Annotated in this window: 87 protein-coding genes, 1 rRNA gene and 1 pseudogene; 31 read left to right on the forward strand and 58 right to left on the reverse strand. The window is 73.0% G+C overall.

Annotation, left to right across the window (positions count from 1 at the left end; genetic code table 11):
• The 12 genes from ACFPZN_RS23650 to ACFPZN_RS23705 form a co-directional block, all read right to left on the reverse strand.
• The coding region (locus ACFPZN_RS23650) for an NADH-quinone oxidoreductase subunit H (RefSeq protein ID WP_378284299.1) at nucleotides 1-372 on the reverse strand (372 nt) is incomplete at its 3' end.
• On the reverse strand, nucleotides 369-2,765 hold the full coding sequence (locus ACFPZN_RS23655) for an NADH-quinone oxidoreductase subunit G (RefSeq protein ID WP_378284384.1): 2,397 nt from the start codon (nucleotides 2,763-2,765) through the stop codon (nucleotides 369-371). The genes ACFPZN_RS23655 and ACFPZN_RS23650, both read right to left, overlap by 4 nt.
• A gap of 41 nt (nucleotides 2,766-2,806) precedes the next feature.
• Entirely contained in the window at nucleotides 2,807-4,108 is a 1,302-nt protein-coding gene (gene nuoF, locus ACFPZN_RS23660; RefSeq protein WP_378284300.1) for an NADH-quinone oxidoreductase subunit NuoF, read from the reverse strand.
• A gap of 103 nt (nucleotides 4,109-4,211) precedes the next feature.
• The gene (gene nuoE, locus ACFPZN_RS23665; protein ID WP_378284301.1) at nucleotides 4,212-5,039 is read right to left on the reverse strand and encodes an NADH-quinone oxidoreductase subunit NuoE; all 828 of its coding nucleotides are present in this window, start codon (nucleotides 5,037-5,039) and stop codon (nucleotides 4,212-4,214) included.
• A 91-nt stretch (nucleotides 5,040-5,130) separates the two neighbouring features.
• Nucleotides 5,131-6,480, reverse strand: a complete 1,350-nt coding sequence (locus ACFPZN_RS23670) for an NADH-quinone oxidoreductase subunit D (RefSeq protein ID WP_378284302.1) — start codon at nucleotides 6,478-6,480, stop codon at nucleotides 5,131-5,133.
• Nucleotides 6,477-7,223: an NADH-quinone oxidoreductase subunit C gene (locus tag ACFPZN_RS23675; RefSeq protein WP_378284303.1), complete on the reverse strand. Its 747-nt coding sequence runs from the start codon at nucleotides 7,221-7,223 to the stop codon at nucleotides 6,477-6,479. The genes ACFPZN_RS23670 and ACFPZN_RS23675 overlap by 4 nt, the downstream gene beginning before the upstream one ends.
• Entirely contained in the window at nucleotides 7,220-7,774 is a 555-nt protein-coding gene (locus ACFPZN_RS23680) for a NuoB/complex I 20 kDa subunit family protein (protein ID WP_378284304.1), read from the reverse strand. Before ACFPZN_RS23680 ends, ACFPZN_RS23675 begins: the two co-directional genes overlap by 4 nt.
• A gap of 99 nt (nucleotides 7,775-7,873) precedes the next feature.
• Nucleotides 7,874-8,233 (reverse strand): NADH-quinone oxidoreductase subunit A, encoded by a 360-nt coding sequence (locus ACFPZN_RS23685; RefSeq protein WP_378284305.1) that lies wholly within the window; start codon nucleotides 8,231-8,233, stop codon nucleotides 7,874-7,876.
• A 325-nt stretch (nucleotides 8,234-8,558) separates the two neighbouring features.
• The gene (locus ACFPZN_RS23690) at nucleotides 8,559-9,821 is read right to left on the reverse strand and encodes a geranylgeranyl reductase family protein (RefSeq protein WP_378284306.1); all 1,263 of its coding nucleotides are present in this window, start codon (nucleotides 9,819-9,821) and stop codon (nucleotides 8,559-8,561) included.
• Between the two features lie 147 nt (nucleotides 9,822-9,968).
• Nucleotides 9,969-10,670 (reverse strand): demethylmenaquinone methyltransferase, encoded by a 702-nt coding sequence (locus ACFPZN_RS23695; protein WP_378284307.1) that lies wholly within the window; start codon nucleotides 10,668-10,670, stop codon nucleotides 9,969-9,971.
• 82 nt (nucleotides 10,671-10,752) lie between these two features.
• Complete coding sequence (locus ACFPZN_RS23700) at nucleotides 10,753-10,992, reverse strand: DUF4229 domain-containing protein (protein WP_378284308.1); 240 nt, start codon at nucleotides 10,990-10,992, stop codon at nucleotides 10,753-10,755.
• A gap of 50 nt (nucleotides 10,993-11,042) precedes the next feature.
• The gene (locus tag ACFPZN_RS23705) at nucleotides 11,043-12,002 is read right to left on the reverse strand and encodes a threonine ammonia-lyase (RefSeq protein ID WP_378284309.1); all 960 of its coding nucleotides are present in this window, start codon (nucleotides 12,000-12,002) and stop codon (nucleotides 11,043-11,045) included.
• A gap of 223 nt (nucleotides 12,003-12,225) precedes the next feature.
• Here ACFPZN_RS23705 and ACFPZN_RS23710 point away from each other — a divergent pair, with 223 nt between their 5' ends.
• On the forward strand, nucleotides 12,226-12,417 hold the full coding sequence (locus tag ACFPZN_RS23710) for a BldC family transcriptional regulator (RefSeq protein ID WP_378284310.1): 192 nt from the start codon (nucleotides 12,226-12,228) through the stop codon (nucleotides 12,415-12,417).
• Nucleotides 12,418-12,844: 427 nt separating this feature from the next.
• Here the strand turns inward: ACFPZN_RS23710 and ACFPZN_RS23715 are convergent, their stop codons facing one another.
• Nucleotides 12,845-13,105: a hypothetical protein gene (locus ACFPZN_RS23715; protein ID WP_378284311.1), complete on the reverse strand. Its 261-nt coding sequence runs from the start codon at nucleotides 13,103-13,105 to the stop codon at nucleotides 12,845-12,847.
• Nucleotides 13,106-13,143: 38 nt separating this feature from the next.
• Nucleotides 13,144-14,307 carry a hypothetical protein gene (locus tag ACFPZN_RS23720; RefSeq protein WP_378284312.1) on the reverse strand — a complete coding sequence of 388 codons (1,164 nt, stop codon included), beginning with the start codon at nucleotides 14,305-14,307 and terminating at the stop codon, nucleotides 13,144-13,146.
• Between the two features lie 131 nt (nucleotides 14,308-14,438).
• On the opposite strand from ACFPZN_RS23720, the gene ACFPZN_RS23725 reads away from it, so the two are divergent.
• A complete protein-coding gene (locus ACFPZN_RS23725) occupies nucleotides 14,439-14,762 on the forward strand; it encodes a PLDc N-terminal domain-containing protein (protein ID WP_378284313.1) in 324 nt (107 codons plus the stop codon).
• 341 nt (nucleotides 14,763-15,103) lie between these two features.
• Here the strand turns inward: ACFPZN_RS23725 and ccsB are convergent, their stop codons facing one another.
• The 7 genes from ccsB to ACFPZN_RS23760 all read right to left on the reverse strand — a co-directional run bounded on the left by ccsB (nucleotide 15,104) and on the right by ACFPZN_RS23760 (nucleotide 21,528).
• Nucleotides 15,104-16,087: a c-type cytochrome biogenesis protein CcsB gene (ccsB, locus tag ACFPZN_RS23730; RefSeq protein WP_378284314.1), complete on the reverse strand. Its 984-nt coding sequence runs from the start codon at nucleotides 16,085-16,087 to the stop codon at nucleotides 15,104-15,106.
• A gap of 5 nt (nucleotides 16,088-16,092) precedes the next feature.
• On the reverse strand, nucleotides 16,093-17,772 hold the full coding sequence (resB, locus tag ACFPZN_RS23735) for a cytochrome c biogenesis protein ResB (protein WP_378284315.1): 1,680 nt from the start codon (nucleotides 17,770-17,772) through the stop codon (nucleotides 16,093-16,095).
• A 2-nt stretch (nucleotides 17,773-17,774) separates the two neighbouring features.
• Entirely contained in the window at nucleotides 17,775-18,515 is a 741-nt protein-coding gene (locus ACFPZN_RS23740; RefSeq protein WP_378284316.1) for a cytochrome c biogenesis CcdA family protein, read from the reverse strand.
• Between the two features lie 31 nt (nucleotides 18,516-18,546).
• Entirely contained in the window at nucleotides 18,547-19,137 is a 591-nt protein-coding gene (locus tag ACFPZN_RS23745) for a TlpA family protein disulfide reductase (RefSeq protein WP_378284317.1), read from the reverse strand.
• 45 nt (nucleotides 19,138-19,182) lie between these two features.
• Nucleotides 19,183-19,821 carry a histidine phosphatase family protein gene (locus tag ACFPZN_RS23750; RefSeq protein WP_378284318.1) on the reverse strand — a complete coding sequence of 213 codons (639 nt, stop codon included), beginning with the start codon at nucleotides 19,819-19,821 and terminating at the stop codon, nucleotides 19,183-19,185.
• Nucleotides 19,822-19,907: 86 nt separating this feature from the next.
• The gene (locus tag ACFPZN_RS23755) at nucleotides 19,908-20,540 is read right to left on the reverse strand and encodes a hypothetical protein (protein ID WP_378284319.1); all 633 of its coding nucleotides are present in this window, start codon (nucleotides 20,538-20,540) and stop codon (nucleotides 19,908-19,910) included.
• A 46-nt stretch (nucleotides 20,541-20,586) separates the two neighbouring features.
• On the reverse strand, nucleotides 20,587-21,528 hold the full coding sequence (locus ACFPZN_RS23760) for a LysR family transcriptional regulator (RefSeq protein WP_378284320.1): 942 nt from the start codon (nucleotides 21,526-21,528) through the stop codon (nucleotides 20,587-20,589).
• Between the two features lie 72 nt (nucleotides 21,529-21,600).
• Here ACFPZN_RS23760 and ACFPZN_RS23765 point away from each other — a divergent pair, with 72 nt between their 5' ends.
• Nucleotides 21,601-22,479 (forward strand): dihydrodipicolinate synthase family protein, encoded by an 879-nt coding sequence (locus ACFPZN_RS23765; protein ID WP_378284321.1) that lies wholly within the window; start codon nucleotides 21,601-21,603, stop codon nucleotides 22,477-22,479.
• Here ACFPZN_RS23765 and hemL read toward each other — a convergent pair.
• On the reverse strand, nucleotides 22,476-23,780 hold the full coding sequence (hemL, locus tag ACFPZN_RS23770; protein WP_378284322.1) for a glutamate-1-semialdehyde 2,1-aminomutase: 1,305 nt from the start codon (nucleotides 23,778-23,780) through the stop codon (nucleotides 22,476-22,478). The two genes, ACFPZN_RS23765 and hemL, sit on opposite strands and share 4 nt — an antisense overlap.
• A gap of 147 nt (nucleotides 23,781-23,927) precedes the next feature.
• On the opposite strand from hemL, the gene ACFPZN_RS23775 reads away from it, so the two are divergent.
• Nucleotides 23,928-25,829 carry a serine/threonine-protein kinase gene (locus tag ACFPZN_RS23775; RefSeq protein WP_378284323.1) on the forward strand — a complete coding sequence of 634 codons (1,902 nt, stop codon included), beginning with the start codon at nucleotides 23,928-23,930 and terminating at the stop codon, nucleotides 25,827-25,829.
• 42 nt (nucleotides 25,830-25,871) lie between these two features.
• On the opposite strand, the gene ACFPZN_RS23780 is transcribed toward ACFPZN_RS23775, so the two are convergent.
• From ACFPZN_RS23780 to ACFPZN_RS23815, 8 genes are all read right to left on the reverse strand, one after another.
• Nucleotides 25,872-26,513 (reverse strand): bifunctional DNA primase/polymerase, encoded by a 642-nt coding sequence (locus tag ACFPZN_RS23780; protein ID WP_378284324.1) that lies wholly within the window; start codon nucleotides 26,511-26,513, stop codon nucleotides 25,872-25,874.
• A gap of 208 nt (nucleotides 26,514-26,721) precedes the next feature.
• Nucleotides 26,722-27,708, reverse strand: coding sequence for a porphobilinogen synthase (hemB, locus tag ACFPZN_RS23785; protein ID WP_378284325.1), 987 nt, complete (start codon nucleotides 27,706-27,708; stop codon nucleotides 26,722-26,724).
• A 38-nt stretch (nucleotides 27,709-27,746) separates the two neighbouring features.
• Nucleotides 27,747-29,459: a bifunctional uroporphyrinogen-III C-methyltransferase/uroporphyrinogen-III synthase gene (locus ACFPZN_RS23790; protein ID WP_378284326.1), complete on the reverse strand. Its 1,713-nt coding sequence runs from the start codon at nucleotides 29,457-29,459 to the stop codon at nucleotides 27,747-27,749.
• The gene (hemC, locus tag ACFPZN_RS23795; protein ID WP_378284385.1) at nucleotides 29,456-30,325 is read right to left on the reverse strand and encodes a hydroxymethylbilane synthase; all 870 of its coding nucleotides are present in this window, start codon (nucleotides 30,323-30,325) and stop codon (nucleotides 29,456-29,458) included. The genes ACFPZN_RS23790 and hemC overlap by 4 nt, the downstream gene beginning before the upstream one ends.
• Nucleotides 30,326-30,357: 32 nt before the next feature.
• A complete protein-coding gene (locus ACFPZN_RS23800) occupies nucleotides 30,358-31,752 on the reverse strand; it encodes a glutamyl-tRNA reductase (protein WP_378284327.1) in 1,395 nt (464 codons plus the stop codon).
• A gap of 82 nt (nucleotides 31,753-31,834) precedes the next feature.
• Nucleotides 31,835-32,575, reverse strand: a complete 741-nt coding sequence (locus ACFPZN_RS23805) for a redox-sensing transcriptional repressor Rex (RefSeq protein WP_378284328.1) — start codon at nucleotides 32,573-32,575, stop codon at nucleotides 31,835-31,837.
• 292 nt (nucleotides 32,576-32,867) lie between these two features.
• Nucleotides 32,868-33,104: a glutaredoxin family protein gene (locus ACFPZN_RS23810; RefSeq protein ID WP_378284386.1), complete on the reverse strand. Its 237-nt coding sequence runs from the start codon at nucleotides 33,102-33,104 to the stop codon at nucleotides 32,868-32,870.
• A 29-nt stretch (nucleotides 33,105-33,133) separates the two neighbouring features.
• Complete coding sequence (locus ACFPZN_RS23815; protein ID WP_378284329.1) at nucleotides 33,134-34,534, reverse strand: putative quinol monooxygenase; 1,401 nt, start codon at nucleotides 34,532-34,534, stop codon at nucleotides 33,134-33,136.
• A gap of 195 nt (nucleotides 34,535-34,729) precedes the next feature.
• Between ACFPZN_RS23815 and ACFPZN_RS23820 the strand changes: the two genes are divergently transcribed.
• The 3 genes from ACFPZN_RS23820 (at nucleotide 34,730) to ACFPZN_RS23830 (ending at nucleotide 36,669) form a co-directional block, all read left to right on the forward strand.
• Nucleotides 34,730-35,389: a sigma-70 family RNA polymerase sigma factor gene (locus ACFPZN_RS23820; RefSeq protein WP_378284330.1), complete on the forward strand. Its 660-nt coding sequence runs from the start codon at nucleotides 34,730-34,732 to the stop codon at nucleotides 35,387-35,389.
• 133 nt (nucleotides 35,390-35,522) lie between these two features.
• Entirely contained in the window at nucleotides 35,523-35,711 is a 189-nt protein-coding gene (locus tag ACFPZN_RS23825; RefSeq protein ID WP_378284331.1) for a hypothetical protein, read from the forward strand.
• Between the two features lie 85 nt (nucleotides 35,712-35,796).
• Nucleotides 35,797-36,669 carry an HAD family hydrolase gene (locus ACFPZN_RS23830; RefSeq protein WP_378284332.1) on the forward strand — a complete coding sequence of 291 codons (873 nt, stop codon included), beginning with the start codon at nucleotides 35,797-35,799 and terminating at the stop codon, nucleotides 36,667-36,669.
• Between the two features lie 43 nt (nucleotides 36,670-36,712).
• Here ACFPZN_RS23830 and ACFPZN_RS23835 read toward each other — a convergent pair whose 3' ends face one another.
• A complete protein-coding gene (locus tag ACFPZN_RS23835) occupies nucleotides 36,713-37,111 on the reverse strand; it encodes a MerR family transcriptional regulator (protein ID WP_378284333.1) in 399 nt (132 codons plus the stop codon).
• A 50-nt stretch (nucleotides 37,112-37,161) separates the two neighbouring features.
• Nucleotides 37,162-37,983: an SDR family NAD(P)-dependent oxidoreductase gene (locus ACFPZN_RS23840; RefSeq protein WP_378284335.1), complete on the reverse strand. Its 822-nt coding sequence runs from the start codon at nucleotides 37,981-37,983 to the stop codon at nucleotides 37,162-37,164.
• 75 nt (nucleotides 37,984-38,058) lie between these two features.
• Between ACFPZN_RS23840 and ACFPZN_RS23845 the strand changes: the two genes are divergently transcribed.
• The gene (locus tag ACFPZN_RS23845; protein WP_378284336.1) at nucleotides 38,059-38,487 is read left to right on the forward strand and encodes a winged helix-turn-helix transcriptional regulator; all 429 of its coding nucleotides are present in this window, start codon (nucleotides 38,059-38,061) and stop codon (nucleotides 38,485-38,487) included.
• Here the strand turns inward: ACFPZN_RS23845 and ACFPZN_RS23850 are convergent.
• Complete coding sequence (locus ACFPZN_RS23850) at nucleotides 38,456-38,941, reverse strand: GNAT family N-acetyltransferase (RefSeq protein ID WP_378284337.1); 486 nt, start codon at nucleotides 38,939-38,941, stop codon at nucleotides 38,456-38,458. The two genes, ACFPZN_RS23845 and ACFPZN_RS23850, sit on opposite strands and share 32 nt — an antisense overlap.
• 50 nt (nucleotides 38,942-38,991) lie before the next feature.
• Between ACFPZN_RS23850 and ACFPZN_RS23855 the strand changes: the two genes are divergently transcribed.
• The 3 genes from ACFPZN_RS23855 (at nucleotide 38,992) to ACFPZN_RS23865 (ending at nucleotide 43,634) form a co-directional block, all read left to right on the forward strand.
• On the forward strand, nucleotides 38,992-39,561 hold the full coding sequence (locus ACFPZN_RS23855; protein ID WP_378284338.1) for a TetR family transcriptional regulator: 570 nt from the start codon (nucleotides 38,992-38,994) through the stop codon (nucleotides 39,559-39,561).
• 60 nt (nucleotides 39,562-39,621) lie between these two features.
• Entirely contained in the window at nucleotides 39,622-40,644 is a 1,023-nt protein-coding gene (locus ACFPZN_RS23860) for a CaiB/BaiF CoA transferase family protein (RefSeq protein ID WP_378284339.1), read from the forward strand.
• 86 nt (nucleotides 40,645-40,730) lie between these two features.
• A complete protein-coding gene (locus ACFPZN_RS23865) occupies nucleotides 40,731-43,634 on the forward strand; it encodes a helix-turn-helix transcriptional regulator (RefSeq protein WP_378284340.1) in 2,904 nt (967 codons plus the stop codon).
• A gap of 366 nt (nucleotides 43,635-44,000) precedes the next feature.
• Here the strand turns inward: ACFPZN_RS23865 and ACFPZN_RS23870 are convergent, their stop codons facing one another.
• The 3 genes from ACFPZN_RS23870 to ACFPZN_RS23880 all read right to left on the reverse strand — a co-directional run bounded on the left by ACFPZN_RS23870 (nucleotide 44,001) and on the right by ACFPZN_RS23880 (nucleotide 47,954).
• Nucleotides 44,001-44,771: a class I SAM-dependent methyltransferase gene (locus ACFPZN_RS23870; protein ID WP_378284342.1), complete on the reverse strand. Its 771-nt coding sequence runs from the start codon at nucleotides 44,769-44,771 to the stop codon at nucleotides 44,001-44,003.
• A 259-nt stretch (nucleotides 44,772-45,030) separates the two neighbouring features.
• The gene (locus ACFPZN_RS23875; protein ID WP_378284343.1) at nucleotides 45,031-45,831 is read right to left on the reverse strand and encodes a lipoate--protein ligase family protein; all 801 of its coding nucleotides are present in this window, start codon (nucleotides 45,829-45,831) and stop codon (nucleotides 45,031-45,033) included.
• Nucleotides 45,832-45,920: 89 nt separating this feature from the next.
• On the reverse strand, nucleotides 45,921-47,954 hold the full coding sequence (locus ACFPZN_RS23880) for an acyl-CoA dehydrogenase family protein (RefSeq protein ID WP_378284344.1): 2,034 nt from the start codon (nucleotides 47,952-47,954) through the stop codon (nucleotides 45,921-45,923).
• A gap of 343 nt (nucleotides 47,955-48,297) precedes the next feature.
• Here ACFPZN_RS23880 and ACFPZN_RS23885 point away from each other — a divergent pair, with 343 nt between their 5' ends.
• Nucleotides 48,298-49,023: an IclR family transcriptional regulator gene (locus tag ACFPZN_RS23885; RefSeq protein WP_378284345.1), complete on the forward strand. Its 726-nt coding sequence runs from the start codon at nucleotides 48,298-48,300 to the stop codon at nucleotides 49,021-49,023.
• Nucleotides 49,024-49,192: 169 nt separating this feature from the next.
• Here ACFPZN_RS23885 and ACFPZN_RS23890 read toward each other — a convergent pair whose 3' ends face one another.
• The 4 genes from ACFPZN_RS23890 to ACFPZN_RS23905 form a co-directional block, all read right to left on the reverse strand.
• Entirely contained in the window at nucleotides 49,193-49,996 is an 804-nt protein-coding gene (locus tag ACFPZN_RS23890) for an enoyl-CoA hydratase/isomerase family protein (protein ID WP_378284346.1), read from the reverse strand.
• A 74-nt stretch (nucleotides 49,997-50,070) separates the two neighbouring features.
• Nucleotides 50,071-51,216 carry an acetyl-CoA C-acetyltransferase gene (locus tag ACFPZN_RS23895; RefSeq protein WP_378284347.1) on the reverse strand — a complete coding sequence of 382 codons (1,146 nt, stop codon included), beginning with the start codon at nucleotides 51,214-51,216 and terminating at the stop codon, nucleotides 50,071-50,073.
• 136 nt (nucleotides 51,217-51,352) lie between these two features.
• The gene (locus tag ACFPZN_RS23900; RefSeq protein WP_378284348.1) at nucleotides 51,353-53,410 is read right to left on the reverse strand and encodes an MFS transporter; all 2,058 of its coding nucleotides are present in this window, start codon (nucleotides 53,408-53,410) and stop codon (nucleotides 51,353-51,355) included.
• A gap of 150 nt (nucleotides 53,411-53,560) precedes the next feature.
• Nucleotides 53,561-53,965 (reverse strand): hypothetical protein, encoded by a 405-nt coding sequence (locus ACFPZN_RS23905; RefSeq protein WP_378284349.1) that lies wholly within the window; start codon nucleotides 53,963-53,965, stop codon nucleotides 53,561-53,563.
• Between the two features lie 169 nt (nucleotides 53,966-54,134).
• On the opposite strand from ACFPZN_RS23905, the gene ACFPZN_RS23910 reads away from it, so the two are divergent.
• The 3 genes from ACFPZN_RS23910 to ACFPZN_RS23920 all read left to right on the forward strand — a co-directional run bounded on the left by ACFPZN_RS23910 (nucleotide 54,135) and on the right by ACFPZN_RS23920 (nucleotide 56,565).
• Complete coding sequence (locus ACFPZN_RS23910; RefSeq protein WP_378284350.1) at nucleotides 54,135-54,293, forward strand: hypothetical protein; 159 nt, start codon at nucleotides 54,135-54,137, stop codon at nucleotides 54,291-54,293.
• 216 nt (nucleotides 54,294-54,509) lie between these two features.
• Nucleotides 54,510-55,547: a class I SAM-dependent methyltransferase gene (locus ACFPZN_RS23915; protein ID WP_378284351.1), complete on the forward strand. Its 1,038-nt coding sequence runs from the start codon at nucleotides 54,510-54,512 to the stop codon at nucleotides 55,545-55,547.
• 22 nt (nucleotides 55,548-55,569) lie between these two features.
• The gene (locus ACFPZN_RS23920) at nucleotides 55,570-56,565 is read left to right on the forward strand and encodes a zinc-dependent alcohol dehydrogenase family protein (RefSeq protein WP_378284352.1); all 996 of its coding nucleotides are present in this window, start codon (nucleotides 55,570-55,572) and stop codon (nucleotides 56,563-56,565) included.
• Between the two features lie 17 nt (nucleotides 56,566-56,582).
• On the opposite strand, the gene ACFPZN_RS23925 is transcribed toward ACFPZN_RS23920, so the two are convergent.
• The gene (locus ACFPZN_RS23925; RefSeq protein ID WP_378284353.1) at nucleotides 56,583-58,859 is read right to left on the reverse strand and encodes an ATP-binding SpoIIE family protein phosphatase; all 2,277 of its coding nucleotides are present in this window, start codon (nucleotides 58,857-58,859) and stop codon (nucleotides 56,583-56,585) included.
• A 360-nt stretch (nucleotides 58,860-59,219) separates the two neighbouring features.
• The gene (locus tag ACFPZN_RS23930; RefSeq protein ID WP_378284354.1) at nucleotides 59,220-59,921 is read right to left on the reverse strand and encodes a metal-dependent transcriptional regulator; all 702 of its coding nucleotides are present in this window, start codon (nucleotides 59,919-59,921) and stop codon (nucleotides 59,220-59,222) included.
• A 100-nt stretch (nucleotides 59,922-60,021) separates the two neighbouring features.
• Here ACFPZN_RS23930 and ACFPZN_RS23935 point away from each other — a divergent pair, with 100 nt between their 5' ends.
• Nucleotides 60,022-60,750, forward strand: coding sequence for a UdgX family uracil-DNA binding protein (locus ACFPZN_RS23935; protein ID WP_378284355.1), 729 nt, complete (start codon nucleotides 60,022-60,024; stop codon nucleotides 60,748-60,750).
• Between the two features lie 12 nt (nucleotides 60,751-60,762).
• Here the strand turns inward: ACFPZN_RS23935 and ACFPZN_RS23940 are convergent, their stop codons facing one another.
• Together ACFPZN_RS23940 and pdxH are read right to left on the reverse strand one after the other, a co-directional pair.
• Complete coding sequence (locus ACFPZN_RS23940; RefSeq protein WP_378284356.1) at nucleotides 60,763-62,172, reverse strand: MFS transporter; 1,410 nt, start codon at nucleotides 62,170-62,172, stop codon at nucleotides 60,763-60,765.
• Nucleotides 62,169-62,906 carry a pyridoxamine 5'-phosphate oxidase gene (pdxH, locus tag ACFPZN_RS23945; protein ID WP_378284358.1) on the reverse strand — a complete coding sequence of 246 codons (738 nt, stop codon included), beginning with the start codon at nucleotides 62,904-62,906 and terminating at the stop codon, nucleotides 62,169-62,171. Before pdxH ends, ACFPZN_RS23940 begins: the two co-directional genes overlap by 4 nt.
• A gap of 123 nt (nucleotides 62,907-63,029) precedes the next feature.
• Between pdxH and ACFPZN_RS23950 the strand changes: the two genes are divergently transcribed.
• Nucleotides 63,030-64,142 (forward strand): citrate synthase 2, encoded by a 1,113-nt coding sequence (locus ACFPZN_RS23950; RefSeq protein WP_378284359.1) that lies wholly within the window; start codon nucleotides 63,030-63,032, stop codon nucleotides 64,140-64,142.
• Between the two features lie 115 nt (nucleotides 64,143-64,257).
• Here ACFPZN_RS23950 and ACFPZN_RS23955 read toward each other — a convergent pair whose 3' ends face one another.
• Together ACFPZN_RS23955 and ACFPZN_RS23960 are read right to left on the reverse strand one after the other, a co-directional pair.
• Entirely contained in the window at nucleotides 64,258-67,080 is a 2,823-nt protein-coding gene (locus tag ACFPZN_RS23955) for an ABC transporter substrate-binding protein (protein WP_378284360.1), read from the reverse strand.
• A gap of 158 nt (nucleotides 67,081-67,238) precedes the next feature.
• A complete protein-coding gene (locus ACFPZN_RS23960) occupies nucleotides 67,239-70,052 on the reverse strand; it encodes an ABC transporter substrate-binding protein (RefSeq protein ID WP_378284361.1) in 2,814 nt (937 codons plus the stop codon).
• 90 nt (nucleotides 70,053-70,142) lie between these two features.
• Here ACFPZN_RS23960 and ACFPZN_RS23965 point away from each other — a divergent pair, with 90 nt between their 5' ends.
• From ACFPZN_RS23965 to ACFPZN_RS23985, 5 genes are all read left to right on the forward strand, one after another.
• Nucleotides 70,143-70,469 carry a hypothetical protein gene (locus ACFPZN_RS23965; protein ID WP_378284362.1) on the forward strand — a complete coding sequence of 109 codons (327 nt, stop codon included), beginning with the start codon at nucleotides 70,143-70,145 and terminating at the stop codon, nucleotides 70,467-70,469.
• Between the two features lie 68 nt (nucleotides 70,470-70,537).
• On the forward strand, nucleotides 70,538-71,659 hold the full coding sequence (gene serC, locus ACFPZN_RS23970) for a phosphoserine transaminase (RefSeq protein ID WP_378284363.1): 1,122 nt from the start codon (nucleotides 70,538-70,540) through the stop codon (nucleotides 71,657-71,659).
• Between the two features lie 402 nt (nucleotides 71,660-72,061).
• Nucleotides 72,062-73,141 (forward strand): NAD(P)H-dependent amine dehydrogenase family protein, encoded by a 1,080-nt coding sequence (locus ACFPZN_RS23975; protein WP_378284364.1) that lies wholly within the window; start codon nucleotides 72,062-72,064, stop codon nucleotides 73,139-73,141.
• Between the two features lie 388 nt (nucleotides 73,142-73,529).
• Nucleotides 73,530-74,336: a hypothetical protein gene (locus tag ACFPZN_RS23980; RefSeq protein ID WP_378284365.1), complete on the forward strand. Its 807-nt coding sequence runs from the start codon at nucleotides 73,530-73,532 to the stop codon at nucleotides 74,334-74,336.
• 94 nt (nucleotides 74,337-74,430) lie between these two features.
• Nucleotides 74,431-74,997: a GNAT family N-acetyltransferase gene (locus ACFPZN_RS23985; RefSeq protein ID WP_378284366.1), complete on the forward strand. Its 567-nt coding sequence runs from the start codon at nucleotides 74,431-74,433 to the stop codon at nucleotides 74,995-74,997.
• A 57-nt stretch (nucleotides 74,998-75,054) separates the two neighbouring features.
• Here the strand turns inward: ACFPZN_RS23985 and ACFPZN_RS23990 are convergent, their stop codons facing one another.
• Nucleotides 75,055-75,948, reverse strand: a complete 894-nt coding sequence (locus tag ACFPZN_RS23990; protein WP_378284367.1) for a hypothetical protein — start codon at nucleotides 75,946-75,948, stop codon at nucleotides 75,055-75,057.
• Between the two features lie 64 nt (nucleotides 75,949-76,012).
• On the reverse strand, nucleotides 76,013-76,390 hold the full coding sequence (locus tag ACFPZN_RS23995) for a peptidase inhibitor family I36 protein (protein ID WP_378284368.1): 378 nt from the start codon (nucleotides 76,388-76,390) through the stop codon (nucleotides 76,013-76,015).
• A gap of 938 nt (nucleotides 76,391-77,328) precedes the next feature.
• Between ACFPZN_RS23995 and ACFPZN_RS24000 the strand changes: the two genes are divergently transcribed.
• Entirely contained in the window at nucleotides 77,329-78,327 is a 999-nt protein-coding gene (locus tag ACFPZN_RS24000) for a hypothetical protein (RefSeq protein WP_378284369.1), read from the forward strand.
• Nucleotides 78,328-78,411: 84 nt separating this feature from the next.
• Nucleotides 78,412-80,481 (forward strand): hypothetical protein, encoded by a 2,070-nt coding sequence (locus tag ACFPZN_RS24005; RefSeq protein WP_378284370.1) that lies wholly within the window; start codon nucleotides 78,412-78,414, stop codon nucleotides 80,479-80,481.
• 18 nt (nucleotides 80,482-80,499) lie between these two features.
• On the opposite strand, the gene thpR is transcribed toward ACFPZN_RS24005, so the two are convergent.
• The 4 genes from thpR to ACFPZN_RS24025 all read right to left on the reverse strand — a co-directional run bounded on the left by thpR (nucleotide 80,500) and on the right by ACFPZN_RS24025 (nucleotide 84,779).
• The gene (gene thpR / locus ACFPZN_RS24010) at nucleotides 80,500-81,075 is read right to left on the reverse strand and encodes an RNA 2',3'-cyclic phosphodiesterase (protein WP_378284371.1); all 576 of its coding nucleotides are present in this window, start codon (nucleotides 81,073-81,075) and stop codon (nucleotides 80,500-80,502) included.
• A 128-nt stretch (nucleotides 81,076-81,203) separates the two neighbouring features.
• A complete protein-coding gene (locus tag ACFPZN_RS24015; RefSeq protein ID WP_378284387.1) occupies nucleotides 81,204-82,451 on the reverse strand; it encodes an MFS transporter in 1,248 nt (415 codons plus the stop codon).
• A gap of 122 nt (nucleotides 82,452-82,573) precedes the next feature.
• Nucleotides 82,574-83,041 carry a MarR family transcriptional regulator gene (locus tag ACFPZN_RS24020; RefSeq protein ID WP_378284372.1) on the reverse strand — a complete coding sequence of 156 codons (468 nt, stop codon included), beginning with the start codon at nucleotides 83,039-83,041 and terminating at the stop codon, nucleotides 82,574-82,576.
• Between the two features lie 226 nt (nucleotides 83,042-83,267).
• Complete coding sequence (locus tag ACFPZN_RS24025; RefSeq protein WP_378284373.1) at nucleotides 83,268-84,779, reverse strand: NCS2 family permease; 1,512 nt, start codon at nucleotides 84,777-84,779, stop codon at nucleotides 83,268-83,270.
• A 144-nt stretch (nucleotides 84,780-84,923) separates the two neighbouring features.
• On the opposite strand from ACFPZN_RS24025, the gene ACFPZN_RS24030 reads away from it, so the two are divergent.
• On the forward strand, nucleotides 84,924-85,187 hold the full coding sequence (locus tag ACFPZN_RS24030; RefSeq protein ID WP_378284374.1) for a DUF2530 domain-containing protein: 264 nt from the start codon (nucleotides 84,924-84,926) through the stop codon (nucleotides 85,185-85,187).
• A 23-nt stretch (nucleotides 85,188-85,210) separates the two neighbouring features.
• Here the strand turns inward: ACFPZN_RS24030 and ACFPZN_RS24035 are convergent, their stop codons facing one another.
• Together ACFPZN_RS24035 and ACFPZN_RS24040 are read right to left on the reverse strand one after the other, a co-directional pair.
• Nucleotides 85,211-88,396 carry a sacsin N-terminal ATP-binding-like domain-containing protein gene (locus tag ACFPZN_RS24035; protein ID WP_378284375.1) on the reverse strand — a complete coding sequence of 1,062 codons (3,186 nt, stop codon included), beginning with the start codon at nucleotides 88,394-88,396 and terminating at the stop codon, nucleotides 85,211-85,213.
• 13 nt (nucleotides 88,397-88,409) lie between these two features.
• A complete protein-coding gene (locus tag ACFPZN_RS24040) occupies nucleotides 88,410-89,180 on the reverse strand; it encodes a DUF3027 domain-containing protein (RefSeq protein WP_378284388.1) in 771 nt (256 codons plus the stop codon).
• 311 nt (nucleotides 89,181-89,491) lie between these two features.
• Between ACFPZN_RS24040 and ACFPZN_RS24045 the strand changes: the two genes are divergently transcribed.
• On the forward strand, nucleotides 89,492-91,000 hold the full coding sequence (locus ACFPZN_RS24045; protein ID WP_378284376.1) for an MFS transporter: 1,509 nt from the start codon (nucleotides 89,492-89,494) through the stop codon (nucleotides 90,998-91,000).
• 67 nt (nucleotides 91,001-91,067) lie between these two features.
• Here ACFPZN_RS24045 and ACFPZN_RS24050 read toward each other — a convergent pair whose 3' ends face one another.
• On the reverse strand, nucleotides 91,068-91,463 hold the full coding sequence (locus ACFPZN_RS24050; protein WP_378284377.1) for a cold-shock protein: 396 nt from the start codon (nucleotides 91,461-91,463) through the stop codon (nucleotides 91,068-91,070).
• A gap of 203 nt (nucleotides 91,464-91,666) precedes the next feature.
• On the reverse strand, nucleotides 91,667-92,284 hold the full coding sequence (locus ACFPZN_RS24055) for an HAD family hydrolase (RefSeq protein ID WP_378284378.1): 618 nt from the start codon (nucleotides 92,282-92,284) through the stop codon (nucleotides 91,667-91,669).
• A 617-nt stretch (nucleotides 92,285-92,901) separates the two neighbouring features.
• On the opposite strand from ACFPZN_RS24055, the gene ACFPZN_RS24060 reads away from it, so the two are divergent.
• Nucleotides 92,902-93,366: a hypothetical protein gene (locus ACFPZN_RS24060; protein ID WP_378284379.1), complete on the forward strand. Its 465-nt coding sequence runs from the start codon at nucleotides 92,902-92,904 to the stop codon at nucleotides 93,364-93,366.
• Nucleotides 93,367-93,400: 34 nt separating this feature from the next.
• Here ACFPZN_RS24060 and ACFPZN_RS24065 read toward each other — a convergent pair whose 3' ends face one another.
• Nucleotides 93,401-93,892 (reverse strand): GNAT family N-acetyltransferase, encoded by a 492-nt coding sequence (locus tag ACFPZN_RS24065; RefSeq protein ID WP_378284380.1) that lies wholly within the window; start codon nucleotides 93,890-93,892, stop codon nucleotides 93,401-93,403.
• Nucleotides 93,893-94,062: 170 nt separating this feature from the next.
• Between ACFPZN_RS24065 and ACFPZN_RS24070 the strand changes: the two genes are divergently transcribed.
• The 4 genes and pseudogenes from ACFPZN_RS24070 (at nucleotide 94,063) to ACFPZN_RS24085 (ending at nucleotide 99,642) form a co-directional block, all read left to right on the forward strand.
• Nucleotides 94,063-94,680: a TetR/AcrR family transcriptional regulator gene (locus ACFPZN_RS24070; protein ID WP_378284381.1), complete on the forward strand. Its 618-nt coding sequence runs from the start codon at nucleotides 94,063-94,065 to the stop codon at nucleotides 94,678-94,680.
• Nucleotides 94,681-94,790: 110 nt separating this feature from the next.
• Entirely contained in the window at nucleotides 94,791-97,364 is a 2,574-nt protein-coding gene (locus ACFPZN_RS24075) for a helicase-associated domain-containing protein (protein ID WP_378284382.1), read from the forward strand.
• Between the two features lie 91 nt (nucleotides 97,365-97,455).
• A complete protein-coding gene (locus ACFPZN_RS24080) occupies nucleotides 97,456-97,863 on the forward strand; it encodes a hypothetical protein (RefSeq protein ID WP_378284383.1) in 408 nt (135 codons plus the stop codon).
• 157 nt (nucleotides 97,864-98,020) lie between these two features.
• Nucleotides 98,021-99,642: pseudogene (locus tag ACFPZN_RS24085) on the forward strand (DNA repair helicase XPB).
• 86 nt (nucleotides 99,643-99,728) lie between these two features.
• On the opposite strand, the gene rrf reads toward ACFPZN_RS24085, so the two are convergent.
• Nucleotides 99,729-99,799: ribosomal RNA gene (gene rrf / locus ACFPZN_RS56790) — 5S ribosomal RNA — on the reverse strand; the annotation flags it as partial.

The raw sequence follows: 99,799 nt of genomic DNA on the forward strand, positions 1-99,799 counted from the left end.
CACCGTCGGCCCGAACGGAATGATCGCGAAGGAGATGAACGCCGGAACCGCCGACATGATCGGCGCCAGCACGAACACCACCTTGTCGACCTGGCGCGGGACGATGTCCTCCTTCAACGCCAGCTTGACGCCGTCGGCGAGCGCCTGCAGCAGGCCGAAAGGCCCGGCCCGGTTGGGGCCGACCCGCAGCTGCATCCGGCCGATGACGCGCCGCTCGATCCACATCGTGATCAGCACCGTCAGGACCAGGAAGGCGAAGATCGCCAGCACCTTGCCGCCGATCAGCCACCACGGGTCGCGGCCGAAGCTCTCCAGCGTGGGGTCGGTCGGCGCGGGCCCTGCCGCGAGTACGGACGACACCCTCGTGCTCATGACGCGCCTCCGGCAGAGATCGTGACGACGCTTCCCGCGTCCGCGCCCAGATCGCGGTAGAGGGCGCAGCCGGCGGAGTTCACCGGCAGCCACACCACCCGGTCCGGAAGGTCGGGAGTGGTCTCCAGCGGCAGCGTCACCGTTCCGCGCCCGGACGCCACCGTGACCGTCCCGCCCTCGGCGGCGCCGATCTCGGCGGCGGTCGCGGGCGACAGCCGGGCCACCGCCGCCTTCGCGGTGCCCGCCAGGTACGGCTCGCCGTCCTGCAGCCGGCCCTTGTCCAGCAGCATCCGCCAGGCCGCCAGCAGCGCCTGCCCGGACTCCGGCTGCGGCTGCACGCCCGGCGACACGCTCGGCGCCGCGGGTCGCTCGCCCCGGTAGGCGCCCAGCGCGGTCAGCTCCCGCTTGGCGGCCTCCGGTTCGGGCAGCGCCAGGTGGACGTCCATCTCGCCGGCGAGCGCGTCCAGCACCCGCAGGTCCGACATCCGCCCGGCGGACCTCAGCACGGTGTCGAACGGGCGGCCGCGGCCCTCCCAGTCGACGAACGTCCCGGACTTCTCCGCGACCGCCGCGACCGGCAGCACCACGTCGGCGCGGTCGGTGACCGCGCTGACCCGCTGCTCCAGGCTCACCACGAACGGCGCGGCCTCCAGCGCGGCCAGCACCGCGCCCGGGTCGGGCAGGTCGTAGGGGTCGACGCCGCCGACCAGCAGCGCGCCCAGTTCCCCGGCGGCCGCGGCGGCGACGATGCCCGCCCCGTCCCGTCCGGGGGCGGCGGGCAGCTCGGCGACGTTCCAGGTGCGGGCGACCTCGGCGCGCGCCTCGGGGTCGGTGACCGGGCGGCCGATCGGCAGCAGCCCGGGCAGCGCCCCGGCCTCGATCGCGCCGCGCTCACCGGCCCGGCGCGGCACCCAGCCGACCCGGGCGCCGGTGACCTGCGCCAGCCGGTGCACGCTGGACAGCGCGCCCGGGCTGGACGCCAGCCGCTCCCCGACCAGGATCACCGCGCCGGGCTGCTCCAGCAGCCGCCTGGCCTCGGTGCTCTGCCCGTCGGCGACCAGCGAGCCGAGGACCTCGGCGTCCGCGCCCGGCAGCGCCGGCAGCAGCGTGCCGCCCACCTTCCGCAGACCGCGGGTGGCGAACGGAGCGACCGCGAAGACCCGCAGCCCGCTCTTGCGGAACGCCTTGCGCAGCCGCAGGAAGACGATCGGCGACTCCTCCTCCGGCTCGAATCCCGCCAGCAGCACCGCCGGGGCCTTCTCCAGGTCGGAGTAGGTCACCTCGATCGGCCGTCCCGCCACGGACGAGGCCAGGAACTCGGCCTCCTCGCGCGAGTGCGCGCGGGCCCGGAAGTCGATGTCGTTGGTGCCGAGCGCGACCCGGGCGAACTTGGCGTAGGCGTAGGCGTCCTCGAGGGTCACCCGGCCTCCGGTCAGCACGCCCGCCCGCCCCTTCGCGGCCGACAGGCCCCGGGCGGCGAGGGTGAGCGCCTCCGGCCAGGACGCGGTCTCCAGGACCCCGTCCTGGTTCCGCACCAGCGGGTGCGTGAGCCGGTCGGGCTGGGTGGCGTAGGTGAACGCCCACCGGCCCTTGTCGCAGTTCCACTCCTCGTTCACCTGCGGGTCGTCACCGGCCAGCCGCCGGGTGATCTTCCCGCGCCGGTGGTCGGTGCGCAGCGCGCAGCCGGACGCGCAGTGCTCGCACGTGCTCGGCGAGGACACCAGGTCGAACGGCCGCGACCGGAACCGGTACGCCGCCCCGGTCAGCGCTCCCACGGGGCAGATCTGCACCGTGTTGCCGGAGAAGTAGGACTGGAACGGCTTCCCGTCGGCCGCGCCCACCTGCTCCTTGGCGCCGCGCTCGAACAGGTCGATGAACGCGTCCCCGGCGATCTGGTCGGAGAACCGGGTGCAGCGGGCGCACTGGATGCAGCGCTCCCGGTCGAGCAGCACCTCGGTGGACAGCGCGATCGGCTTGGGGAAGGTCCGCTTGGCCTCGGTGAACCGCGTCTCGCCCCGCCCGTTCGACATCGCCTGGTTCTGCAGCGGGCACTCGCCGCCCTTGTCGCAGATCGGGCAGTCCAGCGGGTGGTTGATGAGCAGCAGCTCCATCACGCCGTGCTGGGCCTTGTCGGCCACCGGCGAGGTGAGCTGGGTCTTGATGACCATGCCCGGCATCACCGTGGTGGTGCAGGACGCCTGGGGCTTGGGCATCCCCCGGCCGTTGCCGGCGTCGGGGATCTCCACCAGGCACTGCCGGCACGCCCCGATCGGGTCCAGCAGCGGATGGTCGCAGAACCGCGGGATCTGGATGCCCAGCAGCTCGGCGGCCCGGATGATCAGCGTGCCCTTGGGCACCTCGATCTCGAAGCCGTCGATGGTGACGGCCACCATGTCCTCGCGCTTCTCGACCGGCGCCTCGGGCTTGGTCGCGGTCACTTGGTCCCACCTCCCCAGAGGGTGGAGGCGGCCTTGTCGAACGGACAGCCGCCCTGCTCGAAGTGCTGCAGGTACTCCTCGCGGAACAGCTTGATGGAGGACACCACCGGGCTGGTCGCGCCGTCGCCCAGGGCGCAGAACGACCGGCCCAGGATGTTGTCGGACAGGTCGAGGAGGGTCTCCAGGTCCTTCTCCTCGCCCTGCCCGGCCTCCAGCCGCTTGAGCATCTGCTTGTACCAGTACGTGCCTTCGCGGCACGGCGTGCACTTGCCGCACGACTCGTGCGCGTAGAACTCCGACCAGCGCAGCACCGCCCGCACCACGCAGGTGGTCTCGTCGAAGATCTGCAGCGCCCGGGTGCCGAGCATGGACCCGGCCGCCCCCACCGACTCGAAGTCCAGCGGAACGTCCAGGTGCTGGTCGGTGAAGATCGGGGTGGACGAGCCGCCCGGCGTCCAGAACTTCAGCCGGTGCCCGTCGCGGATCCCGCCCGCCATGTCGAGCAGCTCGCGCAGCGTGATGCCCAGCGGCGCCTCGTACTGCCCCGGCCTGGTGACATGCCCCGACAGCGAGAAGATCCCGTACCCCTGGGACTTCTCGGTGCCCATCGCGGCGAACCAATCCGCGCCGTTCTCGACGATCGAGGGAACCGAGGCGATCGACTCCACGTTGTTGATAACGGTGGGGCCGCCGTAGAGCCCCGCGACCGCAGGGAAGGGAGGCTTGAGCCTCGGTTGGCCGCGGTACCCCTCCAGGGAGTCCAGCAGCGCCGTCTCCTCGCCGCAGATGTAGGCGCCGGCGCCCGTGTGCACGACCAGTTCCAGGTCGTAGCCGGAGCCGAGGATGTCCCGGCCCAGGTAGCCGGCCTCGTACGCCTCCGCCACCGCCTGCTGCAGGCGGCGGATCACGTGCAGCACCTCACCGCGCACGTAGATGAACGCGTGGTTGGAGCGGATCGCGAACGAGCTGATGATGATGCCCTCGACCAGCACGTGCGGGTTGGCCATCATCAGCGGGATGTCCTTGCACGTGCCCGGCTCGGACTCGTCCGCGTTGACGACCAGGTAGCGCGGGTTCGGGCTGCTCGGCGGCAGGAAGCCCCACTTCATCCCGGTGGGGAAGCCCGCGCCGCCGCGGCCGCGCAGGCCCGAGTCCTTGACCGCCTGGACGATCGCGTCCGGCTCCATGGTCAGCGCCTTGCGCAGCGACGTGTAGCCCCCGGCGCGCTCGTAGCCCGCCCGGGTGAACGAGTCTTCCTGGTCCCAGTTCCTGGTGAGGATGGGGGTGAGGGTGGTCATGGCGCCGCCTGGTCTGGACTGAGGAGGGAGGGACGACCGACGAGGGAAGACCGGGCGTCAAAGCGCCATGGCCCGCCGCGCCGGAGGCGTGGCAATGAGTAGGTCATTGGTTGCGGCCCTCCTGCGAACCGGGCTTCACGTCCCCGCCGATCGGCTTGCCCGGCTCGTTCGGCGGCGGGTCGGTGATCTCGCCGGGCGTGACCGGCTCGTCCGGCCGCTCGCGGTCGGCGTCGGCGCTCGGCGCCGCCCAGCCGCGCTCCTTGGCCAGCTTCAGGCCGACCAGCGACTCGGGCCCCGCCTGGACGCCCTCGCCCGCGCGCCCGTCGGGGAACCCGGCCAGCACGCGCGAGGCGTCCTTCCACGAGCACAGCCCGGACGGGCCCCGCGAGGGACGCACGTCCCTGCCCTGGCGCAGGTCGTCGACCAGCGCCTTGGCCCGCTCGGGAGTCATGTTGTCGAAGAACTCCCAGTTGACCGTCATCACCGGGGCGAAGTCGCAGGCGGCGTTGCACTCGATCCGCTCCAGGCTGACCCGGCCGTCCGGGGTGGCCTCGTCGTGACCCACGCCCAGATGGTCGCTGAGCTCGTCCCAGATCTGGTCGCCGCCCATGATCGCGCACAGCGTGTTGATGCAGACGCCGACGTGGTACTCCCCGACCGGCGCGCGCTTGTACATGGTGTAGAAGGTCGACACCCCGGTCACCTGCGCGGGCGTGATGCCCAGCTGCTCGGCGCAGAACTCCGTGCCGCGCTGCGAGACGTACCCGTCCACCGACTGCACCAGGTGCAGCATCGGCAGCAGCGCCGAACGCGGCTTGGGATAGCGGGCGATGATCTCCTTGGCGTCCCGCTCCAGCCGCTCGCGCACCGCGGGCTCGTACTCCCGCTCGGCCTCGGCCGCCTCCACGGCCGCCTCCTGCTGTTCCGTCATCGGTCCACACCCCCCATCACCGGGTCGAGACTCGCCACCGCCGCGAATGTGCTCGGGGCCACCATGCTGCCGAACAGAGGCTGTGCACACCTCATCGGTCCACACCTCCCATGACCGGGTCGAGACTCGCGACCGCCGCGATCACGTCCGCCACCATGCTGCCCTCGCACATCGCGGGGACGGCCTGCAGGTTGGTGAAGGACGGGTCGCGGAAGTGCACCCGGTACGGCCGCGTGCCGCCGTCGCTGACCACGTGCGCGCCCAGCTCGCCGCGCGGCGACTCGATCGCCGCGTACGCCTGCCCGGCCGGCACCCGGAAGCCCTCGGTCACCAGCTTGAAGTGGTGGATCAGGGCCTCCATCGAGGTGCCCATGATGTGCGCGATGTGCCGGGGCGAGTTGCCCATCCCGTCCGCGCCGATCGCCAGCTGCGCCGGCCAGCCGATCTTCTTGTCCTCGACCATCACCGGGCCCTTGACCGACTGCAGCCGCTCCACGCACTGCTCGACGATCTTCAGGGACTCCTCCATCTCGGTCATCCGGACGAGGTAGCGGCCGTAGACGTCGCAGCTCTCCTCGGTGGCGACCTCGAAGTCGTAGGTCTCGTAACCGCAGTACGGCTGCGACTTGCGCAGGTCCCACGGCAGGCCCGTCGACCGCAGCACCGGGCCGGTGATGCCCAGCGCCATGCACCCGGTCAGGTCCAGGTACGCGATGTCCTTCGTGCGCGCCAGGTAGACCGGGTTGGCGTCCATCAGCTTGCGCATCGCCTGGATGCGCTTGGGCATCCGGTCGAGGTAGTCGCGGATCTTGCTGAGCGCGCCGCTCGGCAGGTCCTGCGCGACACCGCCCGGCCGCACGTAGGCCATGTTCATCCGCAGACCCGTGATCTCCTCGAAGAGGTCAAGGGTGTACTCGCGCTCGATGAACCCGTTGAGCATGACCGTGGTCGCGCCCAGCTCCAGGCCGAACGTGGCGATCGCCACCAGGTGCGAGGAGATCCGGTTGAGCTCCATCATCATCACCCGGATGATCTGGGCCCGCTCCGGCACCTGCTCGGTGATCCCCAGCAGCTTCTCCACGCCCAGGCAGTACGCCGTCTCGTTGAAGATCGGCGCCAGGTAGTCCATCCGGGTGCAGAACGTGGTGCCCTGCGTCCAGGTGCGGAACTCCATGTTCTTCTCGATGCCGGTGTGCAGGTAGCCGATGCCCACCCGCGCCTCGTTCACCGTCTCGCCGTCCAGCGTGAGGATGATCCGCAGCACGCCGTGCGTGGACGGGTGCTGCGGCCCCATGTTGATGACCAGCCGCTCGTCACCGAGGTCCTCGGCACCGGCCACGACCTGGTCCCAGTCCTGGCCGGAGACGTCGAAGACCTTGCCCTCGGCGGCCTGGTCGGCGGCGTAGGCGTCGTACTCGGTGTACTTGGTGGAGGGGCTCATACGTACGACCTCCGCTCATCAGGCGGCGGGATCTCCGCCCCCCGGTACTCGACGGGGATGCCGCCGAGCGGGTAGTCCTTGCGCTGCGGGTGGCCCACCCAGTCGTCGGGCATCTCGATGCGGGTCAGCGCCGGGTGCCCGTCGAACACGATCCCGAAGAAGTCGTAGGTCTCGCGCTCGTGCCAGTCGTTGGTCGGGTAGACCCCGACGATCGAGGGGATGTGCGGGTCGGCGTCGGGGCAGGTGACCTCCAGCCGCACCCGCCGGTTGTGGGTGATCGACAGCAGGTGGTAGACGGCGTGCAGCTCGGCGCCCGCGTCCTGCGGGTAGTGCACCCCGGACACGCCCGAGCACAGCTCGAACCGCAGGTCGGGCTGGTCCCGCATGGTCTGCGCGACCGCCTTGAGGTGCTCCCGCCGCACGAAGAAGGTCATCTCGCCGCGGTCGACCACGACCCGCTCGATCGCGTCGCCGAAGCCGGGCAGCGTCCGCTCCAGCTCGTCGGCGACCGCGTCGAACGGACCGGCCTCCGCCGCGCCCTCCGGGCCGCCGTACGGCCGGGGCGCCGACACCTTCGGGCTCTGCCGGACGACCAGCCCCCCGTACCCGGAGGTGTCGCCGGTGGTCTTGGCGCCGAACATGCCCATCCGCGCGACCGGCTGCTCCCGGCGCTCCTCGGGCGCCTGCGCGGGCAGCTGGTCGGCGGCCTGCTCGGCCTTCTGCTCCGGATGCTGAGAACTCACGAGACACCTCCGGGCTGGCCGAGCAGCGGGAGCCGGCGGCGCTTGGCCTCTTCCAGCTCGGCGATCTGCTCCTTGCGCTGCGCGCCGAGCTTGGTGTTCATCACCTTGTCGTGCAGCTTCAGGATGGCGTCCAGCAGCATCTCCGGCCGCGGCGGGCAGCCGGGCAGGTAGATGTCCACCGGGACGATGTGGTCCACGCCCTGCACGACCGCGTAGTTGTTGAACATGCCGCCGGACGAGGCGCACACGCCCATCGCGATGACCCACTTGGGCTCGGTCATCTGGTCGTAGATCTGCCGCAGCACCGGGGCCATCTTCTGGCTCACCCGGCCCGCGACGATCATCAGGTCGGCCTGCCGCGGCGTCGCCGAGGCACGCTCCATCCCCCACCGGGAGAAGTCGTGCCGCGGGTCGCCGGCCGCCATCATCTCGATCGCGCAGCAGGCCAGCCCGAACGTGGCAGGCCACATCGAGCTGGCGCGCGCCCATCCGGCGACCTGCTCGACCGTCGTCAGCAGGAACCCGCTGGGGAGTTTTTCCTCAAGACCCATGGCTGTTACCCCGCTCCGCACCGGCGCGCCTCATGGCGCGCGCTTCCCTCGTCGCAGGCTCCTCGGTCCAGCGCGCGCCGCGCGCCGTTGCGTCGCTCATCAATCCCACTCCAGACCACCGCGCCGCCAGATGTAGGCGTACGCCACCAGCACGGTGAGGATGAACAGGACCATCTCCACAAGACCGAAAAGCCCCAGCCGGTCGAAGGCGACCGCCCAGGGGTACAGGAAGATGATCTCAATGTCGAAGACGATGAACAGCATCGCCGTGAGGTAGTACTTGACCGGGAAACGCCCGCCGCCGACCGGCTGCGGGGTCGGCTCGATCCCGCACTCGTAGGCGTCCAGCCGCGCCCGGTTCCACCGCTTGGGGCCGGTGAGGGAGGCCATCAACACCGAGCCCGCCGCGAAGGCGAAGGCGAGCACTCCCAGCACAATGATCGGTATATAGAGATCCATGTCTCTACTGCCTCTCCTCGCTACGTACAGCGCTGTACGTGGCGCACGCCGAAGCGCGCCGCGCGGGGCGATGCGCGGCGCCGGTCGGGCGCGCCACGGCGGCGTGACCCTTTACACGTTCGTGACACCTGTCACGGACACGGGTCGCCACCCTAGCCAAGGTGATCAATAGCACTCCCCTCGGGGGGTCGGGACTGTGAGGTCCGGCCGCCTCCGCTCGCTTCAGGGCGCCCTGCGACGCCCTCTTCCCGCCGTGGTGTCCATGGGCCGTCCCACGGTCGCGTTCTGCCGCTCGCCGTTCATGGCGTGCTCCCGGTCGCCTCTCTCATGCCGCGGGCGCCACCTTCTGCATCGCGTTGATGACGCGGTCCATCGAGTCACCGCCGCGGCGGTCGGTGAGGTTGGCCAGCAGCTTGAGCGTGAAGCGCATCAGCGTCGGGTGCGGCAGCCCGTGCGCGGTCAGGAACTTCATGATCCGCGGGTCGCCGATGGCCTGCACGAAGACGCGGGCGAGGGTGAAGTAGCCGCCGTGCTCGTCCTTGAGGATGCGCGGGTACTCGTACAGGGTCCGCTCGCGCTGCGCCGGGGTGCGGCGGGCCAGCGCCTGCACCATGATCTCGGCGGCCAGCCGGCCGGACTCCAGCGCGTAGTCGATGCCCTCGCCGTTGAACGGGTTGATCATGCCGCCGGCGTCGCCGACGAGCAGCATCCCGCGGGTGTAGTGGGGCTGGCGGTTGAAGCCCATGGGCAGCGCGGCGCCGCGGATGGGGCCGGTGGCGTGGTCCTCGTCGAACCGCCACTCCTCGGGCATGTTCGCGCACCAGCCCTTGAGCATGCCGCGGTAGTCGACGTTCTGGAACGCCTTGCTGGTGTTGAGCAGGCCGAGCCCGACGTTGGAGGTGCCGTCGCCGACCGGGAACACCCAGCCGTAGCCGGGGAGGAGGCGCTGCCCGTCCCACAGCTCCAGCCACGCCTCCATGTAGTCGTCGTCGTGGCGGGGGGTCTCGAAGTAGCGGCGGACCGCGACGCCCAGGGGACGGTCGTCGCGCCGGCGCAGGCCCATGGCCAGCGAGAGCCGGGTGGAGCCGCCGTCGGCGGCGACCACCAGCGGGGCGTGGAACTCGACCTCTTCGCCCTGGTATTTGGCGGTGACGCCGGTGATGCGGTCGGTGCGCTCGTCCAGGATCGGGCCGGTGACGTTGCAGCCCTGCAGCAGCCGGGCGCCGGCCTTGGCGGCGTGCTCGGCCAGCAGCTGGTCGAAGTCCATCCGGGTGCGGACCAGGCCGTAGTCGGGGAAGCTCGCCAGCTCGGGCCAGGGCAGCTCGACCTTGACGCCGCCGCCGTAGATGCGCAGCCCCTGGTTGCGCGCCCAGCCGGGGGCGTTGACGTCGACGCCCATGGCGATCAGCGCGCGGACGGCGCGTGGAGTGAGCCCGTCACCGCAGATCTTGTCGCGCGGGAACGTGGCCTTCTCCAGCAACAGCACGTCCAGGCCGGACTGGGCCAGCCAGTAGGAGGTGGAGGCCCCGGCGGGTCCGGCCCCGACGACGATGACATCTGCCTGCCGCTGCCGGGTGGAGTCGGTCACTGCGTTCCTCTTTAGCTCGTTCGCTTGTGAAGTACTTCACAAGGATCCGGGTGGAGTCTATTCCCTCTGGGCGGTCAATGGGTACCTCTCGACCACCTCGGTTTTGGACCGGTCCGAAATTGGGTCTGTGGCCGGACCGCCCCAGGGTCAGCCCGGATTGACGGCGTGGTGCAGCGCGACGACACCGAAGGTGAGATCGCGCCAGCGCACCTCGCGCCAGCCCGCGGCCTGGATCCGCCGCGCCAGCTCCGCCTGGTCCGGCCAGGCGAGGGTCGACTCGGCGAGGTAGGTATAGGAGTCGGGATTGCTGCTGACCCGCGCCAGCGTGGGGAGACCGACCTTCAGGTGCGCGCGGTGACCGAGGCGCAGCAGCGCGTTCGGCGGGTGACTGACCTCACACACCAGCAGCCGCCCGCCCGGCCTGGCCACCCGGCGCAGCTCGCGCAGCGCCGCCTCGGTGTCGGCCACGTTCCGCAGCCCGAACGAGATGGTCACCGCGTCGAACGCCCCGTCGGAGAACGGCAGCCGCAGCGCGTCGCCGGCCACGAAGCTCAGCCTCCGCACACCCGCCTGCCGGCCCACCCCGACCCGCAGCATCCCCAGCGAGAAGTCGCAGGCCACCGTGTGCGCGCCCGCGTCGGCGAAGGGCACCGACGAGGTGCCCGTGCCGGCGGCCAGGTCCAGGATCCGCTCGCCCGGACGGGCGTCCACCGCCTTGACGACCTCCTGCCGCCAGCGCCGGTCCTGCCCGCCGGTCATGAGGCTGTTGAGCAGGTCGTAACGCTCGGCGGTCCGGTCGAACATCGCCGCGACGTCGGCCGGCTGCTTGTCGAGAGAGGCGCGGGTCATGCCCCCACCCTAAGAGCCGCCGGGGAGCGCCTCGTGCACCGCCTGCCCTACGGGGCCGCGCCCGAACTCACCGCGGGGAGGGTCAGGCGTCTTCCTTGGTGCGCGCCCGCTCGAACTTCCGGCGCCGCTCCTTCACCCCGGAGACCACCGCGGCGGACATCGCGTCGCGCTGCCCGGACAGCAGGACGAAGCTCACGACGCCGCTGATCAGCACGGCCAGCGCGAGCAGCAGCAGGCCGCGCGCCCCGATCAGGGCCAGCACGGCGGCGGTGGCCAGGAAGATCCCGAACCGCGCGAGGGTGTAGAGGAATACCGTACGCATGACGCCTCGAGACTACCCGGCCCTCCACGCGCCTCCGCTCCGGGTCGGGGTCAGGCGATCGCCTCGGCCAGCAGCGCGGGCTCCACGTTGCCGCCCGACAGCACCGATACATAGGTGTGCGCGGGCGGAAGCTCGTCCCCGCGGAAGAGATAGGCGGCGGTCGCGACGGCGCCGCCCGGTTCGGCGATCAGCCGCGCCTCCCGCGCCAGCCGCCGCATCGCCTGCCGGATCTCGTCCTCGCTCACCGCGACGATGCCGTCGACGAACTCCCGGATGTGCGCGAAGGTCAGGTCGCCCACCCGCTGGGCGCGCAGCGCGTCGGCGACGGTCCGCGCGGTGTCCTCCGGCGGCCACGCCACCGGCCGTCCCGCCAGCACGGACGCGCGGGCGTCGGCGGCCAGCTCCGGCTCCACCCCGATCACCTTCGCCTCCGGCCGCAGCCGCTTCACCGCCGCCGCGACCCCGGAGATCAGCCCGCCCCCGCCGACCGGCACCAGGACCACCTCGACGTCGGGGCGGTCCCGGACGATCTCCAGCCCGACGGTGCCCTGCCCCGCGATGATCCGGCGGTCCTCGAACGGCGGGACGAGGGTGAAGCCGTGCGCGTCCGCGAGCTTGCCGGCCGTGGCGGTCCGCGCCTCCATGGTCGGCTCCACGTAGACGATCTCCGCGCCGAGCGCCATGCACGCCTCCACCTTCACCGCCGGGGCGGTGTGGGGGACCACAAGGACCGCGCGGATCCCGAAGGCGCGCGCCGCGAACGCGACCGCCTGCGCGTGGTTGCCACTGGAATGGGCGACCACGCCGCGTTCGCGCACCCGTTCGGGAAGTGCGGAGATCGTCGCGTACGCGCCGCGCAGCTTGAACGCGCCGATCGGCTGAAGCGATTCGACCTTCACCAGCAACGCCGGATCCGACAGCGGGAACGGCACGAGCGGAGTGCGGACCGCCATTCCGGCCAGCCGTTCCGCCGCCCCTTCGATCTCTTCGAGCGACACCAGATCCGCCATGCCAGGGAGCCTATCCGGCGGGCCTCTCACCAGGGACGGTACGCACCTGGCGTGATCGAGGTGACGATTGTGCCCGATGACACACTAACTTCGCGTCATCGCCGCTGTTCAGGAGGCTACTCAGCGTGATCTTTTCCGAAAACAAGGGAGAAATCGGTCTTGACCCGCCACACTAGGAAACAGTCCACCCGCGCCGAGAGCGGGACAAAGGGGGAGAGAAAACGTGGAAAGCACCAGCGAGCGCCTGCTGACCCCCGGAGAGGTCGCCGCCCTCTTCCGGGTCGATCCGAAGACGGTTACGCGCTGGGCCGCGGCCGGTCGGATCAGCAGCATCCGCACTCCCGGGGGCCACCGCCGCTTCCGCGAGTCCGAAGTGCACGCTCTGCTCCGCGGAGAAGAGCCGGTCGCGCGCTGACACCGCGGGGGGCGACCCCCACGACCTCCGCGACGGCCCACCGGCCATCGGCAGGGGGCCCCGCCCCCCGGCACCACCCCTGGCACATCCCGGCCCGAAGCTTCGCCCAGCCCCCCTGAAGAAGTCTCGGCCCGGAGACAAGCCGGCAAGCTCCAGCACGGCAGGCGTGGCGGAAGTCCCCCGAACCTCCACGCTGTGCTTATTGCATGCGCGAGCTGCGCTCCTCGCCTGGCGGCTCGTCGCTTGTCGCGCATGCGGCGATCGCTGCATCGCTCCGACTCGCCCAGGGGCTCGCTTCGCGATCAGTTCCTCGCAGGCTCGGAACTGCCTTCGGACGCGATCGCAGCGCCTGAGCGACCGTTCGGGGCCGGGGTTACGGGCTGAGCTCGTTCGAAAGGGAAGGGCCGCGCGGCGCCTCTTTCGGTGGTCAGTCCTCGCTCCGGCCGGCCTTGTACTCCTCGAACACGCGGAGCAGTTCCTCGTCCCCGTCCCGCCACTCCCGCCGCCTGTCCTCCATCTCCTCCTCGGTGACGGACCCGGGCAGCAGCCGGTCGTAGTCGGGATCGCCGGGGCCGATCTCCACGTAGGCCTGGGCGATGATCCGCCCCTCGTCCCGGCCCTCACCGGAGTCGCCGAGGACGCTGTGAGGGACCCGGAGCGTGCCATCGGGAAGCCGGATCACGTACATCGTCGATCACCTTCGGTGCTCATCGTCGCCGGCCTGCATCAGATTCCGTACCTGCGGTTGAAGAAGAGCATGACGTCCAGCGCCATTCGGATGTCGCCGGCGAGCATATCGACCAAAGCGGGCCGCTGCCGGGCGGAGATCGCCGCGAACGCGTCGGCGAAGAACTCGCGGCGGCCCAGCGTGTCGGGCTGCCGGTGGAACTCGCTGGCGAGATGCGGCCGGCACCGCTCGTACAGCTCGCGGAACGCCGGGCTGTCGGAGCGCCAGCCGTCCTCCCCGTCGATGTCGTCGAGGGCGTGCCCGACCTCGTGCATCATCACGTCGGGGGTCGGGGACGGCCGGTCGCCCACGACGATCTTGCCGTCGCCGTACGCGCCCGCGCAGATGTCCCAGGTCGCCCGGCCGGACGGCAGCGGCCGGTCGCGCAGGTGGCCCATGTCGTCCAGCTGCGGGACGCCGCCGGGCCCGACGTAGATGCCCTCCAGCCCGCCCGCCAGCTTCACCTTCAGCTGGTCGGGCAGCGCGGCCAGGCTGTCGACGGCCCGGATCACCTCGGGCGGCGGCGGGCCCCGGCGCTCATCCCACTGCCGGTACAGGACGCTCTCCAGGACGCCACAATGGTCCAGCCCGTCGGCCATCCGCGGCGCCCCGGGCCGGCGCGGCCGAGCGCGCGGCGGCGGCTCGGCGCCGGGCTCGTCGTCGAGCTCGAAGTCGCTCCAGGAGTAGACGCGGGGGCGGGCATCGGAACCGGCCTCAGGACGGCCCGGCGCGCGTCCCGGCGGGCGCTCGGGGACCGAGCCCGGCAGGCGTGCGGCGGCGTCGGCGGCCGAGCGCGGCGTCAGGGCGTCCTGCCCCCTGGCGGCCTGCTCCCTGGCGGACCACCCCGTGGCGCCGCGTCCGCCCGCGGCCCGTCCGGCGGCGGACCCTCCGGTGGCCTGCGCCTCGCGTCCCAGGAGCTGCTGTGCCTCCTGCGCCTCGCGGCCCAGGACGTCCTGCGCCTCGCGCGCCTGCGCCTGCGGCGTCTCGCGCGGCACCCTGCGGAACCGGCCGAACCGGTCGCGCGGCTGCTTGCTCCGCGGCCTCGGCAGGAACCGGCGCGGCTCCGCGCGCCGTTCCACACGGCCCCCCGCCTCGGGCGGCGACGGGGCGTACGCGGCGTCCCTCGTCCCCCGGGGTCTGCGGTGGATGCCTTTGAAGCGCATCAGGCTCCTCTGTCAGCGGGCCCCCGTTCGCAACAAGCGTCAGGCCCCCCGAGGAAGCGTAAGCCGAACCCCGACCCCCCGTCATCCCCTCCCGTCGGCGCCACCCTCGATCAGCGTCTACGCTCATGGGCATGCCCTATGTGCTGCTCGCACTGATCCTCATCGGAGTGTGGCTTTTCGCGCTCTTCGACGTGCTCAGCACCGACGAGGCCGGCGTACGGCACCTGCCGAAGTTCGCCTGGTTCATGGTGGTGCTCCTCGGGCTGCTGCCGGGCGCCGTGCTCTGGCTGCTGGCCGGTCGCGTCCGGCGGCAGGGCGCCCTGCCCGCGGCGAGCTCCGGCGGTCCCCTGCCCGGAACGGCGAACGCCGGACCGCCCGCCGAGGCCCCGAAGGGCCCCGAAGACGATCCGGCGTTCCTGCGCGAACTCGAGCGCCGGCTCCGCGAGGAGGACTAGGCCCCTCCCGCCGCGGGCGTGCGATCGCGTCCGAAGGCAGTTCCGAGCCTGCGAGGAACTGATCGCGAAGCGAGCCCCTGGGCGAGTCGGAGCGATGCAGCGATCGCCGCAGGCGCGACAAGCGACGAGCCCCCAGGCGAGGAGCGCAGCTCGCGCATGCAATAAACACAGCCCAGCCCCGAACGGTCGCTCAGGCGCTGCGATCGCGTCCGAAGGCAGTTCCGAGCCTGCGAGGAACTGATCGCGAAGCGAGCCGTCAAGGCGAGTTCGGAGCGATGCAGCGATCGCCGCAGGCGCGACAAGCGACGAGCCGCCAGGCGAGGAGCGCAGCTCGCGCATGCTCAGGCATAAGAGTGCAGGCCGGAGAACATGTAGTTCACGCCGAAGAAGTTGAACAGCAGCGCGGCGAACCCGATCAGCGACAGGACCGCGGCCTTGCGGCCCTTCCACCCGGCGGTGGCGCGGGCGTGCAGGTACGCCGCGTACACGACCCAGGTCACGAACGACCAGATCTCCTTGGGGTCCCAGCCCCAGTAGCGGCCCCACGCCTCGTCCGCCCAGATCGCGCCCATGATGATCGCGGCGGTCCAGATCGGGAACGCGAACATGGTGACCCGCACCGACAGCCGGTCGAGCACGTCCGAGCCGGGCAGCCGGTCGAGGAAGCCGCCGCCACCGGCTGCGCTCCGCGCCTCCTGCCGGATCTTGAACAGGTAGAGGATGGTCGAGGCGCCGCCGACGGTGAACGCGCCGGTCGCGACGATCGCGGCCGAGACGTGGATGGCGATCCAGTACGAGTTGAGCGCCGGGACGACCGGGCCGACCGAGTCGTACAGCCAGATGTTGGCGACGCCCAGGCCGACGACCGCGGCGAGGGACACGAACGCGCCCAGGAAGCGGGCCTGGAAGCGCCACAGCACGATCAGGAACGCGGTCACCGCCGCGAACGTGATGGCGGTGAGGAACTCGTACATGTTGCCCCACGGCCAGCGCTCGCCCGCCAGGCCCCGGGTCACGATCACGCCGAGGTGCGCGGCCCAGCCGAGCACGTTCAGGACGACCGCCAGCCGCGCCCAGTCCACGGCGCGCCCCCCGGCCTCGGCGTCCTCGCCGGCGGCGGCTCCGGAGGTCTCCGCCTTCTCGGCGCCCGCCGCGCCCACCAGGACCTTGGCCTCGGCCTTCCGCCCGGCCCCGGCGGCGCGCGAGGCGGCACCGCGGCGCGAGAAGCCCAGGTCGGCGGCGTAGGAGACCATGGCGACGATGTACAACACCACGGTCGTCAGCATGAGCTTGTCGCTCAGGTTCGCGAGGTCGGCACTCCCCACCCTCGTCACTCCTTAGTTTCGGTCGCCGACGCGGGATCCGAGTCGCCTTCGGGCTCGTCGGTCTCGTCGGGCTTGTTCGGACCGCGCAGCGCGGACACGATGTCCTCGAACTCAGGGGTCGGGTTCCCGAGCGTGAGCCCGCCGACCTCGACCACGGTACGCCCGCCGTCCCCGGCCCTCGCACGGACCCACACCCTGCGGCGCCGCACCATGAACGAGGCCGCCACTCCGACGACCGCGAGGATGGCCGCCACCAGCGCGGGCATCCGCCCGGGGTCGTGGTTCACCGACAGGGCCGTCCACTCGCGCATCCCGTCGAAGGTGACGGACCCGGCGTTGCCCGGCAGCGTGAACGTCTCCCCCGGCTCCAGCAGCTTCTGGCCGTCCTTGACCGGCTGCAGCGTCTTGCCGATGCCCTCCAGCCGGTAGACCGACTGCGGGGTGCCGGAGTCGAGCCCGATGTCGCCCTTGAACGAGGAGATCGTGACCATCGGCCGCAGCGGCGCCGGGAACCCCGACACGATCTGCTTCTGGTCCTCGGAGGGGACGGCGGTCGGCCACAGGATGGCGTAGAACGCCAGCTGCTCGGGCTCGGCGTCGGGCGCCTTGATGACGCCCTCGGAGGTGTAGTTGCGCTGCTCCATCGGCAGGAACGGCACCGAGTCCTGGAAGGCGACGTTCCCCTTGGCGTCGCGGACCGTGAACACCGGCGCGTACCCGTGGTTGATCAGGTAGATCTTGGCCCCGCCGACGGAGAGCGGATGGTTGACGCGCAGGTTGTAGGGCTGCTCGCGCGACGCCGGCGACTCCCGGAAGCGCATCTTCGCCTGGTAGTCGGTGGCCTGGCCGCGCTTGGGGCCGCCGGTGGCGTACTCGGCGGTGAAGTCGTCCAGCGACAGCGAGAACGGCGGGAGGCGGTCGCTGTCGAACCGGCTCCCGGGCTCGAACTGGTCGTACTGGGCCAGGGCGTTGGCGAACGACTTGCCCTCGGTGACGACGACGTTGCCGCGGTACCCGAAGATGTTGCCCATGCCCAGGGCGAACAGCAGCGCCAGCAGGGCGAGGTGGAAGACCAGGTTGCCGGTCTCGCCGAGGTAGCCCTTCTCGGACGCGACCGAGCCGTCGCCGACGTCCACGCGGAAACGCCGCCTGCGCAGCACCTTGCGGGCCTCGGCGAGCACCTCCTCGGGGGCGGCGCCGGTCTCGTACGACTCCGACTGCGGCAGCCGCGACAGGTTGCGCGGCGCGGCCGGGGGACGGGCCCGCATCGCCTTGTAGTGCTGGAAGGCGCGCGGGATCACGCAGCCCGCCAGCGACACGAACAGCAGGATGTAGATGGCCGCGAACCAGGGCGCGGCGAACACGTCGAACAGCGACAGCCGGTCGAACCACGGCGCCAGCGTCGCGTGCTTCTCGAAGTACTCGGCGACCTTCTCGGGGGCCTGCCCGCGCTGCGGCAGGATCGAGCCGGGCACCGCACCGAGCGCCACCAGGAACAGCAGGATCAGCGCCGTCCGCATGGTGGTGAGCTGCCGCCAGCCCCAGCGCGCCCAGCCGATCGGGCCGAGCCCCTTGGGCCGCGGCGCCTCCCGGGGCGGCCGCCGCTCGGCCGGCCCCTCGGTGGCCGCCTCGGCGGCGTCCGTCTCGGCCGCGGTGTCCGCGGCCGGGTCCGTCGTCTTCGCCATTCTCAAATCACCGTCTCGAAGCCGCCGATCCACGACTTCAGCTCGATCGTCAGGTCGCCCCACAACCCGGTCACCAGCAGCAGGCCGATGGCGACGAGCATCCCCCCGCCGATCCGCATGACCAGCCCGTAGTGCCGCTTCACCGCGCCGAAGGCCCCCAGCGCCCGCCGGTAGGCCAGTGCCGTCAGGACGAACGGCAGGCCCAGGCCCGCGCAGTACGCCAGCGACAATAGTGCGCCGCGTCCCGCGCTCGCCTCGCTGAACGACAGCGCCTGCACCGCCGCCAGCGTCGGGCCGATGCACGGCGTCCAGCCGAGCCCGAACAGCACGCCCAGCAGCGGCGCCCCGGCCAGCCCCGCGGCGGGCAGCCGCCCCGACTTCAGCGTGCGCTGCAGCCCGGGGACGAACCCCATGAACGCCAGCCCGAACACGATGGTGGCCACGCCCAGCACCCGGGTGATCGGGTCCTGGTACTCCAGCAGCCAGCGGCCCAGCCCGCCGAACGCGGCCCCGGCCGTCACGAACACCACCGTGAACCCGGCGATGAACAGCCCCGCCCCGGCCATCAGCCGGCCGCGCCGCTGCTCGGCCAGGTCCGCCCCGGACATCCCCGTCACGTACGACAGGTAGCCGGGCACCAGCGGCAGCACGCACGGCGACACGAACGACACCAGCCCGGCCAGCACCGCCAGCGGCGCGGCCAGCAGCAGCGACCCGTTCGCCACGGTCTCCGCGGGGTTCATGGCCTCGCCCGCGCTCGACGGCTCGCGCGGCTCACTGTTCGGCGAGGAGTTTGGTGACGAGCGGGTTCAGCCTGGAGTAGGTGGTGGCGCCGATGATCCGGGCGGCCACCCGGCCCTGGCGGTCGAGCACCAGGGTGGTCGGGATCGCGTTCGGCGGCACCTCGCGGAACGCGAGCGTGATCTGGCCGTCGGCGTCGAACAGGCTCGGGTAGCCCACCTTGAACTTGCGCTCGAACGCCTGCGCGTTGGCCTTGCCGTCCTTGAACGCCACCCCGAGGAACTCGACGCCCTTGCCCTTGTGCTCGGCGTGCACCTCCTCCAGCGAGGGCGCCTCACCGCGGCACGGGGCGCACCAGGACGCCCAGAAGTTCACGACCGTGACCTTGCCCTTGAAGTCGGTGAGCGCGACCTTCTCGTCGTCGAGCGTGGTCCCCGAGGCCCGCGGCGGCGCCTTGCGGTCGGCCGCCTTGATCTCCTGGACGGCTCCGTCGCCCGCGATGAAACGGTTGTCGCTGCCGCCCGGACCGCTCTGCGAGGCGCTGGTGCCCGCGCAGCCGGCCAGCAGCGCGCACGCCGCCGCGGCAGCGGCGACGGCGCGCACCGGGGACACTCGGGGGCTCAACGGACCCTCCTACTACAAGACGTAGTACTCAATCTAGCGGCAGTGTCAGGCACCCGCGACACTGGGGCCCTTGGCGATGCCCGCCGCGGGCTCGCAGTAGGCCACCTCGACCAGCCGGGTGCCCTCGAAGGCCAGGCTCGTGACGCTGGCCAGCCCGCACTCGCGCTTGATCGGATGGTGCCAGAGCCTGCGGTGCTCGGCGTGCAGCCGTAGGATCCAGATCGGCAGCTGGTGGCTGACGCACACCGCCTCGTGCCCGCGCGCCGCCTCCCGGGCGCGGACCACCGCGCCCCGCATCCGCTTGACGATCTCCTTGTACGGCTCGCCCCACGACGGCCGGAAAGGGTTGAGCAGGTACCGCCAATGCTCGGGACGGCGCAGCGAGCCCTTCCCCACGCCGAAGGTCATGCCCTCGAAGTGGTTGTCGGCCTCCAGCAGGCCGTCGTCCACCGTCACCGGCAGGTCGAACGCCTCGGCCATCGGCGCGGCCGTCTCCACGGCCCGCTGCATCGGTGAGGAGTACAGCGCGGTCACGTCCCGTTCGCTGAACCACCGGGCCGCCGCCTTGGCCATGAGGACCCCGTCCTCGCTCAGGCGGTAGCCCGGCAGGCGCCCGTACAGGATGCCCTCGGGATTGTGCACCTCACCGTGCCGCAGCAGGTGAACGATCGTCTTGTCAGTCATCGCGTCGCCAGGTTACCCGCGTGCCCGCCCGTTACCGGCCACAGGCTCGTCCTGTCTCGTCCTGTCTCGTCCCAAGGGCCTTCCGGTCAGGTCGCCCACTCCAGCCGCTCCAGGAAGCCCCGCTCGTCGCGGGCGTATTCGTCGAAGGCCCGGCGTACCTCGGCGAGGTCGTCCACATGGGTGCGATAGAGGAGGTTCCGCGGGCTGTCCTTGTACTCCAGCTCGTACCCGGTTCCGCCGCCCGGCCGCGTCTCGGGCGAGACCTGGATGAAGTGGCGGCCGAACAGGACGAGGACGGCGAAGGGGTTCTCCGCGGGGCTCAGACGTCCCAGGACGTCCTGGACGAGCCCGCGGTCGGGATCGGCGACGACCATGCCGTCACCGGTGTGGAGCCGGGTCTCGGGATGGGCGGTCCGGGGCTCCAGGTTGTGGACGAGCCCGCGCCCGGGGTCGTAGCAGACCAGGCCGTGGGCCCTGGCGAGGGCGTACACCTGGGTGGAGATCTCGTCGGCCTGCTCCGGGGCCGTCCGGACGACCGCGTACCGCGGCCCGCCGTCGTCCAGGTCCGTGTCAGGGAAGGCCTTGGCGAACTCCTGGACGAACGCGGCCACCGCAGGGTGCGGCGGGATGCCCGTGCGGGCGTCGGGCGCGACCGTACGGGCCGCCCGATCCGCCGTGATCTGTCCAGGTTCATGCCAGATGACCAGCTCGAACGACATGCTAGGCATCCGTCCAGGATTCCAGACGTTCAGCGGCGTGGAGGGGTCAATGCGGGACGAGGGTCTGCGGGGTGGCGGTCAGGGCGATGAGGTCGGCGGGGACGGCGGCGCGGAGGGCGTCGGTGGCGGCGCGGATGCCGGGGCGGCGGGCGGCCTCCCCGCGCCAGACGGCGTAGACGCGGCGGCTGAGCGGCGAGCTCAGCCGGACCACGTGGACCTCGGACGGGACGTCGCAGCGGCCCATCCGGGGCAGGATCACGTTGCCGAGCCCGGCGGCGACCAGGGCGAGCTGGGTGGCGAACTCGTAGGCCATGTGGTCGATCTTCGGTTCGGCGTCGATCGAGCGGAGGGTGCGCAGCAGCCAGTCGCAGCAGATGCTGTCGGGCGAGGAGCTGATCCAGGGGTCGCCGGCCAGCTCCTTGAGGTCGACCTCGTCGCGCCCGGCCAGCGGATGGCCGGGCGGGAGGGCGACATCGGCGACGTCGTCGCAGATCAGGCCCTTGCAGAGGCCGTCGGGCAGGGGGAGCGGCTCGTTGTTCCAGTCCTGGACGACGGCCATGTCCAGATCGCCCCGGGCGACCAGCGGCATGCTCTGCAGCGGGTCCTCCTCGCGCAGCAGCACCTGGAGGCCGGGGTGGTCGGTGCGCAGCCGGGCGAGGGCGGCGGGGACGAGGCCGCGGATGGCGGTGGGGAAGGCCGCGAGGGTGAGGCGCCCGACGACGGCGCCGCGGTGCGCCTCCAGGTCGGCCTGGGCCTGCTCGACCAGGGACAGGATGCGTGCGGCGTGCTCGACCAGCAGCACGGCGGCGTCGGTGAGGCGCACGCCGCGGCCGTTGCGCTCCAGGAGCTTCTGCCCGGTCTCCCGCTCCAGCTTGGCCAGCTGCTGGGAGACGGCCGAGGTGGTCACGTGGAGGACGTCGGCGGCGGCGCTCACCGAGCCGTAGGTCGCGACGGCGTGCAGCGCCCGCAGCCGTTCGAGATCAAGCATGTAGTAACTCTAAAGCGTCCCCTCAAGGAGTTCTAGATTGTCCTAAATCCTGCCGGGCGCCAGCATGGGCGCATGGAGGGCATCTTCGTTCCGCTGGTCACGCCGTACACCGCCTCGGGAGAGGTGGACGCCGCGGCGCTGGAGAAGGTCGCGCGGCGCTGCCTGGAGGGCGGTGCGGCGGGCCTGGTCGCGCTGGGCACCACCGGCGAGGCCGCGCTGCTGGACGGGGCGGAGCGGCGCACCGTCCTGGAGGTCTGCCGCGCCGTCTCCATCGAGCACGGCACGCCGCTGGTCGCGGGCGCCGGGGCGATGGGCACCGCGGACACGATCGCGCAGGCCCGCGAGCGCGCCCCGCTGGCGGACGCGCTGCTGGTGGTGGTGCCCTACTACGTGCGGCCCTCGGACGAGGGCGTCCTCGACCACTTCGCCGCCGTGTGCGCGGCGGTGGACGTGCCCGTCCTGGCGTACGACGTCCCGTACCGGACGGGCAAGCGCCTCACGGCGGAGACGGCGCTGCGGCTGCTGTCCCTGGATCGGGTCGCCGGGATGAAGCTCTGCCCGGGGGCGATCGACCAGGACACGCTCGCCCTGCTGGCCGCCCGTACGGGCAAGGCCGTGCTGTGCGGGGACGACGCCTACGTCCACCCGATGCTGCATCTGGGCGCGGCAGGGGCGATCGCCGCCTCGGCCTGCCTCGCCCCGGAGGCGTTCGCGGGCATGGCCGAGGCGGTACGCACGGGCGACACAGCGCGCGCGCTGGCGCTGCACAACGCCCTCCTGCCGATGGTGGACGCCCTCTTCAGCGAGCCGTCGCCGGCCGTCCTGAAGGCGGCCCTCGCGGAGGTGGGGCTGATCGGTGACCCGTCCGTGCGGGCGCCGCTGCACCCGCCGCGGCCCGAGCCGGTCACCCGCGCGCTCTCGGCGCTACACGCGACCCGCGCGCTCGTCTAGGACGCCGGGTAGGACGCCTGGGCGGCGGCGCGGGCGGCGTGCGGGAGCGCGTCGGTGATGCGCTCCAGGGCCCGCTCGTCGTGGGCGGCGGACAGGAACCAGACCTCGTACGCCGACGGCGGCAGGTAGACGCCGCGTTCCAGGGCGGCGTGGAAGAAGGCCGCGTAGGCCTTGCCGTCCTGGCGCTGGGCTGCGGCGAAGTCGCCGACCGGCTCGTCGGTGAAGAAGATCGAGAACAGGTTGCCCGCGGTCTGCAGCCGGTGCGGCACGCCCTCCTTCTCCAGGGCCTCGGACGCGGCGGCGGCGACGAGCGCGGCCGACCGGTCGATCGCCTCGTACACCTCGGCGGTGGCGTTGCGGAGCGTGGCGAGCCCGGCGGCGGTGGCCAGCGGGTTCCCCGACAGCGTGCCCGCCTGGTAGACGGGCCCGGCGGGGGCCAGCCGGTCCATGATCTCGGCCCGGCCGCCGAACGCGGCCGCGGGCAGCCCGCCGCCCATCACCTTGCCGAAGGTCATCAGGTCGCCGGGCACGCCCTCGATCCCGTACCAGCCGGAGGCGGAGGCGCGGAACCCGGTGAGGACCTCGTCGATCACCAGCAGCGCGCCGTTGCGCTCGCACAGCGACTTCAGCAGCCGGTTGAAGTCGGGCAGCGGCGGCACCACGCCCATGTTGCACGGCACCGCCTCGGTGATCACGCACGCGATCTCGTGGCCGAACTCGCCGAAGGCGGCCTCGACCGCGCCGACGTCGTTGTAGGGCAGCACGACGGTGTCGGCGGTGGTCGCGCCGGTCACGCCGGGGGTGTCGGGCAGCGCGAGGGTGGCCACCCCGGAGCCGGCGGCGGCCAGCAGCGAGTCGACGTGGCCGTGGTAGCAGCCGGCGAACTTCACGACCTTGGAGCGTCCCGTGAAGCCGCGGGCCAGCCGGATCGCCGACATCGTCGCCTCGGTGCCGGAGTTGACCAGCCGCACCTTCTCGACCGGGGCGCGGGCGGTGATCTCCTCGGCCAGCTCGACCTCGCGGGGCGTGGGCGCGCCGTAGGAGGTGCCGAAGGCGGCGGCGTCCTGGACGGCCTCGACGACGGCGGGGTGGGCGTGCCCGAGGATCATCGGCCCCCAGGAGCAGATCAGGTCCACGTACTCGTTGCCGTCGGCGTCGGTGAGGTACGGCCCGTGCCCGGCGGTGACGAAGCGCGGGGTGCCGCCGACCGCGCGGAAGGCCCGCACGGGCGAGTTCACCCCGCCCGGAACCACCCGATTCGCCCTGTTGAACAACTGTTGGGAGACTTCAAATTCGGTCACGTGCCCAGTCTGACAGTTGCAGTTCGGCATCTGCTCTTGACCACGGCGCTAAGCGGCCGATATTCCACCAAGTACACAAAAACCCGCGGCGCCACATGGGCGTCGACACGCACCGGCGCCGGCCGTACTCGGAGGGATGGCTCGCACGTGGTTGACGGCTGGACGGTCCCGGGCTTCACCCACGTCCAGGAGCTGGGCGGCGGCATCTGCGGCCGGGTGATGCTCGCCCTCGACGATCTCACCCAGACCAAGGTCGCCATCAAGTACCTCGACTCGCGCCTGGACGGCGACGAGGCTTTCCTGTCGCGGTTCCGCGCCGTGGCGCGCAGCCTGTCGCAGCTCGAGGACCCCAACGTGGTGGACTTCTACGAATTCGTGGAGTCGCCGCAGGGCACCGCGATCGTGATGGAGCGCGTCGACGGCTTCGGCCTGCGGCGCATGATCGCCACCCAGGGCCCCACCGGGCCGCTGGCGGCCCTGGCGCTCTTCAGCGGCACCCTGCTCGGGCTCGCCGCCGCCCATGCCAAGGACGTGGTGCACGGCACGCTGCGCCCCGCCGAGATCCTCGTGGACGACGACGGCAACTGCCGGCTGACGGACTTCGGGATGGCGCGGGCGGGCACCGAGGCGCAGACCAACCCCGGATACGCGGCGCCCGAGCTGTGGGGCGGCGCCCCGGCCGGGCCCCCGGCGGACCTGTACGCCGCCACCGCGATCTTCTTCGAGTGCCTGACCGGGCATCCGCCGTACGGCGGGCGCAGCCAGTCGGCGATCTCCAAGGCGCACCGCGAGGGGCCGATCCCGGTGGAGGCCGTGCCCGGCCCGCTGCGCGCACTGATCGAGCAGGGGCTGGCCAAGGATCCGGAGCGGCGGCCCGCCTCGGCGGCCGACTTCCTCGGCGCGGTCGAGGACGCCGCCGTCGACGCCTACGGCCCGGCCTGGCTCGCCCAGGGCCGCAGCCGCCTGATCGAGCTGGCGGAGGCGACCGCGCGGCAGCCCGAGCCGGCACCCGCCAAGGCGCCCAAGGTCCCCAAGGCGCCCAAACCGGGGAAGGCCGCCAAGTCGCACAAGGCGGCGCACGCGGCGCCCGCCGCGCCGCTCGCAGCCGACGCACCCCCGGCCCCGGCCCCAGGCCCGGCTCCGGCTCCTGCGCAGCCTGCCGCCGCCGCGGCGCCGCCCGCGGCCCCGGCCCCGTCCCCCGCTCCCGGCCCAGGCTCGGGCTCGGGCTCGGTGCCGGGCGGGGAGGGCCGCGGCGGCGGAAAACGCGGCCGGTCGCTGGTCATCGCCGCCGCCCTGGCCGTCCTGGTGATCGCCGGGAGCACGGTCGGCGCCGCGGTGCTGCTCGGCGGCAAGGACGACCCCGCCCCGGTCGACCCGACCGGCAGCGCGTCCCAGCCCGCCGTGGAGCCGCCCACGCCGGCCAACCCGGCCGCCGGCGCCCTCGCCACCCGGATCGAGCAGGCGACCGCGCAGGCGCCGGGCGCCTCGTTCTCCTACCGGCGCACCGGCTGCTGCGGCGCCGCCGCACTCGCCAAGGGGACGTTCGGCCTGGTCCCCAACGGTTCGCCGTCGTACGCCATGTCGGTCTCCGGCAGCGGCGAGACCCGCCGCTCCGCCCGCGCCATCCTGGTGGGCGACGTCGCGTACGTGATGGCGGGCAAGGCGTGGCGCTCGGCACCGGCCGACGGGCAGGGCGCCGGGTACCCGTCGCTGGTCGCGCAGGCCCGCTGGGGCAGCTCGGTCGTCAACATCACGGCCCTGCTCCAGGCGAGCACGTCGTTCAAGAAGGTGGACCAGGTCTACCAGGGCACCGCACCGCTGGACCGGCTGAGCCGGATCCAGACGGTCGGGTCGATGTACGGCCGGCTCGCCGGCGCGACGGGCGCGCAGCACGTCGCGTTCGCGCTCCGGCTGGACCGTGCGGGACGCCCCGCGCACCTGTGGTTCCGGGCCCAGGGCACGGACAAGGCGCGCACGCAGGTCGTCCAGGCCACCTACACGGGGTGGGGTCGCCGGGCCGCCATCGCCGCGCCCAGCACCCCGCGCTGACCGCCGAACCGCGTAGCGCCCGTCCCTCGTCCGGGACGGGCGTTATCCGGCGGCCTCACAGCTGTCGGAGAGGACTTCCAGGAGCCGCAGCGGGTCGGGGAGCGGGTCGCCCTGCGGCGGGCGGATCCAGGCCACCTCACGGCCGTACGGGAGCACCGAGGGCGGCGCCACGACGTAGCTGTCGCGGCAGTGCCACCGCATCCCGGGGGTCTCGGCGATCGACTCGGGCGAGGTGTCCAGATGGCACGACCACCACTCGTCCTCGTCGACCGGCGCGCCGCGGGTCGCCACGAAGAACAGGTACCGCTCGCCGCCCACGGACGCGACCGGCCCCACCGGCAGGCCCTCCCCCTCGATCCGGGCCAGCGCGAGCTCGCCCGCGGCGGCCGGGACGTCGAAGACGTCGAAGACCCGCCCCGTCGGCAGGATGATGTTGGCGTCCGGGCGCTTGCCCCACCAGCGGGCCAGCTGGTCGGGGTCGATGCTGGCGTGCAGCGCCCACGCGCCCGACACCGGGTGCGCGCCGGGGTCGGGACAGCCCACCCGGTCGCACGAGCACGCCCGGTCGCCGCCGGACGGATGGGCGCCGGGGGTGCAGGGCCAGCCCAGGGCCGCGTACGCCCGGGCCGCGGACGCCATCCGGTCCCGGGCCGCCTTCTGCCGTTTACCCGAGACCGCCAGCATCGTCGTCCCCCTCTGCGTGGAGGCCAGGCGCGGGGCGCGAACTCGTAGGCAGGCGCCGCGACCGTGGCCGAGAGCAGTTCCCTTGGTAACGATGATGCCCGTGCGCCGTGTGGCGGCACACGGCGACCCCCGGGAAACGGCTCTAACTGACTAGCCGGAAGTGATTACCGGTAAACGATCACCCCGCCCCTCCTGGCGGGGGACCGCGTCAGCGCGGGAGGGTGCGGGCCACGTCGGCGGCCCAGTAGGTCAGGATGATGTCCGCGCCCGCCCGGCGGATCGCGGTGAGCGACTCCATGATCGTGCGCTCCCGGTCCACCCAGCCGTTGGCCGCCGCCGCCTCGATCATCGCGTACTCGCCGCTGACCTGGTACGCCGCCACCGGCACCTGCACGCTGTCGCGCACCCGCCGGACGATGTCGAGGTACGGCCCGGCGGGCTTGACCATCACCATGTCGGCGCCCTCGTCCAGGTCCATCCGGACCTCCAGCAGCGCCTCCTCGGCGTTGGCCGGGTCCTGCTGGTGCGAGGCGCGGTCGCCGAACTGGGGCGCGCACTCGGCCGCGTCGCGGAACGGGCCGTAGTACGCGGACGAGTACTTCGCCGAGTACGCCAGGATCGCCACGTCGTGGTGGCCGGCCCCGTCCAGCGCGGTGCGGATCGCGCCGACCTGGCCGTCCATCATCCCGCTGGGCGCCACCACGGCCGCCCCGGCCGACGCCTGCGCCACCGCGATCGCCGCGTACCGCTCCAGCGTCGCGTCGTTGTCGATCTCACCGGTGGAGGTGAGGATCCCGCAGTGCCCGTGGTCGGTGAACTCGTCCAGGCACAGGTCCGTCATCACGACCGCGTCGTCGCCCAGATCCGAGGACAGGTCGCGCAGCGCGGTCTGCACCACCCCGGCCGGGTCGTCGGCGCCCGAGCCCACGCCGTCCTTGACCGCGGGCACGCCGAACAGGATCAGCCCGCCCACGCCCGCGTCGACCGCCTCCTGCGCGGCCTTGCGCAGGCTCTCCCGGGTGTGCTGGTAGACGCCCGGCATGGACGGGATCGGCTGCGGCTCGCCGATGCCCTCCTTGACGAACATCGGCAGCACCAGATCGGCCGGGCTCAGCCGGGTCTGCGCGACCATCCGGCGCAGCGCGGGCGTGCGCCGCAGCCGCCGGGGCCGCGCCACGGGAAACCGAGCAGTCATGATCCTTCTCTCCGGGTACCGGTCGGGGCGCCGGCGGCTCACCTGCGGCGGCGGGCGCCCCGGCGCATCTGGCTGGGCTTGCGCAGCGGGTCGCCGGCCTCGACCTGGGCCGTCCTCCGCCGCGCACCGTACTCCGCCAGCGCCTCGGCGAGCGCCGACACCGACGGCTTGTCCGACATGACGTCCACGCGCAGCCCGTACTCCTCGGCCGTCTTGGCGGTCTGCGGGCCGATGCAGGCGATCACCGTCACGTTGTGCGGCTTGCCGGCGATCCCGATCAGGTTCTTGACCGTCGAGGACGAGGTGAACAGCACCGCGTCGAACCCGCCGCCCTTGATCGCCTCGCGGATCGGGGCGGGCGGCGGCGCGGCCCGGACCGTGCGGTACGCGGTGACGTCCTCGCACTCCCAGCCCAGCTCGGTCAGCCCGGCGATCAGCGTGTCGGTGGCGATGTCGGCGCGCGGCAGCAGCACCCGGTTGATCGGGTCGAGGTCCTCGTCGTAGGGCGGCCAGACCTCCACCAGGCCCTCGCTGGACTGCTGCCCGGACGGCACCAGGTCCGGCTGCACGCCGAACTCCACCAGCGCCCTCGACGTCTGCTCGCCCACGGCGGCGACCTTGAGCCCGGCGAACGCGCGGGCGTCCAGGCCGTAGTCGGAGAACTTCTCCCGGATCGCCTTCACCGCGTTGGTGGAGGTGAACACCACCCACTCGTACCGGCCGGTGACCAGGCCCTTGACGGCGCGCTCCATCTGCTGCGGGGTGCGCGGCGGCTCGACCGAGATGGTCGGCACCTCGTCCGGCACCGCCCCGTACTCGCGCAGCTGCTCCGACAGCGACGCCGCCTGCTCCTTGGTGCGCGGCACCAGCACCCGCCAGCCGAACAGCGGCTTGGTCTCGAACCACGACAGCCGGTCGCGCCAGCCCACCACGTCCCCGACGATGATCATCGCCGGGGCCTCCATGCCCTTGGTGTCGGCGGCCAGCCGGTGCAGCGTGGAGACCACGGTCTCCTGCTCGGTGGTGGTGCCCATGGTGGTCATCGCGGCCGGGGTGGTGTCGGGACGGCCCACCGCCATCAGGCCCTTGGCCACCTCCGCCACGCTGTTCTCCGCGCCCAGGATCACCAGCGTCGCCTCGGGCGAGGAGAAGCGGTCCCAGGCCACCCCGCCCGCACCGGCGTCGATGATCCGGACCTCGCGGTGCTTGGCGTCGGTCAGCGGGATGCCCGCGTACCCGGGCACGCCGGTCACCGCGGACACGCCCGGCACGACCTCGAACGGGATCCCGGCCTTCTCCAGCGCCCCGCCCTCGGCGGCCAGGCCGCAGGCCAGCCCCGGGTCGCCGTGGAACAGCCGGACGACGTTCTTGCCCGCCTTGGCGGCCCTGGCGGTCAGCTTGCCCGGGTCGGCCTCGGCCGTGTCGAGGATCTCCGCGTCAGGACGGCAGTGGGAGAGGAACTCGTCGTGGCAGAGCGCGCGGTGGACGACGACGGCGTCGGCGCGGCCCAGCGCCTCGGCGGCGCGCAGCGTCAGCAGGCCGGGGTCGCCCGGGCCCATGCCGACGAGCGCGACCGTGCCGTACCCGGCCCGGGCCCCGCTCCTGGCGGTGGTCCCCGTCTCGGGGGCGGCGGCGTCCTGCGGGTCGGTCGTGGCGGTCGGGTCGGTCGTCGCGGTCGTCGTGGTCGTCTTCGTCCCGGTCTCGCCGCGCCGCTTGGCGGGGCTCGCCGGACTCTGCTTCGCGGGGCTCAATCGCGCTCCCCCATCAACTGGTCGGCCCCCCGGTCGAGCAGTTCGGCCGCGAGCTCGCGTCCGATCCGCTCGGCCTGATCGGGGTGGCCGCTTGCGGACAGCCGAATCTGGCGGCTCCCGTCGTGGGCGACGACGGCCGCGGTCAGACGCAGCTCTTGTTCTCCTTCGGCAGCGTATGCTCCCACGGGCGCGGAGCAACCCGCCTCCAGCACCGCCAGCACCGTGCGCTCGGCGGTGACGGCCGCGCGGGTGGCAGGGTCGTCGACCGTTCCAAGCAGCTCCCGCAGCTCCGAGCGGTCCGCCCGGCACTCCAGCGCCAGCGCGCCCTGCCCGGGCGCGGGCAGCATCTGGTCGGGCTCGAAGATCTCGGCGATCTCCTCCTCCCGCCCGATCCGGCGCAGCCCCGCGTACGCCAGCACCACCGCGTCCAGATCACCCTCGGTGATCTTGCGCAGCCGGGTGTCGGCGTTCCCGCGGATCGGCACCACGTCCAGGTCGGGGCGCATCGCCCTCAGCTGCGCCACCCGCCGCGGCGAGCCGGTGCCCACCCGGGCGCCGCGCGGCAGATCGGCCAGCTTGAACGGGCCGCACAGCGCGTCCCGGGGGTCGTCGCGGCGCGGCGTCGCGGCCAGCACGATCCCCTCGGGGTCCGCGGTCGGCAGGTCCTTCAGCGAGTGCACGGCGAAGTCGACCTCGCCGGCCAGCAGCCGGTCGCGCAGCTCGTTGACGAAGACGCCGGTGCCGCCGATCTGGGCGAGCAGGGCCCTGGAGACATCACCCTCGGTGGTTACCCCGACCAGCTCCACGGCATGCCCTGTACGCTGCGTCAACGCGTCCGCGACCAGCCCCGACTGGGTCGTCGCCATCAGGCTCTTGCGCGTTCCGAGTCTCAGCGCGGTCACTGTCCCGCCCCCTTGCGCTCCCCGGCCCCGCCATCGCCCGCGATGTCGCCCGTGATGTCGCCCGTGATGTCGCTCGTGATGTCGCCGGCCATGTCGGCGCGCGCGACGGCCTCCGGGACCTTCGGATCGAGGTCGAAGAGCTCGCGCAGCGCGTCGGCGTAGGCGTCACCGCCCGGCGCCGAGGCCAGCTCCTTGACCCGTACGGTCGGCGCGTGCAGCAGCTTGTCCACCACGCGCCGGACGGTCTGGGTGATCTCCCGGCGGGCGCGGTCGTCCAGCTCGGGCAGCCGCCCGGTCAGCCGGGCCAGCTCCGCGTCCACCACCTCGGCGGCCTTGCTGCGCAGCGCCACCACGGTCGGCGCGACCGCCGCGGCACGGGCCGCGCCGAGGAACACCGCCACCTCGTCGCGCACGATCCGGCGGACCGCCTCGACCGCCTCAGGACCGATCGCCTCGGCGGCCTCCTGCGCGGTGCGCAGGTCGTCCAGCCCGGCCAGCTCGGCGCCGTCCAGGGCGCGCACGCCCGGGTCGATGTCGTGCGGCAGCGCCAGGTCGAGGAAGAACCGGCGGCGGCCGTCGGCGCCCACGCCCCGCTCGGCCAGCCGGTCGGCGGTGAGCACCAGCCCGGCCGCGCCGGTGCACGACACCACCAGGTCGGCGGCGGCCAGCTCGCCGTCCAGCGCGGCCAGCTCGACCGCGCGGGCCGGCACGGGCGCCGACTCGGCCAGCCGCACCGCGCGGTCGTAGGTGCGGTTGGCCACCACGATCTCGCGGACGCCGGCGCGGCCCAGCGTCGCCACCGCCAGCCCGCTCATCGCCCCGGCGCCGACCACCAGCGCCCGGACCTCCTCCATCGGGCCCAGATGCGCGGCCGCGACCTCCAGGCCCACGCTGACCAGCGACGCGCCGGCCTTGTCGATCCCGGTCTCGTGGTGGGCCCGCTTCCCGACCCGCAGCGCCTGCTGCAGGACGTCGTACAGCTCCCGGCCGAGCGTGCCGCGCTCCTGCGCCAGCCGGAACGCCTGCCGCAGCTGCCCGAGGATCTGCCCCTCGCCGACGACCATGGACTCCAGCCCGCACGCCACCGAGAACGCGTGCTGCACCGCCCGGTCCTCGTAGTGGACGTACAGGTGCCGCGACAGGTCGTCCAGGGGGATCCCCGAATGCCGGGACAGCAGGTTCGAGATGGCGGAGACACCGCCGTGGAACTTGTCGACCACCGCGTACACCTCGACGCGGTTGCAGGTGGACACGATCGCCGCCTCGCCGACGTGCGCGCAGTCGTGCACCTCGTGCAGCAGCTTCACCAGGTCGTCCCCGGTGACCGCCGCGCGTTCCAGCATGGCCACCGGCGCGCTCCGATGGCTCAACCCGACCACCAACACGCTCATCGCGCGCAACACCGTCCAGACTCGCTCACGCCGCGCCCGCGCCCGCGGGCCCTGCCCTGTTCCCCGCCCGTCCCGGCCACGCTCATGCCTCTACCGCCTCTACGTACTGCGTCGTCCCAGGGGGTTCATCGGCGCCGGTCAGCGGCTCGTAGTCGCCGGGGCCGCCGGCCTTGCGCTGCTCGTGGAAGGCGAGGATCTGCAACTCGATCGACAAATCGACCTTACGCACGTCTACTCCGTCGGGCACCGAGAGCACCACCGGGGCGAAGTTGAGCACGCTCGTCACGCCCGCCGCGACCACCCGGTCGCACACGCCCTGGGCCGCGGCCGCGGGGGTGGCGATCACGGCGATGGACACGCCGCGCTCGGCGATGAGGTCCTCCAGCCGGTCGATGTTCTCCACCGTCATCCCGGAGATCTCCTGGCCGACGATGGACTCGTCGGCGTCCAGCAGGCCCGCCACGCGGAAGCCGCGGGAGGCGAAACCCCCGTAGCCGGCCAGTGCCCGGCCAAGGTTACCCACACCGATGATGGCGACCACCCAGTCCTGGGTGAGCCCCAGCTCGCGGGAGATCTGGTAGACGAGGTACTCGACCTCGTAGCCGACCCCGCGGGTCCCGTACGAGCCGAGGTGCGACAGATCCTTGCGCAGTTTCGCGGAGTTGACCCCGGCGGCGGCGGCGAGTTCCTCGGACGAGACGGTGGCGACCCCGCCGTCCTGCAGGCTGTGCAGGGCGCGCAGGTACACCGGCAGACGCGCGACCGTGGCTTCGGGGATGCCACGGTCGGTGCGGTCGCGGTTGCGGTTCTGTCGAGGTGTCACGGCCTGCTCTCGGGGACTCGACGCTGGGGACGGGGCCCGAGAACCCCTCACCCCGCTCTGGGGCCCCGACGGATTCGGCACGGCCCCACGGGGCTATCCCTCAGGTTAAGCCTTTGTGAATAGGCGCACAAAGTCGCCCCCCGCGCAAGGGGTCCGGCCGATTCTCGTCGCGAACCGCCACAACCCCTGCCACCAGCGGTTTCGCGGTGATCCCCGGAGGGGCCGCCCGGTGGGGCGGGGGTCCGCCGGTGTGACCGACAAGACATTCCGGGGTCACCGAATTACAGCCGTGTCACGCGGGCTTCCGCAATTCCGCTATGGCGCCGCGCAGCCGGTCCTCGTCCACCCGCCAGAAGTCGTGCTGGACGCCGTTGATCAGGGTGACCGGGATCTGCTCCCAGTAGCGCCGGGTGTCCTCCTCGGAGAGCGTGATGTCGCGCTCCTCCCAGGCGACGCCCAGATCGGCCGCGACCCGCTCGATCACCGCGCGGGCCTCCTCGCACAGGTGGCAGCCCGGCTTGCCGTACATCGTGATCAGGATGCCGTCCACGGGGGCGCTCACCGGATCGGCCGTTCGGGGGCGGCGGGCGCCGCGCGGTGCGGACCGGTGCCCGGGCCGCGCCCGGGCTTGGGGCCGGGGCCACCGGGGCCGGACGGCAGCGGCGGCAGCTTGGCCGCGCCCAGCTTCAACTCGATGACGTTGGTGGCCAGCACGTGCGTCCGGGACTCGGCGTTGAAGCGCCGCAGATGCGCCTGCCGCTGGTGGGCCGCGAACGCGGCCTCGTCCCGGAACAGCTGGTAGAAGATCCGCTGCGTGGGCGCGTTGACCACCTCGTGGCAGGCGAAGATCAGCGTCTCCGGCTCGGCGGTGCGGGCCGCCTGCACCAGTTCCCCGGCCTGCCGGTCGAACGCCTCCTCGCGGCCGTCCAGCAGCGTGTAGACGGTGATCTGGCCGCACGCGGCGGACAGGTCGGCCCCGCCGCCCGGCGCCCCCGGCACCCCGGGGACCGCCGCCTGCTCGGGGATCAGCGCGCGCAGGTCGTCGTTGGCGGTGGCCGAGGGGGACTGTTCGGCGAAACGCCCCGCGGGCTCCTCCCCCGGCGCCGGGTCGGGGAACCTCAGCTCCCCTCGCTTGCGGGCGCGCCGCTCGGAACGCGTCTCGGGCGGGGTCGGCGCGGCGGCGTACCCCTGCTGCTGGTGCGCGTACCCCTGGTCGGCGTAACCGGGATCGGCGTAGCCGGCCTCCTCGTAGCCGGTGGCGGGCTCGTCGTACTCGCCGTCGGCGTACGCCTCCTCGTCGTACACCGGGACGGTCCGCATCGCGCCGTACCAGACCAGGCCGGCGGCGCCTCCGAGGGCGATCACCGCGAGCGCGCCGGGCAGGAAGCCGCGGGTGCCGCCGACGACCAGCACCGCCGCCAGCGCGACCAGCGCGATCGGGATCAGCAGATCGGCGGCCGCGCGGTCCTGCTTGCTCGCCAGCAGCGCCGTCACCGCCAGGCACGCCACCAGCGCGATCACCGCGATCGCGTGCGCGCCGTCGATGAGCAGCAGCGGCAGCGCGTCGTAGGTCTGCCCCGGCTTGGGCAGCTTCTTGGTGAACGAGCCCTTCGTCGGATCGACCAGCAGGATGACCACCGCGATGATGCTGTAGGAGATCGCGAACAGCCACGCGCCGAAGCGCACCTGCACGTACCGGGCGATCAGCTCGATCATGCCCAGGGCCAGCCACACCGGCGCCAGCAGCGCCGCGCCCAGCTCCGTCATCCGGAACAGCGGGCCGTTGAAGCCGATGAGGAATCCCAGCGTCATCGCGATGAGCGCCAGCGACAGCCCGACCTGCGTCGCCGACCACGCGATCAGGTAGAGCTGCCGGTCCTTGTGGGCGCGCTGGACCAGCAACCCGGTGGCCACTAAAGCACCCAGGGTCGCCGGCAGCGCGAGAAGAGCGTCGACCATCGCGCCCCATGGTGCCCGATGCGGGACGCCTACGGGTAACCGCTCCCCGTCCCGCGGCGTTGTGAGGTGAAAGTCCGTCTCCGGTGACGGTCACAGGCCGGGAGTTCGCGCCGAAACCACCATTGCCTGCCACAGCCGCGAGTACCTACAGTGGCACTCCATGCCGGAGGTCGCGTAAGCCCCGAGGAGAACTGCATGAGCAGCCTGACCCTCGACGCCCGAGCGGCGACGTACTCCCGGCCGTTTCCGCAGTACCTCCGGCGCGGCGCCCGCCGCGGCGAGGCCGACGGCGCCGGGCCCTCCGAGGCGCTCAAGGAGCTCGTGCTGCGGGCCCGGGACGGCGACGCCGAGGCGTTCGGCGCCCTCTACGACCACTACGTCGACCTCGTCTACCGGTACGTCTACTACCGGGTGGGCAGCCACCCCCTCACCGAGGACCTCACCAGCGAGACGTTCCTGCGCGCGCTGCGGCGGATGCCGTCGTTCAGCTGGCAGGGCAAGGACTTCGGCGCCTGGCTCGTCACGATCGCCCGCAACCTGGTCGCCGACCACTTCAAGTCCGGCCGCTACCGCCTGGAGATCTGCACCGCCGAACTGCTGGAGCCCCCGGGCATGCCGCAGGACGGCCCTGAACGGGTCGTGCTCGACTCGATGACCAACCTGACGCTGCTGGAGGCCGTCCGGGACCTCGGCTCCGAGCAGCAGGAGTGCGTGGTCCTGCGCTTCCTGCACGGGCTGTCGGTGGCCGAGACCGCGCTGGTCATGGGGAAGAAGACCGGGGCGATCAAGGCGCTGCAGTACCGGGCGGTGCGCTCGCTGGCCCGGATGCTGCCCGCCGACCTGCCCGTCGCGTAACCGCGGCCTCACTGCGCGGGCAGGGCCGTACGGCGCGTCCGCGAAAGTTGCACGGCTTGTTGCGCACAGCCCGTAACCGCCGCGCCGCCCCCTCGTTTTGGGAGGCGAGACCGCATTCGCATGGGGGGCTGCCATGAGAACGAGGCGGATCAGGACCACCGCGAGCGTCAGCACGCTGGAACGACTCCGCGTGCACGGCGCCGGACCGGATCCCGACTTCCGCGCCGGGCTGCGTGAACGACTCGTGGCCGCGGCCGCGGACCGCGCCGCGCCCGACCGCGCCGCGTCCGACCACGGCACACCGGACCACGCCGCGTCCTGAAACCTGCCGGGACTTTGCGACACAGCGCTCGCAATTCAGGCCGGCGACAGGGCCCCGTCAAGCCCGTTGACTAGGCTCTGGGAGCATGCGGCGATTCTGGCAGCGCGCCAAGGACGAGAATTATGTGAACGCGGGCGAGGTGGCCGCCGCGGCGGCCGACGAGCCGAGGGCGCTGCCGGAGCCCGATCCGACGGCCGCGGCCTTCTTCGACGTGGACAACACGATGATGCGCGGCGCGTCCATCTACTACTTCGCGCGCGGCCTGGCGTCCCGCAAGCTGTTCACCATGCGCGACCTGGCGATGTTCGCCTGGGGGCAGGCGTCGTTCCGGCTGCGCGGCGCGGAGAACGCCGACCACATCCACAGCGCGCGCGAGACCGCCCTCGCCTTCGTGGCCGGCCAGAAGGTCGACGACCTGGTCCGGCTGAGCGAGGAGATCTACGACGAGGTGATGGCCGACCGGATCTGGCACGGCACCCGCTCGCTCGCGCTGGAGCACCTCGAATCGGGCCAGCAGGTGTGGCTGGTCACGGCCACGCCGATCGAGGTGGCCCGGACGATCGCCCGCCGCCTCGGCCTCACCGGCGCGCTGGGCACCGTCGCCGAGACCCGCGACGGCGTCTACACGGGCCGCCTGGTCGGCAACCTCCTGCACGGCCCGGCGAAGTCGGAGGCCGTCCGCGCGCTGGCGCAGCGCGAGGGCCTGGACCTGTCCCGGTGCTCGGCCTACAGCGACTCGGTGAACGACCTGCCGATGCTCACCGCCGTGGGCCACCCGCACGCCGTCAACCCCGACTCGGCCCTCCGCGACCACGCCAAGGAGAACGGCTGGCCCGTCCACGACTTCCGCACGGGCCGCAAGGTCACCATGGTCGCCCTTCCCGCCGCGGCCGGCGCCGGCGCCCTGGCCGGCGGCGTGGCGGCGGGCATAGCCCTCCGCAAGCACTACCGCACCTGACCCCGGGCTCCCTCCATCGCCCGGGTTTCGGGCGCCCTAGGGGTCAGCCCGAGTTGAGTGAGGACGGACTCTCCCGTTGGGCGCCCCGGTCGGAGGCGGTGTCGATGACCTCGTCCAGGACGTCCCTTGAGCGTTTCAGGTCGCCGATCATCCGGTCGATGCGGTCGCGTTCGGCGGCGAGGTCGGCGACCAGGCGCGGGGTGGCGATCTCGGAGGGGCCGCCGTCCGCGTCCCGCATGCAGGGCAGCAGTTGCGCGATCTTCTTGCTGCCGAGCCCGGCGGCGAAGAGCTCCTGGATGCGGATGACCCGGTCGACCGCGCCGTCGGGGTAGTCGCGGTGGCCGCCCCCGGTACGGTCGGCGGCCAGCAGCCCCTGCGTCTCGTAGTAGCGCAGAGAGCGTTCGCTCACTCCCGTGCGCCGGGCCAGTTCTCCGATGCGCATCCGCCGCTCCACTGATGTCGGGTCTCACCGTATCCCGACGGCGGCGCCGGTCACGGACCGAGGCTCTGGAGGAGCTTTTCGGTGTACGCGGCGAGGCGGGCGGCGTCGTCCGGGTCGAGGGTCTTCAGCGACGGGTCGACCCGCTTGCCCCGGTCGACGGCGTGCAGCGGCTCGGCCGGGGGACGGTCGATCCACTCGACGATCGGCCCTACCGCGTCCGCCACGGGACGGGCGAAGAACCTGGCGAGCAGCTTGAGCCCACTACGGACCGCCGGGTTCTCGTGGCCGTCCACCCCGCTGCGGGTGAACCCGGGGTGGTACAGGACGTACCGCGCCCGGCTCCCGGTATCGGCGAACGCGACACCGAGCAGGTCGTTGGCCCGGCCCGCCTGGAGTTGTGCGCGGACCTGGCCGTAGCGGCGCGTCAGCTGCGGGTCGTCCCAGTGGATCCGCCCGGCGGTGTTGCCGACGCCGGCCACGTTGATGATCACGGGGGCGGGGGCGGCGTCCAGCAGCGGGCGCAGCCGGTGGCCCAGCAGGTGGCGGCTCAGGTAGTAGAGGGCGAAGGTGCGTTCCAGCCCGTCCGGGGTCTCCCGGCGCTTGGGGTTCACCCGGTTGGCGAACAGCGCCAGCGCGTCGACCGCGTCGTGCCGCTCGGCGATGCCGGCGGCGACGCGTTCGACCTCGGCGATCGAGGACAGGTCGGCGCGGACGAAGTGCAGATCGGGACTGGACGCCCGTTCCAGCAGGGCCCGCCCCTTGGCCTCACTGCTGCCGATCACGGTGACGCGGTCGCCCCTGGCCAGCCGCTCCAGGGCGGTGGCGCGGCCCATCCCGTCCGTCCCGCCACTGATGATCACGGTTTTCGGCACGGTGCCTCCCTAGGCTTGACTCCACTGGTCCCGATCATGGGCGGCCAGGCCGGGAGGCTGAAAGAAGGCACTTCGATGTCCGGTACGCACACCGATGTTCCCTCCGTCGTCGCGCACGAGCTGCCGCGGCCGGTGCCGCTAGACGAGTTCGCCGCGTGCCCGGTCGGGGAGGTCTTCAGGCGGGTGGGCGACAGATGGAGCATGCTGCTGGTGATCCTGCTGGGCCGGCGCTCCTACCGCTACAACGAGCTGCATCGGGCGATCGAGGGGATCAGCCAGCGGATGCTGACCCGTACGCTGCGCGGTCTGGAGACCGACGGGCTCGTCCACCGGGAGGTCCACCCGACCGTGCCGCCCAGCGTGGAGTACAGCCTCACCCCGTTGGGCCGCACGCTTCTGGAGCCCCTCTCCGCACTGGCCGACTGGGCCGTCCTGCACGAACCGGAGATCGCCAAGGCCCGTGCCGAGCGGATCAGAGGGGGCGGGCCCAGTTCTGACCTTTGAGGTCCTTGCCGAAGCTGTGGTGGGGGGCCTGGTCCACCAGTTGGAAGCCGGCGACCTGGTAGATGCGGCGGGCCGCGGTCAGGACGTCGTTGGTCCAGAGGGTGATCTCGGCGTAGCCGGCGGTCCGGGCGAAGGCGAGGCATTGGTCGACCAGGCGGGCGCCCAGGCCGTGGCCTCGGGCGGACGGGTGGACGAGCAGCAGCCGCAGCCTGGCCGTGCGGTCGTCGTCGGCCACGCAGAAGACGCAGCCGGCGCGGCGCCCGTCGACCTCGGCGATCCAGGCGGTCTCGCGGGCGGGGTCGCCGGAGCCGGCGTGGTCGGCGACGATCCGGGCCACGAGGGCCTCGAACTCGTGGTTCCAGCCGAACTGCTCGGCGTAGATCTCGCCGTGGGCCTGCACCACCCAGCCCAGGTCTCCGGGTTCGCCCAGGCGCCGTACGGCGGAGTCGGTCATGATCACTCCCTCGACTGAAACGAGTGTTTCAGTCAGACTACGATAACACCATGGCCAGCGACGAGACCGCTCCTTCGGCACGGCGGAACGAGCTGCTGGAGGCCGCCTACCGGTACGTCCTGGCGCACGGCCTGGCCGATCTGTCGCTGCGCCCGCTGGCCGCGGCGATCGGGTCCAGCCCGCGGGTGCTGCTCTACCTGTTCGGCAGCAAGGACGGCCTGGTGCGGGCGCTGCTGGCCCGGGCGCGCAGCGAGGAACTGGAGCTGCTCGAGCAGATCGGCCGCGGGCCGTACGCCTTGGAGGAGGCGGCCGGGCTGCTCTGGGACTGGCTCTCGGATCCCCGGCGCCGGTCGCTGCTGCGGCTCTGGGTGGAGGGGTACGCCCGCTCGCTGATCGACCCTGACGGCCCGTGGGCCGGGTTCGCCGCCGCGACCGTCGACGACTGGCTGGCGGTGCTGGCCACGATGCAGGACCCCGCCGACCGCGACGGCGCCCGGGACCGGACGGCCGTCCTGGCGATCCTGCGGGGCGCGCTGCTGGACCTGCTGGCCACCGGCGACGAGGAGCGCGTCACCGCCGCGGTGCGCGCCCGGCTGCACGGGAACCAAGCGCTCGCTTGACTAGTGGCTCCCGGCACGCCAGCGTGGTCGTTGATCGACGCGGCGTACGGGAGAGGGCCGATGGGCTTGCTGGACGGGCTTCGGGTGCTGGATCTGACCATGTGGCGGCCCGGGCCGTACGCCACCCAGCTGCTCGCGCAGCAGGGCGCGGACGTGATCAAGGTGGAGCCGCCCGGCGGCGAGCCGATGCGGATGTTCCGCGGCCACTTCGACCTGCTCAACCAGCACAAGCGGTCGATCGCGCTCGATCTCAAGGACGCGGCCGGACGGGCCCGCTGCCTCGATCTGGCGGCCGGCGCCGAGGTGTTCGTCGAGGGGTTCCGGCCCGGTGTCGCGGACCGGCTCGGCGTCGGGCACGAGGCGCTGCTGGCGCTGAACCCGGGCCTGGTCTACTGCTCCCTGTCCGGGTACGGGGCGGACGGCTCCCTGTCCGCGGTGCCCGGCCACGACGTGAACTACCGCGCCTACGCGGGCGCCCTCCTGGACGGGACGCCCTCGCACGAGCTCCCGGTGGCCGACATGGCGGCGGCGACGATGGCCGCGTTCGCGATCAGCGCCGCCTGCCTGAAGGCCCGCGCGACCGGAATCGGCGAACGCGTCGATCTGGGCATGGCCGACGTGATGGCGCACTGGGTGGGCACCGCCCCGGAGATGCCCACGGCGGGGAGCGGCGGGCCCGTCCCCGGTTACGGGGTGTACACGGCCAAGGACGGCGGGCAGGTCGCCCTGGGCGTGGTGTCGGAGGAGCGGCTGTGGGCGGCCACGTGCCGGGCGCTCGGGCTGACCGAGCACGTGGACGTGCCGTTCGCCGAGCGCCTGGGCCGGGTCCGCGAGCTGGACGCGGCGGTGGCGGACGCGATCGCCCGGCTCGGCCGCGACGAGGCCGTCGACCTGCTGGACGCGGCGGGCGCCCCCGTCGCACCCGTGCTGGCCAGGGCGGAGATGATGGCGCACCACCACTTCCAGGCCCGCGGCGTGATCGGGGACGGGACGGTGGGGGCGCCGTTCCGTACCGCCGTCCATCCCGGCCTTCCCCCCGGCCCGGTCGCGGAGCTGGACGAACACCGCGGCCAGGGCTGGTAACCGCCAGATATTTCGTAACGTTTCGTCGTATTCACCTGGCATGCTGGATGGGTGAGCGAGTCGGAGGAGCAAGCGGGTTACACAGCGTGACCGCGCGCGTGCTGAGTCCCGTGCTGGTGGGCCGGTCGGCCGAGCTGGGAGATCTCGAGGAGGCGCTCGCCCACGCGCCCGGCGCCGTGCTGGTCGGCGGTGAGGCGGGGCTGGGCAAGACCCGGCTGATCCGCGAGTTCGCCGCGACCGTGAGGAACGGGGACGCCGGCGTCCGGCTGCTGGTCGGCGGGTGCCTGGAGCTGGGGTCGGACGGCCTGCCGTTCGCGCCGTTCACCACCGTCCTGCGCGGGCTGGTCCGCGACATCGGCATCGAGGGCGTGGCGGAGCTGCTGCCCCGGGGCGACACCGCCGGGCTGGCGCGGCTGCTGCCGGAGTTCGGGGAGCCGGAGACCGACGCGGCCTCCGCCGAGGAGCGCGCGCGGCTGTTCGAGCTGGTGCTGATCCTGCTGGAGCGGCTGGCCGAGCGCGGCCCGGTCGTCCTGGTCATCGAGGACGCGCACTGGGCGGACCGGTCCACCCGCGACCTGCTGGCGTTCCTGGTGCGCAACGCCGACACCGCGCCGCTGCTGATCGTGACCACCTACCGCACCGACGAGCTGCACCGCGCCCATCCGCTGCGGCCGCTGCTGGCCGGGCTGGCCCGCGTGGACCGGGTGCGGCGGCTGGAGCTGAACCGGCTGTCGCGCGGCGACGTGTCCCGGATGGTGGCCGGGCTGCGCGGCGAGGAGCCGCCCGCGGCGCTGGTCGAGCGGATCCACGCGCGCAGCGAGGGCAATCCGCTGTTCGTGGAGTTCCTGCTGGAGGCCGACGACGGCGGCAAGCAGGGCGAGCTGCCCGAGTCGCTGCGCGACCTGCTGCTGGCGGGCGTGCAGCGGCTGCCGGAGGAGACCCAGGACGTGCTGCGGGACGCCAGCGGCGGCGGCACCCGGATCGAGCACGCGCTGCTGGCGGCGGTGTCCGGGCTGGACGACGCCCGGCTGACCCGGGTGCTGCGTCCCGCCGTCGCCGCCAACGTGCTGGTCGTGGACGGCGACGGGTACGCGTTCCGGCACGCCCTCATCCGCGAGGCCATCCACGACGACCTGCTGCCCGGCGAGCACACCCGCCTGCACACCCGGTACGCGCAGGCGCTGGAGGGCGAGCCCGGGCTCGTCCCGGCGCGGCGGCTGTGGGTGGAGCTGAGCCACCACTGGCTGTCCGCGCACGACGCGACGTGGGCGCTGGTCAGCGCGTGGCGGGCGGCGGGCGAGGCGCGCAAGGCGCTGGCGTACGCCGAGCAGCTCGCGATGCTCTGGCGCGTCCTGGAGCTGTGGGAGCGGGTGCCGGACGCGCCCGACCGGATCGGCGCGGCGCATCTGGACGTGCTGGAGCAGGCCGCGATCGCCGCCGACCTGGCGGGCGAGTTCGACCGCGGCATCAAGCTCGCGACCAGCGCGCTGAAGGCCACCGGCACGGGCGAGGGCACCGGCCCGCGGCGGGCCGCCCTGCTGGAGCTGCGCGGCCGGATGCGCCACCAGATGGCGCTGCCCGGCTTCGTGGAGGATCTGCAGGAGGCGGTGCGCTGCATCCCGCCCGACCCGCCGACCGAGCTGCGGGCCCGGACGCTGTCCACGCTGGCCACCTACGTGCGCCTCACCACCGACATCGAGGTGGCGCGGAGGGCGGCGGCGGAGTCGCTGGAGATCGCCCAGAGGATCGGCGCGCTGTCCGCCGAGGTGGACGCGCGGACCACCCTGTTCTGCGTCGACATCGACTACGACGCGGACGAGGCGGCGCTGACGGAGGTGGAGGAGCGCGCTAGGCGCGCCGGGAGCCCCCGCTCGCTGCTGCGGGTCGCCGTGATCAAGTCGCACTTCCTGGAGGGCGCCGGACGGCACGAGGAGGCCGTCGAGGTGGCGCACCGCGGCATGGAGCTGGCCCGCGAGTACGGCGTGGCCCGGACGCAGGGCACGTTCCTCGGCATCAACCGGGCCGAGCCGCTGGTGTCGCTGGGCCGCTGGGACGAGGCGCGCACCGTGCTGCGGCAGGCCATGGAGCAGGACCCGGCGATCACCATCCGCACCTCGCTGGTGGTGCTGGACGGGGAGGTCGCGCTGGCCCTCGGCGACCTGGCCACCGCCCGCGACCGGCTGGCCGAGGCCCGCGAGATCATGGACCTGAAGATGAAGTGGCTGAAGACCCAGGACTTCTTCGCCACGCTGCGGCTGGAGGCGCAGGTGCGGATGGCCGAGGGCCGGCCGGACGCGGCGCTGGCGGCGGTCCGCGGGGTGATCGCGACGCCGGGCCTGCCCGACGACAGCCGGTACGCGTGGCCGGTCCTGGTGATCGGCGCGGCGGCGTGCGCCGAGCTCGGGGACGCCGCGACGATCGACGGCGCGGCGGCGTTCCCGCAACTCCGGGCCAGGGTGGCGGGGCTGGACACGCGCAGCCCGGCGCAGGAGGCGTACCAGCGGGCGTTCGAGGCGGAGGCCACGCGGGTGCTGGACGAGCCCGACCCGGAGGTCTGGGACGCCTCGGCGGCGGCCTGGGAGGCGCTGCGGCGCCCGTACCAGCGGGCGGAGGCGCTGCTGCGGGCCGCGGAGGCGGCGCTGGCGCGCGGCGACCACGGCGCCGCGGCCGAGCGGCTGGACCGTGCCGCCGATCTGGCGGGCGAGCTGAAGGCGCGGCCGCTGTGCGAGCGGATCGCGGAGTGCGGGCGGCGGCTGCGGCGCCGGGACGAGGCGGCCCCGCTGGGGTTGACGCCGCGCGAGTTCGAGGTGCTGCGGCTGGTGGCGGAGGGGCAGAGCAACCGCGACATCGCCGCGGCCCTGGTCATCTCGGTGAAGACCGCCAGCGTGCACGTCTCCAACATCCTGGCCAAGCTGGAGGTCGGGAGCCGCGGCGAGGCCGCGGCCACCGCGCACCGCCTCGGCCTCTTCCAGCCCACCCGCACGGGCTGAGGCCCGCGGCCTGGCCGGTCGGTCCCGGGGGGCTGCCCCGCCGGGACCGACCGGAGCTTCGAGGCGAAGGCCGGCGACCGGGGCCTCCCCTCCCGGGCCCCCGTCACCGGACCTCCGGGCCACACGGGAACTACAGTGGCCGGCCTTCTGGAGCGCGCGCCGCGGAAGTACGCGGTACTTCACCCGCCTGGAGGAACGGCCCGTACCCCGTCCGGCCGGTTCCCATCCTGGCCGCCTAGGGATACCGAGAGGCATCGGGAGACATCCCGATACGCATACCTATTCGCCACCCACTCCCGGGCACGCCGAAAGCCCCGCACCTGCAGGACGGCACGGGGCTTTGCGGAGCGTCTGAGGAGCCGGGCGTCAGCGCGGGACGCGGGCCACGCAGAAGACGGTCTGCCCGAACGGCGGCCGGACGACCCGCTCGATGCCGCGGGTCAGCGGCACGACCGTGCGGTCGTAGATCTTCACCAGCCGCGGGTCGGGGTAGCCGACGCTGCCCCGGCGGACCGCGACCCACCAGGCGATGCCGCCCAGGAAGTTGATCGGCTTGAGCACCTCCGGCAGCAGCCCGGCCTCGCGGACGGAGGCGGCCAGGGTGGCGGGGGTGTAGCGGGTCACGTGCCCGACCTTGCGGTCGAAGTCGCCGTAGAGCTGCATGTAGCCGGGCACCCAGATGACGATCCGGCCGCCGGGCTTGGTGACCGCCGCCAGGTCGCGCAGCGCCTGGGCGTCGTCCTTGATGTGCTCCAGCACGTTCATCATGACGACGGTGTCGACCTTCTGCCGGATGCCGACCTCGGCGGGCAGTTCCAGGTCGAGGACCTCGACGTCGTCGTTGTCGGCGTAGCGCTTGCGCAGCTCACCCACGCAGTACGGGTCGTTGTCGCTGACGGCCAGGTAGTCGAGCCGGCCGGCGAACTGCTCGGAGAAGTGCCCGAGACCGGAGCCGATCTCCAGGAGGGAGCGGCCGACGTACGGCGCGACCGTCTCGTACTCGTACTTGCGGTAGTTGCGGGCCTCGTCACCGCCGAGGTGGTTCTCCAGCGCGCCCTCCCCGGCCGCCGGCTGGACGAGCTCCCCGTCCCCCGCGGCCGGCGCCGCGCGCTGTGTGCGTGAGCCGCCGCTGCTCACGAGGTTGAGGAGGGTACCGGTGATGGACTTCTTCTGACCTGGTGACTGCATTACTTCCCGCTCGCTGGGTGCGTTCGTCGCTCGCTGGCGTTCAGCCTGGCGTTCGCCCGACCGGCGGGCCGACACCTCTGCGGGGCCAGGCCGGTTCTCAGGCGCAAGGTCGCGTCAGTCTATCCACAGGGACCGCCTCCAAGCGCCGCAGGCGCGCTTTTTCACCCCCGGCACGTCGCCGCACCGGCGTTCCCGGGACGCGCCCGGATCACCGTCCGGTGCACGCCCTGGCCTGGCTGGACGGGCCGGCGCCGCCCATGAGATGCCAGGTCACGTCGCTGTAGCGGGCGGCGAAGAGGTAGTCGCGGCAGGCCCGTTCGAGGGCGTTGGGACGCCGGGCGCGCAGGATTCCGAATTCGTCGGCGACGGTGTTGAGCACGGCCGCCGCGACCGTGTCAAGGGGGACGTCGGCGCCGAGGTCGCCGAGCGCGGGGGGCGGCCCGGCCCGCCGCGCGCACGCGATGTAGCGGCGGGTGCCGGGCCCGGCCGGGACGACGTGCACCGCGGCGTGCACGAGTTCGGCGTGCCGGGTGCGCAGCCGCGCGGTCTGGACGGTCCCGTTCCAGAGCGCCGCGGCCGAAACACCGAACCGCTCGACGGCCTTGGCCACGAGCGCGCCGAGACCGACCGACGAGCCGGAGTCGGGGCCGGGGCCGACCGCCTGGACGAGGGTGAAGTTGAGCGTGCCGGGGCCGGTGTAGACGGCCTCGCCGCCGCTGGCCCGCCGGACGACGCGGACGCCGTCCTGGGCGCATCCGGCGACGTCCACGGCCCGGTCGACGTCCTGGAAGCGGCCGACGACCACGCTCGGCGCGTTCTGCCAGATCCGGAACAGCGCCACCGGACCGGTCGCGCCGTCGGCGTCGGCGTCGGGGAGCGCGAGCGAGCCCGAGCGGGCCAGCGCCTCGTCCAGGGCGAGGTTCCACGCCGGGTCGCCGGTGTCGTCGACGATCACGCTGAGCACCGCCCGCCCTCCTCCCACCGGCACCACCGAAACCACCAGCACCATGCGAAACCGATCTTTGCAAGATATCGACCTTGCCGACAGTCCACAGGAAGACGGTTTTCAGATGGTGACACTCGGGGAAAGGTGCCCGGTCAGTCGATGAAGCGGTGGACGCCCTCGCGCTCGCCCGGACCCGGCTCGGCGGCGGCGATCCACGGGCCGGGCAGGGACGGGTCGAGCACGCCCTCCTCCAGCCAGGTGAACTCGCCCGCGAGGACCTGCCGGGCCAGCTTGGAGTCGAGGTCGTCGGTGTTGCGCCAGAGCCCGTCGAACAGCTCCTCCACCCGGACGCGGGCCTGGCGGCAGAACGCGTCCGCGAGCCGCAGCGCCGAGTCGCCCGGGGCCGTCGCCGAGTCGCCGGCCAGCGGCGGGACGCCGGCTCCGGCGCGGGCGTCGGCGTGGGCGCGCACGCACACCGCGCTCATCGCGAACAGCTCGGCGCCGATGTCGACCATCCGGCCGAGGAAGCCCTGCTTGTACTCCAGCCGGCCCTGCCAGCGACCGGCCGCGTAGAACGTCGAGCGGGCCAGCTTGCGGGAGGCGCGCTCGACGTAGCGCAGGTGCCGGGCCAGCGGGCCGAACTCGGCGTACGACCCGGGCCGCTGCCCGGGGCCCGTCACCAGCGTGGGCAGCCAGCGGGCGTAGAACCCGCCCGCGCGGGCCGCGGCGCGCGCCTTCTGCTCGCGGCTGGCCTCCGGGTCGATGATGTCGCCGGCCACCGACAGGTGGGCGTCCACCGCCTCGCGGGCGATCAGCAGATGCATGATCTCGGTGGAGCCCTCGAAGATCCGGTTGATCCGCAGGTCGCGCAGGACCTGCTCGGCCGGCACCCCGCGCTCGCCCCGCGCCGCGAGCGACTCCGCGGTCTCGTAGCCGCGCCCGCCGCGCACCTGGACGAGCTCGTCGGCGACCCGCCAGGCCATCTCCGAGGACCACAGCTTGGCCAGCGCCGCCTCGATCCGGATGTCGTTGCGCTCGTCGTCGGCGAGCTGTCCGGCCAGGTCGAACATGGCCTCCATGGCGTAGGAGGTGGCCGCGATGAACGCCACCTTGCGGGAGATCGCCTCGTGCTCGCCGACGGGGCGGCCCCACTGGACGCGCTCCCGGCTCCACTGGCGGGCGATCCCGGTGGCCCACTTGCCGGCCGCGGCGCACATCGCCGGCAGCGACAGCCGGCCCGTGTTGAGCGTGGTCAGCGCGATCTTGAGCCCGGCGCCCTCGGCTCCGATGAGATTGGCCGCGGGCACCCGCACCCGGTGGAAGCGGGTGACGCCGTTCTCGATGCCGCGCAGCCCCATGAACGCGTTGCGGTTCTCGACCGTGATACCCGGGGTGCGCATGTCGACGACGAACGCGGAGATGCCGCCGCGGTGCCCCTCCCCCTTCGGGACGCGGGCCATCACGACCACCAGGTCGGCGATGACGCCGTTGGTCGTCCACAGCTTGACCCCGTCCAGGACGTAGGAGTCGCCGTCGGGCACGGCGGTGGAGCGCAGCCGGGCCGGGTCGGAGCCCACGTCGGGCTCGGTCAGCAGGAACGCGCTGATCTCCCGGGCGCAGCGCGGCAGCCAGGTCTCCCGCTGCTCGGCGGTGCCGAACAGCTTGATCGGCTGCGGCACGCCGATGGACTGGTGCGCCGACAGCAGCGCGCCCAGCGCCGGGCTCACCGAGCCGGCCAGCATCAGCGCGCGGCCGTAGTAGAGCTGGCTGAGGCCGAGACCGCCGTACCGCTCGGGAATCTTCATGCCGAGCGCGCCGATGTCGCGAAGGCCGCGGACGGTCTCTTCCGGAATGCGCGCCTCGCGTTCGATCAGGGCGGAGTCGACCTCGGTGGAGCAGAATTCCCGAAGCCGCTCCAGGAACGCCTCTCCCTTGCGCCGGGACTCGTCGTCGGCCCGCGGATGGGGATGGACGAGATCGAGCCGGAAATCGCCCAGGAAGAGTCCTTTACCGAAGCTGGGCAGGCGCCATTCGGCCTCCCGCGCCTCCTCGGCGACCTTGCGTGCGGTGCGCGCGTCCACGGCCCCGCGCGCGCCCTCTCGCGCCCTTTGCCGGGTCGTGCCGGGCCCGGTCTCGCTGGGCCCGGAAGCGCCGTTCTCGGTTGACTTGCTGCTGGTCTGGCTCATGCCGGCTCCTCGGCGGCGGCGTGCGGTCACCCGTGAATCACATCCGGGGCCGTACCCGGGGGCCGGGCCGGTCATTCGACTCCGATCAGGATTTGGACGCCGCTTGGGCGTCCGGTAACACCGCTCCCGCCGGCCGGAATGGGAACCGGGAAAGGGACCGTTCCAGCGCGGCAGAACCGCGTCCACCATCGGCCGGGAGAGCGGCGGCTTTTCCGAACCGTCCGGCTGGAAGCGCGCGAAGTCTCCGATAAGATCAGTGTGACCGAAGGCCTTGACCGTACGAGGCCAGAGGGGTTCGCTGTGCGTGATGGATGAGACACGGAGACCGACTCTCATCGCCTCGGTGCAGCGTGCGCTGCGGCTCATGGAGGCGGTGGCGTCACATCCCAACGGGGCGCCGGCCAAGCAGCTCGCCCGCGAGGCCGGGCTTCCCCTCGCCACCGCCTACCACCTGCTGCGCACGCTGGCGCACGAGGGCTATGCGATGCGGCTGTCGGACGGCGTCTGGGTGCTGGGCGAACGGGTGCAGACGCTGCACGGCCAGAGCAAGACCCAGCAGATCCTGGCCCGGATCCGCCCCACGCTGCTCGCGCTGCGCGACGAGCTGGGGGCGGCGTCCTACTTCGGCATGCACGTCGACGACGAGATCCGCATCATCGACATCGCCGACGGCCCGCGCACGCCCCGGGTCGACCTGTGGGTCGGCTTCGACGAGGCCGCGCACGCCACCGCGATCGGCAAGTGCGTGCTGCGCCAGCTCAGCGAGGACCGCCGCCGCGACTACCTGTCCCGGCACCCGCTGGTCGACCTGACCCCGCACACGATCACCGAGCCGCGGCGGCTGCTCCGGCTCCTGGCCACCCCCGCCGACCTCACCATCGACCAGGAGGAGTACGCCCTGGGCACGGGCTGCGCCGCCGTCCCGGTCAGCGACGCCACCGGCTCCGTGGTGGGCGCGCTGGCCGTGTCGTGCCGGCCGGGGCGGCTGCCGAAGATGCAGGCGGCCGCCGACCGCCTCCAGGCCACCGCCGCCCGCATCCAGCGCACCCTCACCCTCACGCTCTCCTAGGCCATGTTCCCGGGAGCGGCGATGCCCTCCTACCGGATCAGCGGCCCTGGAAGTGTGGGTCGCGGCCTACCAGGCACAGGTGCGGAGATGCCCTCCTGCCCAGTCAGCGGCCTTGGAAGTGTGGGTCGCGGCCTACCAGGCACAGGTGCGGAGATGCCCTCCTGCCCAGTCAGCGGCCTTGGAAGTGTGGGTCGCGGCCCTCCAGGAAAGCGGAGATGCCCTCCTTGGCGTCCTCGGAGCCGGCCAGTTCCACGAGCTCGCCGAGCAGGTGCGCCACCTGGTCCTCCAGGGGACGGCCCTCGATCGCGAAGAACGCCTCGCGGCCCTTGCGCAGCCCGAGCGGGCTCTTGGCGGCGATGGCGCGCGCCAGGTCGTCCACGTGGGCGTCCAGCTCGGCGCGCGGGACGACGTCGGTGACCAGCCCGATGTCCCGGCCCTCGGCGGCGGTGATCCGGCGTCCGGTGTAGTAGAGCTTGAACGCCTGCTTGGGCGGCACGTTCCGGTTGATGATCGCCATGATCATCATCGGCCAGAGGCCCACGCCGGCCTCGGGCGTGCCCAGCTTCACGTCCTCGGCGGCCACCACCAGGTCGCAGGCCGCCGCCAGCCCGAGCCCGCCCGCGACCGCGTGCCCGGCCAGCCGCGCGATGATCGGCTTGCCCAGCGCCGGGAACGCGGTGAACAGCCGGTACGGGGCGCTGGCGCGGATCGCCTCCGGATCGGCGACCGGCCGCCCGTCCCGCTGCGCCCGCCCGAGACCGCCCAGATCGGCACCCGCGCAGAAGGCCCGGTCGCCCGCGCCCGTCAGCACGATCACCCGGACGGCGTCGTCCGCCCCGGCGCGGGCGAACGCGTCCAGCAGCTCGTCGATCATCCCGTCGCTGAGCGCGTTGCGCGCCTCCGGGCGGTTCAGGGTGATCCGCGCGATCCGCTCGCCCACCTCGTACAGGATCGTCTCGTACCCGGTCTCCATGCCCCTCCTCGCACGCGGACGGCGGGCGGGCCCGCCATGGCCCCGCCCGCCGTATTCTCGCCCGTCGCGCGGAATCAGACCCGCTCGATGATGGTGGCGTTGGCCTGGCCGCCGCCCTCGCACATCGTCTGGAGGCCGAAGCGGCCGCCGGTGCGCTCCAGCTCGTGCAGCAGCTTGGTCATCAGCACGCAGCCGGTGGCGCCGAGCGGGTGGCCGAGCGCGATCGCGCCGCCGTTGGGGTTGGTCTTCTCCAGCGAGGCGCCGGTGTCCTTGGCCCAGGCCAGCGGGACGGGGGCGAACGCCTCGTTCACCTCGAAGGCGTCGATCTCGTCGATCTTCAGCCCGGACCTGGCCAGCGCCTTCTCGGTGGCGGGGATCGGGCCGGTCAGCATGTAGACCGGGTCCGAGCCGGTGACCGTCAGGGTGTGGATGCGGGCCCGCGGGGTCAGGTTGTGCTGCTTCACGGCCTCCTCGGAGGCGATCAGCAGCGCCGAGGACCCGACCGAGATCTGCGAGGCGACGGCGGCGGTCAGCGCCCAGCCCTCGCGCAGCGGCTGGAGCCCGGCCATCTTCTCCAGGGAGGTGTCGGGACGGGCGCCCTCGTCCTTGGTCAGCCCGGCGATCGGGGCGATCTCGCGGTCGAAGTAGCCGGCCTCGATGGCCTTGACCCCGCGCCGGTGGCTCTCCAGCGCGTACTCCTCCAGGTCGGTGCGGCTGAAGCCCCACTTCTCGGCCATCAGCTGGGCGCCGCGGTACTGGGAGATCTCCTGCTTGCCGTAGCGCTCGGCCCAGCCGTCGCCGTACGGGAAGGGCATGCCCTTCTCCAGCGCCATGGCGACCGAGGAGCCCATCGGCACCATCGCCATCTGCTCGACGCCGGCCGCGACGACCAGGTCCTGGGTGCCGGACAGGACGCCCTGGGCGGCGAAGTGGATCGCCTGCTGGGAGGACCCGCACTGGCGGTCGATGGTCACGCCGGGGACGTTCTCGGGCAGCCCGGCCGACAGCCAGGCGGTACGGGCGATGTCCAGGGACTGGGGGCCGACCTGCATGACGCAGCCCATGATGACGTCCTCGACCGCGGACGGGTCCACTCCGGTGCGGTCGACGAGCTCCTTGAGGACGTGGGCCCCGAGGTCGGCGGGGTGAACGTCCTTGAGGGCACCCTTCTTGGTGCCGACGGGGGTACGGACCGCGCCGACGATGTACGCCTCGGCCACTGCGCCTCCAATGTGGGTTGGGTTCCGTCCCGAAACCGAGTCAGATTCGGTCAGTCGCTACGAGAGTACATCGCACCGAGCGCAATGCCATATGACCCGGGTCTCGATGGTGCTCCTCACAAGGGTGGCACGCCGGTCAGGAGCCCGGACGGGCCGGGTGGACGGCCTCGCCGTCGGCGTCGTCCCCCAGCGACTCGTGGGCCAGCCGCGACAGCAGCCGGGCCAGTTCGGGGTGCTCCTCGGGCGACCAGCCGTCCAGGTGCCGGCACAGCCCGGCCCGGCGGGCCTCGACCAGCCGCGCCGCGGCCTCGCGTCCCCGCTCGGTGACGGCCAGCACGCGCCCCTCGCGGCGTTCCACGAGTCCCTCGTCCACCAGGCGGTCCACGTACGGCCGCCCCCGCTCGACCGGCACCCCGGCGAGCTCGGCCAGCTCGGGGCCCGGGACGGTGCCCTCCCGGGCGACCCGGCACAGCGTCCACAGGCTGCCCGCCGGCAGGGGCGGGGCGCCGGCGGGCACCGCGCCCGCGAGCGCGCCGAGCCGCACGTACAGCTCCTGCGCCTTCGGGTCGTGGCGCATCAGCTCGCTCAGCGCCCGCTCGATCTCGTGCCGGGACGAGCGGACCGTGGGCGCCGCCCCGAACCCCTCCCCGTAGTCGCGGGTCCGCGAGGTGGCCCGCAGCGGCACCTCGCGCAGGAACCAGGTCAGCGCGAACGCCGCCAGCACGACCGGGACCGCCCACCGGAACACCGGCTGGAGCGACTCGGCGAAGACGTGGACGAACTCCGCGCGGACCTGCGGCGGGAGCCGGTCCAGCACCTTCGGGTCGCCCTGCACGGCCGCCGGGTCGAAGCCCGGCGGCAGCCGGACCCGCCGCACCAGCTCCTCGGTGTTGCGGGCCAGCTCGCTGCTGAAGATCGACCCGAACACCGCGACGCCGAACGACCCGCCGATCTGCCGGAAGAACGTCACCCCGGACGTGGCCGACCCCAGGTCCCCGTACGACACCGCGTTCTGCACCGCGATCACCAGCACCTGCATGACCATGCCGAGCCCGAAGCCCAGCAGCGCGAACCGCAGGCTGGTGGACAGGGTGGAGGTGGTCTCGTCCATCCGCGAGCACAGCCACAGCGCCACCGCGATGATCGGCGTCCCCAGCACCGGGAAGACCTTGTAGTGCCCGGTCCGGCTGATCAGCTGCCCGGAGCCGATCGAGGAGACCAGCATCCCGGCCATCATCGGCAGCAGGTGCACGCCGGACAGCGTCGGCGACACCCCGTTCACCACCTGCAGGAACAGCGGCAGGAAGGTCAGCGCGCCGAACATCGCGAAGCCGACCGCGAAGCTGATCGCCGAGCCCAGCGTGAACGTGGCGGTGCCGAACAGCCGGGGCGGCATCACCGGCTCGGCGGCCCGCCGCTCCACCACCACCCAGACGGCGATGAGCACGGCCGCGAGCGCGCCCAGCCCGACGATCTGCGGGGAGAGCCAGTCGTACTGAGTCCCGCCCCAGGTGGTCAGCAGCACCAGCGCGACCGACCAGCCCACGATCAGCAGGATCCCGGCGTAGTCGATGCGGTGCCGCTCCCGTTCGGACGGCGCGTGCAGCACCACGGCGACGGCCGTGAGCGCGAGCGCCCCGATCGGCAGGTTGATGTAGAAGACCCAGCGCCAGGTCAGGTTGTCGACGAACCAGCCGCCCAGCAGCGGCCCGACCACGCTGGCCACGCCGAACACGGCGCCGAACAGGCCCTGGTAGCGGCCGCGCTCGCGGGGCGGCACCACGTCCCCGACGATCGCGACGACCAGCACCATCAGCCCGCCGCCGCCCAGGCCCTGCAGTGCCCGGAACGCGATCAGCTCGGGCATGTCGCGGGACAGCCCGCACAGCGCCGAGCCGATCAGGAAGATGACGATCGAGGTCTGGAACAGCCGCTTGCGGCCGTACTGGTCGCCGAGCTTGCCCCACAGCGGCGTGGACGCGGTCGCGGCCAGCAGGTAGGCGGTGACCACCCAGGACAGGTGGTTGAGCCCGCCCAGGTCGCCGACGATGGTGGGCAGCGCCGTCGACACGATCGTCTGGTCGAGCGCGGCCAGCAGCATCGCCAGCATCAGCGCGCCGAGGACGACGAACAGGTCGCGGCCGTGCGGCATGGTCTGCCGCGACCCGTTCCAGGCCGTCGCCCCTGCGGCCATCGTGAACCCCCCATACCATCACGTACGGGGAGTCTCTACCCAGCGACGATCGAGGCTCACGCCGCGTCCGGCGGGGACGGGCGCCGGACGGCGGACGAGAGGCGGGCGGCCCGCGGCGGGCGGCCTAGGACGGGCGGCCGGAGGTGGCCGTCAGCGGACGATGTCCTTGGCGACCTTGGCGGCGCCCAGGGCGGTGCAGCCGCCCGCGGCGGCGAGGACCCCGGCGGAGGCCCACACCGGCACGTTCTTGCGCGTGCGCAGCCCGCCCACGGTGTCGAGGGTGTCGATCGCCAGGCCGACCCGGGCCCACAGCCTGCGGTCGGAGTCCTTGCTGAGCAGGTAGCCGGCGCCGACCGCGATCTCCCGGGCGGCGAACATCCGGGTGACGAGGTCGCGGCTCCCGTCGGCGGTCTTCGCCCCGCCCAGGAGCTTGGCGGTGAGGCCGGGCGCGGCGAACGCCACCACGCCCAGCGCCACCCGGCCCCGGGCCAGGCTGAGCATGAGCTCGTCGACGCGGTCGCGACTCTGGTCCTGGTCTTCCTTCGCATCTGCCACGGAGGTGAGGTTATCCCCGTACCGGAGGGAACTCGACCCTTGGGGTAACTCCGTCCTTACTTCCGCGCGGGGCACCGCCGGGACGGGCCCGGCCGTTTAGGCTGCGGGGAGGAAACGGCACCCCTCATCCGACCCGCGCATCCCTCCGAACGCCCGAACGAAGGTGGCCATGGAAGGCATCCTCGCCCTCATCGTCGTCGCGCTGCTGGGCTCGTTCTGCGTCCGCTGGGCGGCGGGCCGGATGCGCCTGCCGATCCCCGCGCGCGCCAGCGTGCTCATCGTCCTGGTGCTGACGATCCTGCTCTTCTGGGGCAACAGCATGAACTAGTCCGGACGCCCGTCCGGTTTGTCTGTGGATTTTTCCACTCAGGTTGAAGAATTTTCGCCCGACAAGCCGAACAAACGGCCCGACCGGGGAGTCATAACCGTCGAGACCGGCTTCGAACCCGGCTCGTGCCCCCGGTCCCGTGTCTTCGGCCGGTCCCCCGGGCGGCGCGAGCGTTTCCCCGCACCCGAAGCCGCCCGGAGCCGAGGGAGAGCAGACGTGCCGCATCCGGCCACGATGACCGAGGAGCCCGGCGCGCCCATCGCCCCGCATCTCCGGCGGCTGCTGGAGTTCACCGAGCCCGCCGGCGACGACGTGTGCCTCGACGTCGCGCGCGGGCAGGGGCCGATGCCCGAGGCGCTCGGCCCCCAGGTCCGCCACGTGACGGCGGTCGACGCCCTGCCGCGCCGGTCCGCCGGACGCGACGGCGGCGGGCGGATGGCGACGGTCACGTTCGGCACCGGACCGGTGCGCATCGCCGGCGACCCCGTGCCGCCGCCGGGCCACGGCGCCCGCCCCGGCCCGGACCCGCGCGCCCAGGCCGGCGCCCAGGCCCCGCGCACCCAGGACCCCCGCGCCCAGGCCGGCGCCCAGGCCCCGCGTGCCCAAGACCCGCGCGCCCAGGCCCCGCGCGGCCGTGATCCGCGCGGCCACGACCATCCGCACGGCGGCGACGGCCGGGGCAGCGCCGTCACCGCGCACGACGGCGACCTGCTCCGCCCCCCGCGCGGCCGGGCGGCGATCCTGCGCCGCGGCACGCCCGACCCGGTGCGGGTCCGCGCCGACGCCACCGCGCTCCCCTACCGCGACGGCAGCTTCACCCTCGTCACCGCGCGCTTCTCGCTGTTCTCCCTCGGCGACCCGAACCGGGTGCTGCGCGAGTTGCTGCGGGTCTGCCGCCCCGGCGGCCGGCTGATCATCGCCGATCTGGTGCGCGGCAACCTGGCCCAGCCCGACCGCGACCGGATCGAGCGGCTGCGCGACCCCGACCACCCCGGCACCCCGTCCATCGCCGCCATCACCGACATGATCACCTCCGCCGGCGCCAGCATCCGGCGGCTGGACGTCTTCACCGTCGAGCGCCCCCTGGAGCCGTGGCTGGCCGGGGCCCGCGACCCGCGCGCCGCCGACCGCATCCGCGCCGCGCTGCTGGACGAGGTCGACGGCGGCCCCCGCACCGGCGCCAAACCCCGCGTGATCGGCGGGGAGCTGTGGTTCACCCAGTCCTGGGCGCATGTCGCGGCGGAACCGATCTGAGTCCGGCGCGTACCGTGAGGGCATGCGGGCTTGGGCAGTGGAGGAACCCGGACCGATCCAGGACGCGCCCCTGAGGCGCGTGGAGCGCGACACGCCCGAACCCGGGCCGGGCGAGCTGCTGGTCCGCGTGCTCGCCTGCGGCGTCTGCCGCACCGACCTGCACGTCGCCGAGGGCGACCTGCCCGTCCACCTGCCGGGCGTCACGCCCGGTCACGAGATCGTCGGCAAGGTCGTCGCAGCCGGGCCCGGCTGCCTGCGCGGCCCCGGCGACCGGGTCGGCGTGGCCTGGCTGCGCGGCACCTGCGGGGCCTGCCGGTTCTGCCGCCGCGGCGCCGAGAACCTCTGCCCCTACTCCGTCTACACCGGCTGGGACGCCCACGGCGGCTACGCCGAGTACGCCCTCGCCGTGGACGCCTTCTCCTACACGCTGCCCGAAGGGCTCGACGACGTGACCGCCGCGCCGCTGCTGTGCGCCGGGATCATCGGATACCGGGCGCTGCGCCGCGCCGAGCTGCCCCCGGGCGGGCGCCTGGGCCTGTGGGGCTTCGGCGGCTCCGCCCACCTCGCCGCCCAGATCGCGCTGGCCGAGGGCGCCGAGGTGTACGTCCCCACCCGCGACCCGGCCGCCCGCGAGCTGGCGCTGGAGCTCGGCGCGGTCTGGGCGGGCGACTCCTTCGACACGCCGCCGCGCCCGCTGGACTCGGCGATCATCTTCGCGCCCGCCGGCGAGCTCGTCCCGGCCGCGCTGCGCTGCCTCGACCGCGGCGGCACCCTCGCCATCGCCGGGATCCACCTCACCGACGTCCCGGGCCTCGACTACGAGCGCCACCTGTTCCAGGAACGGCAGGTCCGCTCGGTCACCGCCAACACGCGGGCGGACGGCGAGGAGTTCCTGCGGCTGGCGGCCCGGCTCCCGGTGACCGCCACGACGCACGTGTACGACCTCGACGCCGCCGACCGCGCCCTGCGGGACCTGGACGCCGGGGCCTTCACCGGAGCGGCCGTCCTCGTCCCCTGAGCGCCCCCCTGAGCGCCTCAGGAGCTCAGCGGGATCTCGAACCAGACCGCCTTGCCGTCGGAGGTCGGACGGGCGCCCCAGCGGCTGGCGAGCTGGTCGACCAGGTAGAGCCCGCGGCCGCCCTCGTCGGTCTCGCCCGCGCTGCGGATCCGCGGCAGCCGCATGTCGGAGTCGAACACCTCGACCCAGATCGCGTCCGCGCCGTGCCGCAGCCGCAGCCGGAACTCCTTGGTCGGCGGCTCGCGGCGGCCCAGGTCGGCGCCCAGGTTCCAGTCGTCCTCGTCGTAGCCCGCCGAGCCCGGCCCGGGCGCCCCGAAGTCTCCCGTGTTGAACTGCACCAGCGGCGGCCCGTCCAGGACCAGCTCGCGGCGCGGCGCCGGGGTCGAGGCGGCGTGCAGCACCACGTTGGTGACCACCTCCGACACCAGCAGGCAGGCCAGCTCGGCCTGCTCGTCGAGCATCCCCCAGGCGGCGAACGCGTCGGCGGCCATCCGCCGCGCCTCCGACACCATGATCGGCTCGGCCGGGAAGGTGCGCTCCTCGACCCCCAGCTCCTCGCCGGCGGTACGGATCACCACGATCGCGACATCGTCGTTGATCTCGCCCGGGACGGCCTCGTAGGCGGCCCTGGCGATGGCCTCCACGTCCCCGTCGGCCGCCTCGGCGACCGCGGCCCGCACCCGCTCGCGGGCCTCCTCCCGGGAGTGGTAGTCGCCGTCCTCCCGGGCCCTCCGGTCGATCAGGCCGTCGGTGTAGAGCACCAGCGTCGCGCCCGGCTTCAGCTCGGCGGTCTCCTCGCTGAAGAAGATCTCCCCGCCCATGCCCGGGGCGCGCACGCCCAGCATGGCGCCCTCGCTCTCGAACGGCAGGTCGCTCACCTCGCCGTCGACGATCAGCAGCGGCGGATCGTGCCCGGCGTTGGCGAACTCCAGCACCCGCGACCACGCGTCGTACACGAAGTAGGTGCACGACACCAGCGGCGGGCGGACCAGGTCGTCGCTGTTCCAGCCCGAGCTCATCCGCTCCGGGCGGGTCATCGTGCGGACCCACTCGTCGAGCTTGCGCAGGATCTCCGCGGGCGGCTTGTCGTCCTGGGCGAAGGCGCGCAGCGCGGCGCGCAGCTGGCCCATCACGGCGGCGGCCCGCGCCCCGCGGCCCTCCACGTCGCCGATCACCAGCCCGACCCGGCCCGCCGACAGCGGGATCACGTCGTACCAGTCGCCGCCGACCTGGGTCTGGATGCCGTGGCCGTGCGACTCCAGCGGGCGGGCCGGCTCGTACCGCCAGGCGATCTGCAGGCCGTCCAGCCGGGGCGGCCGCTCGCCGGGCAGCAGATGCTTCTGGAACGCCAGCGCGGTCTCCCGCTCCTCCTCGAACAGCAGCGAGTTGTCGACGGCCAGCGCGACCCGGCTGGCGATCGCGCCCAGCAGGTCGCGGTCGAAACCGTCGTAGTGCGGGTCGGGACGGCGGCTCAGGTTGGACAGCGCCATGCTCATCACGCCCAGCAGCTCGCCCCGCACCATCAGCGGCGCCGAGATCACCGAGGTGACGCCCATCTCGTCGCCCAGCCGCTTGCTGGACTCGGTGGGGGCGGAGAAACGGTGCTGCACCATGTCCTCGACCAGGACGGCGTCGCGGCGGCTCATCGCCTTGGCGCTGAAGTGGCCGGGCGGGTACGACACCGGCTCGCCGACCTCGGCCCAGGTGCCGGGCGGCGGCTCCCAGTCGCCGGCGTGCCGGGACACCCGGCGGTAGAGCCGGTCGCCGCTGTAGAGGTCGATGAAGCAGTGGTCGGCGAACTGCGGGACCAGCGTGTCGGCCACCCGGCGCAGCGTGGTCGCCAGCTCCAGCGAGCCGGCCAGCCGCTCCCCGATGCGCTCCAGCAGGCCGTAGCGGTCCTGCTCGCGCTGGTTGCTGCGCAGCGCCTCGCGGGCGAAGATCACGATCCCGTCGACGGCCCCGGACGGGTGGCGCAGCGGCACGGCGTGCGCGCGGGTGTAGACGGTGGTGCCGTCGGCCCGCAGGTTGCAGAAGGTGCCCTCCCACACGCCGCCCTTGAGGACGTGCCGGGCCAGCTCGGTGGCCTGCTCGTGGTCCTCCTCGGCGATGCCGAGGGACAGGATCGACTGGCCGATGACGTCGTCGCCGCCGAAGCCGAACAGCTGCCGCGCGAAGGCGTTGCCGTAGATGACGTTGCTGAAGCGGTCGCAGACGATGACCGCCATCTCCATCTGGTTCAGCACGGTCTCGGGCGGCAGGTGTGCGTCGAACGGCGACTCCCCCCAACGCTTCATGTGCTCACCCTGCTTACCGAAGCCACTGCCGTCCGGCTCCCGATGCCGTTCCCGCCGTCGATGTCGCTGCCGTTGCCGTCGTCGCCGATGTCGTCGTCTCCGCCGGCACGGACGGCCCCGCGCGCGACCCCCGGGTGCGCGTTCACCGGGCGTCGCACCGCGAACGCCGCGCGTGCCTCTTCCGTATTGAACGACGAAGTCGCCGCGGGGATACGCGAGATCGGCACGACGGCGCGGAGATCTTCGGTATAGAGCGGTCCAGGGCGGCGTTTCCCGTGCACGCGCGAACGCCCTCCGAGGCACCCTCGGAGGGCGGCGCGGAAGGCGGCGCGGCGTGCGCCGCGCAGGGCCGCGCGAAGGTCATCGGCGGCTGACGAAGACGTGCTCGGCGATGTCCTTCGGGAGGTCGGTCGTCGGATTGCCGCCCTCGTCGTCACACGTCACCCGCACCCCGTCGTCGCTCTCCCGGAGGGTCACCTCCCGCCCGGGCTGGATCCCCATCTGCTTGAGTCTAAGCATCAGGTCGCTGTCGCTCTGCACCTGCTCGCTGATCCGGCGGATCACCGCGGGGGCGCCGCCCTCGGTGGCGACCTGGGTCATCACCGACACCGGGCCGCCCTGCGCGGCGTCGGTGTGCCCGCCGAGCTCGTCCAGACCGGGGATGGGGTTGCCGTGCGGGCAGGTCGTGGGGTTGTCGAGCAGGGCGACCAGGCGCCGCTCGACCTCCTCCGACATCACGTGCTCCCACCGGCAGGCCTCGATGTGCACGTCCTCCCAGGGCAGTCCGATCACGTTGACCAGCAGGCACTCGGCCAGGCGGTGCTTGCGCATCACGCGGGTGGCCAGCCCGCGGCCGCTGTCGGTGAGCTCCAGATGGCGATCGCCCTCGACCCGCAGCAGCCCGTCGCGCTCCATCCGCGCCACCGTCTGGCTCACCGTCGGGCCGCTCTGCGAGAGCCGCTCGGCGATGCGCGCGCGAAGGGGGATGATCCCCTCCTCTTCGAGCTCGAAGACCGTCCGGAGATACATCTCCGTGGTATCGATCAGGCCGTGTGAGGTCACAGCTCCCTCCAGTCTTGTGGCCCCGAGTCTACTTCGCCCAGCACGTTCAGGGAGGCTGAGCACGCATATCCCCGGGTGGATGGGTACGGACCAACCCACCATGACCGCGTTTTCTTCCCATGACGCCGCCCCGTACCTGCCCGGTGACCCGGCGGCGCGGGCCGATCTCGAGGCGCTGCGCCGGGCCGCCGGCGGCTGCCGGGGTTGTCCGCTCTATGAGAACGCCACGCAGACCGTGTTCGGTTCCGGTTCGCCGCGGGCGCGTGCCGTTCTCGTCGGCGAGCAGCCCGGTGACCAAGAGGATCGGCGGGGCGCGCCGTTCGTGGGACCGGCCGGGCGGGTGCTCGACGAGGCCCTGGAGGAGGCCGGGATCGAGCGCGGGGACGTCTACGTGACCAACGCCGTGAAGCACTTCAAGTTCAGGCGTCCCGAGGGCGGCGGCAAGCGCCGCATCCACGAGACGCCGAACATGCGGGAGATGCACGCCTGTCGGCCCTGGCTGCTGGCCGAGCTGCGCACCGTGGACCCGGACGTGGTGGTGGCCCTCGGGGCGACGGCGGGCAAGGCGCTGCTGGGGTCGTCGTTCCGGGTGACCAAGCAGCGCGGCGCGCTGCTGCCGCTGCCCGCTCTCGATCTCATCGGGACTCCGGAGGCCGCCGAGGCCGCCGGGGACGCCGCGGAGGCCGCCGCCCCGGAGGCCGCCGCCGGGGAGGGCGTCCGGCTCCTGGCGACGATCCACCCCTCGGCGGTGCTGCGGGCCGACGACCGCGAGGCGATGTTCGCCGGGCTGGTGGAAGACCTGAAGATCGCCGCCATCGCCCTCGGGTGAGGCCCGGCGGCCCTAGTCCCTGGGATCGGCGTCCTTGCACGTGGCGCGGGCCTCGGCCGGGGGGTCGTCGCCGGGCTGGGCAGGGGCGGTGTGGCCGGTGTGATCTGTGTGGCCGTTGTTATCGGTGTGGTCGGTGTTATCGGTGTGGTCGGTGCGGTCGTCGAGGGGCTCCATCGTGGACGTGCGCGTGTCGTACCTCAGCAGCGCCGGCACGCACAGGCCCACGACCACCACCAGCACGGCGCACGCCAGCCCGCCGCCCACCCAGGACGCCGTGGCCCCGGCCAGCGCGGCCGTGGCCCCCGCGCGCAGGTCGCCCAGCCGGGGGCCGCCCGCCACGACGACGGTGAACACGCCCTGGAGCCGGCCGCGCATCTCGTCCGGCGCGTACGTCTGGAGCATCGTCTGCCGGAACACCGCCGACACCAGGTCCGCGGCGCCGCCGACCGCGAGCAGCACCACCACCAGCCACAGGTCCCCCGCCAGCCCGGCCGCCGCCACCGCCAGCCCCCACACCACGATCGCGGCGATCAGCGCGACGCCCTGGCGGTGCACCCGGCCGATCCAGCCGGAGATCAGCCCGCCCCCGAACGCGCCGAACGCGATCGCGGCGCTCAGCCACCCGACCGCCGCGCCGCCGCCGAACCGGGTCTCGGCCAGTTCGGGGAACAGCGCCCGCGGCATCGCCACGGCCATCGCGATGATGTCCACGACGAACGACATCAGCAGCACCGGCTGGGTCGCCAGGAACCGCAGGCCCTCGACCACCGAGCGCAGCCCGGGCGAGCCGGTGACCTCGCCCAGCGGCGGGACGGGCGGCAGCCGCAGCGCCGCGTACAGGCCCACGGTGAACAGCACGGCGTCCAGTGCGTACGCGGCGGAGTAGCCCCAGCGGGCCAGGATCACCCCGGCGAACATCGGCCCGGCCAGCATCCCGACCGTGCTGGCGGTGAAGTTCAGCGTGTTGGCCGTCGGGACCAGGGAGCGGTCCAGCAGCCGCGGGATGATCGCGCTGCGGGTCGGCGAGGCCACCGCGAACCCGGTGGCCTGCACCGCCACCACCGCCATGATCAGCGCCAGGTCGCCGAGCCCCAGCAGCGCCTGGATCAGGAGCAGCAGCGTCGCGGCCCAGGTCACCAGGGACGACACGAGCAGCAGCCGGCGGCGGTCCATGTGGTCGGCGACCGCGCCGCCCCACAGCCCGAAGACGATCAGCGGGACGAGGTTGGCCACCCCCAGCGCGCCGACCCAGAACGAGGACCGGGTCATGTCGTACACCTGGACGGGCACCGCCACGGCGGTGACCTGGAACCCGACGAACGACACGCCCTGCCCGAGCCACAGCCGGCGGAACGCCGGACGGCTCAGCGGCCGCACGTCGATGGCGATCCCGCCGAGCCACCGGCGTACCGAAGCGATCACGGGGACAGTCTCTCGACCTTCCAGATCGCTTCGCGGCCGGGGGTGCCGGGCGGAACGCAGCGGTAGCGGAGGCGGTCGTGCAGGCGGTTGGGGCGGCCCTGCCAGAACTCGATCGACTCGGCTACCACACGGAAGCCGCCCCAGAAGTCGGGCAGCGGGACGACGTCGTCGCCCTCACCGCCCGGTTTCTGGGCTGTGAGCTGGGCAGAGTCGGGTCGGGTGGCCGGATCCGGCCATCTTCTGGCGAGGTCGGCCCAGCGGCGTTCGAGTTCCTCGCGGCCGTCGATCACCGCGGACTGGTGCTCGCTGGCCCAGGCGCCCAGCCGCGACCCGTACGGGCGCGTGCGGAAGTAGGCGGCGGTCTCCTCCCGGGACAGCTCGGCGACCAGGCCGTTGACGATCACCTGGCGGTGCATCGTGTGCCACGGGAAGACCAGCGCCGCCCTCGGGTTCTCGGCGAGATCGCGTCCCTTCCGCGAGGTCAGGTTGGTGAAGAAGCGGAATCCGTCCGGACCGTAACCCTTGAGCAGCACCGTCCGGATGCTGGGCACGGCCTCCGCCGACGCCGTCGCGAGCACCATCGCGTTCGGCTCCGGAAGCGCCGCCAGCCCCGCCGCGTCGGCGAACCAGGCGGCGAACAGGTCCAGCGGGTCCGCCGGAAGAGTGGTCTCCGCGAGCTCCCCGCCCTCGTAGGTTTTACGGAGCCCGGCGGGATCGGGTGTCGGTTTTTCCACGAAGTACGACTCTCTCACCTGGGCTTGTGCATCTCATAGGGGCCTGGGTACTGATGGGTAAAACGGACAAGGTTCAATGGCACGGCACCGCCTTATCACTATGGGAGACGAAAGGCAGGACACATGTCCGACTTCAAACCCGGCCTCGAGGGGGTCGTAGCCTTCGAGACCGAGATCGCCGAGCCCGACAAGGAGGGCGGCGCCCTCCGGTACCGCGGCGTCGACATCGAGGACCTGGTCGGCCGCGTCTCCTTCGGTGACGCCTGGGGGCTGCTCGTCGACGACAGCTTCGACCCGGGCCTGGCCCCGGCGGAGCCGCACGTGCTGCCGGTCACCTCGGGCGACGTGCGGGTCGACGTGCAGAGCGCGCTGCCCATCCTGGCCCCGGCGTACGGCATGCGCCCCCTGCTCGACATCTCCGACGAGGAGGCCCGCGCCGACCTCGCCCGCACCTCGGTCACCGCGCTGTCGTTCGTGGCGCAGTCGGCCCGCGGCGTCTCCCAGCCCATGGTGCCGCAGAGCCGCATCGACGAGGGCACGACCATCACCGAGCGGTTCATGATCCGCTGGCGCGGTGAGCCTGACCCCAAGCACGTCCAGGCCATCGACGCGTACTGGGTCTCCGCCGCCGAGCACGGGCTGAACGCCTCCACGTTCACCGCCCGCGTCATCGCCTCCACCGGCGCGGACGTGGCGGCCAGCATCTCCGGCGCGATCGGCGCCATGTCGGGACCGTTGCACGGCGGCGCCCCGGCCCGCGTGCTGCCGATGATCGAGAAGGTGGAGCGGATCGGCGACGCCCGCAAGGTCGTCACCGACATCCTCGACTCCGGCGACCGGCTGATGGGCTTCGGCCACCGCGTCTACCGGGCCGAGGACCCGCGGGCCCGCGTGCTGCGCCGGACCGCCAGGGAGCTGGACGCCCCCCGCTTCGAGGCCGCCAAGGCGCTGGAGGACGCGGCGCTGGCCGAGCTGCGGGAGCGCCGTCCCGACCGTCCGATCGAGACCAACGTCGAGTTCTGGGCCGCGGTCATCCTGGACTTCGCCGAGGTCCCGACCGCGATGATGCCCGCCATGTTCACCTGCGGCCGTACCGCCGGGTGGGCCGCGCACATCCTGGAGCAGAAGCGCACCGGGCGGCTGGTGCGGCCCAGCGCCAAGTACGTCGGCCCCGGCACCCGTTCCATCGAGGACGTGCCCGGAGCCGCGGAGGCCCTCAAGCGCAACGCCGGCTGACCCGGTAGCCGGCGCGCCCCACCACCCCGTCCACCCCTACGCGAACGCGCTGGAGGCCCCCGGAGGATCCGGGGGCCTGCCCGTTTTCCAGCCCCTCTACCCCCCGCCGGGACGGTCACTCCTTCGGGCAGTCCCCCGCGACCTGGCCCCTGGCGACCAGGCGTCCGCAGACGGCCTCGACCTTCAGGGCGCCGTCCTGGTCGACGGTCGCCAGCAGCACCGGCTTCTCCTGGACGAGATGGCCCGTCGGGCCGCGCACGAACCGCAGCACCCCGCTCGCGCCCTTGGGCAGCGCGTCCCGGCCCTGGTCGGTCAGCGCCGCGAACACCGCGCTGGCGGTCGGCACCGAGTCCTGCTCCCCGTGCACCTGCCGCGCCACGTTGGTGATCACGGCCGCGGCGTCGTAGCTCACCGCCGCCCGGGTCTCCGACGGCTGCAGCTCGGGCAGGGCGGAGTTCCCCGCCATCGCCCGCGCGATCCGCCGGTAGTCGGAGTAGAACGTCTGCCGCTGCCGGTCCGGGCCCACCCACTGCGGCGACCACGCCTCCCACAGCGCCAGCGGCGTGTAGTACAGCCGGTAGCCGCGGCCGCCGATCTCCTTGGGGTGGTCGCTCACGTACTTGGCGATCTCGTCGTCGGCCAGCACCACCGGGTCGGCCTGCCCGCAGTTCTGCTCGATCGTGTTGACGAAGGTGGCGAACTCGTCCGAGCGCCCCGCGTAGTAGAAGGCGTCCTGCGGGGAGCGGCACGCCGCCATCGTCGCCCGCGCCACGTCGCTGGGGTGCCGGTACGCCGACATCCGCACCGTCCCGTCCGGCCGCTCCTTGAGGAACTCGGCCCGGAACCGTCCCGCCAGGTCGCGGCTGTAGAGGTCGGCCGGGTCGTCGTCGTAGATCACGTCGATGGTGCGGGCCCGCCCGCCCAGCCGCCCGTTCGCGGCCCAGTACGCGGCGTGCCGGGCCAGCCGCTGGTTGGTCGGCGCCAGCCGGAAGAAGTACGGCGAGTACGCCCCGCTCTCCAGCCGCCCGATCGCCTCGTAGCTGTTGGCCGTGCCGATCAGCGGCAGCGCCGCCTTGGACAGCACCCGGATCGCCGCGCGGGTCTGCTCCCGGCTCTGCTCGAACCCGACCACCGCCACGATCGAGCGGTCCTCCAGGGCCAGGTCGCGGATCTGCGCGGCGACCTGCGCCCCGTACCGGAACTTGGCCCCGGCGTTGGCGACCAGGATCCGCAGCCGCAGGTCAGGGCTGGCGTCGTTGAACCGCTGCTGCTCGATCGACAGGCCCACCAGCTCGCCCTGGGCGCCCGCGAGCAGGTCCAGCCGCCGGTTCCGGGTGGACGGGTCGGCGGTGACCGGCCCCAGGTAGACCAGCGTGATGTAGTCCTTCCCGGACCGCAGCACCTCGTCGTTCAGCCGCTCGATCCGGTCCAGGACGGGCTTCATCCGGTTGTCGGCGCCGCCGCTCATGCCGTCGGCGCCGAAGGTGTAGGACCCGTCGGTGATCCCCACGCACTCCCCCGACGCGGTCCGGACGATCTGGAACGCCGCGCAGTACCGGAACGCGTTCACCGAGATCACCGAGATGGACCCGGCCAGCACCGCGACCATCAGGACCCACGGCAGCCACGGGTGGGTGAGCCGGGGGCGGCGCCGTCCCGGCCGCACCGCCGGCGGCTCCCCGCCCGCGGGGAAGTCGGTCACGTCCACCCGCAGCTCGCGCCGGGTGCCCAGCTCCGCGACGCGCCGCTGCTCGGCCCGGTGCCGCTCCCACAGCCGGGCCGCCGCGACCACGTCGGCGGGCTCGCCGGAGGCCAGGTCCACCCGGACCGCCTGCGCGATCCGGTCCACCAGCCGGGTGCCGGACGGGGCGTGCGGGTCGGTGTCGGCGGGCTCGGCCGGATCCACCCCCGCGGTGATCACCAGCGGGTCGAACACCGGCCGGTCCGCGTCCCGCTGGGCGCGGGCCCTGACCCGCTCCACGGTCTCGACGAACGCGACCCCGACCTGCCCGGGCGCCAGCGCCTCGAAGATGATCACGGGGTAGCGGACCCGGGCCCAGGCCGCCCGCCGCACGTCGCGCCGGTAGTTGCGCCGCAGGTCCTCCAGGAACGCCGCCACCAGCAGCTGGTCGAGCTGCTCGGCGTGGTCGTCCGGCTCCACCGGGCGCGGGTCGCAGACCCCGAGGGCGAAGCTGAGGAAGTCGGGCGAGCCGTCGCTCAGGTACGGCTGGCGGCGGAACCAGTTGTAGCGCAGCACCCCGTACCAGCCGCGGGTCCGCGCCAGGATCTGCACGGCCACGAACGCCAGCCCGACCGTCCCCGCCAGGATCGCCGCGGCCAGGTCCACGGCCGCGGCCGTACCGGCGCTGACCACCGCGACGATCGCCACCCCGATCGGGGCGATCTGCTCCAGGAAGCCCAGGAACGTGCTGATCCGGCCGCGCCGCCCCTCGTCCATGTCGCGCAGCACGTCCCGGCCGCGGCGGCGGATCACCCGGCCCAGCTCGCGCCGCCGGCTGCTCTCGTTGTCGCCGACCGGCGGGTTGGTCAGGGTGTGGACGAGCCGGTGGTTCTCCCGCTCGGCGCGGGAGGCGTTGCGCGGCGGCTGCGGGTCGCCGGCCAGCCGGATCTCCCGCAGGTCGCGCAGCCACAGCGCCATCTCCAGGAGCGGGAAGCGCAGCGCCGGCTCCCAGCGCGGGCGGCACGCCGACTGCGACAGCTCGTGCATCGCCTCGCGCAGCACGCCGGAGATGTCGGTCGCGGCGGTGTCGGCGGCGATGTGCGAGGCGGGCGCCCGCTCGTCCTCGCAGCGCTCCTTGAACAGCTTGGCGACCCGGCCCGTCCGCCCGGCGGGGCCGAGCAGCAGGAGCAGCGGCCGCAGCCGTTCCCGGACGCGGCGCGGCGGCCGCTCCCGGAGCCGTTCGAAGAGTTCCAGCACGCCGCGGAGCCTGTCCGCGCCCAGCCCTTGGTCTCCGCCGGCCGCCGCCATGGGAGAACAGCCCCTCTCTCACTCGGCTGTCATGATCTACGCTCCGTAGGGGTATGACGCGGCGGGCCGCCGATTCGTTGGAACCTTCCGGCGGCCAAAGGAGAGGCTCAGCCGGACGGGCACGAGCCGGGAGTGCTCCCGCCGCCGCGGACCAGTTCCCCGCACACCGCGACCACCCGCAGCCCGCCCTGCGGATCGACCGTCGTCAGCAGCACCGGCTTGCCCGGGATCTGGTGGCCCTGCGCGCGCGGGCCGAACCGCAGCAGCCCGGTGGCGCCCTGCCCCAGCGCGCCCTCGCCCGGCTCGGTCAGCTCCGACAGGATCGCCGCCGCGGTCGGCAGCGTCCGCCCCCGGTCGGCGTAGACCCGCGTCGCCGCGCCGATCACCGTCCGGGCGGCGTCGTAGCCCAGCGCGGCATGGGTGCGCGACGGCCTGGCGTTGGCGGGCGCGCCCGCGCCCACCAGTTCGTTCACCACCGGATCGAACGCGCTGTAGAACAGCTGCAGCGGCTGGTTCCCCACCCACGTGGGCACCCACGCCTCCCGGGCGGCCAGCGGGCTGAAGAACAGCCGGATCGAGTCCGTGCGGCCGATGTCGCGGGCGTTGTCACTGATGTACTTGGTGACCTCGTCGCCCGCCAGGACGACCCGCCGCCCCTTGCAGTCGGTGTTGGCCAGCGTGTTGATGAACGCCCGGAACTCGTCCGAACGCCCCGCGTAATAGAACACGTCGGCCGGGTTCGCACACGCCTCCAGCAGCCGCGCCGGGACCTGGCTCGGATCCGCGTACGACCGCATGTTCACCCTCCCGGGGGCGAACGCCCTGGCGAAGTCCTCGGCGAGGTTCTTGCTGTAGAGGTCGCCCGGGCTGGTGTCGTAGAAGATGTCGGCGCTTCCGGCCCGCACCCCTGTCTGCCCGTTGCGCGCCCAGTACGCGGCGTGCACGGCCAGCCGCTGGTTGGGCGGCGCCAGGCGGAAGTAGTACGGCGAGAAGCGGCCCCTCGCCAGGGCCGTCCCGTCGAAGGTGTTGGTCGTCCCCACCATCGGCAGCGCCGACTTCGACAGCTCGTCGATCGCGTCGCCGGTCTGCTTCCGGCTGTGCCCGAACCCGACCGCCGCCACGATCGTGCCGTCCTCGACCGCCAGCCGCCGCACCTGCCGCGCCACCTCCTCCGCGTACCGGAACCGGGAACCGGTGTTGGCCAGCAGGATCCGCAGCAGCGGCAGCCCGCTGGTCTTGTTGTGCCGCTCCTGCGCGATCGACAGCCCGACCAGCTCCCCGTGGTTGCCGGCCAGCAGGTCCGCCTCCGGGTTGCGGTTCTCCGGGTCGGTGGTCATCGGGCCGAGGTAGACCAGCGTCACGTACGGCTTGCCCGAGGCCACCACCGCGTCGTTGAGCCGCGCGATCCGCCGCTCCACCCCGTCCAGCCGCTCGTTGAACACGTACGAACCGTCGCTGATCCCGATGCACTCGCCGTTGGGCGCGTGCCGCACCGTGAACGGCGAGCAGTACCGCACCGCCTGGAACGAGATGACCGACACCGAGGCGGCCAGGATCGTCCCCGCCAGGACCCACGGCAGCGCCGGATGGGTGAGCACCGGGCGGCGGCGGCCCCGGTAGACCGGTTCGGTGGACGACCCGTCCCCGCGCCCCGCGTCCACCCGGAACTCCCGCCGGGTCCCCAGCACCGCCACCCGCCGCTGCTCGCGCAGGTGCGCCTCCCAGAACCGGTGCCCGTCGTCCTGCTCCCGCACCGCGCCCAGATCGACCACGACCTGCTCGGCGGGCGCCGACCGCACCGCGGCCGCCAGCCCGGCCGCCTCCTCCTCCGACCCGGTCGCCACGGCGATCACCAGCGGGTCGAACCGCTCCTCGGCCCGGCGCAGCTCCTCGACCCGCTCGACGAAGCGGCGGCTCCGCGCCCGGCTGGGGTGGTCCTCGGGCAGCAGGTCGATCACCACGGCCGGGTAGCGCACCCGCGCCCACGCCGCCCGCCAGATCGACCGGCGGTACGACTGCCGCAGATCCTGCAGGAACGCGGCGACCAGCAGCCGTTCGAGGTCCTCGTCCAGCGGCGTCCCCGGATCGGACTCCTCCCGGTAGAACACGTCCAGCGCGAACCCGAGGAAGTCGGAGGAGCGGTTCCCGCGCAGGTAGGTCTGCTCGGCGGAGGTGAACCAGCGGTAGCGGCGCCGTCCCGACCGGTCCCGCGTGCGCGCCACCACCTGCCCCAGCACCAGCGACAGGCCCACCCCGCCCGCCAGCATCGCCGCGGCCAGGTCCAGGGTGCTGGCGGCGCCCGCGCTGACCAGCGCCACCAGCGCCACCCCGATCGGTGCCACCTGCTCCAGGTACGACAGCGCCGACGCCAGCCGGCCCTGCTGCCCGGGCCGCTCGGCCGGCACCACGATCTGCCGGCGGCGCAGGATCCCGCGGCCCAGCAGCGTCCGCCGGTCCTTGTCCTCCTCGGCCGCCTCAAGCTCACCGGCCAGCTGCCACAGGGCGCGCTGCGCGTTGGACGCGAACCGCTGGTCGGGTCGCCTGTCCCCCGCCTGCTCCAGCCGCATCCGCCGCAGCTCCAGCAGCCACAGCACCATGCTCAGCATCGGGAACCGCAGCCCCGGCTCGAACCTGGGCCGGTGCGAGGACAGCTCCCGGCTCACGTACCGCAGCAGCAGCGCCAGGTCCGTGAACGCCGGGACGTCGGAGCTGATGTGCGCGTACGGCCCCGGATCGGCCATGCAGCGCTCCACCAGCAGGTGCGAGACCTGCCGGGTCTCCCCCGTGTCCCCGATCGTGATCAGCAGCGGCCGCAGCCGGTCGCCGGCCCGCCTGCGCGGCCTCTCCCGGATCCGCTCGAAGAGGCTGAGCAGGCCCTCCAGCCGCTCCGCGCCCGGTGGACCGGCATGCCCCGAACTCACGCGACGCCTCCTCGAATTGTCAAGAAACCAGACGAACCCGATGAAACCGATCGAACACCGGGCAGGGAAGGGCTTTGCCATCATTGATGCGTGACCGATGACTACGACGCCCCCCTCGACGGCGACATCGGCCCCGCGCCCACGGTCGGCGCCACTCGTCCCGCCCCCGCCGAAGACCTGGCCCACCAGGAGCGCGAGCGCGAGGAACGCCGCCGTCGCACCAACGCCGTCTCCGGCCGCCTCGCCCTCGCCGCCGTCGCCCTCCTGCTGGCCTTCCTCGCCTACGACTCGGTCACCACCGCCCTGGAGGCCCGCCGCCGCGACGACCCCTGGATCTACCCGCCCGCCGTCATCGCCGCCCTCTGCCTCGCAGGGCTCGCCGTCATCGCCGTCTGGACGCTCCGCCGCCGCAAGTGAGCCCCGCCACGTCTCGGGATGTGAGCCCCGGCCACGAACTCCGGCCCAGGTCAACTACCCTCGTGTGAGTGACCGACAGCAACCCAGCCATTGTCCTTCCCGACGACCTCAAGCCCGCCGACGGCCGCTTCGGCTGCGGGCCGTCCAAGGTCCGCCCCGAGCAGCTGGCCGCCCTCGCCGAGAGCGGCTCGGCCTACATGGGCACCTCGCACCGCCAGAAGCCGGTCAAGTCCCTGGTCGGCCGCGTCCGCGAGGGCCTCGCGCAGCTGTTCTCGCTGCCCGAGGGCCACCAGGTCCTGCTCAGCAACGGCGGCACCACCGCGTTCTGGGACGCCGCCGCGTTCGGGCTGGTCCGCGAGAAGTCGCAGCACCTGACCTTCGGCGAGTTCTCCAGCAAGTTCGCCAAGGTCACCAAGGGCGCCCCCTGGCTGGCTGACCCGTCGGTCATCTCCGCCGACCCCGGCACCCACCCGCAGGCCCGGGCCGAGGAGGGCGTCGACGTCTACGCCCTCACCCACAACGAGACCTCCACCGGCGTCGCCATGCCGATCAGGCGGCCCGCCGACGACGGCCTCGTCCTGGTCGACGCCACCTCCGGCGCGGGCGGCCTGCCCGTGGACGTCAGCGAGACCGACGTCTACTACTTCGCCCCGCAGAAGTGCTTCGCCGCCGACGGCGGCCTCTGGGTCGCGCTCGCCTCCCCGGCCGCGCTCGCCCGCATCGAGGAGATCGCCTCCTCCGACCGCTACGTCCCCGAGTTCTTCAACCTGAAGACCGTCGTGGACAACTCGGCCAAGGACCAGACCTACAACACCCCGGCCGTCGCCACCCTCCTGCTCCTCGCCGAGCAGATCGAGTGGATGAACGGCCAGGGCGGCCTCGCCTGGACCACGGCCCGCACCGCCGACTCCGCCCAGCGCCTCTACACCTGGGCCGAGAAGACCACCTTCACCACCCCGTTCGTCACCGACCCGGCCCAGCGCTCCCAGGTCGTCGGCACGATCGACTTCACCGACGAGGTCGACGCCGCCGCCGTCGCCAAGATCCTGCGCGCCAACGGCATCGTCGACACCGAGCCGTACCGCAAGCTGGGCCGCAACCAGCTCCGCGTCGGCATGTTCCCCGCCATCGACCCCGCCGACGTGGAGGCCCTCACGGCCTGCGTCGACTACATCGTCGAGCGCCTCTAGCCGCACGAGAAGCGAGGACTCCCCGACCACCTCGGGGAGTCCTCGCTTTGCTCGGGCAGGGGCTCCCGCGTGCCGACAAGCACCGCAGAGCGGCCCCACCGGGCGACCTGCCGCGACCGAGCCGAATACCTCGCGGGCGAAGCCAACGACCCGCAAGAAGAGCCCTCCCGGAAAATCCGACCGTGCTCCCTGTGCCGCGCGTGCGTACCCTCTCCACGCTGGTACAACGACCGGGCACTACTCGAACGCCATTCTCCGGTAATGCCGTTACCCGCGGATCCCCTGGCGAAGGGGCAAGTGCGCTGACGCAGCATCGAACTCGTTGACGCTACCGCGCGGTAACTATATTATCCAAAATCAGTAAGAAGGTTACCGGCGGGGGTATTTCGCGAGAGGACCCTCATGCTTCGCGTCGTGCAGTGGGCGACCGGGCCGGTGGGACGGCACGCGATCGCGGCGGTCGTCGATCATCCCGATCTCGAACTGGCGGGGTGCCTGGTCTACGACCCAGACAAGGGCGGACGGGACGCCGGGGACATCGCCGGCATCGGTCCGGTCGGTATCACCGCGACAACGGAACGATCGGACATCCTCGCCCTCGACGCCGACTGCGTCCTTTTCATGGCGCAGGGCGATGCGGATCCGATGGGCGCGCTCGACGACATCTGCCCGCTGCTCGCCTCGGGCAAGAACGTCGTCTCGACAGCGGTGACCCCGCTGATCTACCCCGCGAGCATGGGCCCCGAGGTCGTGCGGCGGCTCGAAGAAGCCTGCGCCGAGGGCGGCACGACCTTCCACGCGACCGGGATCGAGCCGGGGTGGGCGTCCGAGGTGCTGCCCCTGGCGATGTCCGGCCTGTTCCGCCACGTCGACTCCCTGATCGTGCAGGAGCTGCTCGACTACGCGAACTACGACAACAGATTCATGTTGTTCGACGTCATGGGGTTCGGCCACCCCGCCGACTCGACGCGCTTCTTCGGCGCCGACCCGGCGGTGCTGGCCTCACCGTTCCGCGCGCCGCTGATGATGGTCGCCGAGGCGCTGGAGGCCACCATCGAGGACTTCGACTTCCATCGGGACATCTGGCTGGCCGACGAGCCGTTCGACGTGGCCGCCGGCCGGATCGAATCCGGCACGATCGCCGCCCTGCGCTTCGGCGCCACCGCCGTCATCGAGGGCCGCCGGGCGCTCACCGTCGAGCACGTGACGCGGCTCCACCCCGACGCGGCACCCGGCTGGCCGACCGGGCGGGGCTGGAAGGTCACCGTCGAGGGCCGGCCGTCCATGGTCGTCGAAGCCAAGATCGGCGTGAACGGCGAGGACGAGAACGACCAGGGATGCCTCGGTACGGCGATGCACGCGGTCCACGCGATCGTGCCGGTCTGCGCGGCACCGGCGGGCATCCGCACCTTCCTGGACCTGCCGACCATTACCGGACGGCACTCACTCCGCCGTCCGAGAACAGATCCACCCAGGCGATGATCGCGGCCAGGCACACGTACAACCCACGCGGCACCGTCTCGTCCGAACGAAGCGCCGCGTTCCCAAAACACCGACCAGTAGTGGCAAGCCGAGACAATATAGATCGTTCTGCGCATAAATCTACAATCCAGGCATGCGGTGGCGGAGACGGCGAGATCGGGCTCACAGCGGCGCGCCGCTCGGAGCATCCGGTCCCGAGCAGCACCTTGACGAAGCGGTCGAGCAGTGCCGTACGGGGCAGGGTGCCTCGGCTCTGGTGAGCGCCGAAAACGGGATCATCGGATATCTGGATCTCTTCGATGACGATGAGCCGTTCACGATCGAGATGGCGCGCGCCCTGTCCCGGCACGCGGAGGTCCTGCACAGGTTCGGTGACCCTGACCTCGCCGTGGCCGCGGCCGATCTTGCGATCCGCACCTTCATGAACCGCCGGGACGAGATCAACCGGAGCCTCGCGGCGAAAAGGATCTATGTCCCCGCCTTCGTCAAGGCCGGTCTGATCGCCGCGGACATCCACGAGAGGTTCGATCGGCACAGCATCGCCGCGAGCGCGAAGAAGTTCGCCGTGCAGGCGGCTCCCGCGTCCGCCGTGATCGAGGTGGAGCCGCCGGTGCCGCCGCTGGCCGAGATGACCTTGGCGCGGGCGCTGGACCGCGTCCACCCGCCGTCCGGCAGCGGCCCGCAACCCGCGGTGGTCGGGCAGCTCAAGAGCTCAGTGACGGCGCCGGCGGTCGACTGTTCGCTCATTTCCACGTCCCGGCGTTGCACTGCCGGAGACGCTCTTGTCGTCGCCGAACTCTTCGCCACGGGCGCCGCATCGGTCATGGAGAACGACCAGGCCGCGGGACTTCGCCTGGGGTTCGAGGCGCATGTGCTGTACGCGCACCAGTCGGAGCGGCAATCCCCGGAGCTGCGCTACAACATGGGCGAACATGGCCCGTTGTGGGCGCGGACGCTGCTGCTGTGCTCCCAGGTATGCGAACGCCACGATCTGCGTGATCTCGCCCTCGACCTCGCCTCCTGGATGGGCGGCGTGGTGAACTCCCTGGGACCGTTCGCGCTCGTGGACACCGAGACCCGATCTTTGATGCGCACGTGCCTCACCTGGCACGTCGAACTCTTGAACAAGTCCGGCGACACCGAGGCCGCGACCAACGCCGCTCGGGCGCTGCAGGGCATCGAGGGCATCGACTGAGCCCATTCCATCCATGAGCCCATGCCCGGTCCGCCGTCGATCAGTACCGTGAAGTCCTGGCGCCGCCCGGGGCCCACAGTCTGCAGGAGGAGCAATGCCGACTGAGGTTGAGCTGCGATCCCAGGACGGCCACGAGGCGCTGGGCATGCTGGACGAACTGGCCGATCTGTACGTGCAGGTTTATGCGGAGCCGCCGTACAACTCGGCGCCGAAGTTCTCCCGGGCCCGCTTCCTGGAGCGGACGCGCGAGCAGGCGACGTCGACGGGCTTCACGTTGGTCACGGCCCGGCGGTCTGGACGGTTGGTGGGGTTCTCGTTCGGGTTCTCCATGCTCGCGGGCAGTTGGTGGGCGGCCGCCTCGATGCCGTCGGCCCAGGTGCTGGATGCGTCCAAGTACGCGGTCATCGAGCTCATCGTTGACCGCGACCATCGGGGGCGCGGAACCGGCCGGGCGCTTCTGGACGCGCTCCTCGCAGGGCGCCCCGAGCAGTACGCCACGCTCGCCGCCGTGATCGAAGCGGACGCCTACGCCTGGTATCTGCGCAGCGGCTGGCGGAAGATCGCCGAGTTCCGCGCCGAGCCGCCCTACTCCGACGCCCTGATCTTGCGCCTTCCGCGAGAAGGCAACCGGAACCTGCACGCGGCCGCGCACAGCGGATGATCAGGGGATGTCGCCGCTTCCCGCCGTCGCCGGCGCCGATCCGAGTCCTGATTCCCGTCAAGGACGGGCAAGGACCTGGCGGGCGGCCTTGAGCTGCTGATCCTTGCTGGTCTTGAGCGCCCGGAAGTGCGCTGCGTGCGCGCGAACGGCGTCTTGCTGAATGCGCTTCTCCGCCGCGGCCCAGATCGACACGAGATCGGTCCTCTCTTTGCACCGCACGTCCGTCTCCGCCGCCGTGATCTCCTGACGGGAGGGACCCCCGGCGTTCATCCACCGCTTGTCGGTGATGGCCGCGAGCGGGGCCGGGTAATGAATCCCCTTCTCCTTCATGCATGCGCTCCAGGCGCGAAAAGCCGCTACGACATCGCCGTCGCGCTGGGATCGGTCGAACGTCTGGCCGATCAGCTTGTTGAACAAGGGCGCGTCGACATTCGGGGCGCCCTTCGAAAGATGTTCGCGGGCCTGCTTCAAACATCCGACCGCGTCCTCGGCCGGATCGCCGTAGGCGGCACGCCGCGCCGCGGGCGACAGTTGCGCCCTTCGATCCTTCCGTGCCGCGTTGTACCGCGCCACCGATGGCCGGTCGAGGGGGGTCTGGTAGCCGAAGATGCGGGCGATCCGCGGCTCGATGACGCCGTAACGACGGCGGTGCTGCGGTTCGATGTCCTCAGCGGCCGGGAGAGGCACGACTTTCCACGGCATCCGCCGGCCACGCATGCAGTCACGGATGAGGAGATCCTCCGCGCCCTCGATCGTCACGGTCTCGGCCGGGGAGAAGTTGTACGCGTCGAAGGGGACGACGAGTGTCCGAGCCTCGTCACCTGGGAGCGGAACCTGCACGGCAGGCGCCGTCGTCTCGCCGGGTCGAGGAGGGGATTCCGCCGTCCCCACCGAGCAGCCACCGACCGCGACGACGAGAGCCGACACTGCGATCGTCAGCCGAACGAACACGTTGAGCTCCTAGAAAAAATGCGCCGAGTGCGGCGACGGACGCGTACTCCGCCCACCCTTGCGACTACCTCATGGAGCTCGCCTTGTTGTCGAAGCCGTTGTTGCTGAAGTCATCGTCCTCGCTGTTGGGCTTGGCGGTGTAGCCCACCGCACCCGAGCAGTTACTGCTGTCATACAGTCTTACGGTCCGGTCCGTCGTATTCGTCATCGAGCTCGCGCTGTTGTTCATGGGCTTGCCGCTCAGGCTGGCGCAGTGGCCGTCCGGCCAGAACACGAAATAAGTCCCGCCCCAGAAGTTCTGGTCGTCGTGCTGGTACAGGACGAAGTCGCCGTCCTGGGCGGAGACGTCGGCCGTGTCGGCCTGAGCGCTCGCATTCGAAGTGAACAGGGTCGTGGCACTCAGCAATAGAGTTCCTACGGCGAGAACGGTCTTACGATTCACGCGTTCATGCTCCAATCGATCGATTCACCAGGCGTTTGGCGAGCCCTCCCATAGGGCACGGGACTGGCAGCCATATCGCGACCTGCCTACGTCATGCGAGTGCTCATTACGTGAGCTGAAGGAGATGCCGCCCCCAGGATTGCCCTGTAGACCCTCACGCCGTCCCCTGGCACGCCGTCCGATAGCAGGACGCCCTACCTTCGCCGGGGCGCAACCGCTGAGCGCGAGCGCTGCCGCCCGGTTGAACTCACGTATGGGAGCCCCTCTCCTCGGTAGCTCTTGCAGGCCGTGCGCTACGGCTCTACACGAGACCGTTCGGTCATTGGCCGCAACCGCAACCGATCCCGGGCAGTCGGCTCGATCCCGGCGGGCGCGTTCCCCGTTCCCGGCCGTACCGATCAGCTCGGTCGTCATCAGCAGATCCGCACAGTCATCGACCGACGCGCCCTCCAGGTAGACGACCGGGTCAGCGTCGGCCGCGCAGGAGGCCGCGCCGGGGCAACTTGTGGCGGCTGTGTGCCGCGACGCTGCGGCGGGCCGACCGGGCTGAGGGGCGGGGTGCCGGTGGCCGGGGCCAGTGCGGCTTCCACAGGCTGTCCATGAACTGCCGGGGTGGCGCTGGCGGGGGTGGGCTTCGGCGCCATTTGTGGGCTTGGCTTCTGCTTGTCGTTACGGGGTTGGTGGGGGGCGGGGCGTCCTGCCTTGGGGTTTGGGGCGGGAGTCCCAAAGGTGCGGGGCGAGTGGAGCGAGGGGCGGTTCGGTGGGGCTGGGGGCGGTTCGAGTGGGGTGTGCGGCCGAATAAGCTCGGATCCGTGAACCGTGCGCCTCGCTGGCTGCTTCCGACCGTGCTGACCGCGCTGATCCTGGCCGTGGTCCTCGGTGCGCTGCTCGGCTGACGCGCGTGATCGGGTGGGTGGGGAACGGGGGATGATCAGGGGATGTCGCCGCTTCCTTCCCGGCTCGGGCGGGCCGGTGCCGCCTGTGCGGTGTTCGGGGCCTGTACCGGGTTCGCGGTCCCGGCCGCGGCCGACGAGGACAAGGTCGCCTTCACCGTGTCCGATCCCCGGATCACCGAGTCCAGCGGGCTCGCGGTGAGCCGCCGGCATCCGGGCGTCACCTACACCCACAACGACTCCGGCGGGGTCGCGCAGGTCTTCGCGCTGGGCCCGGACGGGCGGACGCGGGCCGTGCTCACGCTGGGAGGCGCGGGCGCCCGCGACTGGGAGGCGATGGCGGTGGGCCGGGACGAGCGGGGCCGGCCGGCCATCTACGTCGCGGACATCGGCGACAACCTGGGCGGCGCCTGGCCGTACGTGACCGTCTACCGCATCCCAGAGCCGGAGACGCTGCGCACCCGCACGCTGAAGGCGACCGCGTTCCGTTTCAAGTACGAGGACGGTCCGCGCAACGCCGAGACGATGATGATCAATCCGCGGACCAACCGGCTGTACGTCGCCAGCAAGCTGTTCACCGGCGCGGTGTACGAGGCCCCGGCGCGGCTCAGCACCAGTGGCAGCAACCTGCTCCGCAAGGTGGCCGACAGTCCGCCGTTCGCGACCGACGGGGCCTTCTCGCCCGACGGCCGCACGTGCGTGATCCGCACGTATCTCGGCGCGCGCGTCTACACGGTGGACGGGAAGGGCCGTCCAGGCCGGTCGCTGACCTCGGTGGGGCTGCCCTCGCAGGAGCAGGGCGAGTCGATCACCTACTCGGCGGACGGCCGTTCGCTGCTGTCGGGGTCGGAGGGCGCCCGGCAGCGGGTCTACCAGGTGCCGCTGCCGGAGAGCGCGCTGCCGCCGAGTCCGTCGCCCGCGGCGGCGCGGGACGGCGACGGCGGGGACGATCGGCGCGACTCGAGTTCCGCGGGCCTGGGCCTGATCGCGGCGCTGGCGGTGGCCGGGGGGCTGGGCTTCCTGCTCGTGCGCAGGAGATCATGACACCTGACCTCCGGGCGGCAAATGAGTGCGGTCGCGGTCGGATCGTGACGAGGAGAGGACGGGCCTGCCCGAACCCGTGTGAGGATGCGGACTGTGGAGCATGAGCTGGTGGGCCTGCGCGGGCCGGGCGGGCGGTGGCGCCCGGTGGCGGCGGGGCCGTTCGCCGCGGCGGCGGTGGTCCTGGCCCTGCTGCCGATCCAGCCGGTGTGGCTGTGGGTGCTGCTGATCGCGGCGGTGGTGGCGGTGCCGTGGCTGCTGGGGGCGGCGCCGGAGGCCCGCCGGAGGCGGCCGCGGCCGTACTGGCGGCTGTCGGGGGCGGGCCTGGAGCGGATCGGGCCGGGCGGGCTGACCATGGTGCGGTACGAGCGGTCCCGGATCGAGAGCCTGGCGATCACGACCGGGGACGGGGTGCTCACGGTCGTCCACAAGTTCGGCCGCACGGCGGTCGGGAGCCTGGACTCGATGGGGATGGAGCCGCTGCCGTTCTTCGTGACGGCGCGGCGGCTGGGCGTCCCGATCCATCTGCTGGACGGCGACGCGACCGACCTCGCCGACCCGGCGTCGGCCGACGCGCTCGCGGTGGCGGGCAATGATCCGGCGGCGGTGCTGGGGCTGCCCCGCCACCATGTCGCCGAGCAGCGGCTGCTCGACCAGGAGGCGGAGCTGCTGGCCGCCGCGCACGAGCCGCCCTCGGACGACGGCGGCGGGCCGGGCGAGGTGCGGCTGGCGACGCCCGAGCCGCTGCCCAGCCGGCGCCGGATCGCGCTGCTGGGCGCGCTGAGCGGGGCGCTGGGGGCCGTGATGATCGTGCGGACCGCGCTGGAGGGCACCGACGGGTTCGGGGCCCGGCTGGCGGCGGGCTGCTGGGCGCTGGCGGCGATCGCGGGGATGCTGGCGGCGCGGCGGCGGCTGCTGCGCGCCACGAGGACCGATTGGACGATCTCCGCCGCGGGCCTGGAGGTGCGGGCGGGGCGCCGTCCGGTGACGCTGCCGGCCGAGCGGATCGCCGCGCTGGTCGTCGGGCCCGGGCTGCGGCCCGATCCGCTGACCGGGGAGCCGCGGCGGGCCGATCCGGCGGTGCTGGCGTTCGACCACCGGCTGCGCATGATCGCCCGGCTGCCCGCGCACGGCCTGGACGCCTTCCAGCTCGCGCACGCCCTCGACGACCACGGCCTGCGGGTGGTCACGCCCGGGGCGCGGCCGCCGCGCACCCCCGAGTACGGCCTGGAGGGGCTGCCGGAGATCTTCGCGCAGGTGCCGGGCGGCCGGCTGGTGGTCGCCGACGGCGGCCTGGGCTGGGCGGACGCGGCGGGCGACGTGGTGCTGCGGATGCCGGAGGACCGGATCGGCGGGATCGAGCTGCTGACCATCGCCGGGCACGCCTGGGTCAGGTTGTACGACGCCGACGGCGAGGAGTTCTTCGCCGCGCCGCTGTCGGCGCTGCGGATCTCGCGCACCGATCTGCGGGAGGGTGCGCGGCGCGCCGGGCTGCCGGTGACGGACGCCGAGTACGACGCCTACCTCAGCGCCGCGTTCCACTCGGCGGTGGCGACGCTGTCGTCGGACCCTGAGCCGGCGCCGGTGGCAGCCGGTGGACGGGCGGGCCGGGGCAGGGCCGAGACCGCCGACGCGGAGTCCGGGACGGGCACGGAGACGCGGCAGAGTCCGGTGAGCGCTCCGGGGGCTCTCCTGGACGCCACCCGCCGCTCCCGGATCGGCACGTACCTGGTGAGCGTGCTGCTGTGCGAGATGATCGCGGTGCTGGGCGCGGTCTGGCTGGGCCCGGACCTGGGCGGGTTCGCGGTGACGGCGAGCTGGACGATGCCGGCCGGGGTGCTGGCGGGGCTGGGCGGCTACTGGCTGTACGACCGCAACCGGGCCCAGTTGCGCGTGTCCACGGCCGGGCTGGCGGTGGTCACGCGGCGGGGCCGGGTGGAGTGGGACCTCACCCGCGACCGGGTAGGCGGCGTCGGGATCGACGAGTCGGCCGACCGGATGCCGCGGCTGGTGGTGTGGAGCCCGGCGGGCCGGGTGCTGCGGCAGGTGGGGTTCCCGCCCGACCTGGAGGAGCTGCGCCGCGCCTGCGAGCGGTACGGGCTGCCGTGGGGGCCGCCGGACGCCGACCGTCCCGCGCCGCCGCCCCCCGAGCTGTGAGGCGTCCCCGCGTTCGGTTCAGGTTTTGGGTTCGCGCAGCGACCAGGTCTTGATCGACTCGTACTCGACCTGGGTGCGGCCCTTGGCGGGCAGCCTGCTCTCCATCAGGTGGACGGAGTCGGCCGTCCACGAGCTGCCGGCGAACGCCGACATCGGCTCCAGCAGCGGCCGCACGTCGACCGGGACGCGGCAACGCGCCAGTGTCAGGTGGGGCCGGAACGCGCGGTGCTTGTCGGGCGGGGTCCCGGCGCGCCGTCCCGCCGCGGAGGTGGAGGCGGCCAGCCTGGCCAGTTTGCGGCGGTCGCCGTACAGGCCCGACCACAGCACGCGGGCGTGCGCGCCGTTGCCGGGGAAGGCGCCGACCCCGGCCAGGGAGAGCGTCAGCCGCTCGTGCCGGGCGACGGCCCGGTGCAGGCGCGGCAGCAGCCGTTCCAGGGTGCGGTCGTCGACCTCGCCGAGGAAGGTCAGCGTCACGTGCAGCAGCTCCCGGCGGATCCAGCGCAGGTCGGACGGGCCGGGCCGGTACGGGGCGAGGAACTCGTCGAGCTCGTCGAGGATGTCCGGTGGAGGTACGAGCCCCACGAAGAGCCTCATGTGAACGTCCGGGAAACCACGCGACCAGCCTTTCGCAGGGCCGACGGTTTGTCACGCGGGTGCATCCGGTCGTCGACCCCCGGTAACACAAACGACGCCCCGGGGACCGCCGCCGCCCCCGGGGCCGGTCATGCCTCCGAGTTGGCGGGACGGCGGCGCAGGGCGCGGGTCAGGGCTGGACGCAGCCCGCCGCGGGGCACCGCGAGCAGCGCCACGGCCGACGCCGCGAGCATCGAGATCAGGCCGCCCAGGACGATGCTCAGCCGCGGCCCGAACTGCTCGGCCATCCAGCCGACCATGGGCGCCCCGAGCGGGTTGGTGCCGAGGAACACGAACATGTAGAGCGCCATCACCCGTCCGCGCATCTCCGGCGCGACGGTCAGCTGGAGGGTTGAGTTGGCGGCGGTGGTGAACGTCATCAGCACGATGCCGGTGGGGACCAGCAGCACCAGGAACGACCAGTAGTACGGCATCAGCCCGGTCAGCATCTCCAGCGCCCCGAACAGGATCGCGGCGCCGACGAGCACCCGCAGCCGCGGCCGGGTGGCGCGGCGGGCGGCCAGCAGCGCCCCGGTGAGCGCGCCGAGCGCGAGCATGCTGGAGGCCAGTCCGAACGAGGACGCCCCGGTCTTGAAGACCTCGCGGGCGACCAGCGCGATGGTGATCTGGAAGTTCATCCCGAACATGGCGACGAACCCGACGAGCAGGAGCACGAGCATCAGGTCGCGGCGGCCGCGCACGTAGCGCAGGCCCTCGCGCAGCTGCCCCTTGGCGCGCTTGACCGGCTCGGACGCGTGCAGCTCGCTCTCGCGCATCAGGTACATGCCGAACAGGACGGCGCCGAACGAGGCGGCGTTCAGCAGGAACACCGGCCCGGTGCCGAGCCAGGCGATCAGCACGCCGGCGACGGCGGGGCCGACCAGCCGCGCGCCGTTGAACGTGGCGCTGTTGAGCGCGATGGCGTTCGGCAGGTCGCGCTTGCCGACCATCTCCACCACGAACGACTGGCGGCTGGGATTGTCGACGACGGTGGCCAGGCCCAGCCCGAAGGCGAGCAGGTACACGTGCCAGACCTGGGCGGTGCCGGTGATGGCCAGGACGCCGAGGATCAGGGCGAGCAGCCCCATCGCGACCTGGGTGATCATGAGCACCCGGCGCTTGGGGTAGCGGTCGGCGATCACCCCGCCCCACAGGCCGAACAGGAGCATCGGCAGGAACTGGAGGCCGGTGGTGATGCCGAGGGCGGTGCCGCTGCCGTGCGTGAGGTCCAGGACGAGCCAGTCCTGGGCGACCCGCTGCATCCAGGTGCCGGTGTTGGAGACGACCTGGCCGGTGGCGAACAGCCGGTAGTTGCGCGTCCGGAGCGACCGGAACATGCCCCCGGTCGCCGCGCCGCCGTCCTCGTCCGGGACCTGGGGAGCGGCCTCGGCGGAGTCGGTCGCGACGGCGACGGCCTCGGCCTCGGCCTCGGTGGCCTCGGCGGCGGACGGCGGGGCGGTCAGGCCCGGCTGATCTTGTCCAGGATCGGCGCGGCCTTGCGCAGGATCTCCCGCTCGTCCGGGGTCAGCTCGTCCAGGCGGCGGGACAGCCACGCCTCCTTGCGGCGCCGCTCCTCCCAGAGCAGCGCGCGGCCCTGCTCGGTGGCGCTCAGCACCACCTGGCGGCCGTCCGTCGGATGCGGGCTGCGCACCACCAGGCCCTGTTCCTCCAGGAAGGCGATCACCCGGGTCATCGAGGGCGGTTGCACCTTCTCGTGGTCGGCCAGTTCCCTCGGCGTCATCGAGCCGTGCCGCTCGATGGCCGCGAGCGCGGCGAACTGGGTGAGCGAGAGCGGCCCGGCGCCCTCGGCGCCGGGTGCCCTCAGGGTGCGCAGGCGGCGCGACAGCCGGGCGATCGAGATGCGCAGGTCTTCGGCCAGAGCCGGGGCCCTGCCCCGGGTGTGGCGCGGATTCGGTGGCGTGCTCATGGTCGTTCGCAGAAGTCATTGCTTTTGCTAACGATACGCCGCGTTTGAGTATTCCGCGACGGTTCGCCGGCAATACGCGCGAACGCGCGCGACTTCACCCTCCGATCGCTGGTAGGACCGCTGCGCCCATCGTGCCATGCCGCACCCGCCGTCACGCCACCCCGCGGCACGCCGTTTCCGCAGCGCGCCGGCCCGCGGTCCGGCGGTCCGGCGTGCGTGGCCGGCGTCAGCCGACGCCGAGCAGCTTCTTGACCGGGTCGAGCGCGAAGTACACGACGAACAGCGCCGCGATCAGCCACATCAGCGGGTGGATCTCGGCGGTCCGGCGCCGCGCCGCCTTGATCGCCACATAGCTGATGAAGCCCGCCCCGATGCCGACCGTGATCGAGTACGCGAACGGCATCAGCACGATGGTGAGGAACGCCGGGAGCGCGACGTCGTAGTCGTCCATGTCGATGTGCCGGATCTGCGTCACCATCAGGAACCCGACCACCACCAGCGCGGGCGTGGCCGCCTCGAACGGCACGATCTGGACCAGCGGCGTGAAGAACATCGCGATCAGGAACAGCAGCCCGGTGACCACGCTGGCCAGCCCCGTCCGGGCGCCCTCGGCGACACCGGCGGCCGACTCCACGTAGGTGGTGTTGGACGACACCGACCCCGCGCCGCCGCCCGCCGCGCCGACCGAGTCGACCAGCAGCACGTTGCGGATGCCGGGCAGGTTCCCCTCCCGGTCGAGCATCTTCCCCTCGGCGCCGACGCCCACGACGGTGCCCATCGTGTCGAAGAAGTCGGCCAGCATGATCGTGAAGACGAACAGCAGCGCGGCCGTGATCCCGACCCGCTCGAAGCTGCCGAACAGGCTGAACTCGCCGAGCAGCGTGAGGTTCGGGGTGCCCACGATCTTGTCGGGCAGCTCCGGCACGTTGAGCTGCCAGCCGTCGGGGTTGATGCGCGGCTTGCCGCCCGGGCCGGGACCCGCGTTGAACGGTCCCACCTTGGCCAGCGCCTCCACCACGATCGCGAAGACGGTGGTGGCCACGATGCCGATCAGGATGGCGCCCTTGACCTTGCGGGCCACCAGCAGCGCGGTCAGCAGCAGGCCGACCACGAACACCAGCGTCGGCCACCCCGACAGGCTCCCCGAGTCGCCCAGCTGGAGCGGCACCGACGACGCGCCGATCTCGCCCGGGATGCGCCGCACGAAACCGGCGTCCACGAACCCGATCAGCGCGATGAACAACCCGATCCCGACCGCGATCGCCGTTTTCAGCCCGGCCGGGATGGCCCGGAACACCGCCACCCGGAACCCGGTCAGCACCAGCACCATGATGATCAGGCCCTCGAGGACGACGATGCCCATCGCGTCCTCCCACGACATGCCGGAGGCGATGCTGAAGGCCACCACGGCGTTCAGCCCGAGCCCGGCGGCCATCGCGAACGGGTAGCGCCCGACCACCCCCATGAGCAGCGTGAGCACCCCGGCCACCAGCGCGGTCGCGGCCGCCACCAGCGGGATCGCCGCGCCCGGCTCGGTGAGGTCGCCGAGGAACTGCCCGTCGTCGTCGGCCACCGTCCCGAGGATCAGCGGGTTGAGGACCACGATGTAGCCCATCGTGAAGAACGTGGCCAGGCCGCCGCGGACCTCGCGGCCCACGGTCGATCCCCGCTCGGAGATCTTGAAGAATCGGTCCAGTCCGGCGGCCGGGGGCTGCTTCTGCTCGTCGTCAACCGTCACGGGCGCAGAGTGGCAGACCGGGCGGCCCCAGGTGAACCCCCTGATCGGCACCGATATGGCAACGGATCGATAAGCCGTTCACCTCCCGGTGACACGCGGAACGTCGGCGCGGACCGCCCGGGGCCGCCGACTAATCTGATCGGCATGACCCGTGAGCGCCGACCCGATCCGCCGCCGATGCGGACCAACGACGTCCGCATCGCCCTGGCGGGCACCGCCGGGTGGGCGATCGCGCTGGTCGTGCTGCTGATCGTCGGGCTTCCCGAGCCCGACCGCTGGTGGCTGTGGGTGTGCGGCGTCGGGATCGCCATCGGCGCCTTCGGGACCTGGTACGTCCCGCGCCTCCAGTCCGCCCGCGCCCGGGAGGCCGCCGACCGGGCCGCCCGCCGCACCCGTTCCGAGGACTGACGCGAACGCCGGGCCGGGCGGGCCTATCGGTCTTCCAGGTCGGCTTCCGCCTGGAGGGTCGGGAGGGTGCCCGGGTCCCGGAGGAGCGCCTCGGCCTGCAGTCGGTCCTCCCAGCGGCCGGTGGCCCAGGCGAGGGCGCGGGCCAGGCCCCAGGGGCCGTCCGCGTGGATCTCGCCGTCGTCGCCGTACCACCAGGGGACGGGCTGGCCGTCCACGACGAGCGTGCGCGTCTCGTGGGCGGTGTAGGCGGCGGGCGCCTCCGGCAGCACGGCCCGTACCGCGTCGGGCACCGGCCGGGTCACCGCGCCGCCGCCGGTCTCGACGGCGCCGGAGACCTCCTCGCTCGCAAGGGGGAGGTCGAGGAGGGCGGCGAGCGGTCCGGCGTGGCCCGCGGAGGCGATGACCAGCGGCTGGCCGGTCAGCAGCGGCAGCAGGTCGGGCCGGTCCAGGACGAGCGCGTCGGCGGCGTCGGCCACCTCCACCCGGCCGTCCACGATCGCCCGGACGCGCTCTGGCGGCTCGTGCGCCTCCGGGACGGCGTCCCCCTCCTGGACGGCGGCCGTGTCGGCCAGGGCCGTCCACAGGGCGCTCAGGTGCGCGCGGGAGACCGTCCGGGACGGGTCCCCCAGGCGTTCCAGCAGTTCAGTGGCGCCGCCGGGCTCGTCCAGCAGGTCGGCGAGCGAAGTGCGGACGCCGAGGGCGAGGAGCAGCTCGCGGTCGTGGGGGGCGTCCTGCGGTACGGGGTCGTACAGCCCGGCGAGGAGGTCGTCGCCCTCGTCCAGGCGGAACTCTCCGGGACGGCGCCCGTCCAGGACGGGGTGGCGCCGCAGCCACCACGCCGTATAGGACGGCACGGCCACGCGCCGCCCGTCGTGAACGGTGACGTGGGCGGGCCGGACGACCGCCGCCCGCAGGTCGGGACCGGTCAGGAGCCGGAGCGCCGCGGGCCACCCGGCGACGAGTTCGAGATCGCGGACCGCCTGGAACTCGGCGACCTGGGGCGGGAGGTCCTGCGGACCGCCGAGCCTGGCCAGGGCGTCCTCGGCCCACCCGTCCTCGCCGTCGAGGTCGTGGGACTCGTCGAGGTCGGCCAGCGCGAACAGGTCGACGTCCTCGGCGCGGGCGAGGGCGAAGCCGTCCAGGACCCCGGCGGCGGCGAGGGTGTCCGCGCCCCACCGTTCGACGAGGTCGTCCGGGGCGATGCCGAAGGGCGCGTCGTCCGCCATCACCTCGCGCAGCGGGCTGCCGGGGAGCAGCAGTTCCCCGGCCGGGTAGAGATCGCCGTCGGCGCCGGGCAGCGCCAGCTCCGCCAGCCAGGGTGCCTCGCCCGGGTCAAGGTGCGCCGCCGCGACGAGGCCGAGCACGGCCGCCGCGATCTCGTCGGGGTCGTCGGCCTCGAAGGACCCCTCCACGGCCGCGCGCACCGCCGGGTCGCCGAGCACGGCGCGCGGCCCGGCCTCCACGGCCCCGAGCCGCGCCAGCAGCGGGTGAACGGCCTCCGGGTGGACGAAGCGCAGCCCCAGCGGCCCGCCGAGCCCGGACGGATCGACGCCGTCGGCGGCGATGAGCAGCCCGCGCGGCCCGCGCACCACGCGGCCCCCGCCGTGGACGTCGTCGGGCGCCAGCGGGACGGGCAGGGCGCCCAGCGCGTCGGCGGAGGCGCCGGTGAGCGCCTCGTACAGGCGGCGCCACCAGGCGGGCGGCCGGTCGAGGGCGGCCAGCTCGTCGACGACGTCGGCCAGTTCCACGCGGCGCACGCCCAGGGCGGTGAGGGCGGCATGCCGTACGGGCCATCCGACGGGCAGCAGGCCGGGCAGGACGACCTCGGCCCCCTTCCCCTCCTCGTCCGCGAGGAGATCGAGGAGCGCGGGCGTGGCGCCGTCCACCACCACCGCGTCACGGCCCCGCGCCCGCGCCCGCTCCCCCTCAAGATCGTCGTGGTCGCCCGCGACGGGCAGCAGCGGCACCTCGGGCAGGCGGTCGAGGACGGCGCGGCGGATGCGGGCGTCCAGCTCCCCGGCCGCCACCGGGCCGGGCACCAGGTCGAGCAGGGCCGGGGCGGCCGGAAGCCCGCGCAGCAGATCCACGTAGGCGGCCGCCGCGCGCTCGACCAGGTGGTCGGTGAGCGGGCCGGGGGCGACATGGCGGCGGTCGGGGGCCAGCGGGAACGAGGCGATCAGCAGCGCGGGCAGGCCGAGCCGCTCGTCGCTGGGCGTCGGGGCGTGGACGACGGCGGGCAGCCCGTCCGGCAGGGCGCCGCCCTCCGGCAGGGCCCACCGCACCTGCCAGGCGGGACGGGCCCGCTCCTCGACGGGCCGGTCGGCCAGCAGCTCGGGCGGGGCCGTGCCGTGCGCCTCCACCGTGCGCCAGCGGACCCCGTCGATCACCACCGTTCCGAGCGCCCCCTCGGCCGGGGCCGGGGCGGCGGTGAGGGTGCGGACCGGCGCCCCGTCGATCTCGATCTCCACCGTGCGCAGCGCCGGGAGCGCGAGGAGCAGCGCCGGGCCGACCTGGTCGAGCTGGGCGCGCACGGAGGCCGCCGCCGTCCCGTCGCGCAGCGGCAGCCGCACGGCCGTGTCGAAGCCCTCGGGGATCTCCGGCAGCGCGCCGGGCGGCACGGCGAACGGCAGGCGCAGCAGCGGCACCTGCCCGCCCCGCCGCTCCAGTTCCCCGGCCAGGGACGGGATGCCCGCCACCAGCGCGCGGGCCCGCTCCAGCGACCACTCCACCCCGGCCGGAACCCGTTCCGCCCCGGAAGCGATGGACGGCGCGTCCGCGACCGCCACCACCGCCGCGAACCCGACCCCGAACCGTCCGACCGATCCGGCCTCGTCGCGCTTGGCGGAGGCCCGCAGCGTGGACAGCGCCTCGACACCGGCCGCGTCCAGCGGCGCACCCGTGTTGACCGCCGTCAGCACCCCGTGCCCCGCCCCGGCAGCGGAACCGGCGGCGGTGTCCAGGATCAGGCGGAGACGGCCCGGAACCCCGGCGCGCACGGCGGCGTCGGCGGCGTTCTGCGCCAGCTCGACGACGACCCGGTCGCGGTAGCCGCCGAGGGCGTGGTCCTCCTCGGTGTTGGCGTCCTCCCGGAACCGCGCAGGGGACTCCGTCCAGGCGCGCAGCACCCGCTCCCGGATCGCGCCCGTCGCGAACGGATCGCTCTCGGCCGCGCCGTCGGCCGCCTCGGCACCGGTCACAGTGATCTTCACCACATTCCGCCGGTCAGCTGTGGCCCAGGGCCTCCTCGGCCTCGGTGTCCCGGATCTGACCGGCCGGGACGATGTCGTACCCGAGCTCGTCGATCACCGGCGGGCCGTGCTCGGACGCCGCCGGGATCGACACCGCCTCCGAGTGCGCCCCGCAGCCGTGGTCGGCCGACACCACCCGGCCGTCGTCGGGCGCGTACTCGTTGGCGCACACCCCGAACATCTGCCGCAGCTCGCCCGCAAGCGACATGAAGAACCCGCAGGTGGAGCACTGGGCGGGGGCCGACATCGCGATCGGCGCGCGCGGCCCGGCGATCCCGTCGTACCAGCGCGAGGCGGTCTCGTCGCGGCCCTCCCGGGACAGCACGCGGGGACGGCCGAGGCCCAGCTCCCACTGCGTCTCCTGGTCGGTGCCGTCGTCGACCTGCGTGTACCCGGGCGCGAGCCGGACGTCGTCGGACGGCGTCGGCAGCAGGTCGCCGGGGCCGAGATCGCCCGGCCGCAGCCGCTCCAGCCAGGGCACCCACTCGGGCGCCAGCAGCGCGTCGTCGCCCGGCAGCAGCACGCACTCGTCGACCGTCACGAGCTTGGCGCGGGAGGCCCGCGCCACGGTGACCGCCCAGCGCCACCCCCGGTAGGCCGGGTCGAGGCAGGTGAAGTAGTGCGTGACCACCCGGTCGGCCTCGGCCCGCAGGCCGAGATGCTCGCCCACGGGAGTCGGCCGGGCCGTCTCCTCCGCCGCCTCCCGGGCCAGATCGACGGCGCCCGCGCAGGCGGGGTCGACCACGGGCGTACGGGTGCGGCGGGCCGACCCGGTGGTGGTGCTTGCGGCGCCGGTGCGCGTACCGGAACGCTCGGCGCTGGGCTGACGGAGTGGGCTCACACTCCAATTCTCACCCATGGAACGACATGGCCGCGCACGCCACCCACCGCTTCCGCGCCACCGCCCGTCCCAGGCCGGTTTCCGCCGCCGCCGCACCGCGCCGATCGGGGGCTCTCCGGGAGTGAGGGCGGGGCAACGGCGGGAACGTAGTGTTCATCATGCGCCCAGGTCGTCCCGCTGGACGGCCCGGGCGGTCCAGGGGAGGGATCAGCCGGATGGGACTACGGGCGGGGGCCGACGCGGTGGGGCGTTCCGTACGCTCCGGCGCGCGCGGCGCCGCCCGCGTGGCACGGTCCACCGGGCGGGCCGCCCGCCGCGCCGGCGGGTTCACCCGCCGCGCCGCCAACGCCCAGGGCGCGGGCCGCAGCGGGCTGGGCACGCTGATCGAGTCCACGGCGGTCCACTCGGCCGGCGACGCGATGGTCGCGGTCGCGCTGGCCGGAACGCTGTTCTTCGGCCTGGACGTGGCGCAGGCGCGCGGCCAGGTCGCGCTGTACCTGCTGGTCACGATGGCCCCGTTCGCGCTGGTCGCGCCGCTGATCGGGCCCGTGCTGGACCGGATGCGGCATGCCCGCCGGTACGCCATCGCCGGCACGTTCGCCGCCCGCGGGCTGCTGTGCTGGGGGATGGCGGCCGCGGTGCCGCACGGCGACGAGGTCACCTTCCTGCCCGCCGCGTTCGGGGTGCTGGTGCTGTCCAAGGCGTTCGGGGTGCTGCGCGCCGCGGTGACCCCCCGGGTGCTGCCGGACGGCATCACGCTGGTGACGGCGAACGCGCGGGCGGCGTTCGCCGGACTGATCACCGCCACCGTCACGGTCCCGGTGGTGGCCGGTCTGGGCGTCCTGGTCGGCACGGACTGGCTGCTGCGGCTGGCGACGGCGACGTTCCTGGCGGGCGTGATCCTCACGATGCGCCTCCCCAGAAAGATCGACGTCCCCGACAACACCCCCGAAACCACCGACACCACCGAAACCGCCGAGGCCGCCGAACCCTCCGGGGCGGGCGGGGTGCCGGACGGCGATCGGCCGCGGAAGCGGAGAGGGAGGGCATGGCGGACATTGCCGCGCGTGGGCCCGGTGGTGTCCGAGGCGATGCTCGCGAACGCGGCGCTGCGCGCCTTCTCCGGCTTCCTGATCCTCTACCTGGCGTTCCTGCTGCGCGAGGAGTCCTTCGAACAGGTGGCGGGCAACGTGGCGCTGGGGCTGCTGGCGGGCGCCGCCGGGGCCGGCGGGCTGGCCGGCACCGCGCTCGGCGCCTGGATGAAGGCCCGCGCCCCGCGCCTGATCGTCCTGGGCACGCTGGCGTTCGTCACCGCGACGGCGGCGGCCGCGGCCGTGCTGTTCGGGCTGTGGGCGGCGCTGGGCGTCGCGGCGGCGGCGGGCCTCGGCCAGTCCCTGGGCAAGCTGTCGATGGACGCGGTGGTGCAGCGGGAGATCGGCGAGGAGGTGCGGTCCTCCACGTTCGCGGTCTCGGAGACCCTGCACCAGCTCGTCTGGGTGCTCGGCGGGCTGCTCGGGCTGGGCCTGTCGATCGTGGCGAGCGGCCGGATCGCGATGTCGGCGGTCGCGGCGGCGCTGGCGCTGGCCCTGGCCGCGCTGCTGATCCGCAGTTCGCGGGACGCCCGGCGGGCCCGGCGCTCCCGTACCGCGCGCGCCCAGGACTCGGCGGGACGGCCGTCCGGCCCGGCGCCGGCGGCCGGCACCAGCCCCGAGATCCGCGCCTGACACCCGTCCCGGAGCCGCGTGGACGGCGCGCCAGGGCTCCGGAGAGCCGGCGCGCCGCCGGCGGCGATCAGGGGTGCAGGTCGTCGGCGACCGCGCGGAGCACGGTGGCGATCTTCTTGGCCTCGGCCGGGGAGGGGTGCTTGCCCCTGCGGTAGGTGTTGGAGATCCCGTCGAGCAGCTTGATGAGGTCCTCGGTGATCAGCACCATCTCGTCGGGCTTCTTGCGGCGGGCCTTGGCCACCGACTTCTCCACCGACGGCAGCGTCTCCAGAACCCGCACCGACAGCGCCTGCTGCCCGCGCCTTCCCTCGACCACGCCGAACTCCACGCGCTGACCCGGCTTGAGCGTGGACGCGCCGCCGGGCAGCGCGGAGGAGTGCACGAAGACCTCACCGCCGTCATCGCGGGTGAGGAAGCCGAATCCCTTGTCGGCGTCGTACCACTTGACCTTGCCAGTGGGCACGGGAGACCTCGTTTAGCTCTCGTCCTGAATTGGGCTAAAGATTAGTGCCTCGCCACGAGGCGGTGAACATGGCGGTGACGATGGGCGACCCCCTGCGAGCCGACTGGACAGAAGCTATCGGCGCGCGGCCGGAACGGCACCCGAATATCCACCGTAACGGGCGTTTTCGCAAGGGCGCGGACGCGTCCGCCGCGGACTCGGGATCAGCCGGCCGGGGCCGCGGTGTCCGCGCCGTACGCGCCGAGCAGCCATTCCGGGAAGGCCAGCAGGTCGGGCAGGACGACATCGGCCCCGTAGGCGGTGAGAGCGTCGGCGTCGAACGGCCCGGTGGCCACGCCCACGGCCGTCGCGGCGGCGGCGCGGGCGGCGTCCACGTCACCGGTGTGGTCGCCGACGTACACGCCCGCGCCGTGCAGCCGCAGCGCGGCGCCCTTCTCCGTGCCGAACAGGCCGCCCACGACCTCGTCCACGGGCAGCCCGAGGTGCCGGACGGTGCGCTCGGTGTCGACCTGGTTCTTGCCGGAGACCACGACCACCCTGGCCCCGCGGGCGCGGACCGCCTCCAGCGCCTCGGCGGCGCCGGGCATCGCGACGGTCGCGGGGACGGCGATTCCGGCGTACAGGGCGCGGTACCGGTCGGCCATCGCCGGGACCTCCGCGGCCGGGAACCAGTACGCCAGCTCGACCTCCAGCGGCGGCCCGATGCGCGTCACGACCGCGTCGGTGTCGATGGCGACGCCGGTCTCGGCGGCGAGCGCCGCGTAGACCGCGCTGATCCCGGTCCGGGTGTCGGCGAGGGTGAGGTCGAGATCGAACCCCACCGCGGACCACCCCGGACCGGCGGCGCCCCGGGGTCCGGGTCCGGGCACGGCACATCGCGTCGCATCTGGCTCCAGCACGTTCCACAGGGTAAAGGGATAGTTATGGCGGATTTGCCATGCGGGTGGACCGGCGGGTGGAAGCACCGCCGGGCGGACCGTCCGGAGAAGAGGCGGCGCCGGGCCGCGACGGCCGCGGGCGCCACTGCGCCCACAAGGTCGGCCTCCGCCGCTGCGCCCACAAGGTCGGCCTCCGCCTCTATGCGCACGCGCACCCGCGCTCCCCCGGTAGTGGCGATGCGACGGGATCCGAGTAGGAGAGCGCGGGAGTCCATTGCGCGTGCTGCGCGAACGCTGTTCGTTTTTCTACCGGCCGGAACTGGATCGTCCGGCTGTCTGAAACATGCGTTCCTTGGTGCCGATATACCCGTACCTTCGCCTACGAACCACACGACCAGGGAAAACGCGGACCTCGAAAGTGCCAGCGGACTTCCAAGGACCGCCGCGGCCGGTGCACCACCCGTCCCCCGGACAACGCGGCACCCCGGCAAAACAGAAACGCGAAACGCACTCGGGTGACCGATCTCAGTGACCCGCCCGAATCGGAGAAAGAGGGCGCCATGGCCGACGAACGCGACCGACCCCCGGCGACGGGGCCCGGCGGACCCCCCGAAACCCCGGCCGCACAGACCGGCACGGCCACCGACCCCGGAGTCGCCGCCGGGGCAAACCAGGGCGCGGCGTCGCACCGCCGCGGCTCACGGATGGGACGACCGCCGTCCCGGAACCTCAAGGCCGCCCGCAAACGCGCCGCCGCCGCGCTCGCCACCGCCCTCTCCGTGATCACGACGGTGGTGGTGCTGGTGCTGGCCGTGCACATCGTGTTCGTGGTGTTCGAGGCCAACACGGCCAACGACCTGGTCCGCACGGCCGGCGACCGGGCCGAGGGCCTGGCCTGGCAGTTCCGGGACGTCTTCCAGCCCGCCGACCCCAAGATCGAGGTGGTCGTGAACTACGGGCTGGCCGCCCTCGTCTACCTGATCATCGGCCGGATCGTCGTCGGCCTCGTCCGCCGCCTGGACTGACGCCCCGGGGCCTCGTCGCGGGCGCGGTCTCCGGTCAGTCCCGGAGGTCGCGTCCCGGGAAGCGGACGGTCTCGAGCGGCCAGGCCGTCGTGACCCACTCCCGGACGAACTCCTCCAGCTCCTTCTCCACGCTGGAGTCCTCCTCGTCCGCCCGCACCCAGAACACCACGACGGCGTCGGCGGACGGCTTGTCCGAGGGGGCGACGTGGATGCGGCCGAGCTGCCGCTCCTCGTCCGGGGTCATCACCACGTAGCTGAACGAGCGCCGCAGCTGCCCCTCCTTCTGCAGCCAGGCCACGTCGATCAGCGCCTGCTCGAAGGTGAACTCCTTGTCCGGCCAGCCCCACTCGGGGCCGAACCGGCCCTCCAGCCGCTCCAGGCTGCCCAGCACCGCCCCGTAGTCCTTCACGACGTCGTGGACGGTGATCGGGCGGATCCGGAACCGCGGCCCGGCGACGAGGGTCGGGACGACGAAGTCCTCCGGCAGGAAGGCCCCCCGACCCCCCTTCCGCGGAGTTACGAACATCGTCGACCCTTCCGACAACGCCCCATTCCGGCGACAGGGGCGCGAGCGCCACCGACTTTAGCCGTCCGCCGCCCGGTGCGAGACGCATCACGAATTCGGGCGCGCCGAGGCGGGCGGTCCAGAACCTCGGTCGGTGATGCCTTACTGTTCTTGCGGAGGAACACACGACCATGACCAGATCCACGCGCGACCGAATCGTGAGCGAGTCCCTGCGGCTGTTCGCCGACCGGGGCTATGCCGCGACCTCGGTCGCGGAGATCGAGGCCGCGGCCGGGCTGTCGCCCGGCGCGGGCGGCCTGTACCGGCACTTCCGCTCCAAGGAGGAGGTGCTGGCCTCCGCCATCCGCGAGCACATCGAGCGCACCCGGCGGCAGATCAGCGACGTGCTGGACCACGCCACCACCTACGAGGACCGGCCGCTGGAGATCCGGCTGCGGATGACCTGCCAGGCCGGGCTGGCGAAGATGCGCGAGGAGCAGGACCTCATCCGGGTGCTGTTCCGCGACCTCGACCAGTTCCCGCACCTGGTGGCGGAGATGCGCGAGGGGATCGTCAACCCGCTGTACGACGGCATCGCGACCTGGCTGTCCCAGCAGCCGGAGTTCGAGGGGATCGACGAGGACTGGCCCGCGGTCGCCTCGGTCCTGGGCGGCGCGGTGGTGAACTACTGGCTCGCCAACGAGTCGATGTACGAGCCCCCCACCCGCATCGACGAGAAGCGGTTCGTGTCGAGCTGGGCACGGCTGGGTCTCGGCCTGGTCAACCTGGAGCGGACTCCAGCCACCTGACCTGGGCCGTCCCCGACCCGACCGGCACTGAGCACGCCCGGCGGCTCCTACGCTGATGGGGCGGGCGCTCCGCGGTGCGCCCGCGCCGGTGCCACGAGGTTGGGAGAGGAATGGACACGTTCGCGGACTGGCTGCGCGCACGCGACGACGGCGCGTTGCGCTCCCTGCTGTCCGCACGGCCGGAACTGGTCACGCCCGTACCCGCCGATATGGCCGCCCTCGCCACCCGGGCCGCCACCCCCGCCGCCGTCTCGCGCGCCCTCGACCGGCTCGACCGCTTCACACTCGCCGTCCTGGAGGCACTGCTCGTCCTGCCCCGCCCCCTGGAGCCGGACGCGCTGACCGACGCCGTGGACGCCACCGCCGACGACGTGACGCGTGCACTGGAGACCCTGGAACGCCACGGGCTGGTCTGGGGAAACGGCCCCCAGACCCCGGCCCCCGCCCCCGGCGTCCGGCAGGGCCTGCCACACCCCGCCGGCCTGGGCCCGACGGTGAAGGAGGTCTTCGCCGGCTACGCGATCGAACGCCTCACGGCGCTGGTCACCGACCTGGACGGGCAGGAGCCCCGCGGGTTCCCCGACACGGGCCGGCTGCTGGAACGGCTCACGGCCGCCCTGTCCGAACCCGGCCCGCTGATCGCCGACGCGGGCCCGGAGGCCGCGGCGGCGCTGGACCACCTGGCCTGGGGCCCACCGGTCGGCCGCGTCGCCGACGCCCGCCGCCCCGTGCGGGTGGCGACCGCGACGACCCCCATCGAACGGCTCCTGGCCCGCGGCCTCCTCGCCGCCGAGGACGACCGCACGGTCACGCTGCCCCGCGAGGTGGCACTCCACCTGCGCGGCGGCCACCTCTTCCGGGACGTCCCCGCACAACCACCCGAACTCACCGGCCGCCGCTCCGCCCCACCCGGCACGTCCAGCAGGCCCGGCACGTCCAGCGGATCAGCCGCCTCCGGCAGACCCGGCACCTCCGGCAGGCCCAGCGGGCCCGGGGCGTCCGGTGGGCCCGGGAGTTCCGGCACGTCCAGCGGGCCCGGCGCCTCCGGCGGATCCGGCTCGGCCAACGCAGTCGGCGGCCGGGGGGCGGCGGCGGACGATCTGGCCGTGCGGACGGCCGCGGGGGAGGCGTTCACCGCGGTCCGGCTCGTCGAGGAACTGCTCGAACGGTGGGGCACCGACCCGCCGCCCGTGCTGCGCAGCGGCGGCCTGGCGGTGCGCGAGCTGCGCGCCACCGCGACGCTGCTGGAGGTCGAGGAGTGGCGGGCCGCGCTGCTGGCCGAGGTCGCCTACGCCGCCGGGCTGCTGACCCGCAGCGGCGACCTGGACGGCGAGTGGCTGCCCACACCCGCCTACGACCTGTGGCTGATGCGCGACACCCCCGGCCGCTGGACCGAGCTGGCCCGCGGCTGGCTGAAGACCGACCGCGCGCCCGGCCTGGCCGGTGACCGCGACGACCGCGACCGGCTGATCAACGCGCTCAGCGAGGCGGTGGTGCGCAGCAGCGCCCCCACCACCCGCACCGCCGTCCTGCGGGTCCTGGCGGCCGCGCCCCCGGGCCTGGCCGTGGACGCCGACGCCGTCCGCACCCGCCTGGCGTGGCTGCACCCGCGCCGCACCGGGCCGCTGCGCGACCGGCTCGTCGACTGGACGCTGCGCGAGGCGGCGGTGCTGGGACTCACCGGGTTCGGACGGCTCGTCCCGTACGCCCGCGACCTGCTGGAGGGCGACGACCCGGAACCCGGCCTGGAGAAGTACCTGCCCGAGCCGGTCGACCGGATCCTCATCCAGGCCGACCTCACCGCGATCGCGCCCGGCCCGCTGGTCACCGAGCTGGCCCGCGAGCTGGCGCTGTCGGCCGAGGTCGAGTCGACCGGCGGCGCGACCGTCTACCGGTTCACCCCGTCCTCGATCCGCCGGGCCCTGGACGCCGGCCGCACCGCCGCCGAGCTCACCGAGCTGCTGGCCCGGCACTCGGCGACCCCGCTGCCGCAGCCGCTCACGTACCTGATCGAGGACGTGGGCCGGCGGCACGGCCACCTGCGGGTGGGTTCGCTGAGCTCGTACGTGCGGAGCGACTCGGCCGCCACCCTCGACGAGATCCTCGCTGACCGCCGCTCCGGGGCACTGCGCGTCCACCGGCTGGCGCCGACCGTGCTGGCCTCGTCGCTGCCGCGCGGCGAGCTGCTGGAGGCGCTGCGGGCGATGGGCCTGGCCCCGGTCGCCGAGTCCCCCGGCGGCGGGATCATCGTGACGCGTCCCGACCAGCTGCGCGCCGATCCGCCGCCGACCGCCGAGATCGTCCGGGTGCGGCCGGGCGGGGAGCCCGCCGAGGCCTCGGTGATCGCGGCCGCGGTACGGGCGCTGCGGGCCGGGGAGGAGGCCAGCCGGCACGGCGCCGAGCAGGCCCGGCTGCGCGGCGCCGCCCCGTCCGGGGAGCCGCCCCGCTCCCCCGCCGCGGCGACCGTCGACCGGCTGCGGGAGGCCGTCCACCACGGCGTCCGGGTGTGGATCGGCTACCTCGACCAGCAGGGGCAGGCGTCCAGCCGGATCGTGGAGCCGGTACGGGTGGAGGGCGGCTTCCTCACCGGGTACGACGCCACCCGCGCCGCCGTCCACAGGTTCGCGCTGCACCGGATCACCGGCGTCTCCGAACTCGACGACGAGGGCACCGAACCCGCCTGAACAGGGGCTTCCCGAACGAATCCGCCAAAACCGAACGCAGCCGATAGCCTGCCGCGATGACCGGAAGCGCAGGATGAGGGGGATGTGAGCCGTGAGCGGCTACGGAGGGCAGCCTCCAGGATGGAACGACCCGTACGGGCAAGGGCAGGGCTGGAACGACCCCAACGCCGCCCAGCACCACCAGTCCCCTGGCTACGCCTATGGCTACGGTCCCCCGGGCGTCCCCAACACGGCCGGCGAGACCTCAGGGTCGACCATCGCCGCCCTCATCTGCAACTGCGTCGCCGTGGCGATGTGCTGCAACCTCCTCACGATCCCCGGAATCGTCACGGCCGCGATGGCGATGAGCCGCGCCCGCACCGACCCCGCCTCGTCCCGGAAGCTGACCACCTGGAGCTGGGGGATCCTCGTCGTGGCCTTCCTCCTGCCGGTCGTGATCTTCTGCGTGCTCCTCGGGGTGGACGCGGCCAACGGCGGGCTCGACGACTCCGGTCTCTGACGGCCCTCCGGGAAGACGGCCGCCTCCTCCGTCGTTTGCATAAGAGCCCGTTCCGGAACGTCCCTCCGCACCCCCGCATGTCGGGTAGCGTGCAGCACCTGCCACCGGAGCCCGAACGGGCCGTCCACGATCGATCGCCTGATGGGGGCCGCCTGCCGTGTCCGACGGACCGCTGATCGTCCAGTCCGACAAGACCCTGCTGCTCGAAGTCGACCATGTCCTGGCCGACGAGTGCCGCAAGGAGATCGCCCCGTTCGCCGAGCTCGAACGGGCGCCCGAGCACATCCACACCTACCGGGTCACCCCGCTGGCCCTCTGGAACGCGCGCGCCGCCGGGCACGACGCCGAGCAGGTCGTCGACACGCTGCTGAAGTTCTCCCGCTACCCCGTCCCGCACGCGCTGCTGGTCGACGTGGCCGACACCATGGCCCGGTACGGGCGGCTGCGGCTGGAGAAGCACCCCTCCCACGGCCTGGTCATGCACTCCTCCGACCGCTCCGTCCTGGAGGAGGTGCTGCGGGCCAAGAAGGTGAAGGGGATGCTCGGCGAGCGGGTCGGCGACGACTCCGTCGCCGTCCACCCCAGCGAGCGGGGCGCCCTCAAGCAGGCCCTCCTCAAGCTCGGCTGGCCGGCCGAGGACCTCGCCGGATACGTCGACGGCGAGGCGCACGCGATCTCCCTGGTCGAGGACGGCTGGCAGCTCCGCTCCTACCAGCGGGACGCCGCCGAGTCGTTCTGGCACGGCGGCTCCGGAGTGGTCGTGCTGCCCTGCGGCGCGGGCAAGACCATCGTGGGCGCGGCCGCCATGGCCCGCGCCGAGGCGACCACCCTCATCCTTGTGACCAACACCGTCTCCGCCCACCAGTGGAAGCAGGAGCTCATCCGCCGCACGTCCCTCACCGAGGACGAGATCGGCGAGTACACCGGGGCGAAGAAGGAGATCCGGCCGGTCACCATCGCCACCTACCAGATCATGACGACGCGCCGTAAGGGCGCCTACGCCCACCTGGAGCTGTTCGACGCCCGCGACTGGGGCCTGGTCGTGTACGACGAGGTGCACCTGCTGCCCGCGCCGATCTTCCGGATGACCGCCGACCTGCAGGCCCGCCGCCGGCTGGGCCTCACCGCCACGCTCGTCCGCGAGGACGACCGCGAGGGCGACGTGTTCTCCCTGATCGGCCCCAAGCGGTACGACGCGCCCTGGAAGGACATGGAGTCGCAGGGCTGGATCGCCCCCGCCGACTGCGTCGAGGTCAGGGTCACCCTCACCGACTCCGAACGGCTCACGTACGCGACCGCGGAGCCGGACGAGCGGTACCGCTTCTGCGCCACCACCGACACCAAGACCAACCTCGTGCGGGCCCTGGTCGATCGGCACCGGGGCGAGCAGACACTGGTGATCGGCCAGTACATCGACCAGCTCGACGAGCTGGGTGAGCTGCTGGACGCTCCGGTCATCAAGGGCGAGACGCGGGTGAAGGAGCGCGAGCGCCTCTTCGACGCGTTCCGTTCGGGGGAGATCAGCGTCCTGGTCGTGTCCAAGGTCGCCAATTTCTCCATCGACCTGCCGGAGGCGACGGTGGCGGTGCAGGTGTCGGGCGCTTACGGGTCGCGTCAGGAGGAGGCGCAGCGTCTGGGACGGCTGCTGCGGCCCAAGTCCTCCGGGCAGGGCGCCCGGTTCTACGCGGTGGTGGCGCGTGACACGCTCGATCAGGACTACGCCGCCACGCCTACCGGATCGTGGACGCCGACGCCGTCCTGGCCGGCGAGGAGATTTAACCGAGCGCACCCGCCCGAGAAAAAAGGGGGCGGGAAATGAGAAAGGGCCCCGCCGGTAAACCCGGCAGGGCCCTTTCCTAATATGTGTCCGGCGGTGTCCTACTCTCCCACACAGTCTCCCATGCAGTACCATCGGCGCTGAAGGGCTTAACTTCCG

This window comes from Actinomadura rugatobispora (assembly GCF_042656285.1).
Taxonomy (GTDB): domain Bacteria; phylum Actinomycetota; class Actinomycetes; order Streptosporangiales; family Streptosporangiaceae; genus Spirillospora; species Spirillospora rugatobispora.

Bases quoted from the DNA above. Each gene is read 5' to 3' on its own strand.
- ACFPZN_RS23655 (WP_378284384.1), bottom strand. From the start codon at position 2,765: ATGGTGGCCGTCACCATCGACGGCTTCGAGATCGAGGTGCCCAAGGGC.
- nuoF (WP_378284300.1), bottom strand. From the start codon at position 4,108: ATGACCACCCTCACCCCCATCCTCACCAGGAACTGGGACCAGGAAGAC.
- nuoE (WP_378284301.1), bottom strand. From the start codon at position 5,039: ATGACGGAACAGCAGGAGGCGGCCGTGGAGGCGGCCGAGGCCGAGCGG.
- ACFPZN_RS23670 (WP_378284302.1), bottom strand. From the start codon at position 6,480: ATGAGCCCCTCCACCAAGTACACCGAGTACGACGCCTACGCCGCCGAC.
- ACFPZN_RS23680 (WP_378284304.1), bottom strand. From the start codon at position 7,774: ATGGGTCTTGAGGAAAAACTCCCCAGCGGGTTCCTGCTGACGACGGTC.
- ACFPZN_RS23685 (WP_378284305.1), bottom strand. From the start codon at position 8,233: ATGGATCTCTATATACCGATCATTGTGCTGGGAGTGCTCGCCTTCGCC.
- ACFPZN_RS23695 (WP_378284307.1), bottom strand. From the start codon at position 10,670: ATGACCCGCGCCTCTCTCGACAAGCAGCCGGCCGACGTCGCGGCGATG.
- ACFPZN_RS23700 (WP_378284308.1), bottom strand. From the start codon at position 10,992: ATGCGTACGGTATTCCTCTACACCCTCGCGCGGTTCGGGATCTTCCTG.
- ACFPZN_RS23705 (WP_378284309.1), bottom strand. From the start codon at position 12,002: ATGGCGGATCTGGTGTCGCTCGAAGAGATCGAAGGGGCGGCGGAACGG.
- ACFPZN_RS23715 (WP_378284311.1), bottom strand. From the start codon at position 13,105: ATGTACGTGATCCGGCTTCCCGATGGCACGCTCCGGGTCCCTCACAGC.
- ACFPZN_RS23720 (WP_378284312.1), bottom strand. From the start codon at position 14,307: ATGCGCTTCAAAGGCATCCACCGCAGACCCCGGGGGACGAGGGACGCC.
- ACFPZN_RS23725 (WP_378284313.1), top strand. From the start codon at position 14,439: ATGCCCTATGTGCTGCTCGCACTGATCCTCATCGGAGTGTGGCTTTTC.
- resB (WP_378284315.1), bottom strand. From the start codon at position 17,772: ATGGCGAAGACGACGGACCCGGCCGCGGACACCGCGGCCGAGACGGAC.
- ACFPZN_RS23740 (WP_378284316.1), bottom strand. From the start codon at position 18,515: ATGAACCCCGCGGAGACCGTGGCGAACGGGTCGCTGCTGCTGGCCGCG.
- ACFPZN_RS23750 (WP_378284318.1), bottom strand. From the start codon at position 19,821: ATGACTGACAAGACGATCGTTCACCTGCTGCGGCACGGTGAGGTGCAC.
- ACFPZN_RS23755 (WP_378284319.1), bottom strand. From the start codon at position 20,540: ATGTCGTTCGAGCTGGTCATCTGGCATGAACCTGGACAGATCACGGCG.
- ACFPZN_RS23760 (WP_378284320.1), bottom strand. From the start codon at position 21,528: ATGCTTGATCTCGAACGGCTGCGGGCGCTGCACGCCGTCGCGACCTAC.
- ACFPZN_RS23765 (WP_378284321.1), top strand. From the start codon at position 21,601: ATGGAGGGCATCTTCGTTCCGCTGGTCACGCCGTACACCGCCTCGGGA.
- ACFPZN_RS23780 (WP_378284324.1), bottom strand. From the start codon at position 26,513: ATGCTGGCGGTCTCGGGTAAACGGCAGAAGGCGGCCCGGGACCGGATG.
- hemB (WP_378284325.1), bottom strand. From the start codon at position 27,708: ATGACTGCTCGGTTTCCCGTGGCGCGGCCCCGGCGGCTGCGGCGCACG.
- hemC (WP_378284385.1), bottom strand. From the start codon at position 30,325: ATGGCGACGACCCAGTCGGGGCTGGTCGCGGACGCGTTGACGCAGCGT.
- ACFPZN_RS23800 (WP_378284327.1), bottom strand. From the start codon at position 31,752: ATGAGCGTGTTGGTGGTCGGGTTGAGCCATCGGAGCGCGCCGGTGGCC.
- ACFPZN_RS23810 (WP_378284386.1), bottom strand. From the start codon at position 33,104: ATGTACGGCAAGCCGGGCTGCCACCTGTGCGAGGAGGCCCGCGCGGTG.
- ACFPZN_RS23815 (WP_378284329.1), bottom strand. From the start codon at position 34,534: ATGGTCGACGCTCTTCTCGCGCTGCCGGCGACCCTGGGTGCTTTAGTG.
- ACFPZN_RS23820 (WP_378284330.1), top strand. From the start codon at position 34,730: ATGAGCAGCCTGACCCTCGACGCCCGAGCGGCGACGTACTCCCGGCCG.
- ACFPZN_RS23825 (WP_378284331.1), top strand. From the start codon at position 35,523: ATGAGAACGAGGCGGATCAGGACCACCGCGAGCGTCAGCACGCTGGAA.
- ACFPZN_RS23830 (WP_378284332.1), top strand. From the start codon at position 35,797: ATGCGGCGATTCTGGCAGCGCGCCAAGGACGAGAATTATGTGAACGCG.
- ACFPZN_RS23835 (WP_378284333.1), bottom strand. From the start codon at position 37,111: ATGCGCATCGGAGAACTGGCCCGGCGCACGGGAGTGAGCGAACGCTCT.
- ACFPZN_RS23845 (WP_378284336.1), top strand. From the start codon at position 38,059: ATGTCCGGTACGCACACCGATGTTCCCTCCGTCGTCGCGCACGAGCTG.
- ACFPZN_RS23850 (WP_378284337.1), bottom strand. From the start codon at position 38,941: ATGACCGACTCCGCCGTACGGCGCCTGGGCGAACCCGGAGACCTGGGC.
- ACFPZN_RS23855 (WP_378284338.1), top strand. From the start codon at position 38,992: ATGGCCAGCGACGAGACCGCTCCTTCGGCACGGCGGAACGAGCTGCTG.
- ACFPZN_RS23860 (WP_378284339.1), top strand. From the start codon at position 39,622: ATGGGCTTGCTGGACGGGCTTCGGGTGCTGGATCTGACCATGTGGCGG.
- ACFPZN_RS23875 (WP_378284343.1), bottom strand. From the start codon at position 45,831: ATGGTGCTGGTGGTTTCGGTGGTGCCGGTGGGAGGAGGGCGGGCGGTG.
- ACFPZN_RS23880 (WP_378284344.1), bottom strand. From the start codon at position 47,954: ATGAGCCAGACCAGCAGCAAGTCAACCGAGAACGGCGCTTCCGGGCCC.
- ACFPZN_RS23890 (WP_378284346.1), bottom strand. From the start codon at position 49,996: ATGGAGACCGGGTACGAGACGATCCTGTACGAGGTGGGCGAGCGGATC.
- ACFPZN_RS23900 (WP_378284348.1), bottom strand. From the start codon at position 53,410: ATGGCCGCAGGGGCGACGGCCTGGAACGGGTCGCGGCAGACCATGCCG.
- ACFPZN_RS23910 (WP_378284350.1), top strand. From the start codon at position 54,135: ATGGAAGGCATCCTCGCCCTCATCGTCGTCGCGCTGCTGGGCTCGTTC.
- ACFPZN_RS23920 (WP_378284352.1), top strand. From the start codon at position 55,570: ATGCGGGCTTGGGCAGTGGAGGAACCCGGACCGATCCAGGACGCGCCC.
- ACFPZN_RS23925 (WP_378284353.1), bottom strand. From the start codon at position 58,859: ATGAAGCGTTGGGGGGAGTCGCCGTTCGACGCACACCTGCCGCCCGAG.
- ACFPZN_RS23935 (WP_378284355.1), top strand. From the start codon at position 60,022: ATGACCGCGTTTTCTTCCCATGACGCCGCCCCGTACCTGCCCGGTGAC.
- ACFPZN_RS23950 (WP_378284359.1), top strand. From the start codon at position 63,030: ATGTCCGACTTCAAACCCGGCCTCGAGGGGGTCGTAGCCTTCGAGACC.
- ACFPZN_RS23975 (WP_378284364.1), top strand. From the start codon at position 72,062: ATGCTTCGCGTCGTGCAGTGGGCGACCGGGCCGGTGGGACGGCACGCG.
- ACFPZN_RS23985 (WP_378284366.1), top strand. From the start codon at position 74,431: ATGCCGACTGAGGTTGAGCTGCGATCCCAGGACGGCCACGAGGCGCTG.
- ACFPZN_RS24000 (WP_378284369.1), top strand. From the start codon at position 77,329: ATGTCGCCGCTTCCTTCCCGGCTCGGGCGGGCCGGTGCCGCCTGTGCG.
- ACFPZN_RS24005 (WP_378284370.1), top strand. From the start codon at position 78,412: ATGCGGACTGTGGAGCATGAGCTGGTGGGCCTGCGCGGGCCGGGCGGG.
- thpR (WP_378284371.1), bottom strand. From the start codon at position 81,075: ATGAGGCTCTTCGTGGGGCTCGTACCTCCACCGGACATCCTCGACGAG.
- ACFPZN_RS24015 (WP_378284387.1), bottom strand. From the start codon at position 82,451: ATGTTCCGGTCGCTCCGGACGCGCAACTACCGGCTGTTCGCCACCGGC.
- ACFPZN_RS24020 (WP_378284372.1), bottom strand. From the start codon at position 83,041: ATGAGCACGCCACCGAATCCGCGCCACACCCGGGGCAGGGCCCCGGCT.
- ACFPZN_RS24030 (WP_378284374.1), top strand. From the start codon at position 84,924: ATGACCCGTGAGCGCCGACCCGATCCGCCGCCGATGCGGACCAACGAC.
- ACFPZN_RS24045 (WP_378284376.1), top strand. From the start codon at position 89,492: ATGGGACTACGGGCGGGGGCCGACGCGGTGGGGCGTTCCGTACGCTCC.
- ACFPZN_RS24060 (WP_378284379.1), top strand. From the start codon at position 92,902: ATGGCCGACGAACGCGACCGACCCCCGGCGACGGGGCCCGGCGGACCC.
- ACFPZN_RS24065 (WP_378284380.1), bottom strand. From the start codon at position 93,892: ATGTTCGTAACTCCGCGGAAGGGGGGTCGGGGGGCCTTCCTGCCGGAG.
- ACFPZN_RS24070 (WP_378284381.1), top strand. From the start codon at position 94,063: ATGACCAGATCCACGCGCGACCGAATCGTGAGCGAGTCCCTGCGGCTG.
- ACFPZN_RS24075 (WP_378284382.1), top strand. From the start codon at position 94,791: ATGGACACGTTCGCGGACTGGCTGCGCGCACGCGACGACGGCGCGTTG.